This is a genomic window from Streptomyces sp. CB00316, assembly GCF_001905595.1.
Taxonomy (GTDB): Bacteria; Actinomycetota; Actinomycetes; order Streptomycetales; family Streptomycetaceae; genus Streptomyces.
Genome location: NZ_LIXI01000003.1, coordinates 170,760 through 283,346, shown reverse-complemented (window position 1 = coordinate 283,346; position 112,587 = coordinate 170,760). Strand labels below are relative to the sequence as shown.

At 71.8% G+C, this 112,587-nt stretch carries 101 protein-coding genes, 2 tRNA genes, 6 pseudogenes and 1 riboswitch (2 of these 110 running past the window's edge); of the genes and pseudogenes, 53 read left to right on the top strand and 56 right to left on the bottom strand.

What is annotated here, in order from left to right:
* Positions 1-1,001 carry the 3' end of an NADPH-dependent 2,4-dienoyl-CoA reductase gene (locus AMK21_RS09450; protein WP_073876156.1) on the top strand. Its footprint begins 1,015 nt before the window's first position, so 1,001 of the gene's 2,016 nt are visible here — the last part of the coding sequence; its start codon lies beyond the left edge, outside the window; the stop codon is at positions 999-1,001.
* Between the two features lie 68 nt (positions 1,002-1,069).
* Entirely contained in the window at positions 1,070-1,600 is a 531-nt protein-coding gene (locus AMK21_RS09445) for a PadR family transcriptional regulator (protein WP_073876752.1), read from the top strand.
* 3 nt (positions 1,601-1,603) lie between these two features.
* On the opposite strand, the gene AMK21_RS09440 is transcribed toward AMK21_RS09445, so the two are convergent.
* Positions 1,604-2,581, bottom strand: coding sequence for a hypothetical protein (locus tag AMK21_RS09440; RefSeq protein WP_073876154.1), 978 nt, complete (start codon positions 2,579-2,581; stop codon positions 1,604-1,606).
* The gene (locus AMK21_RS09435) at positions 2,578-3,477 is read right to left on the bottom strand and encodes a phosphatase PAP2 family protein (protein WP_073876152.1); all 900 of its coding nucleotides are present in this window, start codon (positions 3,475-3,477) and stop codon (positions 2,578-2,580) included. Before AMK21_RS09435 ends, AMK21_RS09440 begins: the two co-directional genes overlap by 4 nt.
* 167 nt (positions 3,478-3,644) lie before the next feature.
* On the opposite strand from AMK21_RS09435, the gene AMK21_RS09430 reads away from it, so the two are divergent.
* From AMK21_RS09430 to AMK21_RS33635, 12 genes and pseudogenes are all read left to right on the top strand, one after another.
* A complete protein-coding gene (locus AMK21_RS09430; protein WP_073876150.1) occupies positions 3,645-4,307 on the top strand; it encodes a TetR/AcrR family transcriptional regulator in 663 nt (220 codons plus the stop codon).
* 211 nt (positions 4,308-4,518) lie between these two features.
* Positions 4,519-5,316: an SDR family oxidoreductase gene (locus AMK21_RS09425; RefSeq protein ID WP_073876148.1), complete on the top strand. Its 798-nt coding sequence runs from the start codon at positions 4,519-4,521 to the stop codon at positions 5,314-5,316.
* 58 nt (positions 5,317-5,374) lie between these two features.
* Positions 5,375-6,388, top strand: coding sequence for an SPFH domain-containing protein (locus AMK21_RS09420; protein ID WP_073876146.1), 1,014 nt, complete (start codon positions 5,375-5,377; stop codon positions 6,386-6,388).
* Positions 6,385-7,284 carry an NAD(+)/NADH kinase gene (locus tag AMK21_RS09415; protein ID WP_073876144.1) on the top strand — a complete coding sequence of 300 codons (900 nt, stop codon included), beginning with the start codon at positions 6,385-6,387 and terminating at the stop codon, positions 7,282-7,284. The genes AMK21_RS09420 and AMK21_RS09415 overlap by 4 nt, the downstream gene beginning before the upstream one ends.
* Before the next feature lie 93 nt (positions 7,285-7,377).
* Complete coding sequence (locus AMK21_RS09410) at positions 7,378-7,887, top strand: nucleotide triphosphate diphosphatase NUDT15 (RefSeq protein WP_073876142.1); 510 nt, start codon at positions 7,378-7,380, stop codon at positions 7,885-7,887.
* A gap of 102 nt (positions 7,888-7,989) precedes the next feature.
* Positions 7,990-8,394: an SHOCT domain-containing protein gene (locus AMK21_RS09405; RefSeq protein WP_073876140.1), complete on the top strand. Its 405-nt coding sequence runs from the start codon at positions 7,990-7,992 to the stop codon at positions 8,392-8,394.
* 26 nt (positions 8,395-8,420) lie between these two features.
* The gene (locus tag AMK21_RS36605) at positions 8,421-8,546 is read left to right on the top strand and encodes a hypothetical protein (protein WP_267893904.1); all 126 of its coding nucleotides are present in this window, start codon (positions 8,421-8,423) and stop codon (positions 8,544-8,546) included.
* A gap of 225 nt (positions 8,547-8,771) precedes the next feature.
* Positions 8,772-9,878 (top strand): acyl-CoA dehydrogenase, encoded by a 1,107-nt coding sequence (locus AMK21_RS09400; RefSeq protein ID WP_073876138.1) that lies wholly within the window; start codon positions 8,772-8,774, stop codon positions 9,876-9,878.
* On the top strand, positions 9,875-10,639 hold the full coding sequence (locus tag AMK21_RS09395) for a PIG-L deacetylase family protein (protein ID WP_073876136.1): 765 nt from the start codon (positions 9,875-9,877) through the stop codon (positions 10,637-10,639). The genes AMK21_RS09400 and AMK21_RS09395 overlap by 4 nt, the downstream gene beginning before the upstream one ends.
* A complete protein-coding gene (locus tag AMK21_RS09390; protein WP_073876134.1) occupies positions 10,636-11,262 on the top strand; it encodes a class I SAM-dependent methyltransferase in 627 nt (208 codons plus the stop codon). Before AMK21_RS09395 ends, AMK21_RS09390 begins: the two co-directional genes overlap by 4 nt.
* Complete coding sequence (locus AMK21_RS09385) at positions 11,259-11,966, top strand: glycosyltransferase (RefSeq protein ID WP_073876132.1); 708 nt, start codon at positions 11,259-11,261, stop codon at positions 11,964-11,966. The genes AMK21_RS09390 and AMK21_RS09385 overlap by 4 nt, the downstream gene beginning before the upstream one ends.
* A 9-nt stretch (positions 11,967-11,975) precedes the next feature.
* A pseudogene (locus tag AMK21_RS33635) lies at positions 11,976-12,469 on the top strand (aromatic amino acid lyase); the annotation flags it as partial.
* 113 nt (positions 12,470-12,582) lie between these two features.
* On the opposite strand, the gene AMK21_RS09375 reads toward AMK21_RS33635, so the two are convergent.
* Positions 12,583-12,656: transfer RNA gene (locus tag AMK21_RS09375), tRNA-Pro, on the bottom strand.
* A gap of 50 nt (positions 12,657-12,706) precedes the next feature.
* Positions 12,707-15,361, bottom strand: a complete 2,655-nt coding sequence (locus tag AMK21_RS09370; RefSeq protein WP_073876128.1) for an ATP-binding protein — start codon at positions 15,359-15,361, stop codon at positions 12,707-12,709.
* Positions 15,362-15,472: 111 nt separating this feature from the next.
* Here AMK21_RS09370 and AMK21_RS09365 point away from each other — a divergent pair, with 111 nt between their 5' ends.
* The 3 genes from AMK21_RS09365 to AMK21_RS09355 all read left to right on the top strand — a co-directional run bounded on the left by AMK21_RS09365 (position 15,473) and on the right by AMK21_RS09355 (position 18,626).
* Complete coding sequence (locus AMK21_RS09365; RefSeq protein ID WP_073876126.1) at positions 15,473-15,952, top strand: DUF309 domain-containing protein; 480 nt, start codon at positions 15,473-15,475, stop codon at positions 15,950-15,952.
* Positions 15,953-16,038: 86 nt separating this feature from the next.
* A complete protein-coding gene (locus tag AMK21_RS09360) occupies positions 16,039-16,536 on the top strand; it encodes a hypothetical protein (protein ID WP_073876124.1) in 498 nt (165 codons plus the stop codon).
* Positions 16,537-16,703: 167 nt separating this feature from the next.
* The gene (locus AMK21_RS09355) at positions 16,704-18,626 is read left to right on the top strand and encodes a DUF2264 domain-containing protein (protein WP_073876122.1); all 1,923 of its coding nucleotides are present in this window, start codon (positions 16,704-16,706) and stop codon (positions 18,624-18,626) included.
* A 127-nt stretch (positions 18,627-18,753) separates the two neighbouring features.
* Here the strand turns inward: AMK21_RS09355 and AMK21_RS09350 are convergent.
* Positions 18,754-19,205 (bottom strand): annotated as a pseudogene (locus AMK21_RS09350) (hypothetical protein); the annotation flags it as partial.
* A gap of 47 nt (positions 19,206-19,252) precedes the next feature.
* Here AMK21_RS09350 and AMK21_RS09345 point away from each other — a divergent pair.
* Together AMK21_RS09345 and AMK21_RS09340 are read left to right on the top strand one after the other, a co-directional pair.
* Positions 19,253-19,389: pseudogene (locus AMK21_RS09345) on the top strand (LuxR C-terminal-related transcriptional regulator); the annotation flags it as partial.
* Between the two features lie 83 nt (positions 19,390-19,472).
* On the top strand, positions 19,473-20,381 hold the full coding sequence (locus AMK21_RS09340; RefSeq protein WP_073876751.1) for a DUF2510 domain-containing protein: 909 nt from the start codon (positions 19,473-19,475) through the stop codon (positions 20,379-20,381).
* 111 nt (positions 20,382-20,492) lie between these two features.
* Here the strand turns inward: AMK21_RS09340 and AMK21_RS09335 are convergent.
* A pseudogene (locus AMK21_RS09335) lies at positions 20,493-21,071 on the bottom strand (phospholipase domain-containing protein); the annotation flags it as partial.
* Here AMK21_RS09335 and AMK21_RS36830 point away from each other — a divergent pair.
* A pseudogene (locus tag AMK21_RS36830) lies at positions 21,024-21,478 on the top strand (tyrosine-type recombinase/integrase); the annotation flags it as partial. The pseudogenes AMK21_RS09335 and AMK21_RS36830 sit on opposite strands and share 48 nt — an antisense overlap.
* Before the next feature lie 118 nt (positions 21,479-21,596).
* Here AMK21_RS36830 and AMK21_RS09325 read toward each other — a convergent pair.
* Positions 21,597-21,670 (bottom strand) — tRNA-Pro (locus AMK21_RS09325).
* A gap of 126 nt (positions 21,671-21,796) precedes the next feature.
* On the opposite strand from AMK21_RS09325, the gene AMK21_RS09320 reads away from it, so the two are divergent.
* Positions 21,797-22,516, top strand: coding sequence for a transketolase (locus tag AMK21_RS09320; protein ID WP_073876118.1), 720 nt, complete (start codon positions 21,797-21,799; stop codon positions 22,514-22,516).
* A gap of 66 nt (positions 22,517-22,582) precedes the next feature.
* The gene (locus AMK21_RS09315) at positions 22,583-23,494 is read left to right on the top strand and encodes a transketolase family protein (protein ID WP_073876116.1); all 912 of its coding nucleotides are present in this window, start codon (positions 22,583-22,585) and stop codon (positions 23,492-23,494) included.
* Positions 23,495-23,599: 105 nt separating this feature from the next.
* On the opposite strand, the pseudogene AMK21_RS09310 reads toward AMK21_RS09315, so the two are convergent.
* Positions 23,600-23,803, bottom strand: a pseudogene (locus tag AMK21_RS09310) (hypothetical protein); the annotation flags it as partial.
* Between the two features lie 104 nt (positions 23,804-23,907).
* Here AMK21_RS09310 and AMK21_RS35870 point away from each other — a divergent pair.
* Complete coding sequence (locus AMK21_RS35870) at positions 23,908-24,075, top strand: substrate-binding domain-containing protein (RefSeq protein ID WP_234421878.1); 168 nt, start codon at positions 23,908-23,910, stop codon at positions 24,073-24,075.
* A 121-nt stretch (positions 24,076-24,196) separates the two neighbouring features.
* Here AMK21_RS35870 and AMK21_RS09300 read toward each other — a convergent pair whose 3' ends face one another.
* Genes AMK21_RS09300 through AMK21_RS09280 form a run of 5 tightly spaced genes read right to left on the bottom strand, consistent with a single transcriptional unit; the run spans position 24,197 to position 28,193 of the window.
* Positions 24,197-24,781, bottom strand: a complete 585-nt coding sequence (locus tag AMK21_RS09300) for a GAF domain-containing protein (RefSeq protein WP_073876114.1) — start codon at positions 24,779-24,781, stop codon at positions 24,197-24,199.
* Positions 24,778-25,401: a GTP-binding protein gene (locus AMK21_RS09295; RefSeq protein WP_073876112.1), complete on the bottom strand. Its 624-nt coding sequence runs from the start codon at positions 25,399-25,401 to the stop codon at positions 24,778-24,780. Before AMK21_RS09295 ends, AMK21_RS09300 begins: the two co-directional genes overlap by 4 nt.
* A complete protein-coding gene (locus AMK21_RS09290; protein ID WP_073876111.1) occupies positions 25,379-25,750 on the bottom strand; it encodes a DUF742 domain-containing protein in 372 nt (123 codons plus the stop codon). Before AMK21_RS09290 ends, AMK21_RS09295 begins: the two co-directional genes overlap by 23 nt.
* A 2-nt stretch (positions 25,751-25,752) precedes the next feature.
* Positions 25,753-26,187: a roadblock/LC7 domain-containing protein gene (locus tag AMK21_RS09285; protein WP_073876109.1), complete on the bottom strand. Its 435-nt coding sequence runs from the start codon at positions 26,185-26,187 to the stop codon at positions 25,753-25,755.
* Positions 26,188-26,192: 5 nt separating this feature from the next.
* Positions 26,193-28,193 carry a sensor histidine kinase gene (locus AMK21_RS09280; RefSeq protein ID WP_073876106.1) on the bottom strand — a complete coding sequence of 667 codons (2,001 nt, stop codon included), beginning with the start codon at positions 28,191-28,193 and terminating at the stop codon, positions 26,193-26,195.
* A gap of 362 nt (positions 28,194-28,555) precedes the next feature.
* Between AMK21_RS09280 and AMK21_RS09275 the strand changes: the two genes are divergently transcribed.
* Positions 28,556-30,001 (top strand): glyceraldehyde-3-phosphate dehydrogenase, encoded by a 1,446-nt coding sequence (locus tag AMK21_RS09275; protein ID WP_073876104.1) that lies wholly within the window; start codon positions 28,556-28,558, stop codon positions 29,999-30,001.
* Between the two features lie 148 nt (positions 30,002-30,149).
* Here AMK21_RS09275 and AMK21_RS09270 read toward each other — a convergent pair whose 3' ends face one another.
* Together AMK21_RS09270 and AMK21_RS09265 are read right to left on the bottom strand one after the other, a co-directional pair.
* Positions 30,150-31,358 (bottom strand): MBL fold metallo-hydrolase, encoded by a 1,209-nt coding sequence (locus tag AMK21_RS09270; RefSeq protein ID WP_073876102.1) that lies wholly within the window; start codon positions 31,356-31,358, stop codon positions 30,150-30,152.
* 96 nt (positions 31,359-31,454) lie between these two features.
* Positions 31,455-31,895 carry a PPOX class F420-dependent oxidoreductase gene (locus tag AMK21_RS09265; protein WP_073876101.1) on the bottom strand — a complete coding sequence of 147 codons (441 nt, stop codon included), beginning with the start codon at positions 31,893-31,895 and terminating at the stop codon, positions 31,455-31,457.
* 187 nt (positions 31,896-32,082) lie between these two features.
* Between AMK21_RS09265 and AMK21_RS09260 the strand changes: the two genes are divergently transcribed.
* Positions 32,083-32,694, top strand: a complete 612-nt coding sequence (locus AMK21_RS09260) for a TetR/AcrR family transcriptional regulator (protein ID WP_073876100.1) — start codon at positions 32,083-32,085, stop codon at positions 32,692-32,694.
* An 18-nt stretch (positions 32,695-32,712) separates the two neighbouring features.
* Here AMK21_RS09260 and AMK21_RS09255 read toward each other — a convergent pair whose 3' ends face one another.
* Positions 32,713-33,714 (bottom strand): DUF6745 domain-containing protein, encoded by a 1,002-nt coding sequence (locus AMK21_RS09255; RefSeq protein WP_073876099.1) that lies wholly within the window; start codon positions 33,712-33,714, stop codon positions 32,713-32,715.
* Between the two features lie 97 nt (positions 33,715-33,811).
* Positions 33,812-34,138 carry a hypothetical protein gene (locus AMK21_RS09250; protein WP_073876098.1) on the bottom strand — a complete coding sequence of 109 codons (327 nt, stop codon included), beginning with the start codon at positions 34,136-34,138 and terminating at the stop codon, positions 33,812-33,814.
* Between the two features lie 242 nt (positions 34,139-34,380).
* Between AMK21_RS09250 and AMK21_RS09245 the strand changes: the two genes are divergently transcribed.
* The 6 genes from AMK21_RS09245 to AMK21_RS09220 are packed head-to-tail and all read left to right on the top strand — an operon-like array spanning position 34,381 to position 40,576.
* Complete coding sequence (locus tag AMK21_RS09245; RefSeq protein WP_073876097.1) at positions 34,381-35,337, top strand: STM4015 family protein; 957 nt, start codon at positions 34,381-34,383, stop codon at positions 35,335-35,337.
* 5 nt (positions 35,338-35,342) lie between these two features.
* Positions 35,343-36,293, top strand: coding sequence for an STM4015 family protein (locus AMK21_RS09240; RefSeq protein ID WP_073876096.1), 951 nt, complete (start codon positions 35,343-35,345; stop codon positions 36,291-36,293).
* Entirely contained in the window at positions 36,274-37,431 is a 1,158-nt protein-coding gene (locus AMK21_RS09235) for an STM4014 family protein (RefSeq protein ID WP_073876093.1), read from the top strand. Before AMK21_RS09240 ends, AMK21_RS09235 begins: the two co-directional genes overlap by 20 nt.
* Before the next feature lie 16 nt (positions 37,432-37,447).
* Complete coding sequence (locus AMK21_RS09230) at positions 37,448-38,275, top strand: STM4013/SEN3800 family hydrolase (RefSeq protein ID WP_073876092.1); 828 nt, start codon at positions 37,448-37,450, stop codon at positions 38,273-38,275.
* Positions 38,275-39,651 (top strand): STM4012 family radical SAM protein, encoded by a 1,377-nt coding sequence (locus AMK21_RS09225; RefSeq protein WP_073876090.1) that lies wholly within the window; start codon positions 38,275-38,277, stop codon positions 39,649-39,651. Before AMK21_RS09230 ends, AMK21_RS09225 begins: the two co-directional genes overlap by 1 nt.
* A gap of 7 nt (positions 39,652-39,658) precedes the next feature.
* Positions 39,659-40,576 carry an STM4011 family radical SAM protein gene (locus AMK21_RS09220; protein ID WP_073876082.1) on the top strand — a complete coding sequence of 306 codons (918 nt, stop codon included), beginning with the start codon at positions 39,659-39,661 and terminating at the stop codon, positions 40,574-40,576.
* A gap of 8 nt (positions 40,577-40,584) precedes the next feature.
* On the opposite strand, the gene AMK21_RS09215 is transcribed toward AMK21_RS09220, so the two are convergent.
* Both AMK21_RS09215 and AMK21_RS09210 read right to left on the bottom strand, forming a co-directional pair.
* A complete protein-coding gene (locus AMK21_RS09215) occupies positions 40,585-41,412 on the bottom strand; it encodes an SGNH/GDSL hydrolase family protein (protein ID WP_073876081.1) in 828 nt (275 codons plus the stop codon).
* Positions 41,413-41,573: 161 nt separating this feature from the next.
* Entirely contained in the window at positions 41,574-42,557 is a 984-nt protein-coding gene (locus AMK21_RS09210; protein ID WP_073876080.1) for a LysM peptidoglycan-binding domain-containing M23 family metallopeptidase, read from the bottom strand.
* 5 nt (positions 42,558-42,562) lie between these two features.
* Positions 42,563-42,721, bottom strand: a riboswitch (cyclic di-AMP (ydaO/yuaA leader).
* Between the two features lie 411 nt (positions 42,722-43,132).
* On the opposite strand from AMK21_RS09210, the gene AMK21_RS09205 reads away from it, so the two are divergent.
* The gene (locus AMK21_RS09205; RefSeq protein WP_073876078.1) at positions 43,133-43,945 is read left to right on the top strand and encodes a tyrosine-protein phosphatase; all 813 of its coding nucleotides are present in this window, start codon (positions 43,133-43,135) and stop codon (positions 43,943-43,945) included.
* 4 nt (positions 43,946-43,949) lie between these two features.
* On the opposite strand, the gene AMK21_RS35345 is transcribed toward AMK21_RS09205, so the two are convergent.
* From AMK21_RS35345 to AMK21_RS09125, 17 genes are all read right to left on the bottom strand, one after another.
* Positions 43,950-44,126 carry a DUF6126 family protein gene (locus AMK21_RS35345; RefSeq protein ID WP_199863147.1) on the bottom strand — a complete coding sequence of 59 codons (177 nt, stop codon included), beginning with the start codon at positions 44,124-44,126 and terminating at the stop codon, positions 43,950-43,952.
* Positions 44,127-44,169: 43 nt separating this feature from the next.
* On the bottom strand, positions 44,170-44,778 hold the full coding sequence (locus AMK21_RS09200; protein ID WP_073876076.1) for a helix-turn-helix domain-containing protein: 609 nt from the start codon (positions 44,776-44,778) through the stop codon (positions 44,170-44,172).
* 59 nt (positions 44,779-44,837) lie between these two features.
* Entirely contained in the window at positions 44,838-46,235 is a 1,398-nt protein-coding gene (locus AMK21_RS09195) for an aspartate aminotransferase family protein (protein ID WP_073876074.1), read from the bottom strand.
* 81 nt (positions 46,236-46,316) lie between these two features.
* Positions 46,317-47,336 carry an adenosyl-hopene transferase HpnH gene (gene hpnH / locus AMK21_RS09190; protein ID WP_073876072.1) on the bottom strand — a complete coding sequence of 340 codons (1,020 nt, stop codon included), beginning with the start codon at positions 47,334-47,336 and terminating at the stop codon, positions 46,317-46,319.
* 5 nt (positions 47,337-47,341) lie between these two features.
* Positions 47,342-47,989 carry a 1-hydroxy-2-methyl-2-butenyl 4-diphosphate reductase gene (locus tag AMK21_RS09185; RefSeq protein ID WP_073876066.1) on the bottom strand — a complete coding sequence of 216 codons (648 nt, stop codon included), beginning with the start codon at positions 47,987-47,989 and terminating at the stop codon, positions 47,342-47,344.
* On the bottom strand, positions 47,989-49,989 hold the full coding sequence (gene shc, locus AMK21_RS09180) for a squalene--hopene cyclase (RefSeq protein WP_073876064.1): 2,001 nt from the start codon (positions 49,987-49,989) through the stop codon (positions 47,989-47,991). The genes AMK21_RS09185 and shc overlap by 1 nt, the downstream gene beginning before the upstream one ends.
* A 107-nt stretch (positions 49,990-50,096) precedes the next feature.
* Positions 50,097-51,200 carry a polyprenyl synthetase family protein gene (locus tag AMK21_RS09175; protein WP_073876062.1) on the bottom strand — a complete coding sequence of 368 codons (1,104 nt, stop codon included), beginning with the start codon at positions 51,198-51,200 and terminating at the stop codon, positions 50,097-50,099.
* A complete protein-coding gene (gene hpnE, locus AMK21_RS09170) occupies positions 51,197-52,582 on the bottom strand; it encodes a hydroxysqualene dehydroxylase HpnE (protein ID WP_073876060.1) in 1,386 nt (461 codons plus the stop codon). Before hpnE ends, AMK21_RS09175 begins: the two co-directional genes overlap by 4 nt.
* 118 nt (positions 52,583-52,700) lie before the next feature.
* Positions 52,701-53,621: a presqualene diphosphate synthase HpnD gene (gene hpnD, locus AMK21_RS09165; RefSeq protein ID WP_199863162.1), complete on the bottom strand. Its 921-nt coding sequence runs from the start codon at positions 53,619-53,621 to the stop codon at positions 52,701-52,703.
* 29 nt (positions 53,622-53,650) lie between these two features.
* Positions 53,651-54,562: a squalene synthase HpnC gene (hpnC, locus tag AMK21_RS09160; protein ID WP_073876054.1), complete on the bottom strand. Its 912-nt coding sequence runs from the start codon at positions 54,560-54,562 to the stop codon at positions 53,651-53,653.
* A 430-nt stretch (positions 54,563-54,992) separates the two neighbouring features.
* Positions 54,993-55,778 (bottom strand): ABC transporter ATP-binding protein, encoded by a 786-nt coding sequence (locus AMK21_RS09155; RefSeq protein ID WP_073876052.1) that lies wholly within the window; start codon positions 55,776-55,778, stop codon positions 54,993-54,995.
* A complete protein-coding gene (locus AMK21_RS09150; protein ID WP_073876050.1) occupies positions 55,771-56,700 on the bottom strand; it encodes an ABC transporter permease in 930 nt (309 codons plus the stop codon). Before AMK21_RS09150 ends, AMK21_RS09155 begins: the two co-directional genes overlap by 8 nt.
* Positions 56,701-56,801: 101 nt before the next feature.
* On the bottom strand, positions 56,802-57,674 hold the full coding sequence (locus AMK21_RS09145; RefSeq protein ID WP_079181114.1) for a glycosyltransferase family 2 protein: 873 nt from the start codon (positions 57,672-57,674) through the stop codon (positions 56,802-56,804).
* Between the two features lie 8 nt (positions 57,675-57,682).
* Complete coding sequence (locus tag AMK21_RS09140; protein ID WP_073876046.1) at positions 57,683-58,462, bottom strand: CDP-alcohol phosphatidyltransferase family protein; 780 nt, start codon at positions 58,460-58,462, stop codon at positions 57,683-57,685.
* Positions 58,440-59,501, bottom strand: a complete 1,062-nt coding sequence (locus tag AMK21_RS09135; protein WP_073876044.1) for an iron-containing alcohol dehydrogenase family protein — start codon at positions 59,499-59,501, stop codon at positions 58,440-58,442. The genes AMK21_RS09140 and AMK21_RS09135 overlap by 23 nt, the downstream gene beginning before the upstream one ends.
* Entirely contained in the window at positions 59,489-60,226 is a 738-nt protein-coding gene (locus AMK21_RS09130; protein ID WP_073876042.1) for a sugar phosphate nucleotidyltransferase, read from the bottom strand. Before AMK21_RS09130 ends, AMK21_RS09135 begins: the two co-directional genes overlap by 13 nt.
* The gene (locus AMK21_RS09125) at positions 60,223-61,977 is read right to left on the bottom strand and encodes a DUF5941 domain-containing protein (protein ID WP_073876040.1); all 1,755 of its coding nucleotides are present in this window, start codon (positions 61,975-61,977) and stop codon (positions 60,223-60,225) included. Before AMK21_RS09125 ends, AMK21_RS09130 begins: the two co-directional genes overlap by 4 nt.
* A gap of 317 nt (positions 61,978-62,294) precedes the next feature.
* On the opposite strand from AMK21_RS09125, the gene galE reads away from it, so the two are divergent.
* The 4 genes from galE to idi all read left to right on the top strand — a co-directional run bounded on the left by galE (position 62,295) and on the right by idi (position 66,681).
* Positions 62,295-63,281 (top strand): UDP-glucose 4-epimerase GalE, encoded by a 987-nt coding sequence (gene galE / locus AMK21_RS09120; protein WP_073876039.1) that lies wholly within the window; start codon positions 62,295-62,297, stop codon positions 63,279-63,281.
* Positions 63,282-63,441: 160 nt separating this feature from the next.
* Positions 63,442-64,383: a cation diffusion facilitator family transporter gene (locus tag AMK21_RS09115; protein ID WP_073876038.1), complete on the top strand. Its 942-nt coding sequence runs from the start codon at positions 63,442-63,444 to the stop codon at positions 64,381-64,383.
* 263 nt (positions 64,384-64,646) lie between these two features.
* Positions 64,647-65,939, top strand: a complete 1,293-nt coding sequence (locus tag AMK21_RS09110) for a bifunctional class I SAM-dependent methyltransferase/N-acetyltransferase (RefSeq protein ID WP_073876037.1) — start codon at positions 64,647-64,649, stop codon at positions 65,937-65,939.
* Between the two features lie 148 nt (positions 65,940-66,087).
* Positions 66,088-66,681, top strand: a complete 594-nt coding sequence (idi, locus tag AMK21_RS09105) for an isopentenyl-diphosphate Delta-isomerase (RefSeq protein WP_073876036.1) — start codon at positions 66,088-66,090, stop codon at positions 66,679-66,681.
* A gap of 27 nt (positions 66,682-66,708) precedes the next feature.
* On the opposite strand, the gene AMK21_RS09100 is transcribed toward idi, so the two are convergent.
* Positions 66,709-67,164 (bottom strand): ATP-binding protein, encoded by a 456-nt coding sequence (locus tag AMK21_RS09100; RefSeq protein WP_073876035.1) that lies wholly within the window; start codon positions 67,162-67,164, stop codon positions 66,709-66,711.
* A 146-nt stretch (positions 67,165-67,310) separates the two neighbouring features.
* Entirely contained in the window at positions 67,311-67,988 is a 678-nt protein-coding gene (locus tag AMK21_RS09095) for an HdeD family acid-resistance protein (RefSeq protein WP_073876033.1), read from the bottom strand.
* Between the two features lie 80 nt (positions 67,989-68,068).
* Here AMK21_RS09095 and AMK21_RS09090 point away from each other — a divergent pair, with 80 nt between their 5' ends.
* On the top strand, positions 68,069-68,842 hold the full coding sequence (locus AMK21_RS09090) for an enoyl-CoA hydratase/isomerase family protein (protein ID WP_073876031.1): 774 nt from the start codon (positions 68,069-68,071) through the stop codon (positions 68,840-68,842).
* On the opposite strand, the gene AMK21_RS09085 is transcribed toward AMK21_RS09090, so the two are convergent.
* Together AMK21_RS09085 and AMK21_RS09080 are read right to left on the bottom strand one after the other, a co-directional pair.
* The gene (locus AMK21_RS09085; protein ID WP_073876029.1) at positions 68,832-69,467 is read right to left on the bottom strand and encodes a DJ-1/PfpI family protein; all 636 of its coding nucleotides are present in this window, start codon (positions 69,465-69,467) and stop codon (positions 68,832-68,834) included. The two genes, AMK21_RS09090 and AMK21_RS09085, sit on opposite strands and share 11 nt — an antisense overlap.
* A gap of 27 nt (positions 69,468-69,494) precedes the next feature.
* Entirely contained in the window at positions 69,495-70,457 is a 963-nt protein-coding gene (locus AMK21_RS09080) for a GlxA family transcriptional regulator (protein ID WP_073876027.1), read from the bottom strand.
* Between the two features lie 133 nt (positions 70,458-70,590).
* Here AMK21_RS09080 and AMK21_RS09075 point away from each other — a divergent pair, with 133 nt between their 5' ends.
* Both AMK21_RS09075 and AMK21_RS09070 read left to right on the top strand, forming a co-directional pair.
* On the top strand, positions 70,591-71,457 hold the full coding sequence (locus AMK21_RS09075) for an SCO6745 family protein (protein WP_073876025.1): 867 nt from the start codon (positions 70,591-70,593) through the stop codon (positions 71,455-71,457).
* 176 nt (positions 71,458-71,633) lie between these two features.
* On the top strand, positions 71,634-74,084 hold the full coding sequence (locus AMK21_RS09070) for a Tex family protein (protein ID WP_073876023.1): 2,451 nt from the start codon (positions 71,634-71,636) through the stop codon (positions 74,082-74,084).
* A 77-nt stretch (positions 74,085-74,161) separates the two neighbouring features.
* Here AMK21_RS09070 and AMK21_RS09065 read toward each other — a convergent pair whose 3' ends face one another.
* Positions 74,162-75,799 carry an ABC-F family ATP-binding cassette domain-containing protein gene (locus tag AMK21_RS09065; RefSeq protein WP_073876021.1) on the bottom strand — a complete coding sequence of 546 codons (1,638 nt, stop codon included), beginning with the start codon at positions 75,797-75,799 and terminating at the stop codon, positions 74,162-74,164.
* Positions 75,800-75,920: 121 nt separating this feature from the next.
* Between AMK21_RS09065 and AMK21_RS09060 the strand changes: the two genes are divergently transcribed.
* Entirely contained in the window at positions 75,921-76,853 is a 933-nt protein-coding gene (locus tag AMK21_RS09060) for an NAD(P)/FAD-dependent oxidoreductase (protein WP_073876019.1), read from the top strand.
* Between the two features lie 32 nt (positions 76,854-76,885).
* Here AMK21_RS09060 and AMK21_RS09055 read toward each other — a convergent pair whose 3' ends face one another.
* From AMK21_RS09055 to AMK21_RS09040, 3 genes are all read right to left on the bottom strand, one after another.
* A complete protein-coding gene (locus AMK21_RS09055; RefSeq protein WP_073876017.1) occupies positions 76,886-78,625 on the bottom strand; it encodes a BCCT family transporter in 1,740 nt (579 codons plus the stop codon).
* Between the two features lie 73 nt (positions 78,626-78,698).
* Complete coding sequence (locus AMK21_RS09050; protein ID WP_073876015.1) at positions 78,699-80,087, bottom strand: M14 family metallopeptidase; 1,389 nt, start codon at positions 80,085-80,087, stop codon at positions 78,699-78,701.
* A gap of 441 nt (positions 80,088-80,528) precedes the next feature.
* On the bottom strand, positions 80,529-81,404 hold the full coding sequence (locus tag AMK21_RS09040) for an oxygenase MpaB family protein (RefSeq protein ID WP_073876011.1): 876 nt from the start codon (positions 81,402-81,404) through the stop codon (positions 80,529-80,531).
* Positions 81,405-81,779: 375 nt separating this feature from the next.
* On the opposite strand from AMK21_RS09040, the gene AMK21_RS09035 reads away from it, so the two are divergent.
* Positions 81,780-82,511: a MerR family transcriptional regulator gene (locus AMK21_RS09035; RefSeq protein WP_073876009.1), complete on the top strand. Its 732-nt coding sequence runs from the start codon at positions 81,780-81,782 to the stop codon at positions 82,509-82,511.
* A 24-nt stretch (positions 82,512-82,535) separates the two neighbouring features.
* Here AMK21_RS09035 and AMK21_RS09030 read toward each other — a convergent pair whose 3' ends face one another.
* The 4 genes from AMK21_RS09030 to AMK21_RS09015 all read right to left on the bottom strand — a co-directional run bounded on the left by AMK21_RS09030 (position 82,536) and on the right by AMK21_RS09015 (position 88,471).
* Positions 82,536-84,707, bottom strand: coding sequence for a 3-hydroxyacyl-CoA dehydrogenase NAD-binding domain-containing protein (locus tag AMK21_RS09030; protein ID WP_073876007.1), 2,172 nt, complete (start codon positions 84,705-84,707; stop codon positions 82,536-82,538).
* A gap of 218 nt (positions 84,708-84,925) precedes the next feature.
* Positions 84,926-86,140: an acetyl-CoA C-acetyltransferase gene (locus AMK21_RS09025; RefSeq protein ID WP_073876005.1), complete on the bottom strand. Its 1,215-nt coding sequence runs from the start codon at positions 86,138-86,140 to the stop codon at positions 84,926-84,928.
* A 46-nt stretch (positions 86,141-86,186) separates the two neighbouring features.
* Complete coding sequence (locus AMK21_RS09020; protein WP_073876003.1) at positions 86,187-87,329, bottom strand: acyl-CoA dehydrogenase family protein; 1,143 nt, start codon at positions 87,327-87,329, stop codon at positions 86,187-86,189.
* An 8-nt stretch (positions 87,330-87,337) separates the two neighbouring features.
* On the bottom strand, positions 87,338-88,471 hold the full coding sequence (locus AMK21_RS09015) for a CaiB/BaiF CoA transferase family protein (RefSeq protein WP_073876001.1): 1,134 nt from the start codon (positions 88,469-88,471) through the stop codon (positions 87,338-87,340).
* Positions 88,472-88,700: 229 nt separating this feature from the next.
* Here AMK21_RS09015 and AMK21_RS09010 point away from each other — a divergent pair, with 229 nt between their 5' ends.
* On the top strand, positions 88,701-89,891 hold the full coding sequence (locus tag AMK21_RS09010) for a saccharopine dehydrogenase family protein (protein ID WP_073875999.1): 1,191 nt from the start codon (positions 88,701-88,703) through the stop codon (positions 89,889-89,891).
* Between the two features lie 16 nt (positions 89,892-89,907).
* Here AMK21_RS09010 and mmpA read toward each other — a convergent pair whose 3' ends face one another.
* Entirely contained in the window at positions 89,908-90,051 is a 144-nt protein-coding gene (mmpA, locus tag AMK21_RS35340; protein WP_199863145.1) for a morphogenic membrane protein MmpA, read from the bottom strand.
* Between the two features lie 78 nt (positions 90,052-90,129).
* Complete coding sequence (locus AMK21_RS09005; RefSeq protein WP_073876746.1) at positions 90,130-90,822, bottom strand: endonuclease V; 693 nt, start codon at positions 90,820-90,822, stop codon at positions 90,130-90,132.
* Between the two features lie 52 nt (positions 90,823-90,874).
* On the opposite strand from AMK21_RS09005, the gene AMK21_RS09000 reads away from it, so the two are divergent.
* From AMK21_RS09000 to AMK21_RS08980, 5 genes are all read left to right on the top strand, one after another.
* Positions 90,875-91,177 carry a YciI family protein gene (locus AMK21_RS09000; RefSeq protein WP_073875997.1) on the top strand — a complete coding sequence of 101 codons (303 nt, stop codon included), beginning with the start codon at positions 90,875-90,877 and terminating at the stop codon, positions 91,175-91,177.
* A gap of 209 nt (positions 91,178-91,386) precedes the next feature.
* The gene (locus AMK21_RS08995) at positions 91,387-91,803 is read left to right on the top strand and encodes an SsgA family sporulation/cell division regulator (RefSeq protein WP_073875994.1); all 417 of its coding nucleotides are present in this window, start codon (positions 91,387-91,389) and stop codon (positions 91,801-91,803) included.
* Between the two features lie 260 nt (positions 91,804-92,063).
* Complete coding sequence (locus AMK21_RS08990; protein WP_073875992.1) at positions 92,064-93,695, top strand: ABC-F family ATP-binding cassette domain-containing protein; 1,632 nt, start codon at positions 92,064-92,066, stop codon at positions 93,693-93,695.
* A 67-nt stretch (positions 93,696-93,762) separates the two neighbouring features.
* Complete coding sequence (locus AMK21_RS08985; protein WP_073875990.1) at positions 93,763-96,048, top strand: ATP-binding cassette domain-containing protein; 2,286 nt, start codon at positions 93,763-93,765, stop codon at positions 96,046-96,048.
* A 179-nt stretch (positions 96,049-96,227) separates the two neighbouring features.
* Entirely contained in the window at positions 96,228-97,202 is a 975-nt protein-coding gene (locus AMK21_RS08980; protein ID WP_073875989.1) for an acyl-ACP desaturase, read from the top strand.
* A gap of 514 nt (positions 97,203-97,716) precedes the next feature.
* On the opposite strand, the gene AMK21_RS08975 is transcribed toward AMK21_RS08980, so the two are convergent.
* Both AMK21_RS08975 and AMK21_RS08970 read right to left on the bottom strand, forming a co-directional pair.
* Entirely contained in the window at positions 97,717-97,971 is a 255-nt protein-coding gene (locus AMK21_RS08975) for a WhiB family transcriptional regulator (protein ID WP_073875987.1), read from the bottom strand.
* A 93-nt stretch (positions 97,972-98,064) separates the two neighbouring features.
* Positions 98,065-98,859, bottom strand: coding sequence for a VOC family protein (locus AMK21_RS08970; protein ID WP_073875985.1), 795 nt, complete (start codon positions 98,857-98,859; stop codon positions 98,065-98,067).
* A 475-nt stretch (positions 98,860-99,334) separates the two neighbouring features.
* Between AMK21_RS08970 and AMK21_RS08960 the strand changes: the two genes are divergently transcribed.
* Entirely contained in the window at positions 99,335-101,515 is a 2,181-nt protein-coding gene (locus AMK21_RS08960; protein ID WP_073875981.1) for a DEAD/DEAH box helicase, read from the top strand.
* A gap of 7 nt (positions 101,516-101,522) precedes the next feature.
* Here the strand turns inward: AMK21_RS08960 and AMK21_RS08955 are convergent, their stop codons facing one another.
* Positions 101,523-102,542: a multicopper oxidase domain-containing protein gene (locus tag AMK21_RS08955; protein WP_073875979.1), complete on the bottom strand. Its 1,020-nt coding sequence runs from the start codon at positions 102,540-102,542 to the stop codon at positions 101,523-101,525.
* 283 nt (positions 102,543-102,825) lie between these two features.
* On the opposite strand from AMK21_RS08955, the gene AMK21_RS08950 reads away from it, so the two are divergent.
* Both AMK21_RS08950 and AMK21_RS08945 read left to right on the top strand, forming a co-directional pair.
* Complete coding sequence (locus AMK21_RS08950) at positions 102,826-105,330, top strand: ThuA domain-containing protein (protein ID WP_073875977.1); 2,505 nt, start codon at positions 102,826-102,828, stop codon at positions 105,328-105,330.
* Positions 105,327-107,564, top strand: coding sequence for an OmpL47-type beta-barrel domain-containing protein (locus AMK21_RS08945; RefSeq protein WP_073875975.1), 2,238 nt, complete (start codon positions 105,327-105,329; stop codon positions 107,562-107,564). Before AMK21_RS08950 ends, AMK21_RS08945 begins: the two co-directional genes overlap by 4 nt.
* A 15-nt stretch (positions 107,565-107,579) precedes the next feature.
* Here AMK21_RS08945 and AMK21_RS08940 read toward each other — a convergent pair whose 3' ends face one another.
* Entirely contained in the window at positions 107,580-108,680 is a 1,101-nt protein-coding gene (locus tag AMK21_RS08940) for a hypothetical protein (protein ID WP_073875972.1), read from the bottom strand.
* Positions 108,677-109,702 carry a non-homologous end-joining DNA ligase gene (gene ligD / locus AMK21_RS08935; protein WP_234421877.1) on the bottom strand — a complete coding sequence of 342 codons (1,026 nt, stop codon included), beginning with the start codon at positions 109,700-109,702 and terminating at the stop codon, positions 108,677-108,679. Before ligD ends, AMK21_RS08940 begins: the two co-directional genes overlap by 4 nt.
* Before the next feature lie 76 nt (positions 109,703-109,778).
* Between ligD and AMK21_RS08930 the strand changes: the two genes are divergently transcribed.
* The 3 genes from AMK21_RS08930 to AMK21_RS08920 all read left to right on the top strand — a co-directional run bounded on the left by AMK21_RS08930 (position 109,779) and on the right by AMK21_RS08920 (position 112,547).
* Positions 109,779-110,840, top strand: a complete 1,062-nt coding sequence (locus AMK21_RS08930) for an ATP-dependent DNA ligase (RefSeq protein ID WP_073875968.1) — start codon at positions 109,779-109,781, stop codon at positions 110,838-110,840.
* 92 nt (positions 110,841-110,932) lie between these two features.
* Positions 110,933-111,898 (top strand): polyphosphate kinase 2, encoded by a 966-nt coding sequence (gene ppk2, locus AMK21_RS08925; RefSeq protein WP_073875966.1) that lies wholly within the window; start codon positions 110,933-110,935, stop codon positions 111,896-111,898.
* Positions 111,899-112,127: 229 nt separating this feature from the next.
* Positions 112,128-112,547 (top strand): ATP-binding protein, encoded by a 420-nt coding sequence (locus AMK21_RS08920; protein ID WP_073875964.1) that lies wholly within the window; start codon positions 112,128-112,130, stop codon positions 112,545-112,547.
* A 12-nt stretch (positions 112,548-112,559) separates the two neighbouring features.
* On the opposite strand, the gene AMK21_RS08915 is transcribed toward AMK21_RS08920, so the two are convergent.
* On the bottom strand, positions 112,560-112,587 hold the 3' portion of the coding sequence (locus AMK21_RS08915; RefSeq protein WP_073875962.1) for a hypothetical protein. It continues 251 nt past the right edge of the window; the window shows 28 of its 279 coding nt (coding positions 252-279); the start codon falls outside the window, past its right edge — the gene reads right to left on this strand; it ends in the stop codon at positions 112,560-112,562.

The following is a 112,587-nucleotide window of genomic DNA, read 5'->3' as shown; positions in this document are numbered from 1 at the left end:
GCAACCAGGCCTGCCTGGACCACGTCTTCAGCCTCCAGATCACCTCCTGCCTGGTCAATCCGCGCGCCTGCCACGAGACCGAGCTGGTCCTGAGCCCGACCCGGACCCGCAAACGCGTCGCTGTGGTCGGTGCCGGTCCGGCGGGTCTGGCCTGCTCGGTGACCGCGGCCGAACGGGGCCACGCGGTGACGCTGTTCGACACGGCGGACGAGGTCGGCGGCCAGCTGAACGTGGCCCGCCGGGTGCCGGGCAAGGAAGAGTTCAACGAGACGCTGCGCTACTTCCGTACCCGGCTGACGGAGCTGGACGTCGAGTTGCGCCTGTCCACCCGGGCGGACGCCGGAGCACTGGACGGGTTCGACGAGATCGTGCTCGCCACCGGCGTCGAGCCGCGCACCCCGGCGATCCCCGGCACGGACCATCCGAACGTCGTCAGCTACCTGGACGTCCTGCGGGACGGGGCGCCGGTCGGCGACCGGGTCGCGATCGTGGGCGCGGGCGGCATCGGCTTCGACGTCGCGGAGTTCCTCACCGACGGCGGAGACGCGGCGAGCCTGGACCCGGAGACGTTCTTCCGGCAGTGGGGCGTGGACACGGCCTACGAGGAGCGCGGCGGCCTGCGAGCCCCCGAGCGCCCCAAGACTCCCCGTACCGTCCACCTCGTCCAGCGCAAGACCACCAAGGTCGGCGCGGGCCTCGGCAAGACGACCGGCTGGATCCACCGCACCGAACTGCGCCACCGGGGCGTCGAGATGATCGCGGGCGCGTCCTACGACCTGATCGACGACGAGGGCCTCCACCTCACGGTCGACGGTGAGCGGCGGGTGCTGGCGGTGGACACCGTGGTGCTCTGCGCCGGCCAGGAGCCGCGCCGGGAGCTGTACGACGAGCTGCGCGCGACGGGCGGCCCGGTCCACCTGATCGGCGGTGCGGACGTGGCGGCCGAACTGGACGCGAAGCGGGCGATCCGCCAGGGCACGGAGCTGGCCGCGGCGCTGTGAGCGCTCGTCCACCGGGCAGCCGACGCTCGCCTGCGGCGGTATGAGCCCCCGTCCTTAGGATGCACGTCATGTCACTGCCGCATGCGATTCTCACCGCTCTGCTGGAGAAGCCGTCCTCGGGCCTGGAGCTGACCCGCAGGTTCGACCGGTCGATCGGCTACTTCTGGTCCTCCACGCACCAGCAGATCTATCGCGAGCTGGGGAAGTTGGAGCAGGCGGGACGGATCAGGGCCCTGCCGACGGCGGCTCCCGCCCGGGGGCAGAAGAAGGAGTACGAGGTGCTGCCCGCCGGTCGCGAGGAGCTGGCGGCCTGGGTGGCGCTCCGCGAGGACCCGCGCCCGGTCCGCGATCCGCTGCTCCTGCGGATGCGGGCGGCGGCGGTCGTCGGGGGGAACGGGATGCGGTCGGAGCTGCGCCGTCATCTCGCCCTGCACGAGCGGCAGTTGGCGGAGTACCGGGAGATCGAGGAGCGGGACTTCACCCCCGCACCCGAGGCCGACGCGGACCGGCTGCGCCATCTGGTGCTGCGGGGCGGTATCGACCTGGAGACGTTCTGGATCGGCTGGCTGACCCGCGCCATCGGCGAGCTGGACGACTGACCGTTACGGGTAGGGCCGCCCGCCCGCCGGTACGGCGAGGGGTTCCGCGCCCAGCGGCGTACTGTCCGCCCTCCGGGGGCTGCCGATGACGACCCGGGACGGAAGCGGATCCACCACCGGCCCAGGCGCTGCGGCGACCTCGCCCGGGTCCGTGCCGCCGCGCGCCTGGGCCCGGCTGAGCAGGACCACCCCGCGTACGGCGGCGGCCGTACCGAGCAGCGCCAGGACCAGGCTCACCGGCCCGCCCTCGAGGCGTTCGCCGAGGAGGGCCAGCCCGATCGCGGCGGCGGCGACCGGGTTGGCCAGCGTCACGACGGCGAGCGGTGCGCCGAGGCCGCCCCGGTAGGCGGTCTGGGACAGCAGCAGGCCGCCCATCGCGAAGGCGGAGACGAGCAGCGCCACCGTCAGCAGCCGCCAGCTGAACAGCGGGCCGACGGAGTGGTCGGTGACGGCGACCGTGAGGGTCTGGGTGAGCGCGGAGGCGACGCCCGAGGTGATGCCGGAGGCCGCCGCGTGCCGCAGCGGCCGGGCTCCGGGCCGGCTGAGCCCGGCGACGACCGCCATGGTGGCCGCGCCGACGCCGAGGGCCTGGGGAAGGGTGAGGGTCTCGTGCGGGGCGGAGCCGCCCGCCGTCAGGAGCAGTGCGCCGAGGCCGAGCAGGGTGAGGACCGTCCCGTACCACTCGACGCGCCCGACCCGGCGTCCGGCCGCGCGCGCCCCGAGCGGGACGGCGGCGACGAGCGTGAGCGCGCCGAGCGGCTGGACCAGGGTGAGCGGGCCGTACTTGAGGGCCGCGACATGGAGGAGCGCACCCCCGGCGTTGAGGCCGACCGACGACCACCAGGCTCCTCGGCCGAGCAGGCGCAGAACACCGGTGGAGGGCTCGGTACGCCCGGCCAGCCGGGACTGGGCGACGGCGGCGGCCGCGTAGGCGCCGGCGGAGACGAGGGAGAGCGCGACGGCGATCAGCGTGGCGTTCATCGGCCTGCCCCGGCTCCGGCCGGGGTGCGTGCGGGGTGCGCGGCACCGACGACGTACGGGTCCACTGCCGCCTCCGCACCGGAGACGGCGTACGCAGGTGCGTCCGCACTCTCGCCGGACACCGCCCCGCCGCCCGCCGCCCACGGCAGGCGCGCCGGTACGTTCCGGGCCGGGAGGGGCAGGCGCAGCGCGGCGAGCGCCACCGCCAGCAGCGCCACGACCACGATCGCGTCGAGCCAGTAGTGGTTGGCCGTGCCCACCACGACGAGCAGGGTGATCGCCGGGTGCAGCAGCCAGAGCGAGCGCCACCGGGAGCGGGTGGCGACGATGAGCCCGACGGCCACCATCACGGCCCAGCCGACGTGCAGCGAGGGCATCGCGGCGAACTGGTTCGCCATCGTGTCGGTCGCGGGCGTCGCCCCGTACACCGTCGGCCCGTAGACCTGGCCGGTGTCGACCAGTCCGGCGGCCGGGAGCATCCGCGGCGGGGCGAGCGGGAAGAGCAGGTGGAGCACCAGGGCTCCCCCGGTGAGAACGGCCAGGATGCGCCGTGACCAGAGGTAGTGGAGCGGGCGGCGCCAGTAGAGCCAGACCAGGAAGACAACCGTGGCGGGGAAGTGCACGGTGGCGTAGTAGGTGTTCGCCGCGTGGATCAGCGTCTGGCTGTGCAGCAGTACGCCCTGGACGCCGCCCTCACCCGGCAGGCGCAGGGCGCGTTCGAGGTCCCAGACGTTCCCGGCGTTGCCGAACGCCTCCTCGACATGGCCGTTGGCTGCTCTGCGGCCGAACTTGTAGGCCAGGAAGAGTCCGGCCACGAGAAGGAACTCGCGGACGAGGGGCGGTCGGGCACGTATGTCCGGCTCCTGGTCCGTGGGCTCGGTGCGGGCGTACGTCACCCGGTGCCCCCTTGGATGCGAAGCGGTGTCAGGACGGCATGGCGAATCCATGCCGAATCGATACGCCAGTGTACCGATACGTTGTCGTATCGGTACACTGGCGTATCGGTACACTGGCGTATCGGTACACTGGCGTATCGAGAACACCGCCGCAGGAGGGACCGTCCATGCCGTCGCCCGATTCCGTACCGGAGTCAGCCCTCGCCTCCCGCCGGTCGAAGATCACACCGGAACGGGCGCAGGAGCTCTACACGGCGGTGCTGGACCTGTTGCGGGAGAGCGGTTACGAGTCGCTGACCATGGAGGGCGTCGCCGCCCGCACCCGTTGCGGCAAGTCGACGCTGTACCGGCAGTGGGGATCGAAGCCGGAGCTGGTCGTCGCCGCACTGCACGGCACCCGGCGGATGCGGCTTCCGGACATCGACACCGGGACGCTCGCCGGGGACCTCCTGGAGGCGGCCCGGGCGATCGGCGAGGCTTCGGGGCGCGACACCCCGCTGATGCACGCGCTCAGCCACGCGGCGCTCCAGAACCCCGAGCTGCTGCGCGCCCTGCGCGAGGCGCTGATCGTGCCGGAGATCGCGGCGATCGACGCGATGGTCCGGCGGGCGCAGGCGCGCGGCGAGATCCCGGCGGACCTGCCGGGGGCGGAGTACGTGGCGGCCCAGCTGCTCGGCGTGATGCGCGCGCGGCCGCTGCTGGAGGGGCGGTACGCGGACGCCGCGTACCTCAGCAGGTTCGTCGAGAAGGCGATCCTGCCCGGACTGGGACTCACGGCGGGCGCGCCGGATCCTGACAGACGTGGGACCCGGGTGCGTCCGGAGTCCTGACAGGCGTGGACCGTCCGTCCCAGCGGATGGGGACGGCCCACCCGCGCCGCACCGTGGGGACGGGGGCGGCGCAACGCCCGGCCGGCCGGTGATCTCTTCGGAGCTCACCGGCCGCCCGTGGTTCCGGGCGCGATCGCCCCCTGTCGAACCTAACAAGCGATTGGTAGATTCCCTGGGGGCGCACCGAGAAGCCACCGGCGAGGGGCGGACCATGGAGCTGGGCGATCCGATCGACTTCACCGGACAGGCGGTGATCGTCACCGGCGGCACCCAGGGCATCGGCGCCGTCATCGCGGAGGCCTTCCTCGCCGCGGGCGCGGAGGTCATGGTCTGCGGCCGCACCGCGCCGACCACGCTGCCGTCGTCGGGCGGGCGGCACGCCACCTTCCGCTCCACGGACGTACGGGACCCGGCGGCGGCGGCTGGACTGGTGGCGGCGACGACCGAGCGGTTCGGCCGGCTCGACGTCCTCGTCAACAACGCGGGCGGCTCCCCCGACGCCGACGCGGCCAGCGTCTCCCCCCACTTCGTCGAGAGGATCGTCGCCCTCAATCTCCTCGCCCCCTTCTACGTGGCCCAGGCCGCGAATCTGGTCATGCGGGAGCAGTCGGAGGGCGGCGGAGTGATCAACATCGGCAGCGTCTCCGCCCACGACCCGCAGCCGGGCACCGCCGCCTACTCGGCCGCCAAGGCGGGGCTGCTCGGCCTCACCCGGGCTCTGGCCCTGGAGTGGGCGCCGAAGGTCCGGGTGAACCACATCACCGCCGGGCTCATCCGTACCGCGAGCGCCACCGCGCTGTACGGGGAGGACGACGGGACGGCAGTGGCGGGCATCGTCCCCATGGGCCGGCTGGCGGTTCCGGTGGACGTGGCGCGCGCCTGCCTCTGGCTGGCCGGCCCGCACTCCTCGTACGTCACCGGCGCGGACCTGGCCGTGCACGGCGGCGGCGAGATCCCCGCCAGACACCTGGCCCGCCGAGCATACCCACCCCCCTTTTCGTCACCTTGACTATTTACCCCTCACCCCTTATCGTCTCCATGACGAGATCAAGTTCGAGGGGGACCCCGTGGCCGACATCATCCGGCGCTTCGGCTGGCGCCATCTGCGCTCCGCGCCCACCGCGCACATCCGCCACCACAAGCGCGGCAAGCTCGCCCACGACGGGCGGGGACTCAGCTTCTGGTACCGGTCACTGTCGGCGGCGCTCTCCGAGGTGCCGGTCGACGACCGGGAGCTGGCCATGGCGTTCCACGCCCGTACGGCCGACTTCCAGGACGTCACCGTGCAGGCCACCGTCACCTACCGGGTCGACGACCCGGCCCTGGCGGCCGACCGGCTGGACTTCTCCGTGGACCCTGACACCGGCAGCTGGCGCAGCGCACCCCTGGAGCAGATCGCCACCCTGCTCACCGAGACCGCGCAGCAGCACACGCTGGACGTCCTGGCCCGCACCCCGCTCGCGCGGGCCCTGGTGGACGGAGTCGCCTCCGTACGCGAACGGGTCGCCGCCGGTCTCGCCGCCGAGCCGAGGCTCCCCGCCACCGGGATCGACGTTGTCGCCGTGCGCGTCGTCGCGATCCGTCCCGAAGCCGAGGTCGAGCGCGCCCTGCGCACCCCGGCGCGCGAGCAGATCCAGCAGGAGGCGGACCGAGCCACCTACGAACGGCGGGCCGTCGCCGTCGAGCGCGAGCGCACCATCGCCGAGAACGAGCTGGCCAGCCAGATCGAACTGGCCCGGCGCGAGGAGCAGTTGGTCGACCAGCGCGGCACCAACGCGCGCCGGGAAGCTGAGGAGAAGGCCGCGGCCGACGGCGTACGGACGGAGGCGGAGGCCTCCCGCAAGGTGCGCCTGGCCAGGGCGGACGCCGAGGCGGCGCGCGAGACGGGCTCGGCGCGCGCCGAGGCCCAGGCCGCCTGGCTGCGCGTACACGGCGAGGTCGATCCGGCCACGCTGCACGCCCTGGCGGCGACCCGGCTCGCGGAGAACGTGCCGCGGATCGAGAGCCTCACCCTCTCCCCCGACGTGCTCACCGGGCTCCTCGCCAGGCTCGGCCGCGCGGACGGCGGGGCGGGAGCGTGAGCCTGGCCCCGCGGGCGGTGCTCGTCCATCGCAGGACGGAGTACGAGGAGTTGCTCGCCCGGCACGGCACGCACGGGCAGGCCGCGTTCTTCCTGTCCAGCCGGGGCCGCTCGATCGACGAGGTCGCCCGGCGCCACGAACGTACGCAGCAGGCCCTGCGGGACGTGGCGGCCGCCGTGCCGCTCACCTGGCGCTCCACCCGGGTGGAGCGGGCGGACCTGGACCGGTTCCTGTTCGCGCCGGAGGACGTGGTGGTCGTGGTCGGCCAGGACGGGCTGGTCGCCAACGCCGCGAAGTACCTGTCCGGCCAGCCGGTGGTGGGCATCGACACCGACCCCGGGCGCAACCCCGGTGTCCTGGTCCGCCACAGCTGCGCCGACGCGGCCGCCCTGCTGCGCGCGGCGACGGCCGCCGGATCCACGGTGGACGCGTTGACCATGGTCGAGGCGGTCGCCGACGACACCCAGCGGCTGCTCGCGCTCAACGAGATCTACCTGGGCCCGCCCGGCCACCAGACGGCCCGCTACCGCCTGGGCCCCGACGGCGCCCCGGCCCCCGGCGAGGCCCAGGCATCCTCCGGAGTCCTCGTCGGCACGGGCACGGGCGCCACCGGCTGGCTGCGGTCCCTGTGGCTGGAGCGCGGCAGCACCACTCCGCTGCCCGCGCCGAGCGACCCGCGGCTCCTCTGGTTCGTCCGCGAGGCCTGGCCCTCACCGGTCACCGGCACGTCCCTGGTCTCCGGCGAACTGAACCGGGGGCAGGGCCTGCGGCTCACCGTGGAGTCGGACCGGATCGTCGTCTTCGGGGACGGGATGGAGTCGGACGCCCTGGAGCTGACCTGGGGTCAGAGCGTACGGCTGGGCGTCTCGGCGACCGCGCTGCGGCTGGTGGTCTGAGCGGGACCGGCTCCTGACACGCCCCACGACGTCGTTACGGTGTTCCGGAACCACCGGCCCGGCAGAAGCCCCGGAGAGCGGAGACCCAGCACCATGGCCACGGAAACCCCCGATTCCCTCACCGGCCGCGTCCGCAACACGCACCCGCCCACAGCGCAGGCGGCCCTCGGGGTCGGCGTGATCGTCGAGGACGGACAGGGACGCGTGCTTCTGGGGAGGCACCACAGCGGTACGTGGGAGCTGCCCGGCGGCAAGGTCGACCCGACGCACGAGTCGGTCGCGGCGGCCGCCGCGCGTGAGCTGCGCGAGGAGACGGGTCTCACCGTGGACGAGGGCGCGGTGGACGTCTTCGCGATGCTCCACGACGTGATCGGCGGGATCAACCGCATCAGCATGGCGGCCCTCGTCCGCCTGGGCTCCGGGGTCCCCGAGGTCACCGAGCCGCACCTGATCAGCGCCTGGCGGTGGACCATCCCCGAGGAACTGCCCACGCCGCTGTTCGACCCATCGGCGCAGATCCTGGCGGCCTGGCGCCCGGACCTCGACCTCACGCACCCGCCTGTCCACCTGCTGCGGGTCACCGGCGTCGCGGCCAAGGACTGACGGCCCGGGCCCTCCTTCCTCCTCCCACTGCCGACTACGGATGCGGAGAAACGGGACCAAGCGTATGAATGAGGGACTATACGCGCGAACGGAGTTGGCCTCATGGACGATTACCCGCTCCTGAACGTCTTTCTGACCATGCTGTACCTGTTCCTCTGGGTGATGTGGTTCTTCCTGCTGTTCAAGGTGGTGACGGATCTCTTCCGCGACCACACGCTGAACGGCTGGGCCAAGGCGGGCTGGCTGATCTTCGTGATCCTGCTGCCCTACCTGGGCGTGCTGGTCTACCTGATCGTCCGCGGCCGGAGCATGCACGAACGCGACGCCAAGGCGGTCAAGGATTCGGAGGCGGCCTTCCGGCAGTACGTGAGGGAGGCCGCGAGCGGCGAGGGCTCCGCCGGCTCCACCAGTCATGTGAGCGATCTGACGAAGCTCGCCGAGCTCAAGGACAAGGGCGCCCTCAGCCCCGAGGAGTACGAGCGGGCCAAGGCGAAACTCCTGGCCTGAGGCACCCGGATCATCCTTCCGGGAGCGTGGACACCGGCCCCGAGCAGGTCTTCGAGGGCCTCACCTCGCTGGCCGCGCGGGTGACCGGCCCCGGCGACCGTGAAGGGCGTCGGCGCGGCTCCGGCCGACCACCACGACGGCTGGGCCAGTGACGACACCTCCCTGCTCGCCCTGCGCGTACCTCCGTCCTCCTGACCCCGGGTCGCGGGCGGTCGACCACCGCCATCAGGTGTGATGCCGCGATCCAGGGGCACCCAGAAGCGCGGGCCGCCGGAAAGGGTGATCGTGGAAGCGCACCCCCGGCCCCCGACTTCTCGAGGGGCGATGGGCCCCTGGCGGCCTATGGCCGACGAGCGATGGAGCAAGGAGTGCCGCCGATGCATGATGCGATCCCCCTGCCGACGGGCGTCGAGGCGTCCGACGGCCGTGCCACACCTGCGGTCGGCGCCGGCGCCGACCCGCTCGCGGTCCGCCGTGCGGCGGACCGGTTCACCCGCTTCGTCGACGCCGTGACGGCAGGTACCGTCGAGGCGCCGTTGCCGGGCGGTGGCCGGACCTCCGCCCGGTTCGATGTGCTGTCCGCGGTGGCGGAGGACGATCTGTGCGCCGCCCGGCTGGCGGAGGGCCACCTCGACGCCGTGGCGATCCTGGCCGAGCTGGAGGACGGCGATCCGGTGGCGCCCGGCCAGTACTGGGGGGTGTGGGCAGCCGAACCACCGGGCTCCGGACTGACCGCGACCCGCGGACCGGACGGCTGGGTGCTCAACGGTCTCAAGCAGTACTGCTCCGGAGCGCACAGCTGCACCCACGCCCTGGTCACCGCCACGGCGGAGGACGGGCGACGGCTCTTCGCCGTCCGTACCGGCATCCCCGAAGCCGTCCGTACCACCGCCCCGGAAACGGAGGCGGGTGCGACGGGCCCGGGATGCCGGCCGGTGTCAGGCACCTGGCGGGCGATCGGCATGGCCGGCAGCGACAGCCCCGACATCCGCTTCACCGACGTTCCGGCCACCGCGGTCGGCGGGGTGGAGGCGTACCTGCGCCGCCCCGGCTTCCACCACGGCGGGGTCGGCGTGGCCGCGTGCTGGTACGGCGGTGCGCGGGCGGTGGCCCACGTGCTGTTCACCCGGGCGGAGCGGCGCGCCGACCCGTTCACCGACGCTCACGCCGGCGCGGTGGACCTGCGGCTGTACACGGCCGGTACGGTGCTGCGCCGGGCGGCCGAGGAGATCGACCTCGACCCGCTCGACAAGGCGGGGGCGGCCGGGCTGCGTGCGCTGCGGGTACGGGCCGTGGTGGCGGAGGTGTGCTCCGAGGTCCTGGACCACGTGGGCCGGGCGACCGGCGCGGGGCCCCTGTGCCGTGACGAGCGGCATGCGCGGGCCGTGACCGACCTGGGCGTCTACGTGCGCCAGCACCACGCGGAACGGGACCTGGCGGCTCTGGGCCGGCTGGTCGCACGCGGACCGGAGGAGGGCCGATGAGCACCCGGAGCCCCGAGGGCCACGCCGACGCCATTCAGGCACCGGGTACCGATGAGGCGCTCTGGCGCGCGTGGCACGGCTGGGACCGGCTTCCTGACTACGCGCTGCCGGAGGAGGGGCGGGTGGTGGTGGTCGCCGCCCATCCCGACGACGAGGTGCTGGGCGTGGGCGGCACCATCGCCCGGCTGGCCGCGGCCGGTCTCGCCGTGACGGTGGTGTCGGTAACCGATGGCGAGGGCTCCCACCCGGACTCTCTCGTCCTCTCCCCCGTGGAGCTCGCCGAGCTGCGGGCCCGGGAGCTGGAGGAGGCGCTGGCCGAGCTGGGTGCGGCAGGGGCGGAGGTCGTACGGCTGAGGCTGCCCGACACAGGGGTGGGCGATCACGAGGGCGCACTGGCCCGCGAACTGGCCACCCCGCTGTCCGGAGCGGCACTCTGCCTGGCGCCGTGGACCGAGGACGTGCACAGCGACCACGAGGCCGCCGGCCGCGCCGCCCTGGCCGCCGCACGGGCGGCCGCCGTGCCGTGCGCCCTTTATCCGGTCTGGATGTGGCACTGGGCCGAACCCGGCGACAGCAGGGTCCCGTGGGAACGGGCCGCCCGGATCGTCCTGCCGTCGGCGGCGCAGACCCTCAAGCGTGCCGCCGTCAGCCGGTTCGCCACGCAGATCCGGCCGCTCGGCCCCGCGCCGCAGGACGCCGCCGTACTGCCTCCGGAGGAGCTGACGCACCATCTGCGCGGCTGGGAGGTGGTCTTCGTATGAGCCGTCCCCGCACGCCGGCCACGTACTTCGACGCCATGTACCACTCGGCGGAGGACCCGTGGAGCCTGACCGAGCGGTGGTACGAGCGCCGCAAGTACGACCTGACCGTCGCGGCCCTGCCACTGCCCCGCTACCGCCGGGCGTTCGAACCCGGCTGCTCCGTCGGGGAACTGACCCGCCGACTGGCGGCCCGCTGCGACACCGTGCTCGCCTGCGACCGGGTGGAATCAGCCGTCGAGACCGCACGGCGGCGCACCGCCGAACTCCCCAACGTGTCGGTGCGGCACATGCTGCTGCCCGAGGAGTGGCCCGAGGGCTCCTTCGACCTGATCGTCCTCTCCGAACTCCTCTACTACCTGGACGAGATGACGCTCGGCACGGTGCTGGGGCGCACGGTGTCGGCCCTGGAGCCTGAGGGCACTCTGGTCACCGTCCACTGGAACCATCCGGTGGAGGAGCATCTGACCACCGGCGCCGGAATCGCGCGACGCGTCGCCGACCAGCCCGGCCTCGTCCTCCTCGCCGACCATCGTGAGGAGGACTTCGTCCTCCAGGTCCACCGGCGGACCACCGCGGACGGCGGACGGCCCCCCGGGGTCGCCACCCGCGAGGGACTGGTGTGAGCGCCGGTACCGTCGCCGTGGTCGTCCCCGCCCACGACGAGGAGGCGTTGCTGCCGGCGGCGCTCGCCGCGGTCGGCCGGGCGGCCCGCCACCCCGCTCTCGCCGCGACACGGGTCCTGACCGTCGTCGTGGCGGACGACTGCCGGGACCGTACGTCGGCGGTGGCCCGCAACACCGGGGCGCTCGTGGTCGACGCCGCCTTCCGCAACCCCGGCCGGGCCAGGGCCGCCGGTGTCCGCCATGCCCTGGCCCGGGCCGACGCCGCGGCGCCCGTCACCTGGATCGCGACGACCGACGCCGACAGCGTGGTCCCGCCCGACTGGCTGGTCCACCAGCTGGCCAGGGCCCGCGAAGGCTGGCAGGCGGTCGTCGGGACCGTGGTCCTGCCGCCCGCCTCGCCGCTGGCCGTGCCCCACCGGATCCGGTACGAAGCCACCCGGCCGCCGGCGGGAGCCCCCTGGGCGCACCCCCACGTCCACGGCGCCAACCTCGGGGTCGCCACCGCCGCCTACCTGGAGGTCGGCGGTTTCCCCGCACTGGCCACCGGCGAGGACCACGCCCTGGTCGAGGCCCTCGACCGCCGGGGCCACCGCGTACTGCGCACCGCCCGCTGCCCTGTCCTCACCTCGCCCCGGCTCCAGGCCCGCGCCCGCGGTGGCTTCGGCGACTACCTCGCCGCGATGCCCAGCCCCGCCGAGGCCTGAGCGGCCGGCAACAACGCCCTGGCCCTCGGCCGGTCCGCGCTCGCTCCGCACGAGCTGCACGGCCTGATCGCGGCCGCGCGGGTGGTGGCGGCGCGTCCCTGATGGCGATCGACGGTTCGTACGAGGCGTACACACCGCCCGTGCACGAGGCGCGGCCCCCGCAGGCTCGAAGGGTGTCGCGGAACGCATGCGGCGGCTGCTCGGCGCCCCCGACCGCCCCACACCGCCCCTCGGGCGGATCCAGGACCCGTACGGCTTCCGACCGGCTCGTCGTGGGCTGCGAACTCGTCTTCGCCGTCAGGGCGTTGCGCCAGCGCGACCTGCGGCACGCTCCCGGGCTGCCGGTCGGCCGCGCCTTGCAGCCGGCGGACTCGGTCCTCGACACGGAGCTGGCCGACCGGCCGCTGACGGACGACGTGAGGGCGGCCGCGGGACTGCTCGACCGGTTCACCAAGCTGTGGCTGAACCTCGGGTCGGGGACGGGAACGCCGCCGAGGCGGTAGCGCCGGCGAGTGGACTCAGCCGGCCCACAGCTGATCCCAGCCGGTCCCCAGAAATGATCAAGGGCCGGTTTCGGATTGCTCCGAAACCGGCCCTGACCTGCGACTGTCTCCAGTCGGGACGACAGGATTTGAACCTGCGACCCCTTGACCCCCAGTCAAGTGCGCTACCAAGCTGCGCCACGTCCCGATGCGTTTCCGCCAGGTTTCCCGGGGCGGCCGCGCAGGACGAACATTACCTCACTCCGAGGACCGGATCGACGTCCGTGCACTCTGGGCGCGGGCCGCCAGTCCTTCGGCTCCGCAGGCCATGGCCTGCTTCTGGGCCCGGGCCAGTTCGCGGTGCGAGCCGATCGCGATGCCGTAGTCGACGCGGGCGAGCGCGTGCTCGTAGGCGGAGGAGGACCTCTCCAGGTGACGGACCGCGTCGGCGAGGAGCTGCTCTGCCTCCTGCGGCGGGGCGAAGAGCGCGACGCAGCGCAGGGCTTCGCCGATGGCGGTGTCCGTGCCGAACCGCTCGGCGTGCACCCGGGCGCGGGCCGCGAGGTGGGCCGCACGGCCCGGGTCGTCCTCGGCCAGGGCACGGGCGAGGTCGCCGGCCCAGGGTGCCCAGATGCCGTTGAAGCGTTCGCGCGGCTCCAGGGCGGCACCCGCCGCTTCGAGTTCCGCGATCGCTCCCTCCTTGCGGCCCTCGGCCAGCAGCAGGCGGCCCAGGACGCACGGACCGTCCGGCAGCACCATGGCGCTGGGGTAGGGCGGTCCGAAGTGGTAGCGGTCGGCGATCTCGCGGGCCTCAGCGGTACGGCCCCGGGCCACCAGCGTGTCGATGAGCAGGCACGCCGCGTCCCAGTGGACGGGCAGGCCGGAGCCGACACGGTCGGCGAGCCGGAGCCCCTCGCGCAGGAAGCCCTCCGCCTCCGCGAGACGGCCGCGACGGCGGTGGACCATGCCGAGCAGGGTGTGCGCGAACGCCAGGTGGGCCCCGCTCCAGCCGGAGATCTCGAAGGCCCGCACCGCTTCGCCGAAGAGACTCTCGGCCCGGTCCAGCTGGTCGGTGAAGGCGTAGGTGATGCCGACCATGGTGGGCAGTTCGAAGCCCCACTCGGAGTCGGTCCAGCCGAGGCCGCGGGCGGGGCTGCCGTCGATCAGGGCGCGTTCGCACAGGTCGACGATGAGCTGGGCGTTCTCACCGCGCAGCATGGCGTCGAAGGCCCGCAGGGTGAGCAGCGCCCGCTCGGAGTTGTCGCGGCCCTTGAGGTGGTCGGCGTTGCGGGTGAGGCGCCGGGAGCGGGCCGGGCCGTCGTCCTCGTTGGCCTGCATGCCCTCCCACATGAAGTGCGCGGCCTGGAGGCGCATCAGGCCGGGGCCCGGTGCCGTACGGGCCGCCTCGGCGGCCAGGGAGAGAGCCGCGTCCTTCAACTGGTTGTTGTGGGCGAGCGCTGCGGCGAGCCGGAACGTCGCGTCGACCCGCAGGCCGTCGTCGAGCCCCGGCATGTCGAGGGCCGCCCGCAGGTGCTGCACGGTGGTGGGCGGGGAGCTGAGCAGGGTGGCGCAGCCGAGCTCGTACAGCAGGACCGCGCGGTCCTTGGGGCGGGGCGGCTCCTCGAGGGCGCGCTCCAGACAGCGCCTGGCCGCTTCCGGGGCGCCGACCGCGAGGTGCTGGCCCGCGGCTTCGCGGAGCTGGGCGACCAGCTCCTGGTCGTCGTCCGGGTGGACCTCCAGCAGGTGCCGGGAGGCCGCGGCGGCACCGAGGCCGGCCCGGGTGATGGCCCAGGCGGCGCGTCCGTGCATCGCGGTGCGGGTGGCCGGTGGGATGGAGCGGTAGACGGCGGTCGCGATCAGCGGGTGGACGAACTCCAGCGGATCGAAACCGCTCACGATACGGGCGTCGCGCAGCCGCGCCGTGCAGTCGGCGGCCTCCGCCGAACTCATCCCGGCGAGGGTGGCGGCCAGCTCCTGCGAGATGTCGGTGCCGAGCACGGCGGCGGCCCAGGCGAACCGGTTGGCGTTGGTGCCGAGCCGCTCCAGCCGGGCGACGAGCCCGCTGCCCCGGGCGGAGGCACCGAGCTCCCGCAGCTGCCCGGCCGATTCCTCGACCGGCGCCAGCTCCTGGTCCTGGACCTTGGCGACCAGCTCGACGGCCTCGTACGGGTTCCCGCCGGTGACGGCCCAGACCTCGCGGCAGAACGGGTCGTCGGCGTGTTCGCCGAGCGCCGCGCGGGCCAGTTCGGCGGTGGCGTCCGGGGTCAGCGCGCGCAGGGCGACCCGGGTGACCGCGCTGTGGCCGTCGGAACCGCGTTCCGCCTCGCGGTCGGCGACGTAGCTCGCGTTGCGTTCGGCCATCTCCTGCGGCCGGTACGCCTGGACGACGAGCAACGGCAGTTCACCGAGGCGGGCGGTGAACGAGGCCAGCCAGGACAGGGATTCGCCGTCCGCCCAGTGGGCGTCGTCCACCAGCAGCAGTAACGGCCGGTGGCTGAGGCGCGAGGCGAGTCGGGCGACGACGAAGTCGAGGCCGTCCCGGACACCCTGCGGGTCGGGCTGCGGGCCGCGGGGCTCGGCGAGTCCGAGCGCGGGTGCCGTGGTGTCGTACCAGTCGCCGAACAGGGCCCGGGTCTCGTCGGGCGGGAACTGGTCGAGGGCGGGCTGCAGCAACTGCCGTACGACGTGGAACGGTACGGAGGTGACGGTCTCGCCGCCCCGGGCGGACCAGATCGTGCAGCGGTCGGCGGCCATCGCCCGGATCTCGGCGAGCAGGGCGGTCTTCCCGAGCCCCGCCTCCCCGCTGAAGACCAGGAGCCCGCCGACGGCCTGCCCTCCGCACAGGTCGTCCACCGCCTTCGCGGCGGCGTCGAGTTCCGGTTCACGCTCGTACAACGGCCGGGACGGCTTCATGCCCACCCTTCCCCAAATGGCATGCAGTGACGACGGACGAGCCTAGTCGTGCGCGGGTGCTCACCGACAGGGTTCGGCCGATTCCTTGCAGGTGCGAGGCACAATCGAGTAGTGAACGAGACACACAGGGATCGCGACGCAGAAGGCCGGGCGCGCAACGCGCGCCCCCGGGACGGACTGGGCCGGCCGCTGCCCTACGGCACGCCCGGAGTCGAGCGGCAGCCCGAGGGCGTCGTCCGCACACCGCACGAGACGCTGCGGGAGGCCCAGCGGCTGCTGGACGCGGGGATGCCGTTCCACGCCCACGAGGTGTTCGAGGACGCCTGGAAGTCGGGGCCGGAGAGCGAGCGCGAACTGTGGCGGGGGCTCGCGCAGGTGGCCGTGGGGCTGACCCATGCCGCGCGCGGCAACACGGCGGGCGGGGCGCGCCTGCTGCGCCGGGGCGCGGGCGCGCTCTGCCCGTACGGCGAGGCGCGGCCGCACGGCATCGGGATCGGCGGGCTGGTCGACTGGGCCCAGGAGTTGGCCGGGCGTGTGGAGAGCGGCCCCACGGTGGACGCGGCGGCCGAGGCGCCCCGGCTGTTGGGGTAGCCCATGCGGCCCCCGCCGTCCGGGCAGGTGGCGGAACGCCTGGGTCCGGTAACGGGCCTGCCGTGCAGCCATTACGATCCGGCTCCATGAGCACTTCTGACCAGGACCAGGACCGGGACCAGCGCAAGGGCCAGGACCGGGAGACCGACACCCCGATAGCCGGGACCGCGGTGGCGGATCCGGCCGAGCACGCGCACGGTACCGGGGACAGCGAGGACACCGGTACCGCGGCCGCCTCCCGACCCGACACCGAGACCGAGTCCGGCACCGAATCCGCGCCGGAGCGGGAGTCGGAGCTGGAGTCGGAGCCCGGGCCCGAACTCGAGAAGAGATTGACGCCACGTCAGGCGCGGCGTCTGCGGATCGTTCTCTCCTCCGTGGGCATGGTCGCGATGGGTGTGGTCCTCGCCCTGCGGATCGCGAGCCGGTCGTCGGTGCTGGTGGTGGGTGTCTACGGGCTCGCGCTCATCCTGTGCGGCCTGGTGATCGAGCTCAGCAGGAACGGCCGGACCAGGCTCGGCAGCTGGCTGCTCGGGGTCGGCCTGGTGGCCGCCGTCGGTGCGGACTGGCTGCTGCTTCCCTGAGTTGCGTGGCTTCACGCGGTGCGGGTGGGACGGCTCCGGAAACAGCCTCCCCTCTGATCGATTGATCGTTTTAGCGGGCTTCTTGTCGAAATCTTGACCGTTTACGATCGCTCGATCAGGATTTCCGGTGCTGACCGAGTCCCCCACGAAGGGCCTGGCCTCCCCGTATGACGACCTTCCGCTCCCCTTCGTTCGAACTTCCCCCGGAGGACCGGGCGTCGAGCCCGTACACCGGGTACACCCGGGCGCACTGGGAGGCCGTCGCCGACGGGCTGCTGCACGCCGCCTGGCGGTGGGCAACCCCCGGCGGGGCGCTGCTCGACCTGCCCGGGCCCCCGTCGCACTCCGGCGTGCGCTCCGACGGGCTGGAGGGGTACGCGCGGACCTTCCTGGCGGCCGCCTTCCGGGTCGGCGGGGCCGAGGGGAAGGACCCGCAGGAATGGCTGGATCGGTACGCGCGGGGGCTCGCGTCCGGGACACGTACGCCGGGGCGGGACGACGCGGAGTCCTGGCCGGTCATCCTGGACCACCATGTACAGGGGCAGCCCATGGTGGAGTCCGCGTCCGTCGCGCTCGGGCTGCGGATCACCCGGCCCTGGCTCTGGGACCGGCTGGAGCCCGGCGTGCAGGACCGGGCGGAACAGTGGCTGCGAGGTGCGCTGCGGCATCTTCCGGCGGGCAACAACTGGTACCTCTTCCCGTACACGGTCGCCGGCTTCCTGGAGTCGGTGGGGCGCGGGGACGCGGAGACCGCCCGGGCACGGGAGCGGGCGCTGGAGCTGCTGGAGGGCTGGTACCGGGGCGACGGCTGGTACGCCGACGGGGACGGGCGTGCCTTCGACCACTACAACGGGTGGGCGCTGCACCTGTATCCGATGCTGGACGCCCATCTGGCGGGCGACGCGGGCGCGTCCGCGCACCACGGGGCGCGGCTGCGCGAACATCTGGAGAGCTTCTCGCTGATGTTCGGCGGCGACGGGGCCCCGCTGCACTTCGGGCGCTCGCTCACCTACCGCTTCGCCGCGAGCGCGGCTGTGAGTCTGGGCGCGGTCTCCGGGCACACCCCCCTCTCCCCCGGGGTGTCGCGACGGCTGGCCAACGGGTCGCTGCGGTACTTCCTGGAGCGGGGCGCGAGCGGCGGTGACGGGCTGCTGAGCCTCGGCTGGCACGGCCCCCACCCGGCGACCCTGCAGTCCTATTCCGGTCCCGCGTCGCCCTATTGGGCGTCGAAGGCGTTCGTCGGGCTGCTGGCCCCAGCCGGGCACCCGCTGTGGATGTCGGTGGAGGAGGCGGCTCCGAGCGAGCGCGCAGACCGGGTGCTGTCCGTACCGGCACCCGGGTTCCTGGTGCAGTCGACACGGGCGGACGGCGTGGTGCGGCTCCACAACCACGGCAGTGACCATGTCCGCCCGGACGAGGGCGAGCCCGCGGCCGGCACGGACCCGCACTACGCCCGGCTCGCCTACTCCACCGTGACCGGACCGACCTCGGCGGCGAACCCGGCGGACAACCACCTCTCCGTGACGGTCGGCGGGGTACGCAGCACCCGGCGCCGGATCCATCCGCTCGGGGCCGGACACGGCGACGGCTGGGGCTGGGCCGGCTCCTGGCACGTACCGGTGTTCCCGGCGGGCCCCTCCACCCTCCCCGGGCTCCGGGTGGAGAGCGTGACGGTGGCGCGGGGCCGCTACGAGCTGCGGGTGCACCGAGTGCTCGGTGCACCGGACGGGGCACGGGCCGAGCTGACCGGCTGGGCGACGGAGCCCGGGGGGCCGGTGTGCTCCCAGCTGCACGGGCTCCACGGCTGGGCGGCGCCGGAGGAGGTACGGGCCCCGCAAGGCACGGCGTTCACTCCCTGGGCGGTGCTGCCCCGGCTGGCCGCCGACCTGACGGGGCACGTGGTGCTGGTGGCCCTCGCGTCGCTCACTGCGGAGCCGGAGGCCGGGCCGTTGGAACCGGTCGTGGACACGGCGCACCTGCGAGCCGGGCCGGACGGTGACACGGTCGGGGTCGAAGTCGGCTGGGCGGAGGACGGGACGATGACGCGGATCGTCCTCGGACGGGGAGCGGTCACGGTGGATCATTCTTAGGTCGGACCACAGACCGGCCATCTGTCGGTACGGTCACCTGTCGGTACGGTCACTATGGGTGCGGTCCCCTGTCGGTACGGATCATGACCACCAGGGTGCGGGGGCCGTGCACACCCTCCACCCGTTCCAGTGCCGCGCGGCCGGTCGCGTCCGCGGGCGCGGCTGTGCGCCCGTTGTCGAGCAGCACCAGATGGAAGTCCTGAGGGCCGTCGCCGGGGGTCACTCCGGCATGTTCTTCCGCCGCAGATAGGCACAGGCGGCGGCCGCGAGGTGGGCCGGGAGGTTGTCGAGCTCCGGGTCGACGCCGGGGACGCGGTCCAGGAAGATCTGCCGGATCTCGTCCCGGTTGCGGTGGATCGCGGGCACCAGGATGTGGGAGGGCTTGTCATGGGCGAGCTGCACGATGAGTTCGGCGAGGTCGCTCTCGTACGACGTGATGCCGGCCGACTCCTTGCGGCGCAGTTGTCCGTTGCCCAGCTCCTGGTGGGCGGCGCGGGGGAAGGGCTCGTCGCCGCGTAGGTTGCCGGTGCCGTACGGGGGGGCGGGGCGGCGGGCGGGCATGTTGAGGAACGTGCTCATACGGCGGCGGCCTCCGTCAGGACGTCGGGCGTGGCGCGGGTGGCGGTGAGGAGGTCGCCGAGCTGCTCGTCATCAGCGTCAAGACCGTGGAGCGGCACCGCGCCGACCTCCTCCAGAGGCTCGGGCTGCGCGACCGCCTGGAGTTCACCCGGTACGCGATCCGCGCGGCCTGATCGAGCCGTGAGAGCCGGCCCCGGTCAGGCCCTCGCACGGCAGGCAGTTCATGTGATTCTCACCCTGCCCGCATAAAGTGCACCCGTGACCCAGATGACCCCGCCCGGCTGGCATCCAGACCCCGGGCATACAGGTAAAGGCCCCGATCAGGAACGCTGGTGGGACGGAGCGCAGTGGACGGGCCACGTCCGGCCGTCACCCGCCGCGGTCCGCCGCCGCGGAGTCCGTATCGGCGTCGGCGTGACCGTCGGCGCCGTGGTGCTCGCCGCGATCGGGGGCGGGATGTACCTGCTGCGCGAGGACGACGGCGGCCGGCCGGGCATCGCGGCCGCCTCGCCGTCCACGCCCCCGCCCGCCCCCGAGGGGTCCGGCGCGCCGGACGACGCCGGGGGGAGCGAAGGTGACAAGGACGGCGAGGACGACGGCGGCTCCCTGGACCCCGGCGAGCAGCTCCCGCCGACGGAGCCGGGCTACGCCACGGACCTGGCGGCCGGGATCAGTCTGCCGGTGCCCAAGGGGTGGACGGGCAAGTCGGCAGCGGTCGGCGCAGGTCTGACGACGGGTGAGCACGCCTGCCCCGGCGGCCCCGCCGAGACGTGTGTGCGTGGCGGGATCTTCTCGGCCCCCGCGGTGGCCCTGAAGCTCACGGCCGGGACGGCGGAGGAGGCGGCCAAGAAGGACATCGCCGTCAACGCCGAGCAGTCCTACGGCGGGGAGTCCTACGGGAAGATCACCTCGCACGAGGAGATCAGGTCCGGCGCGGTCACCGTGGCGGGGCAGAAGGGCTACGCGGTGCGGTGGAAGGTGGTCACGGAGAAGGGCGACGACGGTTACGTGGAATCGCTGGTGTTCCCCTCCCCCGCCTCCAAGAACATGCTCGTGGTGGTACGGTCCGGCTTCGACATCAACAAGGACGCGCCGAAGCTGTCCGTCCTGGACGAGATCGTCAAGGGCATCAAGGCCGCGTCGGGTGCGGGAGCGGGCAACGGCGGAGCCGCCTGATCCCCACCGCGTACGGGAGCCGGGCGGGACCACAGGGTCCGGCCCGGCTCCCGCCACGTTCAGCCGGTTTCCGGCCGCACTTCGGCCCGTGACGGGCGCCGGGTCGCTGACTCAGGCGGCCCCCGTCTCCACATGGCCCGCGAACCGGCGGAGGAAGCCCGGTTCGGCGTCGGCGGTGACGGACACGTCTTACCAGCGCTCACCCGCCCGCAGGTCGACCGTGCGGGAGACGGTGGCTCCCGGCCGCACGGTGACCGTCTGTTCCGCTCTCCCGTAGGCGTTGGCGATCGTCAGTGCGGCGTCCGTGGCACCGGAGTTGGTGAGCGTGAGGTCCAGGTTGCCGCTGGTGGCGTTGTGGCGGGCGGTGGCCGCGGTTCCGCCGATGGCGCCCGGGCTCCGGGACGTACGCAGGAAGCCGTTCGGGCCGTGCACGGTGGGGTCGTGGCTGCCGCCGGAGTAGGCGGAGTTCCAGCGGTCGGTCAGGGTCCTGCCCGCGCCCGCGGTGTACGTCCACGGGGCGTCGGTGCGGTTGGCGGAGGTGACGTAGAACTGCGCGCCGGCCGCCGTCCCCGGGCTGAACGTGAGCGCGATCTTCCCGGAGTCCGGGGCGACCGCACCGTCCACGTACGGCTCGTACGGGAGCGGCCGGCGCCCGGCGGGCTGACCGACAAGGGCACCAAGGGCAAGCGGGCCCGCAAGGTTCCCACCGTCGAGGAGATCCGCCCCCTCGTCACCCAGCGCATCCTGTCCGCCGGCCCCAACCCGGACGCCCGCCTGTTCACGGGCCCACGCGGCGGACGCATCTCCACCGCCGTCCTGCGCGACGCCACACACTGGGCGACGTGGTCACCAAGCTCGGCTACGAGCATCTGCGCCGCCACGACCTCCGACACACCGGACTGACCTGGTTCGCCGACGCCGGGGTCCAAGTACACGTCCTCCGCAGAATCGCCGGCCACGGTTCACTCACCACCACCCAGCGCTACCTTCACCCGGACGTCCACAAGATCACGGCCGCCGGAGCGGCGCTCTCTGCCCACTTCAACGTGCTGCGCGCACCGCGCTCACTGCCGAGCCCGATCGTCATGACCCGCTGACCCGCAGACCCGGTCAAGGACGCCGGACCTCCAGCTGGTCCCCAACTGGTCCCCAAAAATGATCAAGGGCCGGTTTCGGATTGCTCCGAAACCGGCCCTGACCTGCGACTGTCTCCAGTCGGGACGACAGGATTTGAACCTGCGACCCCTTGACCCCCAGTCAAGTGCGCTACCAAGCTGCGCCACGTCCCGGTGCCCGTCTGACCTGGGGTTTCCCCTGGCCGAACGCGCATGAGAACAATACCGCACTCGAGCAGATGGTCACGAACCCGTTTCCCACTTGACCTCAACCCTGGTTGAGGATGAACGGTCGGTGTCATGACGAACACGACCATCACATCCGTACGTGGGCTCCACGACTCGCCCGATTTCCCCGACGTCAACCGGCTGATCGCCCTCATGACCGGCGCCGAGAAGCACGCCCCCGCCGCGCATTCCACGACGGACGCCCTGTGGGTCCTCTACAACAGGGTGCTCCGTGTGACGCCCGCCACCGCCGACGACGCCGGGCGCGACCGCTTCCTCCTCTCCAAGGGGCATGGCCCCATGGCGTACTACGCCATACTGGCAGCTCACGGATTCTTCGACGAGAAGCTGCTGCGCGGCTTCGGGACGTACGACTCGCCCCTCGGCCACCACCCGGACCGACTGCTCGTCCCGGGTGCGGAGATCGGCAGCGGGTCGTTGGGGCACGGCCTGCCGCTGGCCGTCGGGACCGTCCTCGGGCTGCGGGCCCAAGGGCTCACCGATCCCCGGGTCTGGGTGCTGGTCGGCGACGCCGAGCTGGACGAGGGCAGCAACCACGAGGCCATCGCCCACGCCGGCCCGGCCGGACTCGACCAGCTGCACACACTGGTGATCGACAACGCCTCCGCAACCCACGGCTGGCCCGGCGGCATCGCCTCCCGGTTCGAGGCGGCGGGATGGTCGGCGGCGACGGTGGACGGCCGCGACCACGGAGCCCTGTACGCGGCCTTCACCGCGCCCCACCCCGGCCGGCCCCGGGCCGTCGTCGCCCGGGTCGAGCCCAAAGGCTGACGCCGCCGCCCGTCAACGCAGCTCAGGCCGGTCCGTCACCGGCGGATTCTCAGGAGGACCCCTTTCATGGACACCATGCGTGACCGCTTCATCGCCATCACCTCGCAGCTCCTGGCCGAGGAGCCCCGGCTGGCCGTCGTGCTCGCCGACATCAGCGCCGACGGCTTCGCCCCGGCCCGGCGGGCCCATCCGGACCGGGTGATCAACGTCGGGATCAGGGAGCAGCTGCTGATCGGAGCCGGGGCGGGAATGGCGCTGACCGGGATGCGGCCCATCGTGCACACCTTCGCCAGCTTCCTGGTGGAGCGGCCGTTCGAGCAGGTAAAGCTGGACTTCGGGCACCAGGGGGTGGGCGGAATCCTGGTCAGCGCCGGCGGCTCGTACGACTGGCCCGCCGGGGGCGTCACCCATATGGCGCCGGGCGACGTCGCGCTCCTGGACACCCTGGAGGGCTGGACGGTCCATGTGCCGGGCCACCCCGACGAGGCCGAGGCGCTGCTGCGGGAAGCGGTGGACGGCGACGACCGCGTGTACGTACGCCTCTCGCTCCAGGCGAACCGGGAAGCGCGACCCGTGGACGGCTCCACCGGCTCCACCGGGTTCTCCGTGGTGCGCGAGGGGCGAGGCGGAACCGTCGTCGCGGTCGGCCCGATGCTGGACAACGTCCTCGCGGCCACCGGCGGGCTGGACGTGAGCGTGCTGTACGCGACGACCGTGCGGCCGTTCGACGCGGCGGGCCTGCGCCGCGCCGTCGATGCCGGTCCGGGCGCCGATGTGGTGATCGTGGAGCCGTATCTGGCGGGCACCTCCACGGCCGCGGCGAACGAGGCGCTCATGGAGCTGCCGCACCGGGTCCTCGGCCTGGGGGTGGGGCGTGCAGAGCTTCGGCGGTACGGGCAGATGGAGGAGCACCTGGCGGCGCACGGGCTGGACGCGCGAGGGCTGCGGGAGCGGATCACCGGTTTTCTGCGGGGCTGAGGGTCAGGCACCGGAGGAGCGGCGGAACCCTCCCCTCCCCTCGGTGTGCTGGTAGAACATCTCCGCGTACTCCGCCATGCCCGGTGAGGGCGGCGGGGAAGACGGCGTGGCGACATCGGCGGCGTACCGCTCGACTCCCTCGATCGCCATGCCGCCGCCCGACCGGTCGACGAGCCGGACCGGATGACCCCGGCGGACCAGCTCCGCGGCCAGGGCCCTGCCGGCGGGTCCGGAGCCGAGGACGGTGTGGAGAGCGGGTTCGGTGGTCCTCGTGTGCCCCTTCAGGATGGGGCTGGCCGGGGCGGGCATCGGTCTCGCCCGGGTGGCGCGGGGGCGTTCACCCGGGATGGCGGGCATCTGGCGGCGCGGCGGTTACTGGCGTCCGGCGGCCCCGGCCGGCGTGTGTCTTCGCGGTGACCGACGTGATGGCGGTCGGTGCGCTGGCCGCGCCGCGCGAGGCGGGGGTGCGGATGCCAGAGGACATGTCGCCGGCGGGGTTCGACGACATCCCCGTCGTACGGGAGCTGTCGCCGCCACTGACCACTGTGGCGCTGTTGCTCACCGAGATGGCGAGCGCGTGATCGCCCTGGCCCTGCGCACACCGTGGGGGGCGGGGCGCTCGCGGGTGGTCCGGATCGACGGGGAGGTGGCGCTGCGGGCCAGCACGACTGCTCCGCCCGGGAGTTGAGGCCCCGCCGTGCGTCAGGGGTGGCGGTAGCCCTCCCGGTGGTCGATCTGGCGGACGAGCTCCTGAGCGAGGGACTTGATGGTGTCCAGGCCCGCGCGGCCCCAGGGGCGCGGCACGGTGTCGACGGCGCAGACGGTGCCCAGCGCGATGCCCGTGCGGTCGATGAGCGGGGCGCCGAGGTAGGAGCGGACGCCTATGTCGTCGACCACGGGATTGCCGGCGAACCGCGGGTAGTCGCAGACGTCGTCCAGGACGAGCGCTTTGCGCCGGACGACGACATGCGGGCAGTAGCCGTGGTCGCGGGCCATATAGCGGGCGCCGCGGTGGCCGCCCGCCGCGACGGCCCCGATGTGCTGGCCGCCGCGATGACCTGTCGGGGTGTGCAGCCCCGCGAAGAACTGCCGGTTCTCGTCGATGAAGTTGACCATCGAGAAGGGCGACGCGGTCACTTCGGCCACCTTGTCGGCGAAGGCGTCGAAGCTGTCGAACGAGGCGTCGGAGCGTTCACCGAGATCCAGCCTCCGCAGCCGCTCCGCGCGGGCCGGGCCGTCCCGGTCGGCGGGGGTCAGCAGCATCCGGCCGGTGGCGAAGGACGTCACTGGTGGGCTCCGAAGGCCTGGAGCGGGGCGGGCGCGGACGTGGCGTTGATCAGATGTTGCACGAGGGTGACCAGCGCCCCCGTACCGGAGCTGGCGATCCGGGCGTCGCACAGGACGACGGGCACCTCCGGTCCGAGGTCCAGGGCGGAACGCACCTCGTCGGGCTCGTAGCGGTAGGCGCCGTCGAACTCGTTGACCGCCACGATGAATCCGATGCCGCGCCGCTCGAAGAAGTCCACGGCGGCGAAGCACTCCGTCAGCCGCCGGGTGTCGGCGAGCACCACGGCGCCGAGCGCTCCTTGGGAGAGCTCGTCCCACATGAACCAGAACCGCTCCTGGCCCGGCGTCCCGAACAGGTACAGGACGTGCTGCTCGGAGAGGGTGATACGGCCGAAGTCCATGGCGACGGTGGTGGCTGTCTTGGACTCGACGCCGTCCAGGTTGTCGGTCCCCACGCTGACCTGGGTCAGCAGTTCCTCGGTGCTCAGCGGGGCGATTTCGCTGACCGCGCCGACGAAGGTCGTCTTGCCGACGCCGAATCCGCCCGCGACCAGGACCTTGAGGGCCACGGGGAAGAACTCGGCGGTTCCGGTGCGGTCAGAGCTGTCGTCGTAAACCATCGAGCACTGCCTCCAGCAGGGATCGGTCGGTGGGTGTGTCATGGAATGCGGGGGCGTGCGCGGTGACCGCGCCGCAGTCGACCAGGTCGGAGAGGAGGACCTTGGTGACGACCGCGGGCAGCCGGAGGTGTGCGGCGATCTCGGCGACGGACATGGGCCCCTCGCACAGCCCGAGGGCCACGGTGTGTTCGGGGCCGAGGGGGATGTCGGGTTCGATGCCCGTGGCCATGACCAGGGAGAGCAGATCGAATCCGGTGGACGGCCGGGTGCGGCCGTTGCTGACGGTGTACGGGCGGATCAGCCGGCCGGCCGCGTCGTCGAGCAGGGGCCCGTCCTGCGGGGCCGGCATCCTCACAGCCCCGGGGAGAACGGCGCCCCGGCCGGCTGCCGCAGCGGGGTCATCAGATAGGGACGGACGCTCTTGACCAGCATCGCCATCTCGTACCCGAGCACCGCGGCGTCCGCCTCGCGTCCGGCGAGGACGGCCAGACAGGTGCCGGACCCGGCGGTGGAGACGAACAGGAGCGTGGAGTCGAGTTCCACGACCACCTGCCGGACGTCGCCGTTGTCCCCGAAGCGGGCACCGGCGCTGCGGCCCAGGGAGTACAGCCCGGCGGCCAGGGCGGCCATGTGGTCGGCGCTGTCGGGGTCCATACCGTGGACGGATTTCACCAGCCCGTCGGCGGAGAGGAGCACCGCGCTGCGCGTATAGGGCACGCGTTGGACCAGTCCGCTCAGCAGCCAGTCCAGGTCCGAGACCTGACCGGCCTGCATGTCGCTCGGCATCGTGTCTACTCCTTGAAAGTCGTGTTTCTACGGGGTTCCGGCACTGCGTGGCCCGGCAGGAAGGGGTCGTGCCCGGTCTGCGGGCGGCCGAGCGGCGTGGGCGCTTCGGCGGCTCCGCGTACGGGGAGGGGGGCGAGGGTCTCCAGGGGGGCGTCGAGCGCGGTCCGCGCGGGGGTGGCCTCGCCGTTCCCGGTTGTGGTCCCTTCCTCGTGCGCCGCCTGGGCCTCGGCGAGGTCGACACCGCGCCGGAAGGCGGCCATGAGGCCCGGGTCGTGCAGGGCGTGCTCGTCCTCGACGCGGGGAACGGGTGCCTTCCGCAGTTGCGGGACGAGGTGTTCCTGGTTGGCCCGCTTGGGGAGTTCGGGGCGGGCGGCGGGCGGCGCGGGCCGGTCGACCCGCTCGGGGACGAAGGCCGCCGGTGCGGGGTGGCCGGCGTGCTCCGGCGTGAAGGCTGCCGGTGCCGGCCGGTCGGGGGCGGACGCGGCCGGCGCGGGCCGATCGACCCGCTCGGCGCGCAGCGGGAGGGGCGGCGCCTCGCCGCGGGGCCCCGGCGTGCGGCTCTCCGGTGCGGCGTGGGCGTGCGAGCCCGGCGCCTGGGCGTCGCGCGGGTGGCCGGCGGGCGCCTGGCCGGGGGGTGCGGGGACGGCCTGCGGCTGGGCGGCCGGTACCCGCGGAGGTGCGGGCGGGGCCGTCCGGCCGTCGTCGGCGGGCGGCCGGTGCACGGCTCCGGGCGGTGGTACGGGGGCGGCGCCGGGCGGGGCCGCGGTGTCCGGATCGGCCCCGAGGAGGGTCTGCGGCAGGACGAGGACCGCCTGCGTGCCGCCGTAGATGTTGCTGTGGAGGCGGACCGCGATGCCGTGGCGGCGGGCCAGGGCCGAGACGACGAACAGGCCGATCCGGCCGTCCTGGAGCAGATGGGCGACGTTGACCTGGTCGGGGTCGGAGAGCAGGGCGTTCATCCGGTTCCGCTCGTGGTCCGGCATCCCGAGGCCGCGGTCCTCCACCTCCAGCGCGAGACCGGCGGTGACGCGCTGGACGCGCAGCAGCACCTGGGTGTGCGGGGCGGAGAACACCGTGGCGTTCTCGACCAGTTCGGCCAGCAGGTGGATCACGTCGGCGACGGCGTGGCCGCGCAGGGTGCCGTCCATCGGCGGGACGAGCTTGACCCGGGGGTACTGCTCGACCTCCGCGATGGCCGAGCGCAGCACCTCGGTCATGGTGACCGGGTTGCTCCACTGACGCCGGGAGACGGCCCCGCCGAGGACGGCGAGGTTCTCCGCGTGGCGGCGGATGCGGGTGGCGAGGTGGTCGACGTGGAAGAGGCCCTTGAGCAGGTCGGGGTCCTCGACCTCGTGTTCCAGCTCGTCGAGGATCTGGATCTCTCGGTGGACCAGGGACTGGAGCCGCCGGGCGAGGTTGACGAAGACCTCGACCTTCTGTTCGTTGCCGGTGGAGCTGAAGAGCTGCGAGGCCTGGACGACGGCGGTGACCGCGGCGTCCTGGGCCCGCCCCATCTCCTGGGCGAGCAGGTCGAAGGCGTCGCCGTCGGGGGTGGGCGGCGGAGGGGGGCGCCGGGGGCCGACAGGTTCCCCGGCCCGGAGCTGCTCCATCACCCGCTGGAGTTCGGCCTGGCCCTGGGCGCTGGCGCGGCGGAGCGTCAACGCCCGGTCGAGCACGGCACCGGCCACCCGGTGGGCACCGAGGTAGGCGGCCGCGACGGCGGCGACGGCCAGGGCGGCCGATCCGCCGAGTGCGGCCCAGAGGCCCGGGGACGGGTCGACGGCACCGTCCCGGACGGTGAAGATGACGGCTGCCGCGCCGCTGAGCAGGGCGGCGATGGTGGGGAGCAGCGCGGTGCGCAGCAACTGGGGGCGTATGCGGCCCTCGGGGGTCGGCTGGGCGGCGCGCGGCCTGTTGGGGGCCGAGTGGGCGCGTGCGCCGGGGCGGCCGTGCCGCCCGCCCTCGCGGCGGTCCGGTCGCGCGGCGGGTGCGCGAAGTTGAGACATCAGCGTCCTCGGTACAGGGGGCACCAGGAACAGGCGTTCCTGTCGCCCCTGTCGGCGTTCATGCGGTGGCACCTACGGCGGTCGGTCGGTCGGGCTGGGGCATCGGTCGGGCGGACCCGAGAGCCGGGCTCCTCCCGTTGATCACCGAGCACACACGGTAGTCGCGACCCACCTGTGCGCGACGGGCAGTTGTCGAACTTGCCCGCCATCCGTCCCGCTCTGGTATGACCTCTCGCACGGACGCCCGATTACGCCGCATTGACACCAGGCACCCACCCCCGGATCCCGGACGGGACCACCTGGACGATGAACACATCGATGCGGCTACCATATGAGCGCCGCCTAGCTCGAAAGATAAACACGTGACTGTCAATGACGACTCGTTCACCAACTGGATGCACCGCGAGGAGATCGCGGAGTCGATGATCCCGATCATCGGGAAGCTGCACCGTGAGCAGGACGTGAACGTCCTGCTGCACAGCCGCTCCCTGGTGAACAAGTCGGTGGTCAGCATCCTCAAGACCCACCGCTTCGCCCGGCAGATCGCCGGTGAGGAACTCTCGGTCACCGAGACGATGCCGTTCCTGCGGGCGCTGACGACACTCGACCTCGGCCCCTCCCAGATCGACATAGGCATGCTGGCCGCGACGTTCCGCGCCGACGACCGCGGCCTGACGGTGGAGGAGTTCACCGCCGAGGCCGTCGCCGGCGCGACCGGCGCCAACAAGATCGAGCGCCGCGATTCGCGCGATGTCGTCCTCTACGGCTTCGGCCGCATCGGCCGCCTCATCGCCCGTCTCCTCATCGAGAAGGCCGGTTCCGGCAACGGACTGCGGCTGCGCGCCATCGTCGTACGCAAGGGCTCCGGCCAGGACATCGTCAAGCGCGCCTCACTGCTGCGGCGCGACTCGATCCACGGCCAGTTCTCCGGCACCATCACCGTCGACGAGGCGAACAGCAAGATCATCGCCAACGGCAACGAGATCAAGGTGATCTACTCGGACGACCCGACGGCGGTGGACTACACCGAGTACGGGATCAAGGACGCCATCCTGATCGACAACACCGGCAGGTGGCGCGACCGCGAGGGGCTCTCGAACCACCTGCGCCCCGGCATCGCCAAGGTCGTCCTGACCGCGCCGGGCAAGGGCGACGTCCCCAACATCGTCCACGGGGTCAACCACGACACGATCAAGGACGACGAGCAGATCCTGTCCTGCGCGTCCTGCACCACCAACGCGATCGTCCCGCCGCTCAAGGCGATGGCGGACGAGTACGGCGTCCTGCGCGGCCACGTGGAGACCGTCCACTCGTACACCAACGACCAGAACCTGCTGGACAATTACCACAGCTCCGACCGGCGCGGCCGCTCCGCGGCGCTCAACATGGTCATCACGGAGACCGGCGCCGCCTCCGCCGTGGCCAAGGCCCTGCCGGACCTGGACGCGCCGATCACCGGCAGTTCCATCCGCGTCCCGGTGCCGGACGTCTCGATCGCGATCCTGAGCCTGCGCCTGGGCCGGGAGACCAACCGCGAGGAGGTCCTCGACTACCTCCGCAACGTGTCGCTGGCCTCGCCGCTCAAACGCCAGATCGACTTCATCAGCGCCCCCGACGCGGTCTCCAGCGACTTCATCGGCTCGCGCCACGCCTCCATCGTCGACGCGGGCGCCACCAAGGTCGACGGCGACAACGCGATCCTCTACCTCTGGTACGACAACGAGTTCGGCTACTCGTGCCAGGTCATCCGGGTCGTCCAGCACGTCTCCGGCGTGGAGTACCCGACGTACCCGGCCCCGGCGGCCTGACCTCCGGGGGCCGCCCCCTCCGGAAGGAACGGAACGGCACCGCGGCACGGTCTCACGGGCCGGCACCCCTGCCCAGGGGTGCCGGCCCGCTCGTGTTCGACCGGGCCTTCAGGAAAAGGCGATCACCGAATGCCAGGCGACCCCGCCGTCACCGCTCCCCGGCCACATCGAGGTCCCGCCGCGCGACAGGCGCGCCGCCCTGGACCGCGTCCGGTGTCGCCGTACGCCACTGCGGGGCCGCCATCGAGGCGGAGACGGCTCGCCACCAGGGGTCCGCCGGGAGCGTTCCGCCGGGTTCGAAGGGTTCGCCCGGCCGGGGGAACGCCGCCGCCTGCTCGGCCTCCTCGGCGGCGTCCTTGGTCCACTCGGCGGGCTCGGCCCAGGCGTGCGGGGCGAGGTTGAAGGTGCCCCAGTGGATCGGCAGCATCACCCCGTGCGGGCGTCCGCCCTGGAGGTCCAGGTGGGCGCGCATCCCCTCGGCCGGGGTCATGTGGATGTCCGGCCAGTACTCCGAATAGGCACCGATCTGGATCATCGTGGCGTCGAAGGGGCCGTGCTCCGCGCCGATGTCCCGGAATCCGGGGAAGTAGCCGGTGTCCCCGCTGTGGTAGATGCGGTGTTGCGGTCCGGAGACGGCCCAGGAGGCCCACAGGGTGTGCTGGTTGTTCCGCAGGCCCCGGCCGCAGAAGTGGCGCGCGGGAGTGGCGGTGAGGCTGATCCCGTCGACCTTCGCGGTCTCGTTCCAGTCGAGCTCGCGCAGCCGGTCGGGAGCCACCCCCCAGCGCTCCAGATGGGCGCCTACCCCGAGCGGCACGGCGAAGGCGGTGTCCGTGCCCGCCAGCGCGCGAATCGTCGGCAGGTCGAGGTGGTCGTAGTGGTCGTGGGAGATCACCACCACGTCCACGGGGCCGAGCGTGGCCAGCGGCACCGGCACCGGATGCAGCCGCTTGGGTCCGGCGAAGGGGAACGGGGAGCACCGGTCACCCCAGACCGGGTCGAACAGGACGCGGCCGCCGTCGATCTCGGCGAGGACGCTGGAGTGACCCATCCAGGTCAGCCGCAGCCCCGTGGCGGGCGGTGCGGCCAGATCGGCGAGGGTGGTGGCATGAACCGGAACGGTGCCCGCCGGCGCCCTGCGGATCCGCTGCTCCTTCTGGAAGTAGACCTTGGCGAATTCCAGCCCGGACCCGGACGGCCTGGTCCGGGCTCCCAGCGGGTTCTGGAACACCCCGTCGGCGAAGTTCGGCGAGCTCAGAATGCGCTGCATGCGCGCTCCCGCCGGATCGGCTCCGAAGGGCTCGGTGCGCATCGAGCGAAGTTTCGTACGGAAGGGGACAAAGTAGTCGGCGCCGGTCACAACATCTCCTGGGGGAGTCGGTGTCGTCCCATTATCGTCGGACTGCCCGACAGGGCGAGAAGAGCGCGGTGAACGGAGCAGCGGTCCGGTGGCCGCTCAACCACGTGACTGTCCGTACGCGTGTTCGATATGCAGCGTGAGCACCACCCTGCGGTCCTCGACCATGGCCCGCCGGTAGTCCTCCCAGTCCGGGTGCTCACCGCGGACGTCGCGGTAGAGCGTGACCAGGGCCTCCACCGTGGCGTCGTCCCGTTCGGCGGCGGGCGGGGTCAGCTCGGCGGTGCCGTCCGCGACGGTCCAGGCCCAGCGGTCGTCGCTGGTGACGTGGTAGCTCGCGCGGGGGTCACGCCGCAGGTTGCGCGTCTTCGCCCGGCCCTCGGTGATCGACACCCGGATCACCTGCTCGTCGGGGTAATAGGCGTGGTTGACGTTGGACAGCTGGGGCCGTCCGTCCCGTCTGAGAGTGACCAGCACTCCCCCGTCGTGCTCGCCGACGAGGCGGAGCAGCGCTTCCTGTGCCGGTTCGAATGACGTCATGAACGGACCAACGTGCTTCTCTCCCCGAGGATTCCGGCTCGCCGCGCTGTCCGTGCGGGCGGACCGCGATCACGCGTCGCCGGACCACGGCATCGGCGTACCACTCCTGACCCGGAGCGCCCCGCACCACGCGTCCCGCCCCTGACCACAACCGATTGCACCGGAATGACTCGTCTAGGGTGGTCGCGTGGCAAGAGTCCGGTTGAACGTGGCGGAGCGGCGCGAGGAGATGCTGCGGGCGACGGTCGAACAGATCGAGATCCGCGGGGCCTCCTCCGTGCGGATCGCCGATGTGGCGTCCGCGCTGGGGGTGAGCAACGCGCTGGTGCTCTACCACTTCTCGACCAAGGAGAAGCCGGTCGCCGCCGCCTTCGGGTACGCGGCCGAGGCCGACCTCGCCCATCTGCGCAAGCTGCTGGCCCAGCGCACCTGCGCCGTACGGCGTCTGCGGGCAGCCGTGCGGTGGTACGCGCCGACCGGGCAGGCCAAGGGGTGGCGGCTGTGGATCGGGGGCTGGGCGGCCTCCTTGCGGGAGCCCGCCCTGCGCGAGGTCGCGGGAGACCTCGACCGGCGGTGGAAGGCGGAGCTGGCCGAGGTCATCGCGGAGGGCGCCGCCGCCGGTGAGTTCCGCTGCGAGGACCCGGAGTCGGCGGCCTGGCGGCTGACCGCCCTGCTGGACGGGCTGGCCGTGCAGATGACGTCGTACGCGGGTCCGCTCTCCCGGTCCACGATGCTGCGCTGGACCGACGACGCGCTCGCCCGCGAGCTGGGCCTCGACCACGCGGCGCTGACCGGCTGACACGTCAGGTCCGACGCATCAGGTCTGACGCACCGGGGCGTAGGCGGCGCCGTCCAGCCCGAACGTCCAGGCGACCCCGTCCTTGGCGGTCCGCGTCGCGGGCGGTACCCGGAGCCAGTAGGTGCGGTGCGTGCCGTCCGGCTCGGGGGTGGAGTTGACCACCTCGACCATCACCACGTCCTCGTCGCCCTCGAGTGCGATGCGCCAGAGGATGCCCGTCTCGTCGCGGTGGACGGGCTCGGCCCCCGACTCCGTGAGATAGCGGTCGTAGCCGTAGTGCTCCAGCATCACGCGGCGCAGCTCCGCGTTCTCCTCCTCCCGTATGCGCTGCGGGGTCAGGGTCGCCAGCTCCGCCAGGAAGGCGGCGGGCACCGGCATGCCGCGCCACGCGTACAGCGCGAACCCGTCCCGGTAGGCGAGCGCCGGTCCTTCCCCGTGGTCGAGCCGGCCCGCCTCGTCGCGGTGCAGGACCTCGGGCCGCTCGCTGATCACCACGGCCCTCTCGTACGGCCACCACCAGCCGGCGTTCCGGGCGACCTCGGCCAGGCCGGCGAGCCGGTCGCCGCGCCCCTCGAAGGCGGCGAGCCAGGCGGCGTCGTGCTGCCCGAGCACCGCGTCTAGCAGCACCAGCCGCACCGCGCCCTCGTCCTCCGGCTTCGGCGCCAGATCGGCGGCGACACCGGCCCGTATGCGCTCGGCGAGCGCGGCCGTGGTCTCCCAGAGCTGGGCCCCGGTGGCGGACCAGAGGGCGGACCAGCCGGCCGGGCCCAGCTCGTCGTACATCCGGCGGCGCTCCTCGGCCCACGGCCGGGTGCGGACCTCTTCGCGCACCGACCTTCCGGCGTCGGCCAGCTTCTCGACCGCCTCGACGGCCGCCCGGGGCGATTCGGCCCAGACGATCCGCTCGGGCTCGGCCAGTCCTGCGGTGCGGTAGGCGCGCCGCACGCCCTGCTCGGCGGCCGCCCGGTCCGCCGCGCCGGTCGCCGCCGCCACGTCCCGCCAGGAATTCACGTGCTGCATCGGTTGTCCCGTCCCCTGTTGTGCTCGGTTCATGTCGGTCTGTGTGCCGGTCGGATGCCGGTGTCCGTGCCCCGCCGGTCCGCGGGGCCGGGCGCGGTCAGTCCGCGACGATGCGGATCGCGCCGGGCGCGTACTCCCGCTGGCGCACCACCCGGAACCAGCCCTGCGGCAGCGCGATCGTGGCGTGCTCCTCGTGCACGACCCGCCCGCCCTCCGGGAGATGGAGCAGCATCGGTCCGAACGGTCCCGCCTCCCGGATCAGCCGGCCGGGCCCCTGCACGGCGTGCGCGTGCCCGGTCACCTCTCCCAGCGCGAGCACCAGCCGCCCCCGCCCGTCGCGCAGTTCGCCCGGAGCCTTCAGGAAGGGGGCGGGCACCGCCGACTCCTCCAGTGCCACGATCAGTACATCGCCCTGCCGGTACACAGACGTCTCCCCTCGGTCGCGGCACCCGCTGTGCCGGCCACGGGAAAAACGCTACGGGCAGGGTCTGACATTGATACTCGTAGCGGGTTCCGGTGGTCGTGGCTCAGGGTCTGACTGACGCCCTGCTGGGCTGTCCAACAGGACTTCCCTCAAGCTCCGGGCGGTCCCGGTCGCGGCGTTGTCAGTGCGGCTTGATAAACCTTGCGGACATCAGCCGTCACCAGGATCAGGAGCTCAGGGCCATGTACGGTGCGCAGCATCTGCACGAGTTCGGCGGCCTTCCGGCCGTCGACTTCCAGCACGCGACCGGCGGGGGCTCCCGGCCCGCCGCGGACGCCGTGGCCTGGCGCGTCTCCGTCGATCCGTACGACGACGACCGGGACCGGCCCTGGGCGGAGGAGTTCGCCGACTTCCTGGGCTCGGTCGACCCGGCCGGGGTCAAGGCCCTGATCATCGGCCAGTGGGGTGAGGCGTACGAGGAGAACTCCTCGGTCCCGATCGATCTGGTGATCGCCGCCACCGACCGGCTGACCTCGCTGGAGGCGGTGTTCGTCGGGGACCTGGAGGCGGAACAGGCCGAGATCACCTGGATCGAACAGTCCGATGTCACGGCGCTGTTGGCCGCCTTCCCCGCACTGACCGAGTTCGGGGTGCGGGGCGGCACCGGCCTGGTGTTCCCGCCGACCGAGCACGACCGGCTGCGGTCGCTGACCGTCCAGGCGGGCGGCCTGCCCGTGCAGGTGGTCCGCGGGGTGCTGGACAGCGAACTGCCCGCGCTGGAGCGGCTGGACCTCTGGCTCGGCGTGTCGGCCTACGAGGGCGACACCGAGGTGGCGGACCTCGCGCCGCTGCTCTCGGGCGCCCGGTTCCCCCGCCTGCTCCACCTGGGCCTGCGCAACAGCGAGGTGCAGAACGAGATCGCGGCGGCCCTGGCGTCGGCGCCGGTCGTCGCCCGGCTCAGGACGCTCGACCTGTCGAACGGGACGCTGGGGGACGAGGGAGCGGCCGCGCTCCTCGAAGGGCAGCCCCTCACCCACCTCGACGTGCTCGACCTCCACCACCACTTCCTCACCGGGCCGATGGAGGAGCGGGTCCGCTCGGCCCTCGAGCCGCACGGGGTGCGCGTCGACCTGTCCGAGCGGAACGAGCCGTGGGGCGGTCGCGGCATCGAGGGCCGCTACACCGCCGTGTCGGAGTGAGTGCCGTGACCCGTATCCGCATCCAGCACTTCGACGCATTCCACGGGCTCCCCGTCCATACTCCAGCCCCGTCGTCCGCGGCCCTGCCCGCCGCCGACGCGGTGGCCTGGCGGCTGGAGTGCGACTACGACGGGCAGAGGGACTTCGCCGTCCTGTGGGAGCAGTTCCTGGACACCGTGGACACAGCGCGGGTGAGGGCGCTCGTCATCGGCCCCTGGTGGCGTGAGGAGTACGCGCCGTTCGCCCCTGTGCGGGATCTGATGGTCGCCGACGCGGACCGCTTCCCGGCCCTGCGGGCACTCTTCCTCGCCGATGTGGTGGGCGAGGAGTGCGAGGTGTCGTGGCTGCGTATGTGCGACATCACGCCGGTGCTCGAAGCGCTGCCGCTGCTGGAGGAGTTCACGGTGCGGGGCTGCGGCCAGGAGGGCCTGGCCCTGCGGCCCATCCGTCATTCGGCGCTGAAGACGCTGCGCTTCGAGTCCGGCGGGCTGCCCGGCGATCTGGTGCGGGCGGTCGCCGCGAGCGAACTGCCCGCGCTGGAGCGGCTCGACCTGTGGTTCGGCAGCTCGTGGTACGGGGGCGATGCCACGCTCGCCGACCTCGGGCCGGTCCTGTCGGGCGGTACGTTCCCCCGGCTGCGCCACCTGGGCCTTCAGAACAGCGAGATCCAGGACGAGATCGCGGCGGCCGTGGCGTCCGCGCCGGTCGTCGCCCAGCTGGAGACCCTCGCGCTCTCCATGGGCACCCTCAGCGACACGGGCGGCGAAGCTTTGCTGAACGGGCAGCCCCTGAACCACCTCTCCACGCTCGACCTGCGCCACCACTACCTCACCGGCCCGGTGCTGGACCGGATCAGGGCCGCGTGCGCCCCGGCCGTGGTTGAGGGCGGCGAGGCCGAGGAGGACTACGCGGACCCGGACGAGGAACCGGAGCGCTATGTCGCCGTCAGCGAGTAGCCCCGGGAGCAAGGCGGCCCCGCGCTTCGCGGTCGTGGGCAATCCGGACAACCGCCGGGTCGCCTTCTTCCGGGAGGCCGTGCGGGCCGCCGGGCTGGAACCGGCCCGGGGGGTGTCCTGGCTCCAGGTGCTGCGCGGCGAGGCGGAGTTCGAGCCGGGCGAGACCGTCCGGATCGACTCGCCCGGCGAGGACGCGGAGGTGGAGCGGCTGCTGCGCGGGGTCGACGATCCGACCCGGGTGGAGGGGTCCGCGCGGTGGTACGCCGGGTTCCTCTCGGCGGTCGGCGAGGCGACGCGGGCCGCCTCGGCGGCCGGTGCCGAGCTGCTCACCTCCCCGGGCGACATCGCCGCGCTCTTCGACAAGCGGCTCTGCCACGCCCTGCTGGAGGGCGCGGAGGTGCCGGTGCCCGCCTCGCCCACGTCCGGGCCGCAGGCGGCCGAGGTGCGGGGCTGGTCCGACGTACGGGCGCTGCTGCGGGAGCACCGGATGCCCCGGGCGTTCGTGAAGCTCGCCCACGGCTCCTCCGCCTCGGGGGTGCTGGCGGTGGAGACCTCGGGACCCGGCCGGGTCAGGGCGAGCACCTCGGTGGAACGGGACGCCCGGGGGCGGCTGTTCAACTCGCTCCGGGTCCGCCGGTACACGACGGAGGCGGAGGTGGGCGCACTCGTGGACGCACTGGCCCCGGACGGGCTCCACATCGAGCGGTGGCTGCCGAAGGCGTCGCAGCGGGGGCGGGCCGCCGATCTGCGGATCGTGGTGGTCGCCGGCCGGGCCACCCACGCCGTCGTCCGCACGAGCCTCTCCCCCATGACCAACCTCCACCTCGGGGGCGCCCGCGGCGATCTCGACGAGGTCCGGGCCGCCGTGTCGGCGGTGGGCGGCTGCTGGCGTGAGGCGCTGGCGATCTGCGAGCGGGCCGCCGCCTGCTTCCCCGAGACGCTGTGCGTGGGCGTCGACCTGCTGCCCGCGGCCGGCTGGCGGCGCTTCGCCGTCGGTGAGGTCAACGCCTTCGGTGATCTGCTGCCCGGACTGACCGGTCTGCCGGGCAGCGGTGCCGAGGGACTGGACACCTACGCGGCGCAGGTCGCCGCCGAACTGGACCGAACGAGGAACGACCATGCCCGCACGTCTCCCTGACCACCCACGACCCGATATGGCCGAGGTCGTGGGCAGCCACGACATGCTGCTGGTCACCCTTGACACCCTGCGCCACGATGTCGCCGCCGAGCTGGTCGCCGCCGGGCGCATCCCGAACCTGGCCCGGCATCTGCCCGGCGGTGCGTGGGAGAAGCGGCACGCGCCGGGCAGCTTCACCTACGCCTCGCACCAGGCGATGTTCGCCGGGTTCCTGCCGACACCCGCCGCCCCCGGGCCGCACCCGCGGCTGTTCGCGGCGCGCTTCGCGGGCAGCGAGACGACAGCGGACGGCACCTTCGTCTTCGACACCCCGGACCTGGTGTCGGGTCTGGCCGCCGAGGGCTACCGCACGGTGTGCGTCGGCGGGGTCGGCTTCTTCAACCGGCAGGGCGCGCTGGGGTCGGTGCTGCCCGGCATGTTCCAGGAAAGCCACTGGGAGCCGGAGTTCGGTGTCGCGTCGCCGACCTCGTTCGAGGAGCAGGTGACCCGGGCCGAGAAGGTGGTGGCCGAACTCCCCGAGGAGCAGCGGCTCTTCCTCTTCGTCAACGTGTCCGCGCTGCACCAGCCGAACTGGTTCCACACGCCGGGCGCGACCCGCGAGGCGGGCGACTCCCGGGCCACGCACGCGGCCGCCCTGGAGTACGTCGACCGGCACATCGGCCGGCTCTTCGCCGCCGCGAGCAGCCGCCGCCGGTGTTTCGCCATCGTCTGCTCCGACCACGGCACCACCTACGGCGACGACGGCTACACCGGCCACCGGCTCGGCCACGAGGCCGTCTGGACCGTGCCGTACGCCCACTTCTTCCTCGAACCGCCCGCACCGTTCGAACCAGGGGCCTCCTGATGACCACCACCGTCGACGTTTCCGCACCGCCCGCCGTGAGGCCGTACGAGAGTTACGTGTACGCCTATCCGCACAAGACGGCCTACCGCCCCCTGGAGCACCGGCCCGAGCTGCGCAAGCTGTGGGCGGCAGAGCCCAAGGACGCCCTCTCCCTCTACCTCCACGTACCGTTCTGCGAGGTCCGGTGCGGCTTCTGCAACCTCTTCACCCGCATCGGCGCGCCCGAGGAGCTGACGACCCGCTATCTCGACGCCCTGGACCGGCAGGCCGTGGCCGTACGGGACGCGCTCGGCGACGCGGATCCCGTGCGATTCGCGGCGGCGGCGTTCGGCGGCGGGACGCCGACCTTCCTGACCGCGGGTGAGCTGGAGCGGCTCTGCGACATCGCGGAGAAGCGGATGGGTGCCGACCTGCTCGCGGTGCCGCTGTCGGTGGAGACCTCCCCGTCGACCGCGACGGCCGACCGCATGGCCGTGCTGGCCGACCGGGGTACGACGCGGGTCAGTATCGGCGTGCAGAGCTTCGTGGACGAGGAGGCCCGGGCCGCCGTCCGGCCGCAGCGCCGGGCCGAGGTGGAGGCCGCCCTCGGCCGGATCCGGGACGCCCGGATACCGGTGCTCAACATCGACCTGATCTACGGCATCGACGGCCAGACCGAGCGCAGCTGGCTCACCTCCCTGGACGCCGCGCTGGCCTGGCGGCCGGAGGAGCTGTATCTCTACCCGCTGTACGTCCGCCCGCTGACCGGCCTGCACCGCCTGGCCTCCGCGACCGGCCCCGACGCGGAGGCCGTGGATCAGGCCGCCTGGGACGAGCAGCGGCTGCGGCTCTACGCGGTGGGCCGGGACCATCTGCTGGCGCAGGGCTACGAGCAGGTGTCGATGCGGATGTTCCGGCGCGCCGACGCACCCCAGGGGGGCCCGGAGGACCATGCCTGCCAGACCGACGGCATGATCGGTCTCGGCTGCGGAGCCCGTTCCTACACGGCGGCCCTGCACTACTCCTTCGACTACGCGGTGAACATGGGAGAGATCCGGAGCATCATCGACGGCTTCACCACCACCGAGGACTTCTCCCGGGCCGAGGTGGGCAGGTACGTCGACGCGGCCGAGGCCCGCCGGCGCCACCTCCTCCAGTCACTGCTCCAGGCGGCCGGCCTGCCCCTGGGTGGCTACCGCGCCCGCTTCGGCACGGACCCCCGTGAGGACTTCCCCACCGAGTTGGAGCGGTTCGCTGACCGGGGCTGGCTGGACGCGCGGGCGCCCGAGGGCCTCCTGCGGCTCTCCCCGCTGGGGCTGGCGCACTCGGACGCGCTGGGTCCCGCGCTGTTCTCCCCCGGGGTGCGAGCCGCGATGGCCGCGTACGAGCGGAAGTGAGCGGGCCATGGACCTGACGATCCTCTACCGGGGCCCGCTGGCCTCGTGCGACTACGACTGTCCGTACTGCCCGTTCGCCAAACGACGTGACAGCAGAGCCCAGTTGACCGCGGACCGGGAGGCGCTGGAGCGGTTCACCGTGTGGGCGGCGGCGCAGACCGGCGACCGGCTCTCCGTGCTGTTCACGCCGTGGGGCGAGGGCCTGGTGCGCTCCTGGTACCGGCGCGCGCTGACCGAGCTGTCCCGGCTGCCGCACATCGGCCGGGTCGCCATCCAGACGAACCTCGGCGGCCGCACCACATGGCTGGCGGACGCCGACCCGGAGCGGATCGCGCTCTGGTGCACGTACCACCCGGGGCAGACCCCGTACGAGCGGTTCCTCGGCCGCTGCCGGGAGCTGTCCGCGCGCGGGATCCGCTACAGCGTGGGCGTGGTGGGGTTCGACGAGCACCTCGACGAGGCCCGGCGGCTCCGCGCCGCGCTGCCCGCCGAGGTCTACCTCTGGGTGAACGCCGCCGAGGGGCACACGTACACCGACGAGGAGGCGGAGCGGTGGACGGAACTGGACCCGCTCTTCCCCTACAGCCGGCATCCGCACCGCTCCGCGGGGCTGCCCTGCCGGACCGGCGAGTCGGTGATCTCCGTGGACGGCGACGGCACGGTGCGGCGCTGCCACTTCGTCGAGGCGGAGCTGGGCAACCTCTACGACGGCAGTTACCGCGCGGCGCTGGGCCCCCGCGCCTGCCCGCTGGCCGTGTGCGACTGCCACATCGGCTATGTACACCTGGAGACGCTGCCGCTGTACGACGTGTTCGCGGGCGGCGTCCTGGAGCGGATACCCGCGGGGTTCGGCGCGGGCCCGGCGCCGGACGGACCCGTGGCACCGGGCCCGTCCCGGCGTACGCTCCCCCTGCTGAGGGCCTGAAGACGGTCCTACAGCGGCAGCAGGTCCGGCCGCTTCGCCTCGACGTGGTCGCCGGACGACTCGCCGCGCAGCCGCCGGCCGATCCACGGCACGAGGTACTCCCGCGCCCACTGGATGTCGTCGCGCCGCTCGTCGAAGGGGCGGCGCTGGGCCTGCGGCGGCCAGGGCTGGTCCGGGTCGGCCGGCACGTGGTGGCCGAGGACCTGGGCGGCGCGCAGCGCGACGCGGGTGTGACCCTCGGGCGACAGGTGGAGCCGATCGGCGTCCCACGCGCGCCGGTCCTGGACCGAGCGCAGCGACCACAGGTCGAGCACGGGGCAGTGGTAGCGGTCGGCGATGGCCCTCAGGTGGACGTTGTACGTGGCGATCTTGCCGCGCATGTGGCGCGGCACCGGAACGCCACGGGTGTCGAACCCGGTGGTGACCATGACGGTGCCGACCGCCTCGGTCAGGTCCGCGACGGCCCGCTCGAAGCGCTCGGCTAGATCGTCGGGGTCGGTGCCGGGCCGGATGACGTCGTTGCCGCCCGCGCAGAAGCTGACCAGGTCGGGGGCCAGTTTCCTGGCGCGGGGGATCTGCTCCTCGACGATCTGGTCGAGGAGGCGTCCGCGTACGGCGAGGTTGGCGTAACGGAAATTGCCGTGCCGGGTCTCGTCCGGGTTCGTCGCCGCGTCGGGGGCGGGGAGCCGGTCGGCGAGCAGAACCGCGAACCGGTCCGCCCAGCCGACAAAGGCCCCGTCGGGGCCGGGGTCGCCGACGCCCTCCGTGAAGCTGTCCCCGATCGCCGCGTACGACCCGATGACGTTCTGCTGCTGGGTTCTCGAATCGTCTGCCACAAGCACGTATCCTGCACCGTTCATTGTGACCTACGCGACCGTAATACGGGGTTGACGGGTGGTGAGATAGACCACCCGGTCAGATTTCGGTAAAGCCGGAATAAGTGGAGGGGCGGTGCGCCGCCGCGCACCGCCCCTCGATCACTTCTTGTCCCCCTGGGTCAGAGGGAGACGCCGTGCTGGCGCAGGTAGGCGACCGGGTCGACGTCCGAGCCGTAGCTCGGGCCGGTGCGGACCTCGAAGTGGAGGTGCGGGCCGGTGGAGTTTCCGGTGGAGCCGGAGAGGCCGATCTGCTGGCCGCCGGTGACGGTCTGGCCGGCGGAGACGTTCAGCGAGGACTGGTGGGCGTACTGGGAGTACATGCCGTCCTCGTGCTTGATGACGACCTCGTTGCCGTACGAACCGCTCCAGCCGGCGGAGACCACGGTGCCCGGGCCGATGGCGCGGACGGGGGTGCCGGAGGCGGCCTGGAAGTCGGCGCCGGTGTGGTAGCCGCTGGACCAGCTGGAGCCGGAAGCGCGGTACTGGGTGGTGACGTTCGCGTTGTCCAGCGGGGCGGTCCAGCCGGAGCCGGTGGACTCGGAGGAGCCGGTCTGGGCGGAGGTGCCGGCCGACGCGGCGTCGGACTCGTCGGCCGAGATGGTGTCGGCCTTGGGGGCCTGCTCAGCCTTCTTCGGCGCGGCCTTGGGCGCGGCGGTCTTCGGGGCGGCCTTCGGCGTCGGGGCGGCCTTCCTGGCCTCCGAGGGGGCGGCGGAGCCGGACGCCTTGGCGCCGATGGTGAGCTTCATGCCCGGGAAGATCAGGCTGGGGTTCTCGCCGACGGTCGAGCGGTTGTCCTGGTACAGCTTCTGCCAGCCGCCCTTGACCTGGTGCTCGGTCGCGATCTTCGCGAGGTAGTCGCCGGAGACGACGGCGTACGTCTTCGGGGCGGCCTGCTTCGCCGCGGCGGGCGCGGTCTGCGGTGCGGCCTGGGGTGCGCTCTGCGCGGCGGCGGGCTTGACGGCGGGGGCAGCCTTGTCCGCGGCGTGGGCGCCGGTGGCGCCGATCAGCGGGAGGGCGAGTACGGCTCCGCCGGTGCCCGCGGCGACGACGCCGCGGTGGATCGGGCCGGACTTGGGACGACGGTGCTTACCCTTTGCGGGCATGGGGAAGTTCCTCTCCGGCGCCTGCGAGGTGAGCTGTCGGGTTCGGGCTGGAGATGCCCGGCCGCCGATCGGCGACTTCACCCCGAGCCGGTCCGGATCACTCCGGGCCGGCGGCTTACCTGGTTCCCCCGCTCCTGCCACACGTGAGTGGATGGGTGCGAATTCCGGGCGGCGGCAGGATTAGGCGGTCCGTCCGGATTGACGGCGACCGTAAACGAGTGAGGACGACGGGAACAAGCCGTCGGTTGCGCACCGGAATCATCGATTCACTTTCACTCCGGATTTCCCGTCACCCTCCGTGGATTACGGATCTTGGCTTTCCGTACGGATCCCGGGAAATCGCCCGAGCGGCGCCGCCACGGTCCGTCACGGATATGATCCCGCTCACCTACGAAATCCCATCTCCCCTATTAGTAGGGCATGTTCTACGAAATGCACCAATACGGACATGACGCGGAGGTCATCCCTGACGCCCTGTCAGCGGACCGCCGATTTTCCGGCGAATCGATGTCGTATCGTCACAGGGGCGCACTCGCCGGAGAGCCGCGCCGACGCCAGAGATTCCAGGAGCCACCGTGACGCAGCAGGTGCCGCAGGTCCCGCCGACCGAGACCGCACTGACCGGAGTCCGTAACTTCCGTGACGTGGGCGGGCTTCCCACCGAGGACGGGCGGCGCACCGCCTTCGGCCGGCTCTATCGCAGCGGCCACCTGGCGCACGCCACCGCCGAGGACGCGCTCTTCCTCGGCGGGCTCGGACTGCACACCGTCTTCGACTTCCGCAACTCCACCGACCACAAGCTCGACGGGTACGACATCGAGCTGGCCGGTGTCCGCAATGTCAACATTCCGCTCTCCGACCCGGCCGACGGAGCCGAGTTCTGGCGACTGGTCCGCGACGGGAACATCGAGCAGCTGCGCTCGATCCTGGCGAACGACAAGGGCACCGAGCGCATGATCCACATGTACCGCTCGACCATCGTGAACCGCACCGCCGAGCACAGCCGGGTGCTGCACGCGCTGGCACAGGACAGCGTGCCGGCCCTGATGCACTGCGCGGCGGGCAAGGACCGGGCGGGGCTGTCGATCGCGGTCTCGCTGCTCGCGGTCGGCGTCGAGCGCGAGGCGATCGAGGCGGACTACCTCAAGTCCGACGATCCCCACCGCCGGTACAAGGTGAAGCGCACGGACATGTCGGAGACCGGGATGTCCGCCGAGGTGATGGAGCTCCTCAACCCGCTCTTCGGCGCGCAGGCCACCTACCTCGCGGCGGCGTTCACGGCCATCGACGAGACGTGGGGCACGACCGAACGCTACCTGGCGGAGGGGCTGGGCGTCTCCCCCGAGACCAGGGAGCGGCTTCGCGAGCGGCTGCTCGACCGGAGCTGACGGCCTACTCGGCGCCCGCCACCATGAAGAGCAGGTAGAGGAAGGCCGCGATCACGTGGCCGACCACCAGGTAGGCGAAGAGGCGGATCACCAGACCGCGCGGCATCCGGCGCTCCTGCGAGTCCTTGGTGGTCCTCGGGCGCCTGGGGCTCAGCGGGTCGTAGTGCTCGGAATCGGACATGACGGTCCTCTCTGCCGGCCTCGCGGCCGGTGGAACGAAGGGGTCAGCGCGCGTGCGGCGCGTTGCCGAGGCAGAGCTCGGCCGCGGGGCTCTGCAACAGGGAGTGGACGAAGAGCAGCTCCGCCCCTGCCCGGTCCAGGGCCGCGATCCGGTGCGGTGTGAGCGAGTCGAAGTGGGCGCTGTCGCCGGGGTCCAGATCGTGCACGGTCTCCCCCAGGGCGACCCGCAGCCGCCCGCCGAGAACGTACAACCACTCCTCGCCGGGGTGCACCCGCACCAGATCGCCCTGGGCGCCGTACGGGACCCGGACCCTCAGCGCCTGCATGGCGCGGCCGGAGCCGCCCGCCCGGCGGTACATCCAGCCGCCCGCCTCGGCGCCCTCGAAGGCACCGCCGCGGATGACCGCCTCCCGCTCGGGCGGCTTCTCGCCCAGCAGCTCGGAGACCGTCGTACCGTAGATGCGGGCGAGGCCCAGCAGCATGGGCAGCGAGGGCTGCCTGCGGCCGGTCTCCAGCCGGGAGAGGTGGGCCGGGGAGAGTCCGGCCCGCTGGGCGGCTGTCTCCAGGGTGAGACCGCGGCCGCGGCGCAGATCGCGCAGTAGGGGGGCGACGCCGGGGAGCTCGTCGGCCGCCCCGGCGTCCGGAGGATTCATGTCCCTATTGGGCCAGGAACTTTCCTCCGAGGCAAATATATTGCCCGAGAGGCAAAAGTTCAGCGGTTGCCCACGGCCTGCTTGACCAGGGTCCGGCCGAAGTCCCACATCAGACCGCCGCCGCTGTGCGCGTCGTCCATGACCTCCGTGAACGCCGCCACGAAGCGGTCCACCTCGACCTCCCCGATGATCAGCGGCGGGATCAGCTTGATCACCTCCAGATGATCGCCGGAGACCTGGGTGAGGATGCGGTGCTTCTGGAGCAGCGGCACCACGACCATCTGGGCGAAGAGTCCCTTGCGGGCCGCCTGGAGCATGGTCCAGCGGCTGCGGAGTTTCAGCGAGGACGGGCGGCCGAACTCGATGCCGATCATCAGCCCGCGCCCGCGCACCTCGTGCAGCAGCTCGTAGCGGTCCACCAGCGCGGAGAGCCGTTCCCGCAGCAGATCACCGGTCCGCCGGGCGTTCGCGACGGTCTCCTCGTCCTCCATCACCGCGAGCACCGCGAGCCCCGCCGCCATCGCCTGGGCGTTGGAGCCGAAGCTCGCGGAGTGGACGAGGACCCGGTCCATCGAGGAGTAGACCTTACGGAAGATCCACTCCTTGCCGAGCGTCGCGCCGACCGGCACATAGCCGCCGGAGAGCGCCTTGGCGACGCAGACCAGGTCTGGCTCGACGCCGTCCTCGTGCTGGTAGGCGTAGAAGTCACCCGTCCTGCCCAGACCGGTCTGCACCTCGTCGGCGATCAGGAGCGCCTTGTGGCGGTGCAGCAGCTCCTGCGCCCCGCGGAGAAAGCCGGGCGGCGCGGCGTGCACGCCCTTGCCCTGGATCGGCTCCACGACCAGGGCCGCCACATCCCCGCGCTCCAGCTCCCGGCGCAGCGCGTCCAGGTCGCCGAGCGCGATCGGGGTGTCGGGCAGCAGCGGGGCGAAGCCGTCCCGGAAGCCGCTCTCGCCGTTGACCGAGAGGGAGCCGGTGGTCAGCCCGTGGAAGGCGTGGGTGCAGTAGAGGACGCGGGGCTTCCCGGTGGCGTACCGGGCGAACTTGAGCGCCGTCTCGACCGCTTCCGTACCGCTGTTCCCGAAGAAGACGCGGTCCAAATGCGGGCTGTGGCCGAGCAGCTTCTCGGCGAGGAGCCCGGGCAGCGGCTGGCAGTCGAAGCGGGTGAGGTCGGCGAGCTGGGCGTCGAGGACGTCGTGCAGGGCCTGACGGACGACGGGGTGGTGCCGGCCGATCCCCATCACGCCGAACCCGGCGAGCATGTCGAGGTAGTCGTTGCCCTCCGCGTCCCAGAAGTACGCGCCCTCGGCCCGCTCGTAGACCTTGTCGAAGCCGATGGTGTGCAGCATGCGCGGCAGCTGGTGGTTGAGGAGGCGCGCGTGCAGCTCGTACCGCTCGCCCCCGCGCTCCGCCAGGAGCCGTCCCAGGTCGAAGCCCTGGCGCCCGCCGTCCGTCATCGCCCGCTCTTCTCCTTGCGTTCCGTGGGTCGGTACGTGCCACCAGGGGGGCCGGGCGACCGGCCCCCCGCCGTCACGACGTCACCGGTTGCTGCTGATGGTCTCCCGGGCCGCGCGCAGGGATTCCTTCAGCGACCCCATGGTGGCGAGCACCGCCGTGGGTTCGTAGCCGCAGTGCGCCATGCAGTTGGCGCAGCGCGGGTCCTTGCCCCGGCCGTACTTCTCCCAGTCGGTCTCCTCGATGAGCTGACGGTACGTCGGTACGTAGCCGTCGCTCATCAGGTAGCAGGGGCGCTGCCAGCCGAAGAGCGAGTAGTTGGGGATCGCCCAGGCGGTGCACGGGAAGTCCGCCTTGCCCTCCAGGAAGTCCAGGAAGAGCGGTGAGTGGTTGAGCCGCCAGCGGGCCCGGTTGCCGCCCGCGAAGGCCTTCTTGAAGAGTTCGCGGGTCTGGTCGACGCCGAGGAAGTGCTCCTGGTCGGGCGCCTTCTCGTACGCGTAGGCGGGCGAGATCATCATCTCGTCGACCTTGAGGTCGTCGTTGAGGTAGTTGAGGACCTCGATGATGGTCTGCGGGGTGTCGGTGTTGAAGAAGGTGGAGTTGGTGGTGACGCGGAAGCCGCGCGCCTTGGCCTCCTTCATCGCGGCGACGGCCTCGTCGAAGACACCTTCCTTGGCAACCGACTCGTCGTGCCGCTGCCGCAGTCCGTCGATGTGCACGGCGAAGGCGAAGTAGGGCGACGGGGTGAACTTGTCGAGCTTCTTGCGCATGAGCATCGCGTTGGTGCAGAGGAAGACGTACTTCTTCCTCGCGACGAGCTGGCGCACGATCTCGTCGATCTGCGGATGCATCAGCGGCTCGCCGCCGGCGATGGAGACCATGGGGGCACCGGATTCGAGCACCGCGCCCACTGCCTGGGCGACCGGCATGCGCTGCTTCAGGACACCGGCCGGGTGCTGGATCTTCCCGCACCCCTCGCAGGCGAGGTTGCAGGCGAACAACGGCTCCAGCTCGACGATCAGCGGGAACTTCTCACGCTTGCGGAGCTTCTGTTCGAAGAGATACGTCGCGACCTTGATGGACTGACGGAGCGGCATGGCCATCTGGCTCACCTCCTGGGGAGCAGTAAGGATCGGTGCCATTCGTAAAAAGCCGGAAGGACGGCACGCAGAACACGGAAGGCCGATATTCCACCGCGGACCGTGCCGATACGGACGAGCTCATGCTCTGGAGCGTCCACGACCACCCGGACGGCCGCAACCGGGCGCGGCCCGTGGCACAGGGCCGTACGCAGTGTCGCGGCGGACTCCATGTCCACCGCGATGGCCCCGGTGGCCCGCAGCGCGGCCCGCTCGGGGCCGCGTACGACGTGGTCGGAGCCGGTCAAGGGGCCGGTGTGGACGGCTGAGCCGGGGGCGGCCCGAACCAGGGCGGCGACCAGTAGTCCGGTGCCGGTGCAGGGGGTGGCGCCGTCGGCGTCCCGGGTCTCCTCGGCGACGACGAGGTCTCCGGGGTGCATCCCGGGGGCGAGGCCGGCGCAGAAGCCGGAGGCGATGACGGCGGCGTCCGGTACGCCACCGGGGGCGAGGGCCGCCGCCACGGCCGCCTCCGCCGCCCGGGGGCCCATACCGGTCCGCAGGACCCGCACCGGGCCCCCGGGACGCTTGCCGCTGCGCAGGGCCAGCTGCTCGATGCCCAGAGCGCAGGCGACCAGCAGCGGCGCCTTGGAGGTGACGGCCCCCGGAGCGCCGGCCATCAGGCCCCCTGGGCAGCGCCCGTACGGTCGGCGAAGGGGTCGCCGTACACGTAGCGCCCGAGTGCCGTGAGGGGGAAGACCTGGCGGTAGAGGTGGTAGTTGATGGAGAAGTCCCAGGGGAAGCCGGTGCCGGTGAAATACGGCTCGTCCCAGGAGCCGTCGGCCTGCTGGGCCTCGGTCAGCCAGGTGACCCCGCGGGCGACGGCCCGGCTGTCGCGGCGGCCCGCGGCGAGCAGGGCGAGCAGGGCCCAGGCCGTCTGGGAGGCGGTGGACTCACCGTGCCCGATCCACTTCTCCTCCGTGTACGAGCGCAGGTCCTCGCCCCAGCCCCCGTCGTCGTTCTGCACGGACTCCAGCCAGGTCACCGCCCGGCGGATCGAGGGATGCGCGGCGGGCAGTCCGGCGGCGACCAGCGCGGGCACCACCGACCCGGTCCCGTACACGTAGTTGACGCCCCAGCGGCCGAACCAGGCGCCGCACGCCTCCTGTTCGGCGAGCAGCCACTCGATGCCCCGCCGGGTACGGGGGTGGCTGCCGAGCCCTTCGACGGCGAGCATCTCCACCACATGGCCGGTGACATCGGCCGAGGGCGGGTCGATGACCTCGCCGAAGTCGCAGAACGGCAGACGGTTGGGGAAGGGGCTGGTGTTGTCGGCGTCGAACGCGCCCCAGGCCCCGTTGCGGGACTGCATCCCGAGGTTCCAGCGCACCCCACGCTCGATGGCGGCCTCCAGCCGGGCGGGTTCGGGGTGGCGCACCCGGCGCAGCGCCAGGACGACTTCGGCGGTGTCGTCGATGTCCGGGTAGTTGTCGTTGTGGAACTCGAACGCCCAGCCTCCGGGAGCCAGTTCGGGTTTGCGCACGGACCAGTCGCCGGGCCGGGTGATCTCCTCGGCCAGCATCCAGTCGGCGGCCTTCACCAGCGCCGGGTGGTCGGGTCTGAGTCCGCCGTCGACCAGGGCGATGGTGGCCAGGCAGGTGTCCCAGACGGGCGACTGGCAGGCCTCGACCATCCGGGCGCCGTCCTCGCGGTGGACGGCGAACCGGTCCAGCGAGGCCAGGCCCGCCTTCATCACCGGGTGGTCGAGGTCGTAGCCGAGCAGGTGCAGGGCGATGATGGAGTAGACGGCCGGGGGCTGGATGCCGCCCCAGCAGCCGTCGTTCTCCTGGCGCTCGACGATCCACCGGGCGGCCACGTTCATCGCGATCCGGCGCAGCGGACGCGGGGCGACCTTGTGATAGAGGTGCAGCCCCTTGTCCAGTCGCTGGAACAGGCCGTCCCAACTGGCCGCCGGGGCAAGCTTCCTGGGCGGACTGGGCTCGGCGGGGTCGGTGTGCAGCTCGTCCAGGGCGAAGGGCGCGGGCCGCACGGGGCGCTGCGCGGAGACGATGGTCAGGGGAACGATGGTCTGGCGGGCCCAACAGCCGAAGTCATAGATGTTGAGCGGGACCCACTTGGGGAAGAACATGAGCTCGGGCGGGAGTTCGGGGAGGTCGTCCCACCTCCACCAGCCGAACAGAGCCAGCCAGATCCGGGTGAAGACGCGGGCGGCCGCGATGCCGCCCTGTTCCCTGATCCAGGCGGAGGCGCGGGCCATGTGCGGTTCGTCGGGGCGGTCCCCGGCCAACCGGAGGGCCACATAGGCCTCGATGGTGGCGGAGAGGTCGCTCGGTCCGCCGTAGAAGGTGTTCCAGGTGCCGTCACCGAGCTGTTCGCCCCGGATGAAGAGAGCGGCCGCGCGGGTGGTCTCCGGGTCCTGGATGGAGAGGAACTGGCGCAGGAGCAGGTCCTCGGCGTCCATCGTGACGTTGGTGGCCAGGTCGCCCTTCCACCAGCCCTGCTCGTCCTGTCTGCCGAGGAGGTGGGCCACGGAGCGTTCCGCGGCCCGCCGCGCGGCGGCGGTGACGTGGTCCGCGGCGGTGGTCGTATCGGCCGGATGCCTTGCCGGGGCCGCGGGAAGGTTCGCGGCCCCGGTTGATCCGTCGGTCGTCGCTGTCATGAGCTTCCCCTTACGTGCAGTGGTTTCTCTGCTGTGCTGGGGTCTCCGTCGCCCGGCGCCCTGGTCAGGGCGCCGGCCGGCGACTGCGAGTCATATGCGGGTGCTGATCACCGCTTCCGCACCACCACGAAGTCCGCGAGGGCGGTGAGCTGCGCCCGTACCTGATGCGGCATGTCGACACCGTGCAGCGCCTCGATGGCGACCGTGTGCTGACGGCGGGCTTCCTGTGCGGTCCACTCGCGGCCGCCGGCCTCCTCGATGAGCGCCGCGCGGGCGGCGAACTCCTCTTCGGAGAAGCTGTCGAAGTCGTTGCTCTTGGCATCGGCGGCGAGCAGTTCGCCGAGCCGCTCGGAGGCCGGTCCGCCCGCGGCCAGCGCGGCGACGACCGGAAGGGACTTCTTGCGCTGGCGCAGGTCGCTCCAGGTCTGCTTGCCGGTGGCCTCCGGGTCGCCCCAGATGCCGAGCAGGTCGTCGACGGCCTGGAAAGCCAGGCCCAGGTGGTAGCCGTAGGTCTCCAGGGTGTCGGCGGTGCGGTCGTCGGCGCCTCCGAGCACCGCGCCGATGGAGACGGCGCAGGCCAGCAGGGCGCCGGTCTTGTTGCCCTCCATCTCCAGGCACTCCTCGACGGTGACCCGCTCGCGGTGCTCGTAGGAGATGTCCTGGGCCTGCCCGTCGATGAGCTTGCGGGTGGCCGAGGTCAGCCGGCGGGCCGCTCGGCCCGCCTCGACCGTGCCGAGCTCCAGCAGGACGTCGTAGGCCAGCGCGAAGAGCGCGTCACCGACCAGGATCGCCTGGGCGGGGCCGTGCACCTTCCATACGGTGTCGCGGTGGCGGCGCTGCTCGTCGCCGTCCATCAGGTCGTCGTGCAGCAGCGAGAAGTTGTGCACGAGTTCGACGGCCACGGCGCCGGGGACGCCCGCCTCGGCGGGGGCGCCCGACGCTTCGGCCGACAGCAGGGCGAGCGCGGGGCGCACGGCCTTGCCGCCGTCGCCGTCCGAGGGCCGCCCCTCGGCGTCGATCCAGCCGAAGTGATAGGCCGCGACGGTGTCCATGGGCGGCGCCAGCCGGTCCACGGCAGCCCGCAGCACCGGCGCTGACAGGGCTCGTCCGCGCTCCAGAAGCGCGGTGACGTCCGTGGTCTGGTCCACGGTGTCGGAAGCCGGATTCGCCGGGGTCACTGACTCTCCTCTTGTTCCGGTCGTACTGCTCATGCCGCCTCCTGCAGCGGATGTCCATGGGGGCGGCCGAGGTCGTGGAGGGCCGCACCGGCGGCCTGGAAGCCGCTGCGCACGGCACCCTCCATCGTCGCGGGCCAGCCGGTGGCGGTCCAGGCGCCCGACAGCTGCAGTCCGGGCAGCCGGGTACGGGGACCGGGGCGCAGGGAGCCGACGCCCGGAGCGGGCGCGAAGGTGGCGGTCCGCTCACGGGTGACGAAGAAGTCCCGGACGCCCGCGCCGCGTGCGGCGGGCAGCAGCCGCTCCAGCTCGGGCAGGTAGCGCTCCCGCAGCTCGGCGACGGGCAGGTCGATCTCGTCCTGGACAGCGGACTGGGAGACCGCCAGATACTGCCCGGGGCCCTTCAGCCCCGAGGAGTGCGTACGGTCGAAGACCCACTGGACCGGGGAGCCGATCGCGGCGAAGAACGGGCGGCGCAGCACCTTGCGGTCGTAGACCACGTGCACGTTCAGGATGGGCGCGTTGTCGATGTCGAGGAGCAGGTCCGGCTCGTCGAGGGCGCCCGTGGGCAGCAGGTCGTGCGTCTCGTGCTGCGGTACGGCGAGGACGACGGTGTCGGCGGTGATCCGCTCCCCTGCCGTCTCGACGCTCCAGCGGCCGCCCTCGGTGCGGGTCAGGGACCCCACCTTGGCGCGCAGCTCGGTGCGGACGCCCGCTGTGTCCAGGGCCTTGCGGGCGAGGGTGTCGTGCAGCTCGCCGAGCGGCACGGTGGCCCAGCCGATGTCGGCGGCGCCGGGTTCGGAGAGCAGGCCGGTCCTGAAGACCTTGGCGGCGAGCGCCATGGAGGCGTTCGGCGCGGTGGCGTTGAGGGTGGCGACGCCGACGAGGTCCCAGAGCGCCTCGATGGCCCGCTCGGACTGGCCGTGCTGCCTGAGCCAGGTGGCGAAGTCGATGCGGTCGAGGGCCGGGTCGGCGGGGTCGAGGCGGCCGAGCGCGAGGGCGGCGCGGCCGACGTTCGCCTTCTCCACGAGAGAGAGGTGCGGGTACGCGGCGAGGCCGCCGGCCAGGTGCAGGGGTACGGGCAGGGCGGTGCGGCGCAGCCGTCCGAGGCGCGGTCCGGCGGCGCGACCGACGTCCAGGACAGGGACGTCCAGGCGGTCCTGGAGGGGGGCGAGGTGAGCGGCCTCGATGCGGTCGAGGAACCAGCGGTAGCCGGTGCAGCAGCGCAGGTAGACGTGCTGGCCGTTGTCGACGGTGAGGTCGCCGCGCTGGAAGGAGAAGGCGAGGCCGCCGAGGCGGGGCCGCCCCTCGAGCAGGGTCACGTCGAGCCCGGCATCCGCGAGGCGGAGGGCCGCCGTGATGCCGGCGAGTCCCCCACCGACCACGACCGTGACGGGGCGCGGGGTCTCGTCGCTCATGCCTGCCCCTCTCGCCGGGCCGTCACCGATCGCCGGTTCTTCCCGGAAGGAATCGTCGCAGTCGTGGACGCGTGGGGCCATCGGAGGGTTGACCGGGCGCCGAGCCCGCCGGAGCGCATCAGGCTCGCCCCCGGGAGGTCAGGCGCGAGATGTGGCGGGCGTCCAGGCCGGAGAGGCCGCGCACCGCCACGTACGCCTTCTCGTGGCCGGGGAGGGAGACCCGGCCGCGCAGCACGGCCTCCGGGTCGCGCTCGATCCGGTCCAGGAGGCGGCGGTAGATCCCGGCCATGGCGGCGACGCAGGCGCCGCTGCGGCGGTCGAGCATCGGCAGGAGGCGGTAACCCTCGGCGAACAGGGCCCGGGCCCGGCGCACCTCGAAGTGGATGAGGCCCGCGAAGTCGGAGCCGGGCGGCGGGGTGGTCCGGTGGAATCCGCCCGAGCAGCCGAACTTGGCCAGGTCGTCGGCGGGGAGGTAGGTGCGCCCGTTGGCGGCGTCCTCGCGGACGTCGCGCAGGATGTTGGTGAGCTGGAGGGCGAGGCCGAGGGTGTCGGCGTACTCCGAGGCCCGTTCGGCGCCGGGTGCGCCCGGTGCCGTACCGAAGACGCCGAGGCTGAGGCGTCCGATGGCCCCGGCGACACAGCGGCAGTAGGTCTTGAGGTCGTCCCAGGTCTCGTACGTGGCGCCGCGGACGTCCATCAGGACACCGTCGATCAGCTCGTCGAGGCCGTCGAGCGGGAGGGGGAAGCGGCGGGCGGCGTCGGAGAGGGCGACGGCCACCGGGTCGGTGTCGTCCTCCTCGACCTTGCCGTGCCTGATCCGGTCGAGCAGCTCGCGGGTGCTCTCCAGCCGGGTCCGCTTGGTCCCCGGGGCCAGCTCGCCGTCGCCGATGTCGTCGACGCGACGGGAGAAGGCGTACAGCGCCGACATCGCCTGCCGCTTCTCGTACGGCAGCAGCCTGATGCCGTAGGCGAAGTTCCGGGCCTGCTGTCCGGTGACGGCCTCGCAGTAACTGTACGCGGCCTGCACCGGCGGCGACATGTACGTCGTCTGTCCCTCCACGGTCCGGCTCACCTCTCTCTACGCGCTCTTCGCAGGACGACTGCGGCTTCGCGCAGCATGCTGGGCTTGGTGGGCTTGGGTGGCCCGGGCAGTACGTCGAATCCGGCGGCCGAGATCGCGGTGAGGGCGGAGCGCCCGCCGCCGACGAATCCGGCGAGGAGGAGCCCCAGTCTGCCGTTGACGCTACCCACCAGGGGGATGCCTTCATGCAGCAGCTCGCTCGCGCGTTCGGATTCGTACGCGATCAGGGCGCGGACCGAGGCGCCCGCGGACAGCCGGGCCAGGTCGGCCTCGGTGACCCGGAAGCGGTCCATGTCCTCGGCGGGCAGATAGATCCGGTCGCGTGCGAGGTCCTCGGCCACGTCCTGGAGGTGCTCGACGATCTGGAGCGCGGTGCAGACCGCGTCGGAGAGGCGTACACGCTCCGGGCTCGTGGTGCCGGTCAGGGCGAGGACCAGGCGGCCGACCGGGTTGGCGGAGAGCTCGCAGTAGGCGGCGAGCTCTCCGTAGGTGGCGTAGCGGCGGACCTTCTGGTCCTGCCGGTTGGCCTCGATCAGGCCGAGGAAGGGTTCGGGGGTGAGCGCGCGGCGGCGCACGGTGGGGCGCAGGGCACGCAGCAGGGGGTGGTGCGGCTCCTGGCCGGTGGTGGCGAAGACCCGGTGCAGGTCCCTCTCGAAGGCGTCGAGCAGGGCGAGCCGGTCGTCGCTCTGCTCCGGCTCCAGGCCCAGGTGGCGGGCGTCGGCTCCGCCGGGGGCGAGGTCGCCGTCGCCGATGTCGTCGACGAGCCGGGCGTAGCCGTAGACCGCCATCAGATCGTCGCGCCAGGCACGGGGCAGGAAGAAGGGGGCCACGGGGAAGTTCTCGTCCGCGGCCTTGCCGAGCGTGGCGTCGCCGGTGCGCGCCTGCGGGGTGGAGGTCACTGCGGACCGCCCGGCGCGGGGACGGCGAAACCACGTCGGAGCTGGAGATTTTCCGTCATTGCCGTCACATCTCCCGTTCTACACTGCTGACCCAAAACATCCCTTTTCGGACACGCCGCTCGTTCTTCCGAGTGCACTGCGGCACAGCGGGCGGAGCGCCGGGGGCGTATCGCCCCACTTGCCATGAATCAGCACCGCTCCAGCTTACGTTGTACAGCTCACAGGGGTGCGCCGGGGTGAAGCGCCCGAGGCGCGAACACCGCACCTCCCGTCAACCTTCCTCGTACGCCGGTGGATTGACGTCATCCGTCGGGAGGAGATCACCCCCCGAGGCGTACTGCGGGTGGTCTCCACCGCCTCGGCCGCCGTTCCCGGACACCGGTGTGGCCCCCACCGGGAGCGGTCCGGCGGAGGCCACACGGCTGGGAAACTACTTGCCCGTCTCGCGTTCGTACGCCTTGAGGACTTCCTCGGTGGGGCCGTCCATGAGGAGTTCGCCCTTCTCCAGCCAGAGCACCCGGTCGCAGGTGTCCCTGATCGACTTGTTGTTGTGGCTGACCAGGAAGACCGTGCCCGCCTCCTTGCGGAGTTCACGGATCCGCGCCTCGGAGCGGATCCGGAACTTGTGGTCACCGGTGGCCAGCGCCTCGTCGATCATGAGGACGTCGTGGTTCTTGGCGGCGGCGATGGAGAAGCGCAGGCGCGCCGCCATGCCGGAGGAGTACGTCCGCATCGGCAGGGTGATGAAGTCACCCTTCTCATTGATTCCGGAGAAGTCCACGATCTCGTCGTAGCGCTCGCGGATCTCTTCCCGCGTCATGCCCATGGCCAGGCCGCCCAGCACCACGTTGCGCTCACCCGTGAGGTCGCTCATCAGCGCCGCGTTCACGCCGAGCAGCGAGGGCTGGCCGTCCGTGTAGACGCGGCCGGACTCGGTCGGCAGCAGGCCGGCGATGGCCCGCAGCAGCGTCGACTTCCCGGAACCGTTGGTGCCGATGAGGCCGATGGCCTCGCCGCGGTAGGCGGTGAAGGAGACGCCGCGTACGGCGTGCACCTTTCTGACCCCGCGCGGCTCGCCCTTGCCGCGGCGCATCATGCGGCTCAGCGCGGCGGTGGCGCTGCCCCGGCCGCCGCCGGTGCCGTTGACCCGGTAGACGATGTGGACGTCATCGGCGATGACCGTGGGAATCCGTCCCTGCGTGTTGTCCTCAGCCACGGCCGTACCGTTCCTCTGCCTTCCAGAAGTACACGAATCCCACGACGCCCAGCAGGACGGCCCAGGCCAGGCCCACGGCCCAGACGTGGTCCGGCAGGTTCTCGGAGCCGTAACCGTCGATCAGGGCGAAGCGGACCAGGTCCATGTAGATGGCCGCCGGGTTGTACTGGAGCACGTCGGCGATCCACGCCGGCTTGCCCTCGAGCATCACCGGGATGGAGAACATGACGCCCGAGGCGTACATCCAGGTCCGCGTGATGAACGGCATCAGCTGCGCGAGGTCGGGGGTCTTGGAGCCGAGCCGTGCCATGACCAGGGCCAGGCCGGTGTTGAAGAAGAACTGGAGAACAAGAGCGGGGATCATCAGGAGCCAGGACAGCGATGGATAGCTGCCGAAGATGATGACGACCGAGACCAGCACGATCATCGAGAACATGAGCTGTTGGAGCTGCTGGATCGCGAAGGAGATGGGCAGCGAGGCCCGGGGGAAGTGGAGGGCCCGGACCAGTCCGAGGTTGCCGGAGATGGAGCGGACACCCGCCATCACCGAGCTCTGGGTGAAGGTGAAGACGAAGACGCCCGTGACCAGGAACGGCACGAAGACGTCCTCGGGAATCCCCTTCCTGGTCCCCAGGATCAGCCCGAAGATCAGGTAGTAGACGGCGGCGTTCAGCAGAGGGGTGACCACCTGCCACAGCTGGCCCAGTTTGGCCTGGCTGTACTGAGCGGTCAGCTTCGCCCGGGAGAAGGCCAGGATGAAGTGGCGCCGGCCCCAGAGCTGTCGCAGGTAGGCGAACAGCCCCGGCCGGGCGCCGCTCACGGTCAGGCCGTACTTCGCGGCCAGCTGGGCCGCGCCGAGGCCCTCGTCGGCGGACGGCGGGGCCCCGAGGGCCACCCCACCGTCGTGGGTCATGTCACTCACAAGTTGAAACTCTCGTCTTCACGCGCAGCCAGTCGCGGGCGCGGCTCAGGCGGACAGGTCCCGGAAAGAAAATACGCCTCATGGTCTCAGAGGAAAGCTTCTCAGATGACCGGAGGTCGTCCCAGCCTCGTCAGCCGCCACACCGTACGCCACTTCATCGGGCGGCGCGGTCCGCAGGGGGTCGCCCAACCTTCCCGGAACCCGCCGAACCACGCCTTCAGGGCGGGCGGCGACGGGCGCCTGACCAGGGTCAGCAGCAACCAGACCCCCAGGTAGAGGGGGACCAGCGGGGCGGGCAGGTTCCGGCGTGCCAGCCAGACCCGGTTACGGGCCACCATGCGGTGGTGGACGGCGTGCCGGGAAGGGGCCGTGGTGGGGTGGTGGAGCACCATGTCCGCGCGGTAGTCGATCATCCAGCCCGCGTCCAGCGCCCGCCAGGCGAGGTCCGTCTCCTCGTGGGCGTAGAAGAACTGCTCCGGCAGCGGGCCGGCCTCGGCGAGGACCCGGGTGCGTACGGCGTTGGCGCCGCCGAGGAAGGTCGTCACGCGCGAGGAGCGCATCGGGTCGGTCGCCCGGAGCCGGGGCACGTGGCGGCGCTGGGTGGCGCCCGTGTCCGGGTCGGTGATCCGGAAGGTGATGATGCCGAGCTTCCGGTCCGCCGCGAACGCCTGCCGGCAGAGCTCGGCGGTGTCCCGGTCCGGGAGCAGCCCGTCGTCGTCGAGGAAGAGGAGGGCGTCCACATCAGCGCCGGACGGGCCGAACGCCTCGATGCCGACGTTGCGGCCGCCGGGGATGCCGAGGTTCTCCGGCAGCTCCACGGTGCGTACGCCGGCCGGTACGGGCCCCACCGGGGCTCCGTTGCCGACCACCACGACCTCGATCCGGTCACCTTCCTGCGCGATGACCGAATCGAGGAGGGCGCGGAGTTCGTCGGGGCGGTCCCCCATGGTGATGACCACCGCGCCCAGTTTCATGGGAGAGGTCACTTCAGCCTGCTGGACGCCAGGACGGAGACCAGGTGCAGCAGGGTCTGCAGGAGCGCGATGCCGGCCAGGACGGCCGTGGCCAGGCGGGTGTAGAAGAGGTCGCCGCCGATCGTGTCCAGGATCGCCACCAGCAGGATCAGCAGCGAAGCCTCGATCCCGAGGATCAGCCGGTGGAACTTGAGCGCCCCGGCCGCCCGGCGGGCCAGCGCCATCCCGGAGGAGCGCGGCTCGGAGGCCGCCTCCTTCACCGGCGGCAGCCCGCCCTGGTGGCGGGCGACGCCGACCAGGTCCGTCTCGGCCTTGATCATGATCGCGCCGAGCGCGGCGAGGGTCCCCAGGAACGCCCAGAGCCAGTCGATCCGGCCCTCGCCCCAGATGTCGGCGGCGCGCAGGCCGAGGCCGACGAGCACCGCCGCGTCGCACAGGTAGGCGGCGACCCGGTCCAGGTAGACGCCGCTGAGCGAGTACTGCTTCTTCCAGCGGGCCAGCTCCCCGTCCACGCAGTCGAAGAGCAGGTAGAGCTGGACCATCAGCACGCCGAGCAGGGCGCCCGGTATGCCGGGCACCAGCAGGGCCGGGGCGGCCAGGACTCCGGCCAGCGTCATCACGTAGGTGACCTGGTTCGGGGTGACCCGGGTGTTCACCAGATAGCGGTCCACCCGCAGGGAGACCTCCCGCATGTACATGCGGCCGGCCCAGTGCTCACCGCTGCGCCGGTCCTTCACTCCCGGGGGGTGCACGACCGGACGGAGTTCAGCTACTGATGGTCGAGGCATAGTCGGCGTACGCGTCCCTGATCTGGTCGGTGGACAGGTTGAGGTGTTCCAGGACGGTGAAGCGTCCCGGCCTGGTCTGCGGCGCGTAGTCGACGGCCCGGACGAACTCGTCGACGGTGAACCCGATCTGCTCGGGCAGCACCGGCAGACCGTGGCGGCGCAAAGTTGATGCCATCAGGAGGGACTCCTGGCGGGCACCGCGCAGATGCATGGCGAAGCAGGCGCCGAGGCCCACCTGCTCGCCGTGGCTGGCCGCCCGCTGGGGGTACAGCAGGTCGAAGGCGTGGTTGATCTCGTGGCAGGCGCCGGAGGCGGGACGGGAGTCGCCCGCGACCGACATCGAGATGCCGGTCAGCACGAGTCCCTCGGCCAGCACCTTGAGGAAGGCGTCGTCGCCGACTCCACCGGGGTGGCGCAGCACGGCCTCGCCGGCCTGACGGGCCATGGCGGCCGCGAGACCGTCGATCTCCTCGTTGTTGACCTCGTGGGCCAGCTCCCAGTCGGCGACGCAGGAGATGTTCGAGACCGCGTCACCGATGCCGGAACGGACGTACCGGGCGGGCGCCTCACGGATCACGTCGAGGTCGATGACCACGGCGATCGGGGTGGGCACCCCGTAGGAGCCGCGTCCGTTGTCGTTGTCCAGCGTGGCGACCGGGGAGCACAGACCGTCGTGCGAGAGGTTCGTCGCGACGGCGACCATGGGCAGCCCGACCCGCGCCGCGGCGTACTTCGCCACGTCGATGATCTTGCCGCCGCCGAGGCCGACCACCGCGTCGTACCGGGTGCCCTTGATGCCGTCGGCGAGCTTCACCGCGGAGTCGATCGTGCCGTCGGCGACGGCGTACCAGTCGGCACCCGGCAGGACCGGGGCGAGCCTGTCCCGCAGGGCGCGCCCGGAGCCGTCGCTGATGGCGATGGCGAGCCTGCCCGAGGAGGAGATCCGCTGATCGGCCAGGAGACCCGCCAGATCGTCCATGGCGCCGCGCCGGATGTCGACGACGACCGGGGACGGAATGAGCCGGGTCAGTACTGGCACGCGATCTCCCGGCCCTTCCTCAGGTCGTCGTGGTTGTCGATCTCGACCCAGGGCACGGTGCCGATGGGGGCGACGTCGACAGTGAAGCCGCGGTTGACGAGCTCCTGGTAGCCGTCCTCGTAGTAGAGGTCGGGGTCGCGCTCGAAGGTGGTCTTCAGGGCGTCCGCGAGCTCCTCGGCGGCCTCGCCCTCGATGAGGGTGACGCCGATGTACTCGCCGGTGGCGGTGGCCGGGTCCATCAGTTTGGTGATGCGCGAGACGCCCTCGCCCTCCTCGGTGATGACCTTCATCTCCTCGTCGGCGAGGCTCTTCTCGGTGTCCAGGGCGAGGATGATCCTCCGGCCCTCGCCGCGGGCGTCCAGGAGGGTCTTCTCGACGGAGACCGGGTGCACGGTGTCGCCGTTGGCGAGGATCACGCCGCGCTTGATGACGTCACGGGCGCACCACAGGGAGTAGGCGTTGTTCCACTCCTCGGCCTTGTCGTTGTCGATGAGGGTGAGGGTGACGCCGTAGGTCGCTTCCAGCTCGGCCTTGCGGGCGTAGACGGCCTCCTTGCGGTAGCCGACGACGATCGCGACCTCGGTGAGTCCGACCTCGGCGAAGTTGGCGAGCGTGAGGTCGAGGACCGTCTTGTCGCCGTCGACCGGGACGAGCGCCTTGGGGAGCGTGTCCGTGAAGGGGCGCAGACGTCGTCCTGCACCGGCTGCCAGTACGAGGCCGATCATGCGAGTTCTCCTTCGTCGTGTACGGCGGGGGCCGAGGAGGACACCCAGAAGCGGATGGACTCCACGAGCACCACCAGAGCCACGGCCACCGCGAGGGCGGTGAGAGCCGTGGTGAAACCTGAGGTGCGGGTGAGTACGGCGGCGAGGACGGCCACCAGCGCGGTGCGGCCCTCGTGTCCACCGATCGTCCGCACCAGCCACTGGGGCGGAGCGCCGGTGGCTCCGCGGATGCGGTACACCGTGTCGTAGTGATGGTAGGCGACTGCCGAAACGAGCCCGAAGGCCGCCGGGACGGCGTGCGGGACGTCGCTGCGGGCCGCCAGCACGAGGATCGTGACGTACTCCGCGGCCCGGAAGAACGGCGGCACCAGCCAGTCGAGCGCCCGCCGGAGAGGGCGGGCGACGGCGAAGCCGGAGAGCAGGACGTGGACCGCCGCCGCGACGACGGTGAGCCAGCTGCCGTACGGGAGGAAGAGCGCGGCGCCGATCATCGCGAGGGTCCCGATGAGGGCGGCGGCCGGGGCCGTCAACGCTCCCTTCGGACCGCGGACGAGGGAGGCGACGGCCTGGGCCAGAGGGCCCGAGTCGGCGAGGTCCGCCAGCGCCCGTGCGGCGCGCTCGGTGCGTCTGGCCTTGCGGGTCACCGAGCGCAGGAGGCGGCCGACCATGGTGTAGCAGGCGGCCAGGGCGCAGCCGATGAGCAGGGCATAGAAGACGGTCCGGGGGGTCGTGAGCGCGGTGAGCACGGCGATCATGGCCCAGCGTTCACCGATCGGCAGAACGATCATGCGCCGCACCCACACCGTCCAGCCGACGTTGTCGAGCGCGTCGGAGAGGGCGGCGGTGGGGCTGGTGTTGGCGACCGAGTCGTGGTTGGCCTCGTTGAAGGAGAAGTCCACGACATGGCGGCAGGACTGGAGGACCATCGCGGCGAGCGCCAGGACCCATACGTCGTCACCGCCGCGGGCGGCGCCGATGGCGAGCCCGGCGTAATAGGCGTACTCCTTGGCCCGGTCGAACGTGGCATCCAGCCAGGCGCCCATCGTGGAGTACTGCAGCGAGTAGCGGGCGAGTTGCCCGTCGGCGCAGTCCAGGACGAAGGAGAGCAGGAGCAGGATCCCGGCGGCGACGTACCCGCCCCGGGTGCCGGTCGCCGCGCTGCCCGCCGCGATGAGCGCGGTGATCAGGGAGGCGGTGGTGACCTGGTTGGGGGTGAAGCCCCGGCGGGCGCACCAGCGGGCGATGTAGCGGGAGTAGGGGCTGATGCAGAAGGTGGTGAAGAAGCCGTCACGGGACTTGACCGCACTGCGCAGCCGTACCGCCTCGTCATCGACCGCGGCGACCCCGGCCACGGCCGCGGCCTCCTGCGCGGGATCGGTGGGGACGGCCGCGACGAGCGAACCGAGAGCGGGACGCTGCACTCCGATGCCCTCGGCCTCCAGCGCGACGGCGATGCGGCCGGGGACGGTGCGGTCCTCGGGTGCCGGGTCGGTGCCCGGGTCGACGACGGGGGCGCCCGCGCCGACCGCGGCCGTGGCGCGCTCCAGTGCGCGCACCAGGGCCGGCCGGGCCTGGGGCTGGGCGGTGAGCGCACCGGGAACGGTGGCGGCGGGGAAGCGCGGGTCGGTCAGCCCGAGCCGCAGCGCGTGGAGGTGGCCCACGAAGCGGGGGTCGACGAGGGCGACCCGACGGTCGGCCGGGACATCCGTGAGGAGTGCCGCGGCGTCACCGGCGTCGGCGGCACTCACCACGTCGAAGCCCAGGGCCCTGAGATCGTCGGTGAGCGACGACCCGGGTACCGGCGTACCGGTGAGGATGGCGGTCGACAGACGAACTCACTCCTTGGCACTGACGGTGGACGACACTCGGCAGCACGGCCACGAGGCGGGCCGGCGGCATGTCGGCTGAGGCTATCGGATGAACGGACGACCGGGTTCACCACCCGTTTGCGCGCTGTTCGGGTGGACGGGATCGTGCGGGCTCCGTCTTCGATCATCATCATCGATCGGCGCCCCGGCCCACAAACCCTCGGTCGGAGCGGGTGGGCCGGGCGCTTAGGCTGACGGTCATGACGTGGCTGATCACAGGCGGAGCGGGATACATCGGGTCACATGTGGCGCGGGCCATGGTGGCGGCGGGAGAGCGGGTCGTGGTGCTCGACGACCGCTCGACGGGTGTGGTGGGCCGGCTACCGGACGCCGTCACACTGGTGGAGGGCTCGGCCTCGGACCGGGCGCTGCTGGACCGGGTGCTCGCCGAGCACGCGGTGAGCGGTGTGGTGCACCTCGCGGCGAAGAAGCGGGTCGGCGAGTCCGTGGAGAGCCCCCTGCTGTACTACCGGGAGAACGTCGCCGGGCTGACCGTGCTGCTGGAGGCCGTGGTCGCGGCGGGCGTGCGGCGCTTCCTCTTCTCGTCGTCGGCGGCCGTCTACGGCGTACCGGACGTGGACCTCATCACCGAGGAGACGCCCTGCCTGCCGATCAACCCGTACGGCGAGACCAAGCTCGCCGGGGAGTGGCTCGTGCGGGCGACGGGCAAGGCGCACGGGATCTCCACCGCCTGTCTGCGGTACTTCAACGTGGCGGGCGCGGCCGAGCCGGGCCTGGCGGACACCGGGATCTTCAACATCGTCCCGATGGTCTTCGACCGGCTGACGCGCGGTGACGCGCCCCGGATCTTCGGCGACGACTACCCCACGCCCGACGGCACGTGTGTCCGTGACTACATCCACGTCGCCGACCTCGCCGAAGCCCACCTCGCCGTGGCGCGGAAGCTGGGTGTGCGCGAGGGCGGCGATCTGACGCTGAACGTCGGCCGGGGCGAGGGCGTGTCGGTACGGGAGCTGATCGACGTGATCCGCGAGGTGTCCGGGCACCCGGTGGAGCCGGTGGTGGAACCGCGCCGCCCGGGGGACGCGGCCAAGGCGGTGGCCTCGGACGCCCGGATGGTGCGGGAGCTGGGGTGGACGGCCCGCCGGGACGTCCGCTCGATGGTGGCGTCCGCCTGGGAGGGGTGGTGCCTGCGCCACCCCGAGGCGCGGGTGGACGCATCGTAATTGATCACGCCAGCGCTCTGACCTGCGGAACGTTTCCGCAGGTCAGAGCATATGACAACGGTGTTCAGTGCCGTGTTGCCCGATACCCCCCGCCCGTAGTTCACTGACGCCGTCGGGCGGTTTCGCCCGCACTGCCGCACGGACACGGGAGGCGTTTCGCATGGGGGCTGGCCACGATCACGGGCACACGCACGGCGGGCCGCCCCCGACGGGCACGGCGGCCGCCGCGTACCGGGGCAGGCTCCGGGTCGCTCTGGGGATCACCCTGAGCGTGATGGCCATGGAGATCGTCGGCGGTGTGCTCTCCGACTCGCTGGCCCTGATCGCGGACGCCGCCCATATGGCAACCGACGCTCTGGGGCTCGGGATGGCACTGCTCGCCATCCACTTCGCCAACCGGCCTGCCGGGCCGAACCGCACCTTCGGCTTCGCCCGCGCCGAGATCCTGGCGGCGCTCGCCAACTGTCTGCTGCTGCTGGGCGTCGGCGGCTTCCTGATCTTCGAGGCGGTCGACCGGTTCATCACCCCGGCCGAGACCAAGGGGGGCCTCGCCATCGCGTTCGCCACCGCCGGTCTGGTCGCCAATGTCGTCTCCCTCTCGCTGCTGATGCGCGGACAGAAGGAGAGCCTCAATGTGCGCGGCGCCTACCTGGAGGTGCTGGCGGACACCCTGGGGTCGCTCGCAGTGATCATCTCGGCGGGCATCATCATGGCGACCGGCTGGCAGGCCGCCGATCCGATCGCCTCCCTGGTGATCGGCCTGATGATCGTGCCCCGCACGGTGAAGCTGCTGCGGGAGACCCTGAACGTGCTGCTGGAGGCGGCGCCCAAAGGCGTGGACATGGCGGAGGTACGGGCACACATCACGGCCCTGCCCGGCGTCCTGGGCGTCCACGACCTGCACGCCTGGACGATCACCTCGGGGATGCCGGTGCTCTCCGCGCATGTGGTGGTGCGCCAGGAGATGCTCGACTCCATAGGGCACGAGAAGGTGCTGCACGAGCTGCAGGGCTGCCTCGGGGACCACTTCGACGTGGAGCACTGCACCTTCCAGCTGGAGCCGAGCGGGCACGCGGAGCACGAGGTGCATCTGTGCCACTGAGCCTTGTTCTGCGCCACTGAGCTTCGTTCTGCGCCACTGAGCCGGGCGTGGCGGCGGTGCTAGGGTGATGTCTCCGAGACGTTCGAGTCTCGCGGTGGACGGCCCCGGTTGACCGGGACCCTTTCGAGAGGAGCTGAGGTTGATGACGGTCGCGACGACGCCTTCCCGGCGCGGCAATCGGTCCTTCCTCATCTCCCGGGTTTCCGGCTAGGTCCACTTCTCCTCGGATCGGGTCGGAGCCCTCACACCCAAGGGTTCCCACGTTGACCGACCACATCGACGACGCCTCGCGCACCGAGGCGTTCTTCACCCTGCACCACCGTCTCCCCCGGCAGAGCCCCGGCTCCGACGCCACCACGCGCCGGCTGCTGGATCTGACCGGCCCCTTCCCCGACCGTCCACGCGTCCTGGACCTGGGCTGCGGTCCTGGCCGTGCCACCCTGCTGCTCGCCGCCGAGGCGGGCGCCGAGGTGACCGCGGTCGACCTGCACCAGCCGTTCCTGGACGAGCTGCGCGAGGCGGCCGGGGCGCGCGGCCTGGGCGACCGTATCCGTACGGTCCGGGCCGACATGGGCGACCTCACCGGCCCCGGCTTCCCGCCCGGCTCCTTCGACCTGATCTGGGCCGAGGGGTCGGCGTACTGCATCGGCTTCGCCACCGCCGTACGGGACTGGCAGCGGCTGCTCGCCCCGGGCGGCGCGATGATGATCTCCGAGTGCGTCTGGACCACCGACGCGCCCTCGGCGGTGGCGCGCGACTTCTGGGACCGCAACGGCTCCCTGCGCACCCTGCCGGAGACCACGGCGGCGGCCGTCGCCGCGGGCTGTACGGTCTCGGCGGTACTGCTCCAGCCCGACAGCGACTGGGACACGTACTACGTCCCGCTCGCCGAGCGCGTCGAGAGCGCCGACCCGGCGGCTCCCGGCGTGTCTCCCGGCATGGAGTGGGCGCTCGCGGCCACCCGTGAGGAGCTGGCGGTGCGGCGTGAGTACGGCGGTGAGTACGGCGGTGAGTACGGCTACGCCGCGTACGTGCTGCGCCCGGCCGATCCCCGCTGGACCACCCGGCCGGAGACGGCGGCGGACCGGGAGGCCGTGCACGCGGTCAACTCGGCCGCCTTCCCGACCCGGGACGAGGCCGACCTCGTGGACGCGCTGCGGGCCGACGCGGATGCCTGGCTGCCGGGTCTCTCGTACGTGGCCGAGGCACCGGACGGGTCCGTGGCGGCGTACGCGCTGCTGACCCGGTGCCGGGTCGGGGACGCCCCGGCGCTCGCGCTGGCCCCGGTGGCCACCTCTCCCGCCCATCAACGGCAGGGGGCCGGGCAGGCCGTGGTGCGGGCCGTACTCGATGAAGCCCGGGTACGCGGCGAAGCGCTCGTGGTGGTGCTCGGGCACCCCGACTACTACCCGCGCTTCGGCTTCGGACCGGCGTCCCGCCACGGGATCCGGCCGGGATTCGAGGTGCCGGACGAGGCGATGATGGCGCTGGTCCTGGACGATTCTGTTCCGGTTCCGGTGGGCATGATCCGTTATCCGGCGGCCTTCGGGGTCTGACACGCATGTCCGCCCCGCCGCGCCCGCAGGGCGCGGCGGGGCGGACATGCCCGGAACCGAAGTACGGACAAGCGGCTTTTGTACGGCAGACTTGGCCGGACTCGAGGGGTCCGGCGCACGAGGCCGGGGACCACAGACAAGGATGGGTATGCCGACCACACCAGCCACCGCGACGCACAGCTCGTCGAACGGCACCGCAGAAGCGATCATGCTCGAACTGGTCGACGAGAACGGCACCACCATCGGCACCGCGGAGAAGCTGGCGGCCCACCAGGCCCCCGGGCAGCTGCACCGCGCGTTCTCCGTCTTCCTCTTCGACGAGCGGGGACGGCTGCTGCTCCAGCGCAGGGCGCTCGGCAAGTACCACTCCCCCGGCGTCTGGTCGAACACCTGCTGCGGGCACCCCTACCCGGGCGAGGCCCCCTTCGCGGCGGCCGCCCGGCGTACGTACGAGGAGCTGGGGGTCGCGCCCTCACTCCTCGCCGAGGCGGGCACGGTCCGCTACAACCACCCGGACCCGGCCTCGGGCCTGGTGGAGCAGGAGTTCAACCACCTGTTCGTGGGAATGGCGCGGGAGGAGCTGAAGCCGGACCCGGAGGAGGTCGACGAGACGGCCTTCGTGACGGCGGCGGAGCTGGCGGAGCGGCATGCGCAGGCGCCGTTCTCGGCGTGGTTCATGACGGTGCTGGACGCGGCGCGTCCGGCGATCCGTGAGCTGACGGGTCCCCCCGCGGGCTGGTGATCCTCGCGCGGATCGCGTACGGGGCGGTCAGAGCTGCGTCTTCAACGGCAGCGCCGCCCAGATGATCTTGCCGCCGCTCGCGGTGTGCTCCACGTCGCAGGTGCCTCCCGCCTCCGCGGTGACCACCTTGACCAGCAGCAGCCCGCGGCCGCCCGTCTGCGCGTAGTCCGTCTCCAGCGCGGTGGGCCGGTAGGGGTGACTGTCCTCGACGGAGACTCTGACCCAGTCGGCACCGATGGCCACCTCGACCGCCAGCTCGGGCGAGAGCAGCGCCGCGTGCTTGACGGCGTTGGTGACCAGCTCCGAGACGATCAGCAGCAGCCCCTGGAGGATGTCCTCCTCGATCGGCACGCCCTGGCGGTCGAGAAGGTCGCGCACGGCGTGCCGGGCCTGGGGCACGGACACTTCCAGGGCGGGGGCGGTGAAACGCCACACCCCCTCGTACGACACGGGTTCGGCAGGGGCACTCCCGAGGCTCTCCATCGTCCGGCACCAGCTCTCACTCGCACTGCACTGACCGTCGAGTAAAGAGTGTTGGGAATGGCTTGGTCCGTACCGTGCCACTGATCGGAAATAGCCATGTATCGGCGCTATTTGACCGAAGGGGCGCGCTGGTGACGGGTGACGGACTACTTCCGCCCGTCTCCTGGGGCCTTGGGCGGACTGTGCGTAGCCGGGCCGGGTGCTTCGAGCCGATCCGAGACCATGCTGACGATGCGCCGGCCGCCGACCCCGATCGCGATGAGGCCGAGGCCGTCGAAGAGCAGGGCCAGCGAGAAGAAGACGCCGAGAACGTACAGGCTGCTGTGCGGCCAGTCGAACAGCACCAGCAGGCCGAGCAGCAGCCCGAAGGCGCCCTGCAGCAGCGTCCACCCCATCTGCGGACCGCGCACGACGACGCTGCCGACCAGCCGGAACACCCCGCCCGTCAGGAAGAGCAGCGCGGCGAACATGGTCAGCGCCTCGGCGGTGCCCTCCGGGTGGCGGATCACCACGACACCGGCGGCGAGGTTCAGCGCGGCGACCACTACGCCCAGCCAGAAGTAGTTGGTGCCGCGTGACTCGATCGCGTGCGCCAGAGCGACGATGCCACCGATCAGCAGCAGCCAGCCGAAGAGCAGCATCGAGGTGAGGGTGGCGACACCGGTGTAGATCAGGCCGACGATCCCCGCGATCACGAGCAGCGTGCCGAGGAGGGCGAGCCAGCTGAAGCTGCGGCTGAGCTTTCTGCCCTCGGTAGTGGTTTTGCTCTTACCGCCCTTGGTGCCGGGTCCGTGCTTCCTTCCCTCGGCGGTGGGTCCGTTCATCGACAGCTCCTTACGGTGCGTGTCCGCTTCGCGACCCCTTCTTGATCATAGGTTCGAACCCTGCGGATAGCATCCGGCGCATGGACCGTACGGAACCCCAGCTCCTCTGCTCCGTCGACGGCGCTGTCGCCACCGTCGTGATCAGCCACCTCGCCAAGCGCAACGCCATGACCGCCGCGATGTGGCGGAGTCTGCCGGAGATGTTGGAGCGGCTGGCCGCCGACCCGGCGGTCCGGGTGCTGGTGCTGACGGGCGCCGGTGACACCTTCTGCGCCGGGGCGGACATCTCCACGCTGCGCGAGAGTGCCGGGGACGCCCAGGTACTGGCGGTGGCGGCCGAGGAGGCGTTGGCCGCGTTCCCCCGGCCGACGCTCGCCACGGTGCGCGGCTACTGCGTGGGCGGCGGCAGCCAGCTCGCGGCCGCCTGCGATCTGCGGTTCGCCCAGGAGGGCGCCCTGTTCGGCGTCACCCCGGCCAAGCTCGGCATCGTCTACCCGTCCCCCTCCACCCGGCGGCTGGTCGCCCTCGTCGGCCCGGCCACGGCAAAGCATCTGCTCTTCTCCGGCGAACTGATCGACACGGAGAGGGCTTTGCGCACCGGGCTGGTGGACGAGGTACTGCCGGCCGGCGGACTGGACGAGCGGGTGGCGGCGTACGCGGAGTTACTGGCCTCGCGCTCCCAGCTGACGCAGGCGGCGGCCAAGGAGTTCGCGGCAGGGCGGCAGGACCGGGACGTGCACTGGGCCGGTCAGGCGCAGGGCAGCGGCGAGACCGCGGAGGGGGTCGCCGCCTTCCTGGAACGGCGTGCGCCGCGTTTCACCTACATCACCCCCGCGGAGGGCCCTACTGGGTGACGTGGCGGCTCCTCGCCCGCCACTCCTCGACCAGGGCCGCCGGCGCCTTCTCGGGGGACCCGCAGTCGTAGGGCGGCTGCGGGTCGTACTCGGTGAGCAGCTGCACCGAGCGCGCCGCGTCGTCGCCCGCGATCCGGCCGAGCAGGGTGAGGCCCATGTCGATGCCGGAGGAGACGCCGGCCGCGGTGACGTACTTGCCGTCGAACACCACCCGCTCCCCCGTCGGCTCGGCGCCGAACCCCTCCAGGAGCTCCAGCGCCAGCCAGTGCGAGGTGGCCCGCCTGCCCTTGAGCAGGCCGGCCGCCGCCAGCAGCAGGGAGCCGGTGCAGACGGAGGTCGTCCAGGTGGTGGTGGCGTCCACCGCGCGCAGCCAGCCGAGCAGCGCGGCGTTCTCCATCTGGTCTCCCTGCCCCGGACCGCCCGGCACGATCACGAGATCGGGTGACGGGACCTCGGCGAAGGTTTTCTGGGCGACGAGTGCGAGGCTGCCGCTGTCGTTGGCCACGGGGCCGGTCCGTTCGGCGACGAAGACGACCTCGGCGCCGGGGGCGCGGCTGAGGATCTCGTACGGTCCCGCCGCGTCCAGGGCGGTGAAGCGGTCGAAGAGGGTGATGGCGATCTGCACGGGCTGCCTTTCGGTGGACGGGGCGGGTCAGGTGGTGGACACCGGCGCACGGAAGCGGCGGCGGTACTCGGCGGGTGCCGTGGCGAGGGCTTTCACGAAGGCGCGGCGCATGGCTTCCGGCGTGCCGTAGCCGCTGGCGCGGGCGACCTGTTCGACGGAGTCGCAGGTGTCCTCCAGGAGCCGGCGGGCGTGCTCCAGTCGCACGCGGTCGACGTAGCGCCCCGGTGTCGTACCGGTCTCCGCCCTGAACGCGCGGGCGAAGTGCCGGGGCGAGAGGCGGGCGCGGGCGGCGAGGGCGTCCACGGCGAGGTCGGCGTCCGGGTGCCGGGTGATCCAGTGCTGGACCTCGCGCAGGGGCTCGCGCTGTGCGGTCTGGGCGCTGAGCTGGGCGCTGAACTGGGCCTGGTTGCCAGGGCGGCGCAGGAAGACCACGAGGTGGCGGGCGATGGTCAGGGCGAGGTCCCGGCCGTGGTCCTCCTCGACGAGGGCGAGTGCCAGGTCGATGCCCGCGGTGACGCCCGCCGAGGTGGCCAGCCGTCCGTCCCGTACGAAGATCGGGTCGGGGTCGACCTGGACGTCGGGGAAGTCGCGGGCGAGCTGCTCGCAGTAGTTCCAGTGGGTGGTGACCCGGTGGCCGTCCAGGAGGCCCGCCCCGGCCAGCAGCAGGGCCCCGGTGCACACGGAGACCAGCCGCTCCGCCCGCGGCCCGTGGGCCCGCAGCCAGGCGGTCAGATCCGGGTGGGCGGAGCGCGTGCCGTGCCCGCCGGGGACCAGCAGGGTGTGCGGTACGGGTGCGTCGGCCAGGCTGCTGTCGGGCATCAGGGTCAGCCCGCTGGTGGCCCGGACAGGGCCGCCGTCGAGGGAGGCGGTCCGCAGGTCGTAGGAGACGCCGGGTGCGCGGGAGGCTCCGGCGAAGACCTCCATCGGGCCGGTCGCGTCGAGGCTCTGGATGCCGTCGAAGAGGACGACGAGCACGGTTCGCTGGATCACATCTGCCATCCTGGGCGGCGGGCGGCGATGGCCACAATGACGAATACCCCACCTTTTCTGCCGTCGCACCGTTCCCCGCGCTCGACCGCTCCCCCGCCTTCCCGCCGTACCGACCAGTCGGTAACGTGCGGGTATGAGTACTCTTCCGGCCCGCGCGGAACGCCGCTGTCACAACGCCGTCAACCCGCTGCACTCGTGCCTCTTCTTCTCGCCCGATCTGGGCGCCGAGCTGGGAAAGCTCGGCGTCGAGGACCCGAGCGCCGTCTACTTCGCCACCCGGGCAGCGGCGTTCGGGCCCGTGGGGGCGGGCACCGTCACGGCGACCTTCTACAACTTCAACCCCGCCCTGGTGGCCCGGCACGTGCCCGCCGTCTGGTCCGTGGCCTCGCCCGAGCAGGTGCTCGGGGCCCGGCTGCGGGCGGCGGACGCGACGCTGCGGCGGCTGCTCGGCGAGGAGATCATCGCCTCCGACGAGATGGCGGAGGCGGCCCGGCTCGCGCTGCGCGCCACCGAGGCCTGCACCCCGCACGCCCGGCCGCTCTACGCGGCCCACGCGGGGCTGCCGGTGCCCGACGAACCGCACCTGGCGTTCTGGCACGCCGCGACCCTGCTGCGCGAGCACCGCGGCGACGCCCACCTCGCCGCGCTGCTCGCCGCCGGTCTGGACCCGGTGGAGTCGCTCGTCAGTCACACCGCGACCGGTAGGGGCATGGCGATCCGCTGGACCCTGTCCTCCCGCGGCTGGCGCCGCACCGACTGGGAGGCGGCGTCCGGCCGGCTGCGGGAGCGCGGTCTGCTCGTCGCGGGCGAGGAGCCGGCGCTGACCGAAGCGGGGACGGCGCTGCGTGCGGAGGTGGAGGAGGCGACGGACCGGATGGACAGGGCCCCGTACGAACACCTGGGCGCCGAAGGGGTGGTGCGGCTGACCGAGCTGGGGCGCGGCTTCCTGTTCACGGCCGCCGAGAACGGCGCTTTCCCGGCCGAGGCGACCGGGCCCTGACCCCTGCTGCCGCGCCGGAGTCCTCGAAGGCGGTGGCGGGGGCTCCGGGCGTGTTCACCGAGGTCGCGCGACATCGGCCCCGGCCACCCGGCACAATGCAGGCGAGGTAAGAACGTGCTCATCGCACCGCGAGCACGGCCAGCACAGCCAGTACGAGAAGGCGAGTCGGGAAAACCGTGACGACGTCCATCGAAGGCAGGATCGCCGAGGAGCTCGGCGTACGTGAGCGACAGGTCAGGGCGGCCGTCGAGCTGCTCGACGGCGGGTCCACCGTGCCGTTCATCGCGCGCTACCGCAAGGAGGCGACCGAATCGCTCGACGACGCGCAGCTGCGCACGCTGGAGGAGCGGCTGCGATATCTGCGGGAGCTGGAGGAGCGGCGTACCTCGATCCTCGACTCCGTCCGCGAACAGGGCAAGCTCGACACCGCGCTGGAGGCCGCGATCCGGGGTGCCGAGACCAAGGCGCGCCTGGAGGACATCTACCTGCCCTTCAAGCCCAAGCGGCGGACGAAGGCGCAGATCGCCCGGGAGGCGGGACTCGAACCGCTGGCGGACGGCCTGCTCGCCGACCCGTCGGTCGACCCCCTCGCCGCCGCTGCCGCGTTCGTGGACGGCGACAAGGGCGTGGCCGACGCGGCCGCGGCTCTGGAGGGCGCGCGCTCCATCCTCACCGAGCGGTTCTCCGAGGACGCCGACCTGACGGGTGAGCTGCGCGAGCGCATGTGGACCCGCGGCCGGCTGGCGGCGAAGGTACGGGAGGGCCAGGAGGAGGCGGGCGCCAAGTTCGCCGACTACTTCGACTTCGCGGAGCCGTTCACCGCGCTGCCCTCGCACCGGGTCCTCGCCATGCTGCGCGGCGAGAAGGAGAACGTGCTCGACCTGGTCCTGGAGCCGGAGGAGCCGGAGGCCGCCGAGCGCCCGGGCCCCTCGACGTACGAGAACATGATCGCCCGCCGCTTCGAGATCGCCGACCGGGGCCGGCCGGGCGACAAGTGGCTCCTCGACACCGTGCGTTGGGCGTGGCGGACCCGGATCCAGGTGCACCTCGGCATCGATCTGCGGCTGCGGCTTCGCACGGCGGCGGAGGACGAGGCGGTACGGGTCTTCGCCTCCAACCTGCGTGACCTGCTGCTCGCCGCCCCGGCCGGGACACGGGCCACCCTGGGCCTGGACCCCGGTTTCCGTACGGGGGTTAAGGTCGCGGTCGTCGACGCGACCGGCAAGGTGGTGGCCACCGATGTGATCCACCCGCACGTGCCCGCCAACAAGTGGGACCAGGCGCTGGCGAAGCTCGCGCACCTGGCGAAGGAGCACGCGGTCGACCTGATCGCGATCGGCAACGGCACGGCCTCCCGTGAGACGGACAAGCTCGCCGGTGAACTGATCGACAGGCACCCTGAGTTGAAGCTCACCAAGGTGATGGTCTCGGAGGCCGGCGCCTCGGTGTACTCCGCCTCCGCCTTCGCCTCGCAGGAACTCCCGGACATGGACGTGTCGTTGCGCGGCGCCGTGTCGATCGCGCGGCGGCTACAGGACCCGCTGGCCGAGCTGGTGAAGATCGACCCGAAGTCGATCGGCGTCGGCCAGTACCAGCACGACCTGTCCGAGGTGAAGCTCTCGCGTTCCCTGGACGCGGTCGTCGAGGACTGTGTGAACGGCGTCGGCGTGGACGTCAACACCGCCTCCGCACCACTGCTCTCGCGGGTCTCGGGGATCAGCTCGGGGCTCGCCGAGAACATCGTGACGCACCGCGACACCAACGGCCCCTTCCGCTCCCGCAAGGCGCTCAAGGACGTGGCGCGGCTCGGCCCGAAGGCGTACGAGCAGTGCGCGGGCTTCCTGCGGATCCGGGGCGGCGACGACCCGCTGGACGCCTCCAGCGTGCACCCCGAGGCGTACCCCGTGGTGCGGCGGATGGGGAAGACGGCGGGCGGCGAGGTCGCCTCGCTGATCGGCAACGCGGAGGCGCTGCGGTCGCTGCGCGCGGCGGACTTCGTGGACGACATGTTCGGTCTGCCGACTGTGACGGACATCCTCAAGGAGCTGGAGAAGCCGGGGCGCGACCCCCGGCCCGCGTTCCGTACGGCGACCTTCAAGGAGGGCGTCGAGAAGCTCGGCGACCTGGAGCCCGGCATGGTGCTGGAGGGCGTCGTCACGAACGTCGCGGCGTTCGGCGCGTTCGTGGACATCGGCGTCCACCAGGACGGCCTGGTGCATGTGTCGGCGCTGTCGAAGACGTTCGTGAAGGACCCGCGCGATGTCGTGAAGCCCGGGGACGTCGTGAAGGTCAAGGTCATGGACGTCGACGCGCAGCGCAAGCGGATCTCGTTGACACTGCGGCTGGACGACGCGCCGGGCGCGGGCGGCGGGCAGGGGCGTGGTCAGGGCCGCGGTGAGCGGGGCGCCCGTCCGCCGAAGCAGCGGCAGGGGCAGGGCGAGCAGGGGTCCGGTGGCGGGCAGAGCCGGCAGGGCGGTCAGGGCGGCGGCCGGGACCGGCGCGGTGGCTCCGGTGGCGGTGGGTCCCGGCAGGGCCAGGGTGCTCCGGCTCCGGCGAACAGCGCGATGGCCGATGCGCTGCGGCGGGCCGGGCTGACCGATCCGAAGCAGGGCGGCCGGGGGCGCTGAGCCCGGAGAGTCACGGGGGTGGGGGCGGGCCGCGGTGTGCGGCCCGCCCCCACCCCCGTACTGCTTCGCAGGCGCGCTCAGACTTCCTTGACCTGGCCGTCCGCCACTTCGATACGGCGCGTGGTGCGGACCGCTTCGAGCATCCGCCGGTCGTGGGTGACCAGCAGCAGGGTGCCCGTGTAGCTCTCCAGGGCTGCCTCCAACTGCTCGATGGCGGGCAGGTCCAGGTGGTTCGTCGGCTCGTCGAGTACCAGGAGGTTGACCCCGCGGCCCTGGAGCAGGGCGAGGGCGGCTCGGGTGCGTTCGCCCGGGGAGAGGCTGGTGGCCGGGCGCATCACATGGTCGGCGCGGAGGCCGAACTTGGCGAGCAGCGTGCGGACTTCGGCCGGTTCCGTGTCGGGCACGGCCGCACAGAACGCCTCCAGCAGCGACTGGGAGCCGAGGAAGAGCCGGCGGGCCTGGTCCACCTCGCCGACCACGACGCCCGAACCGAGCGTGGCGTGGCCGGAGTCGAGCGGGAGCCGCTCCAACAGGGCGGCGAGCAGGGTGGACTTGCCCGCTCCGTTGGCACCGGTGATGGCGACCCGGTCGGCCCAGTCGATCTGGAGCGAGGCGGGGCCGAAGGAGAAGTCGCCGCGCACCACTCGGGCCTCGCGCAGGGTCGCGACGACCGATCCGGACCGGGGGGCGGTGGCGATCTCCATCCGCAGCTCCCACTCCTTGCGCGGCTCCTCGACGGTGTCGAGGCGCTCGATCATGCGCTGGGTCTGCCGGGCCTTCGCCGCCTGCTTCTCGCTCGCCTCGCTGCGCGCGTTGCGGCCGAGCTTGTCGCCGTCGGTGGCCTTGCGGCGGGCGTTCTTGACGCCCTTGTCCATCCAGGAGCGCTGCATATGGCCGCGTGCTTCGAGGGCGGCCCTCTTGTCGGCGTATTCCTCGTACCCCTCGCGGGCGTGCCGGCGCGCGGTCTCACGCTCCTCCAGGTAGGCCGCGTAGCCACCGCCGTACAGGTTGATCTGCTGCTGGGCGAGATCGAGCTCCAGCACCTTGGTGACCGTGCGCATCAGGAACTCGCGGTCGTGGCTGATGACGACCGTCCCGGCCCGCAGCCCCGAGACGAAGCGCTCCAGGCGCTCCAGGCCGTCGAGGTCGAGGTCGTTGGTGGGCTCGTCCAGCAGGAAGACGTCGTAGCGGGAGAGGAGCAGGGAGGCGAGACCGGCGCGGGCCGCCTGGCCGCCGGAGAGGGCGGTCATGGGCAGGTCCAGGCTCACGGTGAGCCCCAGTTCGGAGGCGACCTGCGCGGCCCGCTCCTCCAGGTCCGCGCCGCCGAGGGCGAGCCAGCGCTCCAAGGTCTCGGAGTACGCGTCGTCCGCGCCCGGGGCCCCGGAGACCAGGCCCTCCGTCGCCTCGTCCATGGCGCGCTGGGCGTCGGCGACGCCGGTGCGGCGGGCCAGGAACGCGGCCACGGTCTCGCCCTCGCGCCGCTCGGGCTCCTGCGGGAGGTGGCCGACGGTGGCGGTGGGCGGGGAGAGCCGCAGCTCGCCCTCCTCCGGGCGGTCGACTCCGGCGAGCAGGCGGAGCAGGGACGATTTTCCGGCGCCGTTGACTCCGACGAGACCGATCACGTCTCCGGGGGCGACGACGAGGTCGAGTCCGGCGAAGAGTGTGCGGTCGCCGTGTCCGGCGGCGAGGTCCTTGGCGACGAGGGTGGCAGTCATCAGGGTGCCGATCCTAGTCGCCGATGGCCGGTGCCCTCCGCTGCCCTCTGCCCCCGACGTGGGAATTCCGTTAGCGTCCGGGCAGCGACAGGTGCATACGGACGTGACAGGAGTGACGGTGATGCCGGATGTGGCGGACGTGATCGTGGTGGGCGGCGGGGTCATCGGCCTCACCACCGCCGTGACGCTGGCGGAGCGCGGGCTGCGGGTGCGGGTCTGGTCGCGTGATCCGGCCGCAGCGACGACCTCGGCGGTGGCGGGGGCGCTGTGGTGGCCGTACCGCATCGAACCGGCCGAGCGGGTCGGTGCCTGGGCGCTGGAGACGCTCGCGGTGTACGAGGAGCTGGCGGCCGGGGCCGGTGGGACCGGCGTACGGCTGGTGGCGGGGGTGCACGGCGGTGAGCGGTTCGCGGCGCTGGGGCCGTGGGCGGCGGAGCTGAAGGGTGCGGTGGAGGTGGCTGCCGGGCTGCGATTGGTGCTGCCGCTGCTGGACATGCCGGTCCACCTGGCGTGGCTGGAGCAGCGGCTGGTGGCGGCGGGCGGCGCGGTGGAGCGGCGTGCGGTGGACGGGTTCGCGGAGGCGGCGGAGCGGAGCCCGGTGGTGGTGAACTGCACGGGGCTGGGGGCGCGCGAGCTGGTGCCGGACGCGGGTGTGCGGGCGGTGCGTGGGCAGCTGGTCGTGGTCGAGAACCCGGGGATCGCGGAGTGGTTCACCGCGGCGGACCCGGCGTCCGCCGCGACGACGTACTTCTTCCCGCAGCCGGCCGGTCTGGTGCTGGGCGGTACGGCCGAGGCGGACGACGAGCGCCGGGAGCCCGATGCGGTGACCGCACGGGAGATCGTGGCGCGGTGCGCGCGGGTGCGGCCGGAGATCGCCGGCGCCCGGGTGCTGGGGCACCGGGTGGGGCTGCGGCCGGTGCGGGAGGGCGGGGTGCGGATCGGGGCGGAGGCCCTGCCGGGCGGCGGTGTGCTGGTCCACAACTACGGTCACGGCGGTGCGGGGGTCACCGTGGCCTGGGGCTGCGCACGGACGGCGGCCGCCCTGGTGGGCTGAGCCGCCGCCGTACGTACGAAGGGTCCCCGGGATCAGTCCTGACGCTTCTCGGTCGGAACCTCCTTGTGGCGCTCCGTCGTGACCGTCGTGCCGGGGCCGATACGGATCTCGAAGTCGCCGTCGTACTTGGCGTGCCCCTCGATCACCGCGGACTCGACCGCCTCCACGCCGAACTCCTGGCGGACGATCTGCGGGTCCCTGCGCAGGTCCCGCATCAGGGCGACGCACATGCCGATCATCACGACGACGAAGGGGGCGGCGACGAGGATCGTGAGGTTCTGGAGCCCCTCCAACGCGTTCTCCTTGCCGTCACCGATGAGCAGCATGATCGCGGCCACGGCCCCGGTCACCACGCCCCAGAAGATGACGACCCACTTGCCGGGCTCCAGAACACCCTTCTGCGAGAGCGTGCCCATGACGATCGAGGCGGCGTCGGCACCGGAGACGAAGAAGATACCGACGAGGACCATCACCAGGATGCTCGTCACGGTGGCGATCGGGAACTCCTGGAGGACACCGAAGAGCTGCGCCTCGGGGGTGTCGGCGCCGGTGAGCTTGCCCGCCTCGTCCAGCTTCATGGCCGTGCCGCCGAAGACGGCGAACCAGATCAGGCTGACCGTGCTGGGCACCAGGATGACGCCGCCGACGAACTGGCGGATGGTGCGGCCGCGGCTGATGCGGGCGATGAACATGCCGACGAAGGGCGTCCAGGAGATCCACCAGGCCCAGTAGAAGACCGTCCAGCCGCCGAGCCAGTCGGCCACCTCGCCGCCGCCGGTCGCCTCGGTGCGCCCGGCGAGCTGTCCGAGGTCGCTGATGTAGGCGCCCAGCGAGGTGGGCACCAGGTCGAGCACGAAGATCGTGGGACCGACGATGAAGACGAACAGGACAAGGAACAGGGCCAGCACCATGTTGATGTTGGAGAGCCACTGGATGCCCTTCTCCACACCGGAGACCGCGGAGGCGACGAAGCCGACCGTCAGCACGGCGATGACGGCTACGAGGAGGCCGGTACCGGCCTTCTCCAGCCAGTTCAGCTCCTGGATCCCGCTGCCGATCTGGAGCGCGCCGAGGCCCAGCGAGGCCGCCGAGCCGAAAAGCGTCGCGAAGATGGCCAGGATGTCGATGAAGCGTCCGAAGCCTCCGTGCGCGTGGCGCTTGCCGATCAGCGGCTCGAAGACCGCGCTGATCGTCTGCCGCCTGCGCATCCGGTAGGCGCTGTAGGCGATGGCGAGGCCGACCACCGCGTAGATCGCCCAGGGGTGCAGCGTCCAGTGGAAGAGGGTGGTGGCCATCGCCGTCTGCATGGCCTCGGCCGAGTCGGCGGGGTCGGTGCCGGGCGGCGGGGTGCGGTAGTGGGCCAGGGGCTCGCTCACGCCCCAGAACATCAGCCCGATGCCCATACCGGCGCTGAACATCATCGCGACCCAGGAGATGGTCCGGAATTCCGGCGCCTCACCCTCCTGGCCGAGGCAGATCTTCCCGTAGCGGCTGATGGCCAGCCAGAGGGCGAAGATGACGAAGCCCGACGCGGCGAGCATGAAGGCCCAGCCACCGTTGTGGATCAGCCCCTCGAGCAGTTTGCCGGACGCCGTCTCCAGCGATGAGGTGGCGGTCGCGCCCCAGATGACGAACGCGAGGGTGAGGACCGCCGTGACGCCGAAGACCACCCGGTCGGTGGTCGGGGCCCGGGTGCTGAGAGGTTCGGGGGGAAGGTCAGCCGTGACCGACAGCTCCTCCCGGCCTCCAGCTGACTGGTCGTCCTGGGACACAAATGGCACCTTTCACCGAGTCTGAAAATCGCTCTTCGTAGGCAGTACCACACCCGCCCACGATCTCGAAGGGTCAACAAGCCGTATCAGCTTGACCAGATGTGAGGGAATAGGTCGCCTTCTGGTCGAGGAGCAGCGGAATCAGGCTCCTGGCCGACTGTCGCAGGGGCACATATGCGCCAGCTCCGTCCCGGTGGGACCGGACCCCGTGCAGGGCGAGCTCGTCCTTCACCCCGGCGTACTGGGCCGCGTCAAGCCGGTAGCCGCACGGCGGGTCGGCGAGGATCTCGCCGGGCTCGGCGGGATCGTTGTCCGCGCCACCCAGATGGACGGGGCCGCGGTCGGCGTACCCGGTCACACGCGAGAGCCCGGTGGCCGCACGGATGCGGGCGCGCTGCTCCTCGGTGAAGGCGAAGAGACCGCCGAGGGCCGTCCGCTGGGAGTGGACCCTGCGCCGGTGGTTGAGGGCCGGGTCACCCTTCTCCGCCTCGCTCAGGGCGTCGATGCGTGACTCGACGAGGAGGCCGACCGCGTGCTTCAGGCCGGAGGCGTTGCGCAGGATGCGCTCCTGGCCGTCACCGGCCGTCTGTCCGACGGGGTCGCCGGTGACCGGGTCGGTCCAGATGCCGTAGTGGCCGCTGCTGTAGCCGGCGCCGGTCGCGGCGGGCCGCACGTACTGCTCGGAGAGGGTCCGCGAGACGGCGTGGACGCCGCGCGCGACGTTCAGGTTGCGGGGCCACAGGACGAAGAGGTCCTTGTCGTAGTACGGGGGCGTGGCGCCGTACTCGTGCAAGTCGTAGATGACATCCGGCCGTTCGTCGCGCACGACGGCCGCGACCGCCCGGCCTTCCGCGGTCTCCAGGGCGATGTGGTCCCGGTTGATGTCGACGCCGTCGGCGTTGCCCCGGGTGTCGGCGGCGCGCCCGTCCGGGTTGGCGGTGGGCAGCACCAGGACCGTCGTACGGGAGAGGAAGGAGCGGGTGGCGCGGTCCTGGGCGAAGGCCAGGTCGCGCAGGGTGGTCAGACAGGCTTCACGCCCGGCGGGCTCGTCACCGTGCTGACTGCAGATCAGCAGGACCGTGGTGGCGGCGGGGCGCTGCTTCCCGATGCGTACGAGCTGGAGGGGGCGGCCCTCCTTCGTGGTCCCGATCCGGTCGACGGCGGCCCGGTCGCTCGCCCGGTCGACCGCCCCCAGGAAGGCCTGTTCCTCGCCCAGCCCGGTCCAGCGCGCCCCGTCGCTCGTCTCGAACCCGGTGCGCGGCGGGGGCGGCGCGGCCTCGGCGGGTGCGATGGCGAACGGGACGGCCAGCGCGCCCAGCACCGCTGCCACCACCGCACTCCGGCGCCGGACCGCCGGGCCTCGGCGCCGCGCGCCGGAGGGCGGGCGGCCGGGGTGCGCGACCGGTCCGAGCCACGGGTGCGGGCTGAGCATGCGGAGAGCGCGGGTGATGCGAGGGGTCATCAGCGGCTGCCTCCCGGAGGACGAGCGGGGTACCGGCGGGGTACGAGTGGCGGGCGCCGCGCGCCCGCCAGGTCCGTCGGTGCCGCGGACGTTACCCGGGTCAACTCCTGTGCAACAGGGGGCGATCACGGCGGGTCGTGGCGAGGGCATGGCGATCGTGTGACAGGGATGCCCGGATTCGACCGTCCTGCCCGGCGGGCTGCTCAGCCCCTTTCCTGACCGGTCGGAACCACCCCCCGCCCGGTTCCACGACCGGTAGGCGACACCACCGTCCCGACGACTTCGACACCTGGCTGTACCAGCCGGAGCGGCCGGCGTCCCGGAAGAAGATCGCGGCGACGAACAGGATTCACGACCACGGGGATCATGCCGATCACACCGGTCACGACCATCGCTGATCCGCTGCACATGCTCCATCGGGGCCCTCGGAGCGGTGAGGGTTCAGCCGTTCCTGAGGCCCCCGGTGACGTGCGCGGCGCGGGCCGCCCGTGCCCTCGGCAGATACCGCAGCCGCTCCGGGAGTGCGGGGACGACGACCCGCAGCACCGCGCAGAGCCGCCGCAGCCGCTTCTCCTGGGCCGCCGTCCACGGCAGGCCGATCGCCGCGCGGGCGTCCGGCGGCATGAGCCCGATGGTGACGAACCGCCGACCGCGGGCCAGCGGCGGCAGGAGCACCGGCCACAGCGCGCGCAGAACCGTCCGCAGCGGCCACGGGCCGCGGTCCGGCGGCGGTACGGGCTGGTCGACGTCGACCAGTTCGCGCACCACGGCCGTCGCCTCGATCTCCCCGGCGAGCATCTTCTCCCAGTACGGCCAGAACTCCTCGATCGTCTGCGGCATGTCCCGGTCGTGGATGCCGAGGATCCGGCCGACCTGGAGCCACTCCGCGTACAGGGCGCGTTCCTGCGCGGGGGTCATCGGCCGGATGAGATAGCGCGCAGCGTGCCGGTAGACGGGGAAGCCGGTGGCGTGCACCCAGGCGTAGTTGGCGGGCGTCAGCGCGTGGTACGAGCGGCCCCGGGTGTCCGTGCCCTGGATGGTGCGGTGCAGTCGGCGCAGCCTGCGGCCCTCCTCGGCGGCCTCCGCCCCGCCGTACACCCAGAGCTGGAGCGAGCGCAGGGAGCGTTCGCCGCGCCCCCAGGGGTCGGTGCGGAAGACGGAGTGCTCGTCGACGCCCGCACCGACGGCGGGGTGGGCGACCTGGAGGGTGAGGGCGGCGGGCAGCATCAGCAGAGCCCGGATGTCGCCGGAGAGGCTCCACAGGACCCCGCCGGGCGGGGGCGGCAGGGGCTCCTCGACGCCGCTCGCGCTGCTCATCCGGTGCTCCCGCACTCCTGGCGGGCCTGCGATGCGCTGCCCGTCCCTTCCCTCCATGATCCCTCGCAGGCGGGAAAAGCGTGGGGGCGGGGTCCGGGGCGGCCGGTGGCCCGCTCAGTCGTGGTCGTACACGGTCACGGGCACGCCTTCCTTGATCAGGCGCCCCTCGATGATCGCGCCATCACCTTGACGCCCTCACCCTGCGGCGCGGTGGCGTCCCCCCGTACATACGTCATCCCCGACATGGCTTAACCGTACGGCCCGGCGCTGACAACGGGCCGGGGTGGACGGCGGGGCCGCGGTGTCGGAGACTTTGGCAGAAGTGGTGAGACAGCAGCGCTGTCCGATACGAGCGTTCGACGGCGGGGAGCAGAGATGGCGACGGGGACCGACGAGCCCACGCTCACGGTGGACGAGTTGGCGGCGCGCGCCGGAGTCACCGTACGTACCGTGCGGTTCTACAGCACCCGGGGCCTGCTGCCGCCGCCGGCCATCGGGCCGCGCCGGGTCGGGCGGTACGGGGCCGACCACCTCTCCCGGCTGGCGCTGATCGAGGAGCTCCAGCACCAGGGCATGACGCTCGCCGCCATCGAACGCTATCTGGAGCAGCTGCCGCCGGACCTGAGCGCCCGCGATCTGGCGATCCACCGGGCGCTGGTGGCGTCCTGGGCGCCGGACACGGCGGAGGACCTGACGCGGGTGGAGCTGGAGAAGCGGGCGGGGCGGGCGCTGGCCGAGCCGGATGTGGACCGGCTGGTGGCGATGGGGGTACTGGTGCGGCCGGAGGGGGACGGCGGGGCGTACCGGGTGGACATCGGGTTGCTGCGGCTCGGGGTGGAGCTGCTGGACGTGCCGATCGCGCACGAGACGATCCTGGCGGCGCGGACCGTGCTGCTGGAGCACACACGCTCCGCGGCCCAGGAGATGACGCGGCTGTTCCGGGACGAGGTGTGGAACCCCTACCGGGAGCGCGAGGGTGATCCGGAGCATGTGGCGGCGATGAAGTCGCTGTCCGCTCACATGCAACCCATCGTGGTGCAGGCCCTGGTGACGGCCTTTCAGCGGTCACTGAAGGAGGAGCTGCGGAGCGCGTTCACCGCCGAGTGACGGTCGACGCGCTCCGGAGCGGCCTCAGTCGTGGAAGGTCTCGCCCTTCGCCGCCTTCTCCACGAGCAGCGCGGGCGGCAGGAACCGGTCGCCGTAACGCTCGGCGAGTTCCCGGGCGCGGGCCACGAAGCCGGGCAGGCCGCCCTCGTACCCGTTGATGTACTGGAGCACGCCGCCGGTCCACGGCGGGAAGCCGATGCCCATGATGGAGCCGATGTTGGCGTCGGCGACGGAGATCAGGACGTTCTCCTCCAGGCAGCGGACGCTGTCCAGGGCCTCGGAGAAGAGCATCCGCTCCTTCATGTCCTCGAAGGGCACTTCCGCGTCCGGCTTGGTGAAGTGCTCACGCAGTCCGGGCCAGAGGCCGACGCGCTTGCCCTCCTCGTCGTAGTCGTAGAAGCCCGCTCCCCCGCTGCGCCCCGGGCGCCCGAACTCGTCGACCATGCGGTCGATGACCTCGTCCGACGGGTGGCCGGGCCAGGTGCCGCCGGCCTCCTCCACCGCGCGCTTGGTCTCGTTGCGGATCTTGCGCGGCAGGGTCAGGGTCAGCTCGTCCATCAGGGAGAGCACCTTGGCCGGGTAGCCGGACTGGGCGGCGGCCTGTTCGATCGACGCGGGCTCCACACCCTCGCCGACCATGGCGACGCCCTCGTTGATGAACTGACCGATGACGCGCGAGGTGAAGAAGCCGCGTGAGTCGTTGACGACGACCGGCGTCTTCTTGATGCGCCGTACGAGGTCGAAGGCGCGGGCCAGCGCCTCGTCGCCGGTGCGCTCGCCCTTGATGATCTCGACCAGCGGCATCTTGTCGACCGGTGAGAAGAAGTGCAGGCCGATGAAGTCGGCCGGGCGGGACACTCCCTCGGCGAGGACCGTGATCGGGAGGGTGGAGGTGTTGGAGCAGAGCAGGGCGTCCGGCTCGATGACGTCCTGGATCTCCTGGAACACCTTGTGCTTGAGCGCGGTGTCCTCGAAGACGGCCTCGATCACCGCGTCGCAGCCCGCGAGGTCGGCCGCATCGCCGGTCGGGGTGATCCGGGCCAGCAGCTCGTCGCGCTTCGCCTCCGTCGTACGGCCCCGGGAGAGCGCCTTGGCGAGCAGCTTCTCGCTGTACGCCTTGCCCTTGGCGGCCGCCTCGGTGGAGACGTCCTTGAGGACGACCTCGATCCCGGCCTTGGCGCAGGAGTAGGCGATGCCCGCGCCCATCATCCCGGCACCGAGCACAGCGACCTTGCGGACGGGGCGCTCGGGGATGTCCTTGGGACGGTTGGCGCCGGAGTTGACGGCCTGGAGGTCGAAGAAGAACGCCTGGATCATGTTCTTGGAGACCTGGCCGGTGACCAGCTCGGTGAAGTACCGGGCCTCGATGGTCAGCGCGGTCTCGAAGTCGACCTGGGAGCCCTCGACGGCCGCCGCCAGGATGTTGCGCGGCGCGGGCATGGGCGCGCCCGCGATCTGCTTCTTCAGGTTGGCGGGGAACGCGGGGAGGTTGGCCGCGAACTTGGGGTTGGAGGGGGTGCCGCCGGGGATGCGGTAGCCCTTGACGTCCCACGGCTGCTGGGACTCGGGGTTGGCGTCGATGAACGCGCGGGCCTTGACCATCATCTCCTCGCGCGTGGCGGCGACTTCGTGGACGAGGCCGTTCTCCAGCGCGCGCTGCGGGGTGTACTGGGTGCCCTGGAGGAGCACCTTGAGCAGGGCGTCGGCGATGCCCATGAGGCGCACGGTACGGGTGACGCCGCCGCCCGCCGGGAGCAGCCCGAGGGTGACCTCGGGCAGGCCGATGCGGGAGCCGGGGGCGTCGAGGGCGACGCGGTGGTGGGAGGCGAGCGCGATCTCGTAACCGCCGCCGAGGGCCGCGCCGTTGATGGCTGCGACGACGGGCTTGCCGAGGGTTTCGATGCGGCGCAGCGAGCGCTTGATCGCGGTGCCGGTGTCGAAGGCGGCCTGGGCGTTCTCGGGGCCGACCTTGATCATGTCCTTGAGGTCGCCGCCCGCGAAGAAGGTCTTCTTCGCCGAGGTGTAGATGATGCCGCGGATGGAGTCCTTCTCGGCCTCGGCGCGGTCGGCGATGGCCGCGATGGAGTCCTTGAAGGCCTGGTTCATCGTGTTCGCGGACTGGTTCGGGTCGTCGAGGACGAGGGTGACGACGCCGGTCTCGTCCTGTTCCCAGCGGATGGTGGTGCTCTCGGTCATGTCGGTGTCTTCTCCGTAAGCAGGGGTGGCCGGGCCAGGGCCTGTCGTCGAACTGCCGCCGTCGCCCGGAGGGCGGCCGCGCGGAGGGCGGTGCGTGCGATCGCAAGGCGCTGGATTGGTCTTGTAGCGGAGCTACCAGGGCATTTCGGCAACGCCGCGAGCGTGCGTGCCAGGCGTCGCGCGGCAGGCGGCAGTTTGACTACAGGCCCTGGGGACGATCAGATGCGTTCGACGATCGTCGCGACGCCCATGCCGCCGCCGACGCAGAGGGTGACCAGGCCGAACCGCTGGTCGCGGCGCTCCAGTTCGTCGATGACGGTGCCGAGGATCATCGCGCCGGTCGCGCCGAGGGGGTGGCCGAGCGCGATGGCTCCGCCGTTGACGTTGACCTTGTCCAGGCTCAGACCCATGTCCTTGACGAAGCGCAGGACGACCCCGGCGAAGGCCTCGTTGATCTCGACGAGGTCGATGTCGTCGATGGTGAGCCCGGCCTTGGCGAGCGCCTTGCGGGTGGCGGGGGCGGGGCCGGTGAGCATGATCGTGGGCTCGGAGCCGGAGACGGCCGCGGAGACGATGCGGGCGCGCGGGGTGAGGCCGTAGCGCTCGCCGACCTCCTTGGAGCCGATGGCGACGAGGGCGGCGCCGTCGACGATGCCGGAGGAGTTGCCCGCGTGGTGGACGTGGTCGATCTTCTCGATCCAGTGGTACTTCTGGAGCGCCACCGCGTCGAAGCCGCCCATGTCGCCGATGGCGGCGAAGGAGGGCTTGAGGCCGGCGAGGGAGTCGGCGGTGGTGCCGGGGCGCAGGTGCTCGTCGTGATCGAGGACGACGAGGCCGTTGCGGTCCTTCACCGGGACGACGGAGCGGGCGAAGCGGCCGTCCTTCCAGGCCGCGGCGGCGCGCTCCTGGGAGAGGGCGGCGTACTCGTCGACGTCGCGGCGGCTGAAGCCCTCGATGGTGGCGATGAGGTCGGCGCCGATACCCTGCGGGGCGAAGCCGGTCTCGAAGCTGGTCATCGGGTCCATGGCCCAGGCGCCGCCGTCGGAGCCCATCGGCACCCGGGACATCGACTCGACGCCACCGGCGAGGACGAGGTCCTCCCAGCCCGAACGGACCTTGGCGGCGGCCAGGTTGACCGCTTCGAGGCCCGAGGCGCAGAAGCGGTTCTCCTGGACGCCGGCGACGGAGTCGGGAAGCCCGGCGGCGATGGCGGCGATGCGGGCGATGTCGGAGCCCTGGTCGCCGAGCGGGCTGACGACGCCGAGGACGATGTCGTCGATGGCGGCCGGGTCGAGGTCCGGAAAGCGGCCCTGGATCTCGTGGATGAGGCCGACGACCAGGTCGATCGGCTTGGTGCCGTGCAGGGCGCCGTTGGCCTTGCCGCGGCCGCGCGGGGTACGGATCGCGTCGTAGACGAATGCTTCGGTACTCAAGACAGCTGCCTTTCGAGGGTGGTGGAGAGGAAGGGCGAGGAGGTTCTCAGGCGAGCAGCGAGCGGCCGATGATCTCCTTCATGATCTCGGTCGTGCCGCCGTAGATGGTCTGGATACGGCCGTCGGTGAACGCCTTGGCGACCTTGTATTCGCTCATGTAGCCGTAGCCGCCGTGGAGTTGGAGGCAGCGGTCGACGACGCGCTTCTGCAGTTCGGTGGCCCACCACTTGGCCATGGAGGCGTGGACGGCGTCCAGGACGCCGTCGGAGTGGTCGACGATGCACCGGTCCAGGAAGCTCCGGGTGACGGCGCACTCGGTGGCCATCTCCGCGATCTCGAACCGGATGTGCTGGAGCTTGGAGAGCGGCCGCCCGAAGGCCTCGCGCTCCTTGACGTACTGGGTGGTGATCTCCAGCAGGTGTTCGGCGGCGGCGATCCCGGCGACAGCTATGCCCATGCGCTCCTGGGCCAGGTTGGTCATCAGGTGGATGAACGCGCCGTCCAGCTCACCGAGGAGGTTCTCCTTCGGGACGCGGACGTCGTTGAAGAACAACTCTGCGGTGTCCTGCGACTTCTGGCCGATCTTGTCGAGGTTGCGGCCTCGCTCGAAGCCCTCCGCACCCCGCTCGACGACGATCAACGAGAGCCCCTTGGCGCCGCCGTCGGGGGTGGTCTTGGCGACGACGATCACCAGGTCGGCGAGGATGCCGTTGGAGATGAACGTCTTCGAGCCGTTGAGCAGCCAGTGGTCGCCCTTGTCCTCGGCGGTGGTACGGATGGCCTGGAGGTCGGATCCCGCGCCCGGTTCGGTCATGGCGATGGCGGTGATGATCTCGCCGGAGCAGAAGCCGGGCAGCCAGCGCTGCTTCTGCTCCTCGGTGGCGAGGCCGGTCAGGTAGGGGCCGATGATGTCGTTGTGCAGGCCGATCGCGAGGCCCGGCACCCCGGCCCGGGTGAACTCCTCGGCGAGGACGGCGCTGTAGCGGAAGTCGGTGGAACCGCCGCCTCCGTACTCCTCGGGGACGGCGAGACCGAGCAGCCCGGCGCGCCCGGCGGCGAGCCAGGCGTCGCGGGAGACGATGCCGTCCTGCTCCCACTGCTCGTAGTACGGGAGCACCTCCTTGGCCAGGAAGGCCCGGACGGTGGCGCGGAACGCGTCGTGCTCCTCGGTGAAGATCTGGCGTTGCACGGGGCCTCCTAGTCGTGAGGGGTGGGCCGGAGCCCCGGTACGTCCCAGTCGGCGGCGACCGCGTCCGTGTCGGCGCCCGGCCGTGCGGGGCCGCTGCGGACGGAGACGGGGGTGGCGGAGAAGCGCGGGGCGGGGGCGGGCTGGGTGATGCCGCTGTGCTCGACGAAGGTGGAGCGGGCGGCGAGGTGCGGGTGGTGCGGCGCCTCACGGAGCGAGAGGACGGGGGCCACGCAGGCGTCGGTGCCGTCGAACACCTCGGTCCACTCCGCCCGCGTACGCGTCGCGAAGCGTTCGGCCAAGGCGGCGCGCAGCTCGTCCCAGCGGGCCGGCTCCCACCTGTCGGGGAAGGCGTCCGCCAGGCCGAGGAGGCCGATGAACTCGGCGTAGAACTGCCCCTCCAGCGGGCCGACCGCCATGTGGCCGCCGTCGGAGGTGGTGTAGGTGCCGTAGAAGGGGCAGCCGCCGTCCAGCAGGTTGGCGCCGCGCCGGTCCTGCCAGCTCCCGGCGGCCAGCATGCCGTGGATCATCGAGGCGAGGTGGGCGGCGCCGTCGACGATCGCCGCGTCCACCACCTGGCCGGCGCCGCCGGGGGTACGGGCGTGCTGCAGGGCGGCGAGGACCCCGACGACGAGGTAGAGCGAGCCGCCCGCGTAGTCGCCGACCAGGTTGGCGGGGACCACGGGCGGCTCGTCCGGCTTGCCGATCATGGAGAGGGTGCCGGTGAGCGCGAGGTACGCGACATCGTGCCCGGCCCGCTGCGCCAGCGGCCCGTCCTGGCCCCAGCCGGTCATCCGCCCGTAGACCAGCTTCGGGTTGCGGGCGAGGCAGGCGGCGGGTCCGACGCCGAGCCGTTCGGCGACGCCGGGGCGGTACCCCTCGATGAGGATGTCGGCGCGTTCGGCCAGGTCGAGGACGCGGTCGGCGCCGTCCTCGCCCTTGAGGTCGACGAGGACGGAGCGCTTGTTGCGGTTGGTGATGTCGTACGCGGGGTCGATGCCGAGGGCCGCTCCGCCGGGCCGGTCGACGCGTACCACGTCGGCTCCGAGGTCCGCCAGCAGCATGGCCGCGAACGGTCCGGGGCCGATCCCCGCCAGCTCGACGACCCGGATTCCTGTCAGCGGGCCGTGCCCGGTCCTTGCCATCCGCGAGCCCCCAGGAGTGTGACACAACCGATGTAACATCAATGATGCTAAGAACACGTCCCGCTCCGCACAACCCCCCTGGCCGAGCAAGCGCTTAGTTCTTTCCTCGATCCTCTCGCATCCCCGCCGGACGTTCCACGCCCACGCCCCGCCCGGCCGCAGACCCGCCGACCCCCTCCGCTAGCCTGCCTGCCACGTCTCCACCCGCCCCTCGCCCCCGGAGGTACTCGTGAACAGGCAGAACGGGGCCGCACGCCCCCTGGACGTCGTCCTTTTGGGTGCCACCGGGTTCGTGGGGGTGCTCACGTCGGAGTACCTGGCGGCACACGCCCCCGAAGGGCTGCGCTGGGGGCTGGCCGGCCGCAGCCGCACCAAGCTGGAACGGCTGCGCGAACGGCTCGCCGCTATCGAGCCGGGCTGCGCCGAGCTGCCGTTGCTGGAGACCGACGCGGACGACGAGGACGCCCTGCGTGAACTCGCCGGATCCGCACGGGTGGTGGCCACGACCGTGGGCCCGTACATCCTGTACGGCGAGAAGCTGGTCGCCGCCTGCGCCGAGGCCGGGACGGACTACCTGGACCTCACCGGCGAGGCGGAGTTCATCGACCTGACCTATGTGCGCCATGACGCGCGGGCCCGGGAGACGGGCGCCCGTATCGTGCACGCCTGCGGCTTCGACGCCGTACCCCATGACCTGGGGGCGTACTTCACGGTCAAGCAGCTGCCGGAGGGTGTGCCGCTGACCGTCGACGGCTTCGTCCGCAGCAACGCCGTCTTCTCCGGCGGTACGTTCGCCTCGGCGCTCACCGCGATGGGCCGCGGCCCGCAGATGCTGCTCGCCGCCCGGGAGCGGCGCCTGTACGAGCCCCGCCAGGTGGGGCGCCGGGTCCGCACCCCGGCTGGATCCCCGCACTTCAACGGGGCCACCGGCACCTGGGCGCTGCCGCTGCCTACCGTGGACCCCGCGGTCGTGGGCCGCTCCGCGCGGGCGCTCGAGCGGTACGGCCCCGACTTCCGCTACCGCCACTTCGCCTCGGTCAAGACCCTGCCGATGGCCCTCGGCGGGCCCGCGGCGGTCGGTGCGCTGGTCGCCGCGGCCCAGGTCAGGCCCGTACGCGAGTGGCTGATGGGGCGGTACGAGGCGGGGCAGGGGCCGGACGCGGAGCGCCGCAAGCGGAGCTGGTTCAGCGTCCGCTTCGTCGGGGAAGGCGGCGGCCGGCGGGTCTTCACCGAGGTGTCCGGCGGCGATCCGGGCTACGACGAGACGGCCAAGATCCTGGCCGAGTCGGCCCTCTGCCTCGCCCTGGACAACCTCCCGGAGACCTCCGGCCAGGTCACCACGGCGACGGCGATGGGCGATGCGCTGCTGGAGCGCCTGACGGCGGCGGGGCTGCGCTTCCGGGTGGCGGCGGTGCGGTGAGGGGCCGGGCGAAGGTCTAGAAGATCCAGTCGGCCAGCGTGTAGAGCATCGCGCCCAGCCAGACGAGGCCGACGACCCCGCCGAACGCCATACCGAGCGCCATGCGGCGCTGAGCGGGGTCGAGGGGCATGGGGCGGACAGCTGTGCGAGAAGTGTTCATGCTTTCAGCCTGCCCAGCACGATCGCTTTACGCCATCCGTACGGATACTCAGTCGAAATTGGCGGAGGGCGGTGGCCCTCAGGCGGTCGCTTCCCGCAGGGTCTGCCGACACAGCGCGTCCGCCCGGCGGGTGCTCTCCGGCTGGCGGAAGCGGCGGGCCAGGCGAAGGGTGTGGGCGCAGGCGTTGTCGAGGCTGATCCGGTGGCCGACGGAGACGAAGACCGGGTTGGTGTTCTCCTGGGTGCGCAGCGCCCGGCCCACCACCTCGTCGCCGTCCACCAGCGGGGAGAAGTCGCCGCGCCGGGGGCCGGGGGCCTCGTACGTGAAGGTGAAGGGGTTCTTGCCGACGCCGATCACGGGCAGAGCGGTGAGCACCCCCAGGTGGCTGGCGAGCCCGAAGCGGCGCGGGTGGGCGAGGCCGTACCCGTCGCAGATGACGACGCCGGGGTCGACGGTCAGCGACTCCAGGGCCTCCAGCACGGTGGGGATCTCACGGAAGGCCAGCAGCCCGGGGACGTACGGGAAGGTGATCGTGCCGACCGCGGTGGCCTCGTCCACGGTCTCCAGCGTCTCGGCGTCCAGCACCACGGCCGCCGCGACGACGACGTCCTTCTCCTCGTCGTACGCCACGTCGACCCCGGTCACCAGCCCGGTCCCGGGCGCCGGGCCCGGCTCGTCCAGCACCACGAGGCCGCGCAGGCGGTCCTGGATCGCCCGGCCCTCGGCTTCGTCTGCGGGGGTCTCATGGGCGGGGGTGGGCTGTGTCGTCATGACCAGCAGCTTAGGCGGTTCCCGGGCGCCCCGGTCCCGTAGCCTGGCGATCATGTTCGTACTCGAATTGACCTACACGGCTCCCGTCGAGCGCGCGGACGCGCTGATGAAGGAGCACATCGCCTGGCTCGACGAGCAGTACGCGGCAGGCGTCTTCATCGCGTCCGGCCGTAAGAACCCCCGGGACGGCGGGGTGATCCTCGCCGTCGGGGACGACCGGGAGCGGATCGAGGAGATCGCCGCGGCCGACCCCTTCGCCGCGCACGGGGTCTGCGCCTACCGGATCACCGAATTCATCGCGACCAGGACCGTACCCGAACTCGCTCCGTTCAAGCAGGAGTTGCCCAGCCAGTAGGTTGGGCGGACCACGCTCCCTCCAGCCGGGAACGCACGCCGTTCAGGGTGCGCGGCCGAGAACCGGGCAGGAGGGCAGGAGAGCGCGGAGGAGAGGCGGGGCGTGGGCGGTGACGCAGCTCACGCCACCCGCCGGTGCACGGATCGACGCGCTCCGTCGTCTACTCCAATGCCGGGAACCGTTCACCCAGCCGCGAGAGGGAGCAGGTCTTGTCCAGCGTTATCGAGCAGTCCGTGCAGGCCCGCATGGTCGCGTCCGCCCCGCGGATGGAAACCCTGCCGGCCACTCTGAGTTACGACCGCAAGGACCCCTTCGCCGTGCGGATGGCGTTCCCGGCCCCGGCGACCCTGGAGGGGACCGAGGTGTCCTGGGAGTTCTCCCGTGAGCTGCTGACGGCGGGGGTCGACACGCCCGCCGGGGAGGGGGACGTCCGGGTCAGGCCCTTCGGGTACGAGCGAACGGTGCTGGAGTTCCACGCGGCCGAGGGCATCGCCATGGTCCACGTACGCACGGCGGAGCTGCGCCACTTCCTGGAGCGGGCGCAGGAGCTGGTGCCGGTGGGTGACGAGTACCGCTATCTGGAGCTGGACCGGAACCTGACCGATCTGCTCGGTGGCGCCTGCTGAGCGGCGGCCCGCTGATCCCTTGAGCCGCGCGGCCACACAACCGCCGGCCACCGGCCGGAAAACCCGTTGCCGGGATATGCGCCCCGGTCCTACCTTCGTGACTGTTCCTGTCATCGTCGGATCGGAGAAGGACGTTGCTGATCTGAGGTCCCCCGCACCGTGCAGCGCCGCCACGCCTTTCGTGGCCAAAGGCGCCCGTGTGCGATCTCAGCTCCTCAGCCGTCCTCAGCTCAATTCCCCGACGTACACGGGAGATCTGTATGTCTACGTCCGACACCCATATCAGTTGTACCTCCCTCTCCTTCTCCTGGCCCGACGGCACCGAGGTCTTCTCCGACTTCGACCTCACCGTGGGCGCCGGACGCACCGGCCTCATCGGCCTCAACGGGTGCGGCAAATCGACCCTGTTGCGGCTGATCGCCAGTGAACTCGCCCCGCTGGAGGGCGAGATCAGGATCCGTGGCGGCCTCGGGTACCTGCCGCAGACCGTCACCCTGGCCACCGCGCTGCGGGTCGAGCAGGTACTGGGCATCGCCGACCGGCGGGCGGCGATCGACGCCGTCGAGGCCGGTGACGTACGCGAGGAGCTCTTCGCGGTGATCGACGACGACTGGGACGTGGAGCAGCGCGCCCACGCCGCCCTGAACGGGCTCGGGCTCGGCCACATCGGCCTGGACCGCGCGGTCGGGGAGATGTCCGGGGGCGAGTGCGTGCTCCTGCGGCTGGCCGCCCTGTTCCTGGCCCGCCCCGGGGTACTGCTGCTGGACGAGCCGACGAACAACCTGGACGCGGTCGCCCGCAAGCGGCTGTACGACGCGGTCGACTCCTGGACCGGGGCGCTGCTCGTGGTGAGCCACGACCGGGAGCTGCTGGAGCGGGTCGACCGGATCGCGGATCTGCGCGAGGGCTCGGTCACCTGGTACGGCGGAAACCTCTCGGCGTACGAGGAGGCGCTCGCCGTCGAGCAGGAGGCGGCGCAGCGGATGGTGCGGGCCGCCGAGTCGGATGTGCAGCGCCAGAAACGCGAACTGGCCGAAGCACGGATGAAGTTGGCCCGGCGCAGACGCTACGGCCAGAAGATGTGGGACACCAAGCGGGAGCCCAAGGTGGTGATGGGGCAGCGCAAACGGACCGCCCAGGAGTCGGCCGGCAAGCACCGTATCCTGCACACCGAGCGGCTGGCGGAGGCCAGCAAGCGGCTCGATGAGGCGGAGTCGGCGGTGCGCGAGGACGAGGAGATCCGGATCGAACTGCCGACGACACGGGTGCATCCGGGGAACGATGTGCTGCTCCTGCGTGATCCGGTGCCGCCCTACGGGCCGCCGCTGCGCGGCGAGTTGACGGTCAGCGGTCCCGAGCGGATCGCGCTGACCGGGCGCAACGGGGCGGGCAAGACGGCGTTGCTGCGGACGATCGCGGGTGAGCTCGCCCCGCTCTCGGGTGAGGCGACGACGCTTTTGCCTCTGGGCTTCCTCCCGCAGCGGCTGGACACGCTGGACGACACCCTGTCGGTGGCGGACAACGTGAAGCGATCGGCTCCCGGCCTGACGGACAACGACGTCCGGGCCCGGCTCGCGCGCTTCCTCTTCAAGGGGGGCTCCTCCGACCATCCGGCCGGAACGCTGTCGGGCGGGGAGCGCTTCCGGGCGACGCTGGCGATGCTGCTGCTGGCGGACCCGGCGCCCCGGCTGCTGTTGCTGGACGAGCCTACGAACAGCCTCGATCTGGCGAGCGTACGGCGGCTCACCGAGGCGCTGGAGGCGTACGAGGGGGCGCTGATCGTGGCGAGCCACGACGTTCCGTTCCTGGAGGCGATCGGGGTCACCCGGTGGCTGCGGCTGGACGGGGAGCTGCGGGACACGACTCCCGAGGAGGTGCGGGCAGGGCGGTGAGCGGCCTGGCGAGATCTCCGAAAAAAGGCGACAGAAGCTGTCGGGTATCCCGCCTAGCGTCGTCTGTATGGATCTCAGCACCGAGCGCGGCATCGTCATCACCGGAGCGCACGAGAACAATCTGCGCGACGTCTCCCTCACCCTGCCCAAGGGCCGGATCACCGTCTTCACCGGGGTCTCCGGTTCGGGGAAGTCGTCGGTCGTCTTCGACACGATCGCCGTGGAGTCCCAGCGGCAGCTGAACGAGACCTTCACCTCGTTCCTGCGGAACCGGCTGCCGAAGTACGAGCGGCCACGGGCCGAGTCCATCGAGGACCTGTCCGTGGCCGTCGTCATCGACCAGAAGCCGCTGGGCGGCAACATCCGCTCGACCGTGGGCACGGCGACGGACATCTGGTCGGTGATCCGCGTGCTGTTCTCCCGGTACGGAACGCCGAGCGCCGGCGGGGCCAGCGCGTACTCCTTCAACGACCCGGCCGGGATGTGCCGGGAGTGCGACGGGGTGGGGCGCACCGTCCGGCTCGACCTGGACCGGGCGGTGGACTGGTCGAAGTCGCTGAACGAGGGGGCGCTGCTGCTGCCCGGTCTCACGGTGGGCAGCTGGGAGTGGAGCCTGTACGGCGGGTCGGGACGGTTCGACAACGACCTGCCACTCTCCGAGTACGGCGAGCAGGACCGTCAACTCCTGCTGTACGGCTCCGGTTTCACCGTCCGGGTCGACATGCGGACGGCCTCGGCGGACATGCAGTTCGAGGGGGTGGTGACGCGGTTCGAGCGGCTCTACCTCAAGCGGGACACTGCATCGCTGTCGGACAAGCGGCGCGCGGCGGCCGACCGGTTCACCGCCGAGCGGGTCTGCAACTCCTGCGGCGGGGCACGGCTGAACGCGGCGGCGCTCGCCACCCGCGTCGACGGGCTCTCGCCCGCCGACTACGGGCGGATGGAGGTCGCCGATCTTGTCGGCGTCCTGGCCAGGATCGACGATCCCGTGGGCGGCCCGATCGCGGCGGCGGCCCGCGAGCGGCTGGAGCGGCTCGTGGGAATCGGGCTCGGCTATCTCAGCCTGGACCGGGAGACGACCACCCTCTCGGGCGGCGAGGGGCAGCGGCTCAAGATGGTCCGGCACCTGGGGAGTTCACTGACCGGGCTGACCTTCGTCTTCGACGAGCCGAGCGTCGGGCTGCACCCACGGGACGTCGGGCTGCTCGGTGATCTGCTGGTGCGGCTGCGCGACAAGGGCAACACCGTGCTGGTCGTCGAGCACGACCCGGATGTGATGGCGGTCGCGGACCACATCGTCGACATGGGCCCGCGCGCCGGGTCGGAGGGCGGGCACATCGTCTTCGAGGGACCGTTCGACCGGTTGCGCGAGGCGGACACGCTCACCGGCCGATGCCTGCGCCGACGGACCTCCGTCAAAGGCGAGTTCCGCTCCCCCACCGGGCAACTCCCCGTTCGGGGTGCCGATCTGCACAACCTCAAGAGCCTGGACGTGTCGTTCCCCACCGGGGTGCTGACCGTGGTGACGGGTGTGGCGGGTTCGGGCAAGTCAACGCTGGTCTCGGAGGTGTTCACGGCGGCCCACCCCCGAGCGGTGGTCATCGACCAGAGCGCCATCACCGCCTCCTCCCGCTCCACCCCGGCCTCGTACATCGGCGCACTGGACACCATCCGCAAGGTCTTCGCCCGGGAGAACGGCGTCGACGCCGGGCTGTTCAGCTTCAATTCCGCCGGTGCCTGCCCGGGTTGCTCGGGGCGCGGGGAGATCTCCACCGACCTGGCGTTCATGGACCCGGTCACCACCACCTGCCAGGAGTGCGAGGGCCGCCGGTTCCACGACGACGTACTCAAGCACCGGGTCGGCGGCCGGTCCATAGTCGACGTGCTGGAGATGACGGCGGCGCAGGCGGTCGGGCTGTTCGAGGACCGCGTACTGCTGCGGAAGCTGCGGACCCTCGACGAGGTCGGTCTCACCTACCTCACGCTCGGGCAGCCCCTCAGCACCCTGTCGGGAGGTGAGCGTCAGCGGATCAAGCTCGCCACCCAGCTGCACCGCACCTCCAGCGTGTACGTCCTGGACGAGCCGACGACCGGGCTGCACCCGGCCGACACGGGGGCGCTGGTGGATCTGCTGGACCGGCTCGTCGACGCGGGGAACACGGTGATCTGCGTGGAACACAACCTGGAGGTGCTCAAGCGGGCGGACTGGGTGATCGACCTCGGCCCGGACGGCGGGAAGAAGGGCGGCGAACTCGTCTTCGCGGGGACGCCGCAGGGCCTTCTGGCGGACCGCGCCTCGGTTACCGCCCGGTATCTGCGCCGGAACCTGGGCCTGCTTGAGGACCCCCGCTGACCTGCGAAGACCTGCTGAAGCCCGCGGAAGCCCGCCGAAGTCCGCCGCGAGCCGGATACATACGGTGCATAATCGGGTGCCCGCGGGGACGGGCTTGGCTTTGCCCTTAACGTCGCTTTAACCTACGGTCACGTAACCTACGAAGCCGTAGGTAATTCTCCCGTCCCCAGGAGCTCCCCGTGACGATCACCTCTCCCCACCTCGGCAGTTCGAAGGCGTGGACCGACGCCCAACTGCTGTACGCGCTGGAAGAGGTGGTGGAGAAGGAACTCAACCGCCATCTCAAGGTCGCCAAGGACTGGATGCCCCACGAGTACGTCCCCTTCTCCGACGGCCGGAACTTCCCCGGCGTCTTCGAGGACGGCGAGGCGTGGTCGGCGGACCAGTCCAAGGTCACCGACATCGGCAAGATCGCGCTCGTGGTGAACCTCCTCACCGAGGACAACCTCCCCAGCTACCACCACGAGATCGCCTCCCTCTTCGGCCGCGACGGCGCCTGGGGCACCTGGGTGCACCGCTGGACCGCCGAGGAGGGCCGCCACGGCATCGTGATGCGCGACTACCTGCTCACCTCGCGGGCCGTCGACCCGGACAAGCTGGAGCAGTTCCGCATGGCGCACATGGCGGAGGGCTTCGAGTCGGACAACCGGCACTCGATGCTGCACTCCGTCGCGTACGTAGCCTTCCAGGAGCTGGCCACCCGTGTCTCGCACCGCAACACCGGCCACCAGTCCGGTGACCCGGTCTGCGACCGGATGCTGGCCCGGATCGCGACCGACGAGAACCTGCACATGGTCTTCTACCGCAACCTCCTGGGCGCCGCCTTCGAGCTGGCCCCGGACCTCACCATGCAGTCCGTGCGTGACGTCGTCGTCAACTTCCGGATGCCGGGACACGGCATGCCCGGTTTCGAGCGGGCCGCCGCGCAGATGGCGATCGGCGAGATCTACAACATGCGCATCCACCACGACGACGTGCTCCAGCCGGTGCTGCGCTACCTGAAGGTCATGGACATCGACGGGCTCGGCCCGGAGGGCATGAAGGCGCAGGAGGAGCTCGGCATGTACATGGGCGGGCTGGACAGCGAGGCGTCGAAGTTCGACGAGAAGCTCGCCGCCCGCAAGGCGCGGATGATCGCACGCGGCCGCGCCTGACGCCGTCGCTCCGCCGCCCCGCCCGACCATCCGCCTGCCCGTCACTCCACTGCCGTGACCTCCGCGTACGCTGACGGTGGCCGGCGCACCGGCTGGACCGGACCGTGGCGCACCCAGCTGCGGATGCTGCGCCGGCATCCCTTCGGCGACGTACGCGACGTGGCGGCTTGCGGCTGGTCACCCTGCCCGTGCCGGGTGCGGTGCGGGCGGCGAACAGCTCGCGGAGCCGGGAGGGGCGGGCGTGGGCGGCGGCCCGGCCCGCCGCGTACAGCGCGACGCGGGCCCGGTCGTCCCCGGCGTGGGCGAGCAGGTCGGGCAGGGTGTCGGTCATGGGGGATCGTGCCGTGCCGGGTGACGCCCGCCGCAGGGGTTTACGGAGCGGGAGGCCGCCGACTACCTCAAAGCATCCGCCCGGGCGTCCGCGCCGATGAGTTCGGCGGCGCGCTCGGTGGGCGCCGTCAGTCCGTGGTTGATGAAGGGCGCCGGGGTGAGGATCACTCAAGGTCGGGGCGGTTCAGCCCTGTTCCCGCTCTTCCCTGCGCAGCCGTTCGCGCTCCTTCTCCGAGAGTCCGCCCCAGACGCCGAACCGCTCGTCGTTGGCGAGTGCGTACTCCAGGCAGGCCACGCGTCCCTCGCAGGCTCCGCAGAGCTGCTTGGCCTCGCGCGTCGAACTGCCTGGGGCCGGGAAGAAGAACTCGGGTCCGGCCTGCGCGCACAACGCGGTCTCCTGCCAGTCCAGCGCGTCCTCGGTCACCGTATTGATCAGCATGGGACCTACGGTGCCCCGGTCAGATAAACGGCTGATCAACGATTCATCAATCGTCCGGCGCGGGGCCGTGACAAGGCCCCGCCCCTCCCTCTCCTACTGCCTCGGCAGGGGCTTCATCACCGCGAAGACCGCCCCGAACGGATCGGTGACGTTGGCCATGGTGCCGACGCCCGGCACCTCCATCGCCGGCAGCGCCTCCGCCCCGCCGAGCCGCTTGGCGGCGTCCACCGTCGCCGTCACGTCCTCGACCGCGAAATACGGCATCCAGTGCGGGCCGCGCGCCGCCTCGGCCGGGACGTCGCCCATCGTGACCAGGCCGCCGAATGAGAGCTCCGGGCCCGTGCCGGCGGGGTGGACCGTCGTGTAGACGTACTCGGTGCCCTCCACCTCGAGCGCCTCGGTCTTCCAGCCGAAGACATCGCCGAAGAACCTGGCCGCCGCCGGGACGTCCGGGGTGTACAGCTCGGCCCAGAGGAGCGAGCCCGGCTGCTGGATCACGCCGAGGCCGGGGTTCTGCCGCGGCTGCCATACGCCGAAATATGCTCCGCCCGGGTCCGTGAAGCCGCCCATCCTGCCGTAGTCGAGGACGTCCATCGGCTCGAAGGCGGAGCGGCCGCCGGCCCGGGTCACCAGCTCGGCGGTGGCGCTGATGTCGGGCGAGTGGAAGTAGAGGGACCAGGCGCTGGAGGACTGCTCCTCGGGGACCGCCATGACACCGCCGACGGTGTGGCCGTCCAGGGTGAACATCCCGTACCCCCCGACCTCCGGGCCGCCGGGGGCGTGCTCCCAGCCGAGGAGACCGCCGTAGAAGGCGGCGGCCCCGTCGACGTCCGGCGTGCCGAGATCGACCCAGTTGGGTGCTCCGTCGGGAAAGGCGGGGTTGAGCATGGCGTGCTCCTTCAGCGGATCCCGTGGCCCCGCGCGCACGGCGGCGCGAGGCTGTTCCCTGTCCCGTCGAGTCTCGCACCGGCCACCGGCAACCGCAGTCCGCACGGGCCCGACCGGGGCTGCAACCCCGTCTCTCCGCAGGTCAGCGGCGTACCCCCAGGGCCGGGAGAACCGTCTCGGCGACGCGGTAGACCTCCTCCAGGAGCGGGATACCGAAGAGAATGACAGTGTCGCCGCCCAGCTCCTCCGGTGCTGCTCTCCCCGGCGGAACGGCGGCCGCCGCACCGTAGCGGACCGGGGGCGCCGGGGCTGTCGGTGCGCCAGGGGCTGTCGGTGGGCCGTGGGACGATGGCTGCGTACAGCGACGCCCCACCACCACCTGCCGGTCGCGGCGGACGACGGAGAGACCGGCAAGGCCCCTTCCGACGGCGGCGTACGGCGAGAAGACCACTTACCGACGGCGGCGAGAGCGACGATGACCGACACGGGGGCCGGGACCGCCCGCCCGGCGACCACGGGCCGTGCCGCCCGGGAGCTGCTGACCGAGGCGGAGGCCCTGCTGGCCCGGGCCCGCGCCGTGCGGGAGGACCACGCCCGAGCCGTCGAGGCCGTACGGGCCGTCCTCGACCCGCTCCTGGCCTCCCTGGCCGACCGGGAGCTGGCCGCCATCCCGGTCGCCCGGCTGAAGGACGTCACGGAGGGCCGGCTGCGCCTCGGCGCTCTCGAACAGGCCGGGTTCACGACCGTCGGGCAGGTCCACGGCACGCCCCGCTACGAGCTCCGTCTGATCCCCGGGGTCGGGGCGCACACCGCCGATCAGGCGCTGGCGGCCGCCGGGCAGATCGCCGACGCGGTGCGCGAGACCGTCTCCGTACGGATCGACATGGACGCCCCGGACGCCACGACGACCGCGCTGGTCGTCGCCCTGCACCGGCTGGTGGAAGCCGGTCCGGACGCACGGCGGGCGGTGGAGGCGGCCGGGCGGCTGGCCGAGCGGCTCGGTCCCCTGACGGTCTCCGCCGCACCGGCCGGGAGCCGGCTGCGGATGCTCTTCACCGGCGGGGAGGCGCGGGCCCGGGCGCTCGACGCCGTGGCCGCCCTGAGCGCGGCGGTCACGGAGGCGGCGGAGCAGGCGCTGCCGATGCTGTTCGGCCAGGTCTCGGTGGACCTGCTGCGGGCGCCGGAGTCGGCACCCGGGGCGTGGGTGGACTTCGAACTGCGGTCCGCCGAGTACTACAGCCTCCTGGCCGAGCTTTCGGGCAGCGGACCGGACCGGGACGCCGCCGAGGGGTTCCTGCCCGCCGGGATCGCGGACCGGGTGCGGGCGCTCCGGCTCGACGGTTCGCGGCTACGGGTCTCCCTGCGCGGCTACCAGTCGTTCGGGGCGCGCTTCGCACTGGCCCAGAAGCGAGTGGTCATCGGGGACGAGATGGGGCTGGGGAAGACCGTGCAGGCCATCGCCGCCCTCGCCCATCTCGCGGCGCGCGGCGAGAGCCACTTCCTGGTGGTGTGCCCGGCCAGCGTGCTGATCAACTGGAGCCGGGAGATCCGGGCCCGGTCCACCCTGCGCGCGCTGCCGGTGCACGGGGCGGAGCGGCTGGAGGCGTACGCGGAGTGGGCGGCGGGCGGCGGGGTCGCCCTCACCACGTTCGACGCGCTGCGCACCCTGCCCGAGGAAGCCACCGTCGCCCTCGCGATGCTGGTGGTGGACGAGGCGCACTTCGTGAAGAACCCCGCCACCCGGCGGGCGCAGGCGGTCGCCGTCTGGGCGGAGCGCGCGGACCACGTCCTGTTCCTCACCGGGACACCGATGGAGAACCGGGTGGAGGAGTTCCGGAGCCTGGTGCGTCAGCTCCGCCCGGATCTGGCCGATGCGGTGAGTACGACGCACGGCGCCGCCGGTTCGCAGGCCTTCCGGCGGGCGGTCGCCCCCGCCTATCTGCGCCGCAACCAGGTGGACGTACTGGCCGAACTCCCGGCCCTCGTGCACGTGGACGAGTGGGAGGAGTTCAGCGCCGGGGACCTGGAGGCGTACCGGGAAGCGGTGGCGTCGGGGCAGTTCATGCGGATGCGCCGGGCGGCGTACGCCATGCCCGCCGCCTCGGCCAAGCTGGAACGGCTGCGCGAACTGGTCGACGAGGCACGGGACAACGGGCTGAAGGTCGTGGTCTTCTCCTACTTCCGCGAGGTGCTGGCCACGGTCGGCGAGGCGCTGGGCCCGGGCGCGTTCGGGCCGGTCTCGGGAAGCCTGCCGGCCGCCCGGCGGCAGGAGCTGGTCGACGCCTTCTCCGCCGGGGACGGGCACGCGGTGCTGCTGAGCCAGATCCAGGCCGGGGGCACCGGACTGAACATGCAGGCCGCGTCGGTGGTCATCCTGTGCGAGCCGCAGATCAAGCCGACGCTGGAGCACCAGGCCGTCGCCCGCGCCCACCGGATGGGGCAGGTGCGCACGGTCCAGGTGCACCGGCTGCTGGCGGCGGACAGCGTCGACCAGCGCATGGTGGAGCTGCTGGCCCGCAAGGACCGGCTCTTCGACGCGTACGCCCGGCGCAGCGACCTCGCGGAGTCCGCGCCGGACGCCGTCGACGTGTCCGACGGTGAGCTGGCCCGGCGGATCGTCGAGGAGGAGCAGCAGCGGCTGGCCCGTCCGGAGTGAGGGCCGGTCAGTGCTGGTGCTCGGCCGCGCCCTTGTCCTCGGCGGCCTTCTTCTTCTCGGCCCCGCCTGCCACATGGTGGGGTTCGTACCCCGGGATCGTGCCGTCCGGCTTCTTGATCAGCAGCAGCCCGGCCATCCCCATGTCGGAGTGGCTCTGTACGTGGCAGTGGTACATCCAGGCGCCCGCGCCCACGCGTTCGCCCGCGATGAACTGGAGGCCGAAGGAGTCGGCGGGCCCGCAGATCTTGTTGTCGATGATCCGGCTGGGGTCGGCGGGGCCGGTCAGTATCCCGGTCCGGTTGTCCGCCCAGCGGTGACCGTGGATGTGGAAGGTGTGGTAGTACTCGCCATGGGTGATCATCACGATTTCGAGCCGATCGCCCACCGTGGCTTCGAAGTTGGTGCTGTTGTGCTCGGCCTTGTTGTTGATCGTCATGTCGTTGAAGACGATCGTGAACGTCTTGTCCGGCAGGATGTCGCCCTCGCGGCGCACGATGACCGGCCCGTAGAGCCCCTTGCGGATGCCGCCGGTGCCGTGGTCCGTGCCGACGACGTGGTCGTGGTAGTGCCAATAGCCCGCGCTGCCCGGCTCCCAGGTGCCGTCCTTGCGGCGGCCCGGGGCGTGGGTGCGCCAGGTGTACGTACGGGTGCCACCGGGCTCCACGTGGCTCTTGTTCATCCGGGTGCCGTCGTTGGCGATGTCGTAGTCGACACCGTGGACATGGAGGCTGGCGTCGAGGTCGGTGAGGTTCTCGAACTCGATATGGACCGTGTCGCCCTCGTCGAGCTCGATGAGGGGGCCGGGGATCGATGCCTTGCCCTTCTCGAAGCCGTAGCCGAGCTGACCGTTCGGCAGCTTCTCGGCGTACATCTTCAGTCGGCGCACCACTCCCCCGGCCGGGGCCGTGCGCGGCGGCTTCTCCGCCGAGCTGGCCTCCACCGTACCCGACGACAACGATGTCACACCGGTCGCTGCCGCGACCGCGCCGCCGACCAGCATCCGCCGGCTGAAGGCCCTTCGGTCCATGTCGAACTCCCCACTGCTTTGACGAGACTGGCGGAGGCGCGAGGGGCCTCGGTGCACCCCGGAACGGGCCACACCGTAACCGGGGCCCGACCGTTTATCCACACCCAGGACAAAGTTCGTGCGATTGCCGCCATAGCTATTGGCGGACCACGAAAAGAGGTCTAGCTTCGTGCGCTGTCGCAGTCGACACAGAGGTATCGCACTCAACACAGAGGTACCGAAGGAGAGTCAGCGACCCACAGTCACCGAGAGGTGCAGTGACCACGAAGGAGTGGGTGACCACATGCAGCGCGCAGCACATCACCGTTCCAGATCACGACGCGGCCTGGCGGCGGCCGCGGCGGCCGGCGCACTGACCGTCTCCATGCTGGGCAGCGGCGGCCCTGCCAACGCGGGTACGTCGCCGGACCGGGACCTGGTCGAGAAGATGGCGACAACGTTGTCCCTGCCGTCCCCGCCCGGCGCCAGGAACCAGGTGAAGGTGCTGGTCTTTCACGCGTCGGCGGGTGACGAGGCGCCGTACACGGACGCCGGGATCGCGGCGATCGAGAAGATCGGGCAGACGGGCCCGGCGGCCGGGCGGTTCGCCACCGTGGCCACCACCGACCCGAACGTCTTCACCAACGGCAAGCGGCTCGGCTCCTTCCACGCGGTGGTCTTCCTGACCGGCGGCGGCGACGTCCTGGACCCGGAGCAGGAAGCGGGTCTGGAGGCGTACATGGAGGCGGGCGGCGGCTTCCTCGGCATCCATGACGCGGCGCGCACGGAGCCGTACTCGGACTGGTTCACCGGCCTGGTGGGCGCCCGCCCGGCGGCCGGCAGCCCGACCACCGCGCAGCGGGCCACCGTCGAGATCGGCGACCGGGTCCACCCGGCCACCAAGAACCTGCCGCTGGAGTGGAAGCGCCCCGACAAGTGGCTGAACTGGACGAAGAACCCGTCCGGTGAGGTGCACACCGTGGCGCGCGTAAGGGAGTTGACGTACAAGCCGGGTGTGAGCGCCAACGGCTGGGACCACCCGGTCTCCTGGTGCCGCGACTACGACGGCGGCCGCTCCTTCTACACGGCGATGGGCGGTACGGCGGACAGCTTCGCCGAGACCGACTTCCGCGACCACTTGCGCGGCGCCCTCGCCTGGACGAACCGGACCTCGCAGGCCGACTGCAAGGCCACCATCACGTCCAACTACACGGCCGAGCGCCTCACCCAGCCCAACCAGCCGGGCCGGAACGACCAGATCGGTGAACCGCACGGGCTCGTCACCGCTCCGGACGGCAAGGTCTTCTACATCGGGCGCGGCGGCGCCGACAGCTCCGTCCCGGTCATCACGGACTGGAACAACCCCGACATCGGCAAGGGCAAGGGCGAGATCCACGTCTACGACCCGAAGACCAAGAGGGTCACCCTCGCCGGTGCGCTGGACGTCTTCGGCAACAAGGGCGGCGGCGGCGAGCTGGTGAAGGTCGAGGAGGGACTGCTCGGCATCGAGCTGGACCCGGGCTTCGCCTTCAACGGCTGGGTCTATCTGCACTACACCCCGCACGCGAAGATCGACCGCGACAAGCGCATGGCGGTCCGCCAGGTCTCCCGCTTCACCTTCGACTCTGCCGGCAGCAAGCTGGACCTGGCCTCGGAGAAGGTGCTGCTCGGCTGGCCGGTGCAGATCCACAGCTGCTGCCACGCGGGCGGCGGCATGGCGTGGGACTCGAAGGACAACCTGTACATCGCGACCGGTGACAACAACTCCTCGGGTTTCAGCAGCGGTTACTCCGGCAACAACCCGGAGCCCAACTTCAAGGGCGTCTCCTTCGCCGACGCCCGGCGCACCTCCGGCAACACCAACAACCTCAACGGGAAGATCCTGCGGATCCACCCCGAGGACGACGGTACGTACACCCTCCCCTCCGGCAACCTCTTCACCGGCAGGGAGCCGGACGAGGGCGGCGGAAAGACCCGGGGGGAGATCTATGTGATGGGCGTGCGCAACCCGGCCCGGATCTCCATCGACCCCTCGACCGACACGCTGTACGCCGGCTGGGTCGGCCCCGACGCGGGCTCGGCCTCCACCACCTGGGGCCCGGCGAAGTACGACACGTTCGCCGCGATCACCATGGCGGGCAACCACGGCTGGCCGTACTGCATGGGCAACAACCAGCCCTACCGCGACCGCAATCTGCCCGACCCGAGCAAGCCGCTGGGCTGGTACGACTGCAACGCCCCGAAGAACGAGTCGCCGAACAACGACGGCCTCGTCAAGCTGCCGCCGGTGACCCCGAACACCATCTGGTACTCACCGCAGGGAGGCGGGGTCGACTACCCGCGCGACGCCGACGGCGTCCCCAGCTACAAGGCCGAGGAGCAGAAGGAGCTGCTGCCCTGGCTCAAGGGCGGCGGTCAGGCGACCATGAACGGCCCCGTCTACCGCTACGACGCGCAGAGCGACTCGGCGGCCAAGTGGCCCGCGTACTGGGACGGCAAGTGGTTCGTCGGTGACTTCTACGACGACACACAGCCGCGCCACGCGGTGATCACCGACCCGAAGACGGTCGGCAGGGGCGGACTGCCCACGCACGCCGAGTCGTTGAAGAAGATCATCCCGGTCGGCGCCGACGGCATCCGCAACCTCATGGACTGGAAGTTCGCCCCGGACGGCTCCCTCTACGTCCTGGACTACGGGCGCGGCTTCTTCACCTCCGACTCCAAGTCCGCGCTGTGGCGCGTGACCTACAAGGGCGGCGCGGCAACTCCGGCCGTCAAGGACCTGGTTGGAAAGGCGGCAGCGCAGTGAGACAACCCCTGTACCTCGCCCGGCGACGGCACCGGCCGCGCAGTTCCTGGGTGGCCCTGATGGCCTTTCTGCTCATGGTCCTCGGGCTGACCTCGACGGCCGCGTACGGCAAGGGCGGCGACGGCCCCGGGGCGAAGGCCGCCGACCAGGTGCTGACCTGGACCGCGGCCGACCCGATCGACCGCTATCTGACCGCGCCGACGACAGCGGTGGCCGGCAAGGCGACCATCGTCTTCGAGAACAGCACGGCGACCGGCAACACCACGAGCATGCCGCACACGCTGACGTTCGGCGTGTCGGACCCGGAGTTCAACAGCGACGTCCAGCTGAACATCCTGGCCAACCCGGGTGACTCCGAGGGCGGCAAGCACAGCGTGGAGGTCACGCTGACGCCGGGCCGGTACTTCTACCACTGCACGATCCCCGGCCACGGCCAGATGCAGGGCATCCTGACCGTCACCGAGGGCAGCGGCGAGGACACCGAGGCCCCCGCGACCTCGGCGAAGGTCGACGGCGACAAGAACGGCGACGGCGCGTACATCGGCCAGGCCACGGTCACCGTGGAGGCGACCGACGAGGGCTCCGGCGTCGAAACCATCGAGTACGCACTCGGTGCCGACGGCGAGTGGCAGCCGTACACCGCGCCCGTCGTGGTGAACGAGGTCGGCGACCACACGGTCCGCTACCGGGCCACCGACAAGACGGGCAACGCTGCGGCGGAGAAGTCCGTCGACTTCGCGGTCGCCGCGCCGCCGACGGACGACGAGACGCCGCCGGAGACCTCGGCGACCGTCTCGGGTGAACAGGACCCCGAAGGCGCCTACTTGGGCATGGCCACGGTCACCGTGACCGCGTCCGACACCGGGTCCGGCGTCAACACCATCGAGTACGCGCTCGGCGCGGACGGTGAGTGGAAGCCGTACACCGCACCGGTGATGGTCCACGAGGTGGGCGAGCACACCGTCCGCTACCGGGCCACCGACCGGTCGGGGAACGTCGCGGACCAGAAGACCGTCGAGTTCGCCGTGGTGGAGCCGCCGTCGCAGGACAAGACGGCTCCGGAGACCTCGGTGAAGCTGGAGGGGAGCAAGAACTCCGACGGCGCGTTCATCACCAGCGCCAAGGCCACCGTAACCGCGACCGACGACGACTCGGGCGTGGACAAGGTGGAGTACTCGCTCGACGGCGGCCCCTACCTCGCGTACACCACGCCCGTGATCGTCGACCGGGTCGGCCACCACACGGTGGCTCACCGGGCTACGGACAAGGCGGGCAACACCTCCGAGGCGAAGAAGGTGTCGTTCACCATCGCCCAGGGCGGCGGGGTCCCGGCGCCGAACTGCGCGGAGTTCGACGAGCGGCACACCGTCTTCGTCGGCACGGTCGACACGGGCGTCCCGAACCGGATCACCCGCAACCGGTGCACGATCAACGAGCTGATCGAGGACGAGAAGGACTGGTCCTCCCACGCGCTGTTCCTCAAGCACGTGACGACGGTCCTCGACACGCTGAAGGCCGACGGCGTCATCGACCAGCGCGAGCGCAGGGCGATCAACCAGGCCGCCAAGCAGTCGGGCATCGGCAAGCCGGGCCAGTCCGAGGGGTACACCAAGCTCTTCGACGGTACTGCGGCCTCGTTCGCCAGGTGGAGCCACGTCGGCGGCGGGCAGTTCGGGCTGAACGAGGAGGAGGGCTCGATCACCAGCTCCACGACCGTGGGCGGCATGGGGATGCTCTGGTTCCCGACCCGCGCGTACGGGGACTTCTCGCTGAAGCTCCAGTGGCGGGACGACGCCCCCGGCTCCGGCAACGCCAACGGCGGGGTCTTCGTCCGCTTCCCGAAGGTGCACGACCACCCGGAGGAGTCACGTCCGGAGTGGGTCGCCATCAAGTACGGCCATGAGATCCAGGTCAACGACCGGCCGGACGGCGACATGTACAAGACGGGTTCCGTGTACGGATTCGACCGGGTGGGTCTCGGCGGCGCCGGGGTCACGCCCAAGGGCACCTGGAACGACTACGAGATCACGGTGGTGGACCAGCACTACGAGGTATACCGCAACGGTGTCCTCATCAACGAGTTCGACAACACCGGCGGCCAGCTCTTCGAGCCGCCGCGCGGCGACGACCCGGGGACCGACGGCCGGCGGTTCGCCTCCGGTTACATCGGGCTCCAGGTGCACGGAGTCACGGACGTCATCTCGTACCGCGACATCCGGATCAAGGAGCTGTAGACCGCGGAGAAGGTCTCAGGAGGCCGTGGCCGCATGCTCAGGCGTGCGGGCGCGGCCTCCTGGGTGCCGGTGGCGCCACACCCAGAAGACCGTGCAGGAGACCAGCGCCCAGGCGGCCAGCACCAGGTACGGGAAGAGGAACTGGTGGCCCTGGTAGTAGACGGCGGTGTGCTGGGCGTTGACGGAGGCGCCCGGCGGCAGCCAGCGGCCGATGTGCCCGAGGGCGGAGGGCAGCAGCGGCCAGGAGACCGCTCCGCCGGACGACGGGTTGCCGAGCAGCACCATGACGCCCCAGGTCGGAATCATCGCCCAGCGGCCCATCAGCGTGTTGAACATGGTGAAGACCATGCCCGAGGTGAACATCGTGAATGCCAGGATCAGCCAGGACTGGGTGAACGGCAGGTCGACCGCCCCGAGCCACCAGTCCACGGCCGCGGCGATGGCGAACCCGCCGAGCAGGGCGTACGCGGCGGTGAACGCGATGCGTTCCGCCGGGTTGAGGCCGTGGGCGTGGACGCTGAGCTGGATCGCGCCGAGGAAGCCCATGATGACGGCCGCCAGCGAGATGTAGAACAGGGCGAGCCCGCGCGGATCGCCCTTCTGGAGCGGCTTGACGTCCCGGACGGTGACCTCGGCCCCGGTGGCGTCACCGACCTCGAGACCCGCCTTGCCGAGCAGCTCGGCCACGGAGGCGCCGGACGCCCCGGCCACATCCAACGCCACCCCGTTGTCGGAGGCGCGGACGATGGCGAAGACCCTCTGTTCGTCCAGGGCGCGGCGGGCATCCGCGAGGTCGGGATACTCGCGCAGTTCGAGCGAGGCGTCGAGCGCCTTCTCCATCCCGGTGACGAACGCCTCCCCGCGCTCCACCTCCGGCTGGGTGACCAGGGCCGCCGGGATGCGGTGCGGGGTGGGGTTGGCCATCGCGTAGGTGTAGGAGCCGGCGAAGAGACCGGCCGCGGCGGCGACGATGAGGACGAGGACGGTCGCGGGGAGGAACGGGCTGTTCTTGTACGCCTCCCAGCGCTCGCGGAGGGTGAGCGGCCGGCCGTGGGCGCCGTGCCTCTGGCTGGTCCAACCCTTGCCGCCGCCCTCGCCCTCGCCGCCCCCGCTCACGCCATCTCGCCGTCGTCGTCGTGCCGGGCGCGGCTGGGCTGGACCCGCTTCGGTTCGCCGGGCATCTTCGGGTACTCCGGCGGGTACGGCAGGTCGCCGAGACCGCGCTCCGTCTCGTCCCGGTCGGCCAGCTCCAGCAGCCCGTCGAGCCGGAACGCCTCCTGGTCCATGTCGGCGTGGACGTCACCGACTTCGGCGTACCGGGCCGGGAGCGTGACGATGTCGAAGTCGCGCGGTTCGGCGTCGTCGATCTCCTCCCAGCGCAGGGGCGCGGAGACCGGGGCGTGGGAGAAGGGGCGTACGGAGTAGGCGGAGGCGATCGTGCGGTCGCGGGCTGTCTGGTTGAAGTCGACGAAGATCCGCTCGCCGCGCTCCTCCTTCCACCACGCCGTCGTCACCCGCCCGGGCATCCGGCGCTCCAGCTCGCGCCCGGCGGCGATGGCGGCGCGCCGGACCTCGGTGAAGGTCCAGGCGGGCTCGATGGGGACGAAGACGTGCATCCCGCGCCCGCCGGAGGTCTTGGGCCAGCCGCGTACGCCGTGGTCCTCCAGGACGGAGCGCAGCTCGTGGGCGGCGGTGACCGCGTCGGCGTAGTCGGTGCCGGGCTGGGGGTCCAGGTCGATGCGGAGTTCGTCCGGGTGGTCGGTGTCCCCGGCCCGGACCGGCCAGGGGTGGAAGGTGAGGGTGCCGAGGTTGGCGGCCCAGATCACGGCGGCGAGCTCGGTGGGGCAGAGCTCGTCGGCGGGGCGGCCGCTGGGGAAGGCGATACGGGCGGTGGGGATCCACTCGGGAAGGTTCTTCGGGGCGCGCTTCTGGTAGAAGAAGTCGCCCTCCACCCCGTCCACGAAGCGCTGGAGCGTGGTGGGCCGGTGGTTCAGGGCACGGGTGATCCCGGGGCCCACGGCCAAGAAGTACTCGGCCACGTCCCTCTTCGTGTAGCCCTTCGCCGGGAAGTACACCTTGTCCGGGTTGGACAGTCTCACCGCTCGTCCGCCCGCGTCCAGCTCCACCGCTGTTCCCATGACGGTCACCGTAGGCCGGTCGCACATATGCCGCATATCGGGAGACACGGGCAGGGAGCCGGTCCAGAATCGGGCCATGGACCTGCCGGTGATGCCGCCCGTGAAGCCGATGCTCGCCAAGTCGGTGTCCAAGATCCCGCCGGGCATGGGCTACGAGGCGAAGTGGGACGGCTTCCGGGCGATCGTCTACCGGGACGGCGACGAGGTGGAGATCGGCAGCCGTACGGGCAAGTCGCTGACCCGCTACTTCCCCGAGATGGTCGACGCCGTGAGGGAGAACCTGCCGCCGCGCTGCGTCATCGACGGGGAGCTCGTCATCGCGCACGAGGGGCGGCTGGACTTCGACCGGCTCAGCGAGCGCATCCATCCGGCGGACTCCCGGGTGCGGATGCTCGCAGAGAAGACCCCGGCGAGCCTGATCGCCTTCGACATCCTCGCGGTCGACGACGCCTCCCTCCTCTCCACCCCTCAGGTGGACCGGCGGGCCGTCCTGAAGGCCGCCCTCTCCGGCGCCTCCGCGCCCGTACTCCTCGCTCCTTCCACCACGGACGTCGAACTCGCCCAGGAGTGGTTCGAGCGGTACGAGGGCGCGGGACTCGACGGGATCGTGGCCAAGCCGCTGGATCTGCCGTACCGGCCCGACACCCGGGTGATGTACAAGATCAAGCACGAGCGGACCGCCGACGTCGTGGTGGCGGGGTACCGCGAGCACAAGAGCGGCCCCGTCGTCGGCTCGCTCCTGCTCGGCCTGTACGACACCGAGGGCGTGCTCCAGCACGTCGGCGTCTGCGCGGCCTTCCCGATGAAGCGGCGCGCCGAGCTCGCCGAGGAACTCGCCCCGCTGCGCACCGGCTTCCCCGACCACCCGTGGGGGGCGTGGGCGGACGCGGCGGCGCACGAGGCCTCGCGGCTGCCGGGGACGCAGAACCGCTGGTCGGGGAAGAAGGACCAGTCGTGGGTGCCGCTGCGCCCGGAGCGGGTCTGCGAGGTGGCGTACGACCACATGGAGGGCGACCGGTTCCGCCATACGACGCAGTTCCGACGGTGGCGCCCGGACCGGACCCCGGTCGGCTGCACCTACGCGCAGCTGGAGGAGGTCGTCTCCTACGACCTGGCCGAGGTGCTCGCCGGCCGCTGACCCGGCCGGGGGGCTTCCGCGTACATGAGCGGCCGCGACGGGGGAACCAGGCTGCGGGCGGGGGTGTACCGAGGAGAGCGGGGAACGAAACGATGACCGACGATCCTACGAGCGACCCGACGGAGCTGCTGAAGGGGCTGACCGTCGACGGACGGCGGCCCGAACAGCCGGTGCTGCTGGACGAGCGGGGCCGCCCGCTGGAGACCTGGCGGGAGAACTACCCGTACGAACGGCGGATGGGGCGCAGGGAGTACGAGAAGGAGAAGCGCATCCTCCAGATCGAGCTGCTGAAGCTGCAGCGCTGGGTGCGGGAGAGCGGGCAGCGGCTGGTGGTCCTGTGCGAGGGCCGCGACGCGGCGGGCAAGGGCGGGACGATCCAGCGGTTCACGGAGCGTCTCAACCCGCGTGGGGCACGCGTGGTCGCCCTGGAGAAACCGACCGAACGCGAGAGCGGGCAGTGGTACTTCCAGCGGTACGTGTCCCACCTTCCGACCGCCGGCGAGATCGTCTTCTTCGACCGCTCCTGGTACAACCGGGCCGGGGTGGAGCGGGTGATGGAGTTCTGTACGCCGGAGCAGCACGCACATTTCCTGAAGCAGGCTCCGCAGTTCGAGCGGATGCTCGTCGACGACGGCGTTCTGCTGGTGAAGTTCTGGTTCTCGGTCTCCCGCAACGAACAGCGGACCCGGTTCGCGATCCGGCAGGTCGACCCGGTACGCCAGTGGAAACTGTCGCCGACCGACCTGGCCTCTCTCGACCTCTGGGACGACTACACCGCGGCGAAGGTCGACATGTTCCGGGCCACCGACACCGCACACGCGCCGTGGACCGTGGTGAAGAGCAACGACAAGAAGCGCGGCCGTCTGGAGGCCATGCGCAGCCTGCTGTGGCGGTTCGACTACGACAGCAGGGACGACAAGGCCGTCGGCACCCCGGACCCGCTGATCATCGGGCCCGCGGACACGCTGCTGGAACCCGGTGAGGAACGGTCCGACCTCTCCCCCACCCCGCTGGCCACCCGAACACACGGGCCGGGGGACCACCCTGAGCAGACCTGACCGCGGAACTCCCCGGTCAGGCGGTGATTTCCTGCTCACCGGGCTGCCTATTCTTCTTCTCACACATTCCCTGAGAGCCGAAAGCAGACGGAATACCCCTCAGGTATTCACATTCGGTGCGGGCCGGTGAATCGCAGGAGTCGCTTCATGTATGGAGCCGTCGACAGGGGGAATGCGGTGGTTTCGACGGGAACAAGAAATCACCGACGGCACGGAAGGAGGTACGGGCGTGTACAGCACTCCTCCCGTACGTCCCGCGGACGGCTCGTCCGCGGACACGCCGCGGACCGCGGGCGAGGCGCGCGATGTCGTGACACGGCTGCTGGCGGCGGAGTTCGACGAGTTGTCGGAGGAGATCCTCTCGAACGTGGTCGTGGCGGACGCCCTGTTGGTCACCTCGGAGATCGTGACCAACGCACTGCGGCACGGAGGGGGCCTCACCGGCTTCTCGGCCCGGATCACCGAAGGCGGGCTCCGCCTCGTCGTCGACGACGCGGACCCCCGGCATCCCGTTCGCCAGGAGCCGCCCCCCGGGTCGGTCGGCGAGGGCGGTTACGGCTGGTCGCTGGTCCACCGGCTCACCAGGCAACTGTCCGTCACACCCCACGAGGGCGGCAAGCGCATCGTCGCCGTGGTGTCGCTGGTCTGATACGCCCCCGCGTCACCGGGCCCGCGGCACCCGGCCCGGT

Bases quoted from the DNA above. Each gene is read 5' to 3' on its own strand.
- AMK21_RS08950 (WP_073875977.1), top strand. From the start codon at position 102,826: ATGCAGCGCGCAGCACATCACCGTTCCAGATCACGACGCGGCCTGGCG.
- AMK21_RS09355 (WP_073876122.1), top strand. From the start codon at position 16,704: ATGACGACCTTCCGCTCCCCTTCGTTCGAACTTCCCCCGGAGGACCGG.
- AMK21_RS09210 (WP_073876080.1), bottom strand. From the start codon at position 42,557: ATGCCCGCAAAGGGTAAGCACCGTCGTCCCAAGTCCGGCCCGATCCAC.
- AMK21_RS09235 (WP_073876093.1), top strand. From the start codon at position 36,274: ATGTCGCCGTCAGCGAGTAGCCCCGGGAGCAAGGCGGCCCCGCGCTTC.
- AMK21_RS09430 (WP_073876150.1), top strand. From the start codon at position 3,645: ATGCCGTCGCCCGATTCCGTACCGGAGTCAGCCCTCGCCTCCCGCCGG.
- AMK21_RS09370 (WP_073876128.1), bottom strand. From the start codon at position 15,361: ATGAAGCCGTCCCGGCCGTTGTACGAGCGTGAACCGGAACTCGACGCC.
- galE (WP_073876039.1), top strand. From the start codon at position 62,295: ATGACGTGGCTGATCACAGGCGGAGCGGGATACATCGGGTCACATGTG.
- AMK21_RS09265 (WP_073876101.1), bottom strand. From the start codon at position 31,895: ATGACGTCATTCGAACCGGCACAGGAAGCGCTGCTCCGCCTCGTCGGC.
- AMK21_RS09100 (WP_073876035.1), bottom strand. From the start codon at position 67,164: ATGGAGAGCCTCGGGAGTGCCCCTGCCGAACCCGTGTCGTACGAGGGG.
- AMK21_RS09230 (WP_073876092.1), top strand. From the start codon at position 37,448: ATGGCCGAGGTCGTGGGCAGCCACGACATGCTGCTGGTCACCCTTGAC.
- AMK21_RS09075 (WP_073876025.1), top strand. From the start codon at position 70,591: ATGAGTACTCTTCCGGCCCGCGCGGAACGCCGCTGTCACAACGCCGTC.
- AMK21_RS09000 (WP_073875997.1), top strand. From the start codon at position 90,875: ATGTTCGTACTCGAATTGACCTACACGGCTCCCGTCGAGCGCGCGGAC.
- AMK21_RS09255 (WP_073876099.1), bottom strand. From the start codon at position 33,714: ATGCAGCACGTGAATTCCTGGCGGGACGTGGCGGCGGCGACCGGCGCG.
- AMK21_RS09360 (WP_073876124.1), top strand. From the start codon at position 16,039: ATGAGCACTTCTGACCAGGACCAGGACCGGGACCAGCGCAAGGGCCAG.
- AMK21_RS09285 (WP_073876109.1), bottom strand. From the start codon at position 26,187: ATGCCGAGCGACATGCAGGCCGGTCAGGTCTCGGACCTGGACTGGCTG.
- AMK21_RS35345 (WP_199863147.1), bottom strand. From the start codon at position 44,126: ATGTCCGATTCCGAGCACTACGACCCGCTGAGCCCCAGGCGCCCGAGG.
- AMK21_RS09195 (WP_073876074.1), bottom strand. From the start codon at position 46,235: ATGACGGACGGCGGGCGCCAGGGCTTCGACCTGGGACGGCTCCTGGCG.
- AMK21_RS09340 (WP_073876751.1), top strand. From the start codon at position 19,473: ATGACCCCGCCCGGCTGGCATCCAGACCCCGGGCATACAGGTAAAGGC.
- AMK21_RS09320 (WP_073876118.1), top strand. From the start codon at position 21,797: ATGACGAACACGACCATCACATCCGTACGTGGGCTCCACGACTCGCCC.
- AMK21_RS09245 (WP_073876097.1), top strand. From the start codon at position 34,381: ATGTACGGTGCGCAGCATCTGCACGAGTTCGGCGGCCTTCCGGCCGTC.
- idi (WP_073876036.1), top strand. From the start codon at position 66,088: ATGCCGACCACACCAGCCACCGCGACGCACAGCTCGTCGAACGGCACC.
- AMK21_RS09115 (WP_073876038.1), top strand. From the start codon at position 63,442: ATGGGGGCTGGCCACGATCACGGGCACACGCACGGCGGGCCGCCCCCG.
- AMK21_RS09225 (WP_073876090.1), top strand. From the start codon at position 38,275: ATGACCACCACCGTCGACGTTTCCGCACCGCCCGCCGTGAGGCCGTAC.
- AMK21_RS09035 (WP_073876009.1), top strand. From the start codon at position 81,780: ATGGCGACGGGGACCGACGAGCCCACGCTCACGGTGGACGAGTTGGCG.
- hpnH (WP_073876072.1), bottom strand. From the start codon at position 47,336: ATGGCCATGCCGCTCCGTCAGTCCATCAAGGTCGCGACGTATCTCTTC.
- AMK21_RS09395 (WP_073876136.1), top strand. From the start codon at position 9,875: ATGAGCACCCGGAGCCCCGAGGGCCACGCCGACGCCATTCAGGCACCG.
- AMK21_RS09200 (WP_073876076.1), bottom strand. From the start codon at position 44,778: ATGAATCCTCCGGACGCCGGGGCGGCCGACGAGCTCCCCGGCGTCGCC.
- AMK21_RS09015 (WP_073876001.1), bottom strand. From the start codon at position 88,471: ATGGCAAGGACCGGGCACGGCCCGCTGACAGGAATCCGGGTCGTCGAG.
- AMK21_RS09040 (WP_073876011.1), bottom strand. From the start codon at position 81,404: ATGAGCAGCGCGAGCGGCGTCGAGGAGCCCCTGCCGCCCCCGCCCGGC.
- AMK21_RS09445 (WP_073876752.1), top strand. From the start codon at position 1,070: ATGTCACTGCCGCATGCGATTCTCACCGCTCTGCTGGAGAAGCCGTCC.
- AMK21_RS09290 (WP_073876111.1), bottom strand. From the start codon at position 25,750: ATGCCGGCCCCGCAGGACGGGCCCCTGCTCGACGACGCGGCCGGCCGG.
- ligD (WP_234421877.1), bottom strand. From the start codon at position 109,702: ATGGGAACAGCGGTGGAGCTGGACGCGGGCGGACGAGCGGTGAGACTG.
- AMK21_RS09425 (WP_073876148.1), top strand. From the start codon at position 4,519: ATGGAGCTGGGCGATCCGATCGACTTCACCGGACAGGCGGTGATCGTC.
- AMK21_RS09220 (WP_073876082.1), top strand. From the start codon at position 39,659: ATGGACCTGACGATCCTCTACCGGGGCCCGCTGGCCTCGTGCGACTAC.
- AMK21_RS09315 (WP_073876116.1), top strand. From the start codon at position 22,583: ATGGACACCATGCGTGACCGCTTCATCGCCATCACCTCGCAGCTCCTG.
- AMK21_RS09410 (WP_073876142.1), top strand. From the start codon at position 7,378: ATGGCCACGGAAACCCCCGATTCCCTCACCGGCCGCGTCCGCAACACG.
- AMK21_RS09030 (WP_073876007.1), bottom strand. From the start codon at position 84,707: ATGACCGAGAGCACCACCATCCGCTGGGAACAGGACGAGACCGGCGTC.
- AMK21_RS09175 (WP_073876062.1), bottom strand. From the start codon at position 51,200: ATGAGCAGTACGACCGGAACAAGAGGAGAGTCAGTGACCCCGGCGAAT.
- AMK21_RS09060 (WP_073876019.1), top strand. From the start codon at position 75,921: ATGCCGGATGTGGCGGACGTGATCGTGGTGGGCGGCGGGGTCATCGGC.
- AMK21_RS08955 (WP_073875979.1), bottom strand. From the start codon at position 102,542: ATGGACCGAAGGGCCTTCAGCCGGCGGATGCTGGTCGGCGGCGCGGTC.
- AMK21_RS08985 (WP_073875990.1), top strand. From the start codon at position 93,763: ATGGATCTCAGCACCGAGCGCGGCATCGTCATCACCGGAGCGCACGAG.
- hpnD (WP_199863162.1), bottom strand. From the start codon at position 53,621: ATGTCGCCGCCGGTGCAGGCCGCGTACAGTTACTGCGAGGCCGTCACC.
- AMK21_RS09405 (WP_073876140.1), top strand. From the start codon at position 7,990: ATGGACGATTACCCGCTCCTGAACGTCTTTCTGACCATGCTGTACCTG.
- AMK21_RS08970 (WP_073875985.1), bottom strand. From the start codon at position 98,859: ATGCTCAACCCCGCCTTTCCCGACGGAGCACCCAACTGGGTCGATCTC.
- AMK21_RS09400 (WP_073876138.1), top strand. From the start codon at position 8,772: ATGCATGATGCGATCCCCCTGCCGACGGGCGTCGAGGCGTCCGACGGC.
- AMK21_RS08960 (WP_073875981.1), top strand. From the start codon at position 99,335: ATGACCGACACGGGGGCCGGGACCGCCCGCCCGGCGACCACGGGCCGT.
- ppk2 (WP_073875966.1), top strand. From the start codon at position 110,933: ATGACCGACGATCCTACGAGCGACCCGACGGAGCTGCTGAAGGGGCTG.
- AMK21_RS09390 (WP_073876134.1), top strand. From the start codon at position 10,636: ATGAGCCGTCCCCGCACGCCGGCCACGTACTTCGACGCCATGTACCAC.
- AMK21_RS09185 (WP_073876066.1), bottom strand. From the start codon at position 47,989: ATGGCCGGCGCTCCGGGGGCCGTCACCTCCAAGGCGCCGCTGCTGGTC.
- AMK21_RS09295 (WP_073876112.1), bottom strand. From the start codon at position 25,401: ATGGTTTACGACGACAGCTCTGACCGCACCGGAACCGCCGAGTTCTTC.
- AMK21_RS09145 (WP_079181114.1), bottom strand. From the start codon at position 57,674: ATGAAACTGGGCGCGGTGGTCATCACCATGGGGGACCGCCCCGACGAA.
- hpnE (WP_073876060.1), bottom strand. From the start codon at position 52,582: ATGAGCGACGAGACCCCGCGCCCCGTCACGGTCGTGGTCGGTGGGGGA.
- AMK21_RS09090 (WP_073876031.1), top strand. From the start codon at position 68,069: ATGGACCGTACGGAACCCCAGCTCCTCTGCTCCGTCGACGGCGCTGTC.
- AMK21_RS09130 (WP_073876042.1), bottom strand. From the start codon at position 60,226: ATGATCGGCCTCGTACTGGCAGCCGGTGCAGGACGACGTCTGCGCCCC.
- AMK21_RS08990 (WP_073875992.1), top strand. From the start codon at position 92,064: ATGTCTACGTCCGACACCCATATCAGTTGTACCTCCCTCTCCTTCTCC.
- AMK21_RS08930 (WP_073875968.1), top strand. From the start codon at position 109,779: ATGGACCTGCCGGTGATGCCGCCCGTGAAGCCGATGCTCGCCAAGTCG.
- AMK21_RS09005 (WP_073876746.1), bottom strand. From the start codon at position 90,822: ATGACGACACAGCCCACCCCCGCCCATGAGACCCCCGCAGACGAAGCC.
- mmpA (WP_199863145.1), bottom strand. From the start codon at position 90,051: ATGAACACTTCTCGCACAGCTGTCCGCCCCATGCCCCTCGACCCCGCT.
- shc (WP_073876064.1), bottom strand. From the start codon at position 49,989: ATGACAGCGACGACCGACGGATCAACCGGGGCCGCGAACCTTCCCGCG.
- AMK21_RS09140 (WP_073876046.1), bottom strand. From the start codon at position 58,462: ATGCCTCGACCATCAGTAGCTGAACTCCGTCCGGTCGTGCACCCCCCG.
- AMK21_RS09065 (WP_073876021.1), bottom strand. From the start codon at position 75,799: ATGACTGCCACCCTCGTCGCCAAGGACCTCGCCGCCGGACACGGCGAC.
- AMK21_RS09095 (WP_073876033.1), bottom strand. From the start codon at position 67,988: ATGAACGGACCCACCGCCGAGGGAAGGAAGCACGGACCCGGCACCAAG.
- AMK21_RS09050 (WP_073876015.1), bottom strand. From the start codon at position 80,087: ATGACCCCTCGCATCACCCGCGCTCTCCGCATGCTCAGCCCGCACCCG.
- AMK21_RS09280 (WP_073876106.1), bottom strand. From the start codon at position 28,193: ATGTCTCAACTTCGCGCACCCGCCGCGCGACCGGACCGCCGCGAGGGC.
- AMK21_RS08975 (WP_073875987.1), bottom strand. From the start codon at position 97,971: ATGCTGATCAATACGGTGACCGAGGACGCGCTGGACTGGCAGGAGACC.
- AMK21_RS09440 (WP_073876154.1), bottom strand. From the start codon at position 2,581: ATGAACGCCACGCTGATCGCCGTCGCGCTCTCCCTCGTCTCCGCCGGC.